The 114,976-nt window shown below is 65.2% G+C and carries 105 protein-coding genes, 1 tRNA gene and 3 pseudogenes (2 of these 109 running past the window's edge); 56 read left to right on the plus strand and 53 right to left on the minus strand.

Going from position 1 to position 114,976, the window contains the following annotated elements:
- From FHR22_RS17105 to FHR22_RS17120, 4 genes are all read left to right on the plus strand, one after another.
- Positions 1-157, plus strand: partial view of a retroviral-like aspartic protease family protein gene (locus tag FHR22_RS17105; protein WP_166944902.1) — the 3' end only. It extends 893 nt beyond the left edge of the window; the window shows 157 of its 1,050 coding nt (coding positions 894-1,050); its start codon lies beyond the left edge, outside the window; the stop codon is at positions 155-157.
- A gap of 76 nt (positions 158-233) precedes the next feature.
- Positions 234-950, plus strand: a complete 717-nt coding sequence (pdeM, locus tag FHR22_RS17110) for a ligase-associated DNA damage response endonuclease PdeM (RefSeq protein ID WP_166944903.1) — start codon at positions 234-236, stop codon at positions 948-950.
- Positions 951-1,121: 171 nt separating this feature from the next.
- Positions 1,122-3,956 carry a TonB-dependent receptor gene (locus tag FHR22_RS17115; protein WP_166944904.1) on the plus strand — a complete coding sequence of 945 codons (2,835 nt, stop codon included), beginning with the start codon at positions 1,122-1,124 and terminating at the stop codon, positions 3,954-3,956.
- A 351-nt stretch (positions 3,957-4,307) separates the two neighbouring features.
- Positions 4,308-6,122 (plus strand): cation:proton antiporter, encoded by a 1,815-nt coding sequence (locus tag FHR22_RS17120; RefSeq protein ID WP_166944905.1) that lies wholly within the window; start codon positions 4,308-4,310, stop codon positions 6,120-6,122.
- Positions 6,123-6,152: 30 nt separating this feature from the next.
- Here FHR22_RS17120 and holA read toward each other — a convergent pair whose 3' ends face one another.
- From holA to FHR22_RS17140, 4 genes are all read right to left on the minus strand, one after another.
- The gene (holA, locus tag FHR22_RS17125) at positions 6,153-7,184 is read right to left on the minus strand and encodes a DNA polymerase III subunit delta (protein WP_166944906.1); all 1,032 of its coding nucleotides are present in this window, start codon (positions 7,182-7,184) and stop codon (positions 6,153-6,155) included.
- Positions 7,185-7,380: 196 nt separating this feature from the next.
- Positions 7,381-7,941, minus strand: a complete 561-nt coding sequence (lptE, locus tag FHR22_RS17130) for an LPS assembly lipoprotein LptE (RefSeq protein WP_166945085.1) — start codon at positions 7,939-7,941, stop codon at positions 7,381-7,383.
- Entirely contained in the window at positions 7,941-10,490 is a 2,550-nt protein-coding gene (leuS, locus tag FHR22_RS17135; protein WP_166944907.1) for a leucine--tRNA ligase, read from the minus strand. Before leuS ends, lptE begins: the two co-directional genes overlap by 1 nt.
- 170 nt (positions 10,491-10,660) lie before the next feature.
- Positions 10,661-11,137 (minus strand): DUF3576 domain-containing protein, encoded by a 477-nt coding sequence (locus FHR22_RS17140; RefSeq protein ID WP_166944908.1) that lies wholly within the window; start codon positions 11,135-11,137, stop codon positions 10,661-10,663.
- Positions 11,138-11,416: 279 nt separating this feature from the next.
- Between FHR22_RS17140 and FHR22_RS17145 the strand changes: the two genes are divergently transcribed.
- Positions 11,417-12,139, plus strand: coding sequence for a hypothetical protein (locus FHR22_RS17145; RefSeq protein ID WP_166944909.1), 723 nt, complete (start codon positions 11,417-11,419; stop codon positions 12,137-12,139).
- A gap of 113 nt (positions 12,140-12,252) precedes the next feature.
- Here FHR22_RS17145 and FHR22_RS17150 read toward each other — a convergent pair whose 3' ends face one another.
- Positions 12,253-12,879 carry a thiamine phosphate synthase gene (locus tag FHR22_RS17150; protein ID WP_166944910.1) on the minus strand — a complete coding sequence of 209 codons (627 nt, stop codon included), beginning with the start codon at positions 12,877-12,879 and terminating at the stop codon, positions 12,253-12,255.
- Between the two features lie 59 nt (positions 12,880-12,938).
- Here FHR22_RS17150 and FHR22_RS17155 point away from each other — a divergent pair, with 59 nt between their 5' ends.
- Positions 12,939-13,619: a YggS family pyridoxal phosphate-dependent enzyme gene (locus tag FHR22_RS17155; protein WP_166944911.1), complete on the plus strand. Its 681-nt coding sequence runs from the start codon at positions 12,939-12,941 to the stop codon at positions 13,617-13,619.
- A 204-nt stretch (positions 13,620-13,823) separates the two neighbouring features.
- Here FHR22_RS17155 and FHR22_RS17160 read toward each other — a convergent pair whose 3' ends face one another.
- Positions 13,824-14,336, minus strand: coding sequence for a DUF4402 domain-containing protein (locus FHR22_RS17160; protein WP_166944912.1), 513 nt, complete (start codon positions 14,334-14,336; stop codon positions 13,824-13,826).
- A gap of 95 nt (positions 14,337-14,431) precedes the next feature.
- Here FHR22_RS17160 and FHR22_RS17165 point away from each other — a divergent pair, with 95 nt between their 5' ends.
- From FHR22_RS17165 to FHR22_RS17185, 5 genes are all read left to right on the plus strand, one after another.
- Positions 14,432-15,505 (plus strand): type III polyketide synthase, encoded by a 1,074-nt coding sequence (locus FHR22_RS17165; RefSeq protein WP_166944913.1) that lies wholly within the window; start codon positions 14,432-14,434, stop codon positions 15,503-15,505.
- A complete protein-coding gene (locus FHR22_RS17170; protein WP_243853797.1) occupies positions 15,502-16,215 on the plus strand; it encodes a methyltransferase domain-containing protein in 714 nt (237 codons plus the stop codon). Before FHR22_RS17165 ends, FHR22_RS17170 begins: the two co-directional genes overlap by 4 nt.
- Entirely contained in the window at positions 16,212-17,309 is a 1,098-nt protein-coding gene (locus FHR22_RS17175; RefSeq protein WP_166944914.1) for an FAD-dependent monooxygenase, read from the plus strand. The genes FHR22_RS17170 and FHR22_RS17175 overlap by 4 nt, the downstream gene beginning before the upstream one ends.
- 263 nt (positions 17,310-17,572) lie before the next feature.
- The gene (gene msrB / locus FHR22_RS17180; protein ID WP_166944915.1) at positions 17,573-17,980 is read left to right on the plus strand and encodes a peptide-methionine (R)-S-oxide reductase MsrB; all 408 of its coding nucleotides are present in this window, start codon (positions 17,573-17,575) and stop codon (positions 17,978-17,980) included.
- Between the two features lie 153 nt (positions 17,981-18,133).
- Positions 18,134-20,272 carry a transglycosylase domain-containing protein gene (locus FHR22_RS17185; protein ID WP_341786704.1) on the plus strand — a complete coding sequence of 713 codons (2,139 nt, stop codon included), beginning with the start codon at positions 18,134-18,136 and terminating at the stop codon, positions 20,270-20,272.
- A 210-nt stretch (positions 20,273-20,482) separates the two neighbouring features.
- Here FHR22_RS17185 and FHR22_RS17190 read toward each other — a convergent pair whose 3' ends face one another.
- The 3 genes from FHR22_RS17190 to FHR22_RS17200 are packed head-to-tail and all read right to left on the minus strand — an operon-like array spanning position 20,483 to position 22,291.
- Positions 20,483-21,214: a M48 family metallopeptidase gene (locus FHR22_RS17190; RefSeq protein WP_243853798.1), complete on the minus strand. Its 732-nt coding sequence runs from the start codon at positions 21,212-21,214 to the stop codon at positions 20,483-20,485.
- A complete protein-coding gene (locus FHR22_RS17195) occupies positions 21,195-21,641 on the minus strand; it encodes a YcgN family cysteine cluster protein (protein WP_166944918.1) in 447 nt (148 codons plus the stop codon). Before FHR22_RS17195 ends, FHR22_RS17190 begins: the two co-directional genes overlap by 20 nt.
- 2 nt (positions 21,642-21,643) lie before the next feature.
- Positions 21,644-22,291 (minus strand): SCO family protein, encoded by a 648-nt coding sequence (locus FHR22_RS17200; protein ID WP_208417773.1) that lies wholly within the window; start codon positions 22,289-22,291, stop codon positions 21,644-21,646.
- 82 nt (positions 22,292-22,373) lie between these two features.
- Between FHR22_RS17200 and FHR22_RS17205 the strand changes: the two genes are divergently transcribed.
- The 4 genes from FHR22_RS17205 to FHR22_RS17220 all read left to right on the plus strand — a co-directional run bounded on the left by FHR22_RS17205 (position 22,374) and on the right by FHR22_RS17220 (position 25,603).
- On the plus strand, positions 22,374-22,994 hold the full coding sequence (locus FHR22_RS17205; protein ID WP_166944919.1) for an ankyrin repeat domain-containing protein: 621 nt from the start codon (positions 22,374-22,376) through the stop codon (positions 22,992-22,994).
- Between the two features lie 278 nt (positions 22,995-23,272).
- Complete coding sequence (gene ribB, locus FHR22_RS17210; RefSeq protein ID WP_166944920.1) at positions 23,273-24,550, plus strand: 3,4-dihydroxy-2-butanone-4-phosphate synthase; 1,278 nt, start codon at positions 23,273-23,275, stop codon at positions 24,548-24,550.
- Entirely contained in the window at positions 24,550-24,975 is a 426-nt protein-coding gene (gene ribH / locus FHR22_RS17215; protein WP_166944921.1) for a 6,7-dimethyl-8-ribityllumazine synthase, read from the plus strand. The genes ribB and ribH overlap by 1 nt, the downstream gene beginning before the upstream one ends.
- Positions 24,968-25,603, plus strand: a complete 636-nt coding sequence (locus FHR22_RS17220; protein WP_166944922.1) for a hypothetical protein — start codon at positions 24,968-24,970, stop codon at positions 25,601-25,603. Before ribH ends, FHR22_RS17220 begins: the two co-directional genes overlap by 8 nt.
- Positions 25,604-25,640: 37 nt before the next feature.
- Here the strand turns inward: FHR22_RS17220 and FHR22_RS17225 are convergent, their stop codons facing one another.
- Positions 25,641-26,726: an alkene reductase gene (locus FHR22_RS17225; RefSeq protein ID WP_166944923.1), complete on the minus strand. Its 1,086-nt coding sequence runs from the start codon at positions 26,724-26,726 to the stop codon at positions 25,641-25,643.
- A gap of 112 nt (positions 26,727-26,838) precedes the next feature.
- On the opposite strand from FHR22_RS17225, the gene FHR22_RS17230 reads away from it, so the two are divergent.
- From FHR22_RS17230 to FHR22_RS17255, 6 genes are read left to right on the plus strand one after another with little or no spacing between them, the layout of a single operon-like run.
- The gene (locus FHR22_RS17230; protein ID WP_166944924.1) at positions 26,839-27,750 is read left to right on the plus strand and encodes a DMT family transporter; all 912 of its coding nucleotides are present in this window, start codon (positions 26,839-26,841) and stop codon (positions 27,748-27,750) included.
- The gene (locus FHR22_RS17235; protein WP_166944925.1) at positions 27,750-28,421 is read left to right on the plus strand and encodes a COQ9 family protein; all 672 of its coding nucleotides are present in this window, start codon (positions 27,750-27,752) and stop codon (positions 28,419-28,421) included. The genes FHR22_RS17230 and FHR22_RS17235 overlap by 1 nt, the downstream gene beginning before the upstream one ends.
- Before the next feature lie 53 nt (positions 28,422-28,474).
- Entirely contained in the window at positions 28,475-28,741 is a 267-nt protein-coding gene (locus tag FHR22_RS17240; protein ID WP_166944926.1) for a FeoA family protein, read from the plus strand.
- Positions 28,738-30,609, plus strand: a complete 1,872-nt coding sequence (feoB, locus tag FHR22_RS17245) for a ferrous iron transporter B (protein ID WP_166944927.1) — start codon at positions 28,738-28,740, stop codon at positions 30,607-30,609. Before FHR22_RS17240 ends, feoB begins: the two co-directional genes overlap by 4 nt.
- Positions 30,610-30,640: 31 nt before the next feature.
- The gene (gene ssb, locus FHR22_RS17250; RefSeq protein WP_166944928.1) at positions 30,641-31,207 is read left to right on the plus strand and encodes a single-stranded DNA-binding protein; all 567 of its coding nucleotides are present in this window, start codon (positions 30,641-30,643) and stop codon (positions 31,205-31,207) included.
- A 14-nt stretch (positions 31,208-31,221) separates the two neighbouring features.
- Entirely contained in the window at positions 31,222-31,689 is a 468-nt protein-coding gene (locus FHR22_RS17255) for an MmcB family DNA repair protein (protein WP_166944929.1), read from the plus strand.
- Between the two features lie 6 nt (positions 31,690-31,695).
- Here FHR22_RS17255 and FHR22_RS17260 read toward each other — a convergent pair whose 3' ends face one another.
- From FHR22_RS17260 to FHR22_RS17285, 6 genes are all read right to left on the minus strand, one after another.
- Positions 31,696-32,055 carry a hypothetical protein gene (locus FHR22_RS17260; protein WP_166944930.1) on the minus strand — a complete coding sequence of 120 codons (360 nt, stop codon included), beginning with the start codon at positions 32,053-32,055 and terminating at the stop codon, positions 31,696-31,698.
- Entirely contained in the window at positions 32,052-32,681 is a 630-nt protein-coding gene (locus FHR22_RS17265) for a riboflavin synthase (RefSeq protein ID WP_166944931.1), read from the minus strand. The genes FHR22_RS17260 and FHR22_RS17265 overlap by 4 nt, the downstream gene beginning before the upstream one ends.
- Positions 32,682-32,689: 8 nt before the next feature.
- Positions 32,690-33,634 (minus strand): bifunctional diaminohydroxyphosphoribosylaminopyrimidine deaminase/5-amino-6-(5-phosphoribosylamino)uracil reductase RibD, encoded by a 945-nt coding sequence (ribD, locus tag FHR22_RS17270; RefSeq protein WP_166945088.1) that lies wholly within the window; start codon positions 33,632-33,634, stop codon positions 32,690-32,692.
- 30 nt (positions 33,635-33,664) lie between these two features.
- Complete coding sequence (locus tag FHR22_RS17275; protein WP_166944932.1) at positions 33,665-34,132, minus strand: hypothetical protein; 468 nt, start codon at positions 34,130-34,132, stop codon at positions 33,665-33,667.
- A 490-nt stretch (positions 34,133-34,622) separates the two neighbouring features.
- Positions 34,623-35,084, minus strand: a complete 462-nt coding sequence (locus FHR22_RS17280) for a YbgC/FadM family acyl-CoA thioesterase (protein WP_166944933.1) — start codon at positions 35,082-35,084, stop codon at positions 34,623-34,625.
- 5 nt (positions 35,085-35,089) lie between these two features.
- Complete coding sequence (locus FHR22_RS17285) at positions 35,090-36,928, minus strand: aminopeptidase P family protein (RefSeq protein ID WP_166944934.1); 1,839 nt, start codon at positions 36,926-36,928, stop codon at positions 35,090-35,092.
- A gap of 170 nt (positions 36,929-37,098) precedes the next feature.
- On the opposite strand from FHR22_RS17285, the gene FHR22_RS17290 reads away from it, so the two are divergent.
- Positions 37,099-39,174: a S9 family peptidase gene (locus tag FHR22_RS17290; protein WP_166944935.1), complete on the plus strand. Its 2,076-nt coding sequence runs from the start codon at positions 37,099-37,101 to the stop codon at positions 39,172-39,174.
- A gap of 137 nt (positions 39,175-39,311) precedes the next feature.
- On the opposite strand, the gene FHR22_RS17295 is transcribed toward FHR22_RS17290, so the two are convergent.
- From FHR22_RS17295 to FHR22_RS17310, 4 genes are all read right to left on the minus strand, one after another.
- Positions 39,312-41,852, minus strand: coding sequence for a TonB-dependent receptor (locus FHR22_RS17295; RefSeq protein WP_166944936.1), 2,541 nt, complete (start codon positions 41,850-41,852; stop codon positions 39,312-39,314).
- 173 nt (positions 41,853-42,025) lie between these two features.
- Positions 42,026-43,321 carry an ATP-binding protein gene (locus tag FHR22_RS17300; protein ID WP_208417774.1) on the minus strand — a complete coding sequence of 432 codons (1,296 nt, stop codon included), beginning with the start codon at positions 43,319-43,321 and terminating at the stop codon, positions 42,026-42,028.
- Between the two features lie 41 nt (positions 43,322-43,362).
- Positions 43,363-44,028 carry a response regulator transcription factor gene (locus FHR22_RS17305; protein ID WP_166944938.1) on the minus strand — a complete coding sequence of 222 codons (666 nt, stop codon included), beginning with the start codon at positions 44,026-44,028 and terminating at the stop codon, positions 43,363-43,365.
- The gene (locus tag FHR22_RS17310; protein ID WP_166944939.1) at positions 44,028-44,336 is read right to left on the minus strand and encodes a PepSY domain-containing protein; all 309 of its coding nucleotides are present in this window, start codon (positions 44,334-44,336) and stop codon (positions 44,028-44,030) included. Before FHR22_RS17310 ends, FHR22_RS17305 begins: the two co-directional genes overlap by 1 nt.
- Before the next feature lie 137 nt (positions 44,337-44,473).
- Here FHR22_RS17310 and FHR22_RS17315 point away from each other — a divergent pair, with 137 nt between their 5' ends.
- Positions 44,474-45,703: a histidine-type phosphatase gene (locus FHR22_RS17315; protein ID WP_166944940.1), complete on the plus strand. Its 1,230-nt coding sequence runs from the start codon at positions 44,474-44,476 to the stop codon at positions 45,701-45,703.
- Positions 45,704-45,951: 248 nt separating this feature from the next.
- Here the strand turns inward: FHR22_RS17315 and FHR22_RS17320 are convergent, their stop codons facing one another.
- From FHR22_RS17320 to FHR22_RS17330, 3 genes are all read right to left on the minus strand, one after another.
- The gene (locus tag FHR22_RS17320; protein WP_166944941.1) at positions 45,952-46,326 is read right to left on the minus strand and encodes a RidA family protein; all 375 of its coding nucleotides are present in this window, start codon (positions 46,324-46,326) and stop codon (positions 45,952-45,954) included.
- Positions 46,323-47,597, minus strand: coding sequence for an FAD-dependent oxidoreductase (locus FHR22_RS17325; protein ID WP_166944942.1), 1,275 nt, complete (start codon positions 47,595-47,597; stop codon positions 46,323-46,325). The genes FHR22_RS17320 and FHR22_RS17325 overlap by 4 nt, the downstream gene beginning before the upstream one ends.
- Before the next feature lie 218 nt (positions 47,598-47,815).
- The gene (locus FHR22_RS17330; RefSeq protein ID WP_166944943.1) at positions 47,816-50,104 is read right to left on the minus strand and encodes a TonB-dependent receptor; all 2,289 of its coding nucleotides are present in this window, start codon (positions 50,102-50,104) and stop codon (positions 47,816-47,818) included.
- Positions 50,105-50,354: 250 nt separating this feature from the next.
- Here FHR22_RS17330 and FHR22_RS17335 point away from each other — a divergent pair, with 250 nt between their 5' ends.
- The 7 genes from FHR22_RS17335 to FHR22_RS17365 all read left to right on the plus strand — a co-directional run bounded on the left by FHR22_RS17335 (position 50,355) and on the right by FHR22_RS17365 (position 59,175).
- Positions 50,355-50,963 carry a TetR/AcrR family transcriptional regulator gene (locus FHR22_RS17335; protein ID WP_166944944.1) on the plus strand — a complete coding sequence of 203 codons (609 nt, stop codon included), beginning with the start codon at positions 50,355-50,357 and terminating at the stop codon, positions 50,961-50,963.
- Positions 50,964-51,446: 483 nt separating this feature from the next.
- A complete protein-coding gene (locus FHR22_RS17340; protein WP_166944945.1) occupies positions 51,447-53,708 on the plus strand; it encodes a DPP IV N-terminal domain-containing protein in 2,262 nt (753 codons plus the stop codon).
- Positions 53,705-55,078: a spinster family MFS transporter gene (locus FHR22_RS17345; protein WP_166944946.1), complete on the plus strand. Its 1,374-nt coding sequence runs from the start codon at positions 53,705-53,707 to the stop codon at positions 55,076-55,078. Before FHR22_RS17340 ends, FHR22_RS17345 begins: the two co-directional genes overlap by 4 nt.
- 13 nt (positions 55,079-55,091) lie before the next feature.
- Entirely contained in the window at positions 55,092-56,672 is a 1,581-nt protein-coding gene (locus FHR22_RS17350; protein WP_166944947.1) for a serine hydrolase domain-containing protein, read from the plus strand.
- Positions 56,673-56,765: 93 nt separating this feature from the next.
- A complete protein-coding gene (locus tag FHR22_RS17355) occupies positions 56,766-57,473 on the plus strand; it encodes an RraA family protein (RefSeq protein WP_166944948.1) in 708 nt (235 codons plus the stop codon).
- A gap of 173 nt (positions 57,474-57,646) precedes the next feature.
- Entirely contained in the window at positions 57,647-58,693 is a 1,047-nt protein-coding gene (locus tag FHR22_RS17360) for a dipeptidase (protein WP_166944949.1), read from the plus strand.
- On the plus strand, positions 58,690-59,175 hold the full coding sequence (locus FHR22_RS17365; protein WP_166944950.1) for a hypothetical protein: 486 nt from the start codon (positions 58,690-58,692) through the stop codon (positions 59,173-59,175). The genes FHR22_RS17360 and FHR22_RS17365 overlap by 4 nt, the downstream gene beginning before the upstream one ends.
- 333 nt (positions 59,176-59,508) lie before the next feature.
- On the opposite strand, the pseudogene FHR22_RS22410 reads toward FHR22_RS17365, so the two are convergent.
- The 6 genes and pseudogenes from FHR22_RS22410 to FHR22_RS17395 form a co-directional block, all read right to left on the minus strand.
- Positions 59,509-59,929: pseudogene (locus tag FHR22_RS22410) on the minus strand (IS110 family RNA-guided transposase); the annotation flags it as partial.
- 461 nt (positions 59,930-60,390) lie between these two features.
- Positions 60,391-60,624: pseudogene (locus tag FHR22_RS22785) on the minus strand (glutathione S-transferase N-terminal domain-containing protein); the annotation flags it as partial.
- Between the two features lie 60 nt (positions 60,625-60,684).
- Positions 60,685-62,748 carry a beta-glucosidase gene (locus tag FHR22_RS17380; RefSeq protein ID WP_243853800.1) on the minus strand — a complete coding sequence of 688 codons (2,064 nt, stop codon included), beginning with the start codon at positions 62,746-62,748 and terminating at the stop codon, positions 60,685-60,687.
- Between the two features lie 188 nt (positions 62,749-62,936).
- Positions 62,937-64,664: an arylsulfatase gene (locus FHR22_RS17385; protein ID WP_166944952.1), complete on the minus strand. Its 1,728-nt coding sequence runs from the start codon at positions 64,662-64,664 to the stop codon at positions 62,937-62,939.
- Between the two features lie 62 nt (positions 64,665-64,726).
- Positions 64,727-67,024 carry a TonB-dependent receptor gene (locus tag FHR22_RS17390; protein WP_166944953.1) on the minus strand — a complete coding sequence of 766 codons (2,298 nt, stop codon included), beginning with the start codon at positions 67,022-67,024 and terminating at the stop codon, positions 64,727-64,729.
- A gap of 151 nt (positions 67,025-67,175) precedes the next feature.
- The gene (locus FHR22_RS17395) at positions 67,176-68,231 is read right to left on the minus strand and encodes a LacI family DNA-binding transcriptional regulator (RefSeq protein WP_166944954.1); all 1,056 of its coding nucleotides are present in this window, start codon (positions 68,229-68,231) and stop codon (positions 67,176-67,178) included.
- Between the two features lie 124 nt (positions 68,232-68,355).
- On the opposite strand from FHR22_RS17395, the gene FHR22_RS17400 reads away from it, so the two are divergent.
- Positions 68,356-69,279, plus strand: a complete 924-nt coding sequence (locus tag FHR22_RS17400) for a formylglycine-generating enzyme family protein (RefSeq protein WP_166945089.1) — start codon at positions 68,356-68,358, stop codon at positions 69,277-69,279.
- Between the two features lie 193 nt (positions 69,280-69,472).
- Here the strand turns inward: FHR22_RS17400 and FHR22_RS17405 are convergent, their stop codons facing one another.
- The 4 genes and pseudogenes from FHR22_RS17405 to FHR22_RS17420 form a co-directional block, all read right to left on the minus strand.
- The gene (locus tag FHR22_RS17405; protein ID WP_166944955.1) at positions 69,473-70,093 is read right to left on the minus strand and encodes a hemerythrin domain-containing protein; all 621 of its coding nucleotides are present in this window, start codon (positions 70,091-70,093) and stop codon (positions 69,473-69,475) included.
- A 12-nt stretch (positions 70,094-70,105) separates the two neighbouring features.
- Positions 70,106-72,253 carry a catalase gene (locus tag FHR22_RS17410; RefSeq protein WP_166944956.1) on the minus strand — a complete coding sequence of 716 codons (2,148 nt, stop codon included), beginning with the start codon at positions 72,251-72,253 and terminating at the stop codon, positions 70,106-70,108.
- 111 nt (positions 72,254-72,364) lie between these two features.
- Complete coding sequence (locus FHR22_RS17415; protein WP_166944957.1) at positions 72,365-72,535, minus strand: GlsB/YeaQ/YmgE family stress response membrane protein; 171 nt, start codon at positions 72,533-72,535, stop codon at positions 72,365-72,367.
- 23 nt (positions 72,536-72,558) lie between these two features.
- Positions 72,559-72,958, minus strand: a pseudogene (locus FHR22_RS17420) (opacity protein); the annotation flags it as partial.
- Between the two features lie 166 nt (positions 72,959-73,124).
- Between FHR22_RS17420 and FHR22_RS17425 the strand changes: the two are divergent.
- On the plus strand, positions 73,125-73,469 hold the full coding sequence (locus tag FHR22_RS17425; RefSeq protein ID WP_166944958.1) for a P-loop NTPase fold protein: 345 nt from the start codon (positions 73,125-73,127) through the stop codon (positions 73,467-73,469).
- 373 nt (positions 73,470-73,842) lie between these two features.
- Here FHR22_RS17425 and FHR22_RS17430 read toward each other — a convergent pair.
- Positions 73,843-73,919: transfer RNA gene (locus FHR22_RS17430), tRNA-Arg, on the minus strand.
- 118 nt (positions 73,920-74,037) lie between these two features.
- Between FHR22_RS17430 and FHR22_RS17435 the strand changes: the two genes are divergently transcribed.
- The gene (locus FHR22_RS17435) at positions 74,038-75,096 is read left to right on the plus strand and encodes a putative sulfate exporter family transporter (protein ID WP_166944959.1); all 1,059 of its coding nucleotides are present in this window, start codon (positions 74,038-74,040) and stop codon (positions 75,094-75,096) included.
- 30 nt (positions 75,097-75,126) lie between these two features.
- Here FHR22_RS17435 and FHR22_RS17440 read toward each other — a convergent pair whose 3' ends face one another.
- The gene (locus tag FHR22_RS17440; protein ID WP_166944960.1) at positions 75,127-75,978 is read right to left on the minus strand and encodes a zinc-ribbon domain-containing protein; all 852 of its coding nucleotides are present in this window, start codon (positions 75,976-75,978) and stop codon (positions 75,127-75,129) included.
- 170 nt (positions 75,979-76,148) lie between these two features.
- On the opposite strand from FHR22_RS17440, the gene ftsE reads away from it, so the two are divergent.
- From ftsE to FHR22_RS17460, 4 genes are read left to right on the plus strand one after another with little or no spacing between them, the layout of a single operon-like run.
- Positions 76,149-76,880, plus strand: coding sequence for a cell division ATP-binding protein FtsE (gene ftsE, locus FHR22_RS17445; protein ID WP_208417777.1), 732 nt, complete (start codon positions 76,149-76,151; stop codon positions 76,878-76,880).
- A 14-nt stretch (positions 76,881-76,894) separates the two neighbouring features.
- Positions 76,895-77,809 carry a cell division protein FtsX gene (locus tag FHR22_RS17450; protein WP_166944961.1) on the plus strand — a complete coding sequence of 305 codons (915 nt, stop codon included), beginning with the start codon at positions 76,895-76,897 and terminating at the stop codon, positions 77,807-77,809.
- Positions 77,806-78,336, plus strand: a complete 531-nt coding sequence (locus tag FHR22_RS17455; RefSeq protein WP_166944962.1) for a YdcF family protein — start codon at positions 77,806-77,808, stop codon at positions 78,334-78,336. Before FHR22_RS17450 ends, FHR22_RS17455 begins: the two co-directional genes overlap by 4 nt.
- Before the next feature lie 10 nt (positions 78,337-78,346).
- Positions 78,347-79,075 (plus strand): lysophospholipid acyltransferase family protein, encoded by a 729-nt coding sequence (locus FHR22_RS17460; RefSeq protein ID WP_166944963.1) that lies wholly within the window; start codon positions 78,347-78,349, stop codon positions 79,073-79,075.
- A gap of 101 nt (positions 79,076-79,176) precedes the next feature.
- Here FHR22_RS17460 and FHR22_RS17465 read toward each other — a convergent pair whose 3' ends face one another.
- Together FHR22_RS17465 and hisC are read right to left on the minus strand one after the other, a co-directional pair.
- On the minus strand, positions 79,177-80,079 hold the full coding sequence (locus FHR22_RS17465) for a prephenate/arogenate dehydrogenase family protein (RefSeq protein WP_208417778.1): 903 nt from the start codon (positions 80,077-80,079) through the stop codon (positions 79,177-79,179).
- The gene (gene hisC, locus FHR22_RS17470; protein WP_166944964.1) at positions 80,079-81,194 is read right to left on the minus strand and encodes a histidinol-phosphate transaminase; all 1,116 of its coding nucleotides are present in this window, start codon (positions 81,192-81,194) and stop codon (positions 80,079-80,081) included. Before hisC ends, FHR22_RS17465 begins: the two co-directional genes overlap by 1 nt.
- A gap of 304 nt (positions 81,195-81,498) precedes the next feature.
- On the opposite strand from hisC, the gene metX reads away from it, so the two are divergent.
- Positions 81,499-82,620: a homoserine O-acetyltransferase MetX gene (metX, locus tag FHR22_RS17475; RefSeq protein ID WP_166944965.1), complete on the plus strand. Its 1,122-nt coding sequence runs from the start codon at positions 81,499-81,501 to the stop codon at positions 82,618-82,620.
- 2 nt (positions 82,621-82,622) lie between these two features.
- Positions 82,623-83,210 (plus strand): methionine biosynthesis protein MetW, encoded by a 588-nt coding sequence (metW, locus tag FHR22_RS17480; RefSeq protein WP_166944966.1) that lies wholly within the window; start codon positions 82,623-82,625, stop codon positions 83,208-83,210.
- Positions 83,211-83,245: 35 nt separating this feature from the next.
- On the opposite strand, the gene FHR22_RS17485 is transcribed toward metW, so the two are convergent.
- The gene (locus FHR22_RS17485; protein WP_166944967.1) at positions 83,246-83,869 is read right to left on the minus strand and encodes a TetR/AcrR family transcriptional regulator; all 624 of its coding nucleotides are present in this window, start codon (positions 83,867-83,869) and stop codon (positions 83,246-83,248) included.
- Positions 83,870-84,086: 217 nt separating this feature from the next.
- Between FHR22_RS17485 and FHR22_RS17490 the strand changes: the two genes are divergently transcribed.
- Together FHR22_RS17490 and FHR22_RS17495 are read left to right on the plus strand one after the other, a co-directional pair.
- Positions 84,087-86,414, plus strand: coding sequence for a TonB-dependent receptor (locus tag FHR22_RS17490; RefSeq protein ID WP_166944968.1), 2,328 nt, complete (start codon positions 84,087-84,089; stop codon positions 86,412-86,414).
- 371 nt (positions 86,415-86,785) lie between these two features.
- Positions 86,786-87,784, plus strand: a complete 999-nt coding sequence (locus FHR22_RS17495; protein WP_166944969.1) for an adenosine kinase — start codon at positions 86,786-86,788, stop codon at positions 87,782-87,784.
- 79 nt (positions 87,785-87,863) lie between these two features.
- On the opposite strand, the gene FHR22_RS17500 is transcribed toward FHR22_RS17495, so the two are convergent.
- The 9 genes from FHR22_RS17500 to FHR22_RS17540 form a co-directional block, all read right to left on the minus strand.
- A complete protein-coding gene (locus tag FHR22_RS17500) occupies positions 87,864-90,644 on the minus strand; it encodes a carboxypeptidase regulatory-like domain-containing protein (RefSeq protein WP_166944970.1) in 2,781 nt (926 codons plus the stop codon).
- Positions 90,645-90,673: 29 nt separating this feature from the next.
- Positions 90,674-91,501, minus strand: coding sequence for a fimbrial biogenesis chaperone (locus tag FHR22_RS17505; RefSeq protein WP_166944971.1), 828 nt, complete (start codon positions 91,499-91,501; stop codon positions 90,674-90,676).
- Positions 91,502-91,700: 199 nt separating this feature from the next.
- Positions 91,701-92,198, minus strand: coding sequence for a DUF4402 domain-containing protein (locus FHR22_RS17510; RefSeq protein WP_166944972.1), 498 nt, complete (start codon positions 92,196-92,198; stop codon positions 91,701-91,703).
- A 504-nt stretch (positions 92,199-92,702) separates the two neighbouring features.
- Positions 92,703-93,662 carry a ParB/RepB/Spo0J family partition protein gene (locus FHR22_RS17515; protein WP_166944973.1) on the minus strand — a complete coding sequence of 320 codons (960 nt, stop codon included), beginning with the start codon at positions 93,660-93,662 and terminating at the stop codon, positions 92,703-92,705.
- Positions 93,663-94,445, minus strand: coding sequence for a ParA family protein (locus FHR22_RS17520; protein WP_166944974.1), 783 nt, complete (start codon positions 94,443-94,445; stop codon positions 93,663-93,665).
- Positions 94,442-95,101: a 16S rRNA (guanine(527)-N(7))-methyltransferase RsmG gene (gene rsmG, locus FHR22_RS17525; protein WP_166944975.1), complete on the minus strand. Its 660-nt coding sequence runs from the start codon at positions 95,099-95,101 to the stop codon at positions 94,442-94,444. Before rsmG ends, FHR22_RS17520 begins: the two co-directional genes overlap by 4 nt.
- Positions 95,102-95,185: 84 nt before the next feature.
- Positions 95,186-97,051, minus strand: coding sequence for a tRNA uridine-5-carboxymethylaminomethyl(34) synthesis enzyme MnmG (gene mnmG, locus FHR22_RS17530; protein WP_166944976.1), 1,866 nt, complete (start codon positions 97,049-97,051; stop codon positions 95,186-95,188).
- Positions 97,052-97,127: 76 nt separating this feature from the next.
- Entirely contained in the window at positions 97,128-98,432 is a 1,305-nt protein-coding gene (gene mnmE, locus FHR22_RS17535; protein ID WP_341786813.1) for a tRNA uridine-5-carboxymethylaminomethyl(34) synthesis GTPase MnmE, read from the minus strand.
- A 23-nt stretch (positions 98,433-98,455) separates the two neighbouring features.
- A complete protein-coding gene (locus FHR22_RS17540) occupies positions 98,456-98,752 on the minus strand; it encodes a DUF6489 family protein (protein ID WP_166944978.1) in 297 nt (98 codons plus the stop codon).
- Positions 98,753-98,859: 107 nt separating this feature from the next.
- On the opposite strand from FHR22_RS17540, the gene FHR22_RS17545 reads away from it, so the two are divergent.
- From FHR22_RS17545 to FHR22_RS17555, 3 genes are read left to right on the plus strand one after another with little or no spacing between them, the layout of a single operon-like run.
- A complete protein-coding gene (locus tag FHR22_RS17545) occupies positions 98,860-99,558 on the plus strand; it encodes a dienelactone hydrolase family protein (RefSeq protein WP_166944979.1) in 699 nt (232 codons plus the stop codon).
- The gene (locus FHR22_RS17550) at positions 99,555-99,953 is read left to right on the plus strand and encodes a nuclear transport factor 2 family protein (protein ID WP_166944980.1); all 399 of its coding nucleotides are present in this window, start codon (positions 99,555-99,557) and stop codon (positions 99,951-99,953) included. The genes FHR22_RS17545 and FHR22_RS17550 overlap by 4 nt, the downstream gene beginning before the upstream one ends.
- Before the next feature lie 10 nt (positions 99,954-99,963).
- Positions 99,964-101,541, plus strand: a complete 1,578-nt coding sequence (locus tag FHR22_RS17555) for an FMN-binding glutamate synthase family protein (protein ID WP_166944981.1) — start codon at positions 99,964-99,966, stop codon at positions 101,539-101,541.
- Here the strand turns inward: FHR22_RS17555 and FHR22_RS17560 are convergent.
- The 6 genes from FHR22_RS17560 to hemE form a co-directional block, all read right to left on the minus strand.
- Complete coding sequence (locus FHR22_RS17560; RefSeq protein ID WP_243853802.1) at positions 101,538-101,924, minus strand: DUF1489 domain-containing protein; 387 nt, start codon at positions 101,922-101,924, stop codon at positions 101,538-101,540. The two genes, FHR22_RS17555 and FHR22_RS17560, sit on opposite strands and share 4 nt — an antisense overlap.
- 92 nt (positions 101,925-102,016) lie before the next feature.
- The gene (locus FHR22_RS17565) at positions 102,017-102,754 is read right to left on the minus strand and encodes a TerC family protein (protein WP_425057463.1); all 738 of its coding nucleotides are present in this window, start codon (positions 102,752-102,754) and stop codon (positions 102,017-102,019) included.
- Entirely contained in the window at positions 102,751-103,044 is a 294-nt protein-coding gene (locus tag FHR22_RS17570; RefSeq protein WP_166944983.1) for an antibiotic biosynthesis monooxygenase family protein, read from the minus strand. Before FHR22_RS17570 ends, FHR22_RS17565 begins: the two co-directional genes overlap by 4 nt.
- A 9-nt stretch (positions 103,045-103,053) precedes the next feature.
- Positions 103,054-104,310 carry a transcription termination factor Rho gene (gene rho, locus FHR22_RS17575; RefSeq protein ID WP_166944984.1) on the minus strand — a complete coding sequence of 419 codons (1,257 nt, stop codon included), beginning with the start codon at positions 104,308-104,310 and terminating at the stop codon, positions 103,054-103,056.
- Positions 104,311-104,826: 516 nt separating this feature from the next.
- Positions 104,827-105,243 carry a CopD family protein gene (locus FHR22_RS17580; protein WP_425057464.1) on the minus strand — a complete coding sequence of 139 codons (417 nt, stop codon included), beginning with the start codon at positions 105,241-105,243 and terminating at the stop codon, positions 104,827-104,829.
- 33 nt (positions 105,244-105,276) lie between these two features.
- Positions 105,277-106,305, minus strand: coding sequence for a uroporphyrinogen decarboxylase (gene hemE / locus FHR22_RS17585; RefSeq protein ID WP_166944986.1), 1,029 nt, complete (start codon positions 106,303-106,305; stop codon positions 105,277-105,279).
- Positions 106,306-106,651: 346 nt separating this feature from the next.
- On the opposite strand from hemE, the gene FHR22_RS17590 reads away from it, so the two are divergent.
- The 12 genes from FHR22_RS17590 to FHR22_RS17645 all read left to right on the plus strand — a co-directional run.
- Positions 106,652-107,464 (plus strand): pyruvate, water dikinase regulatory protein, encoded by an 813-nt coding sequence (locus FHR22_RS17590; protein ID WP_166944987.1) that lies wholly within the window; start codon positions 106,652-106,654, stop codon positions 107,462-107,464.
- A gap of 41 nt (positions 107,465-107,505) precedes the next feature.
- Positions 107,506-108,060 carry a Maf family protein gene (locus FHR22_RS17595; protein WP_243853830.1) on the plus strand — a complete coding sequence of 185 codons (555 nt, stop codon included), beginning with the start codon at positions 107,506-107,508 and terminating at the stop codon, positions 108,058-108,060.
- Positions 108,061-108,071: 11 nt separating this feature from the next.
- The gene (aroE, locus tag FHR22_RS17600) at positions 108,072-108,887 is read left to right on the plus strand and encodes a shikimate dehydrogenase (protein WP_166944989.1); all 816 of its coding nucleotides are present in this window, start codon (positions 108,072-108,074) and stop codon (positions 108,885-108,887) included.
- On the plus strand, positions 108,884-109,507 hold the full coding sequence (gene coaE / locus FHR22_RS17605; RefSeq protein WP_166944990.1) for a dephospho-CoA kinase: 624 nt from the start codon (positions 108,884-108,886) through the stop codon (positions 109,505-109,507). Before aroE ends, coaE begins: the two co-directional genes overlap by 4 nt.
- Before the next feature lie 19 nt (positions 109,508-109,526).
- Positions 109,527-110,228 (plus strand): DNA polymerase III subunit epsilon, encoded by a 702-nt coding sequence (gene dnaQ / locus FHR22_RS17610; RefSeq protein WP_166944991.1) that lies wholly within the window; start codon positions 109,527-109,529, stop codon positions 110,226-110,228.
- Positions 110,229-110,275: 47 nt separating this feature from the next.
- Complete coding sequence (gene hpf, locus FHR22_RS17615) at positions 110,276-110,845, plus strand: ribosome hibernation-promoting factor, HPF/YfiA family (RefSeq protein WP_166944992.1); 570 nt, start codon at positions 110,276-110,278, stop codon at positions 110,843-110,845.
- Between the two features lie 155 nt (positions 110,846-111,000).
- A complete protein-coding gene (locus FHR22_RS17620) occupies positions 111,001-111,465 on the plus strand; it encodes a PTS sugar transporter subunit IIA (RefSeq protein ID WP_166944993.1) in 465 nt (154 codons plus the stop codon).
- Positions 111,466-111,623: 158 nt separating this feature from the next.
- Positions 111,624-111,962 carry a DUF1491 family protein gene (locus FHR22_RS17625; RefSeq protein ID WP_166944994.1) on the plus strand — a complete coding sequence of 113 codons (339 nt, stop codon included), beginning with the start codon at positions 111,624-111,626 and terminating at the stop codon, positions 111,960-111,962.
- 205 nt (positions 111,963-112,167) lie between these two features.
- Entirely contained in the window at positions 112,168-112,860 is a 693-nt protein-coding gene (locus FHR22_RS17630; RefSeq protein ID WP_166944995.1) for a cell wall hydrolase, read from the plus strand.
- 89 nt (positions 112,861-112,949) lie between these two features.
- Positions 112,950-113,582: a DUF4136 domain-containing protein gene (locus FHR22_RS17635; RefSeq protein ID WP_166944996.1), complete on the plus strand. Its 633-nt coding sequence runs from the start codon at positions 112,950-112,952 to the stop codon at positions 113,580-113,582.
- Positions 113,579-114,700, plus strand: a complete 1,122-nt coding sequence (locus FHR22_RS17640; protein WP_166944997.1) for a M14 family metallopeptidase — start codon at positions 113,579-113,581, stop codon at positions 114,698-114,700. The genes FHR22_RS17635 and FHR22_RS17640 overlap by 4 nt, the downstream gene beginning before the upstream one ends.
- Positions 114,697-114,976, plus strand: partial view of a GNAT family N-acetyltransferase gene (locus FHR22_RS17645; RefSeq protein WP_166944998.1) — the 5' portion only. 188 nt of this gene lie beyond the right edge of the window; only the first 280 of its 468 coding nucleotides appear in the window; the start codon lies at positions 114,697-114,699; its stop codon lies beyond the right edge, outside the window. Before FHR22_RS17640 ends, FHR22_RS17645 begins: the two co-directional genes overlap by 4 nt.

Raw genomic sequence — 114,976 nt, forward strand, 5'->3', positions numbered from 1 at the left:
CCCCGCGCTGCTGCTCGGAATGGACAGCCTGGCACTGTTCGACCGCGTCGAGATCGATTTCCCGAACAAGCGCGTCGTTTTCGACCTGCCGAGCCGTGCATCCCGCGAAACGCGGCAGCGCTTCGCGGCGAACACCTGGGCCAGCGCCGGAAGCTGAACGCGGACCGCGCCCTGATTGCGCACCCCTATTTCGCACCCTTGCCGCGCGTGGATGCGCTTGCCATAGCGGCGCCATGCCGCCCGCGCCCATCCTCGATTTTGCCGGCCACCGCTTCGCGGCGCTCGCCGACCGGGCGTTGTTCTGGCCGCACCATGGCGCGCTGATCGTCGCCGACCTGCATCTGGAAAAGGCCAGCTGGTATGCGGCGCGCGGCCAGCCTTTGCCGCCCTATGACAGCCACGATACGCTCGACCGGCTGGCACGGCTGGCGGCCGAAACCGGCGCGCGCGCGATCTGGTGCCTTGGCGACAGCTTTCACGATCAGGGCGCAGCAAGCCGGATCGTCCCGGCGATCGCCGAACGGTTGCGCGGCCAGGCGGCGGCAACGAAGCTTGTCTGGATCGCGGGCAATCACGACGGGCTTTCGGGCGGGGCATGGGGCGGCGAGGTCGCCGACGAGCTGGCGGTCGACGGCATCATCTTTCGCCATCAGTGCGAAGCCGGCGAAACGCGCCCCGAAATCAGCGGCCATTTCCATCCCAAGGTGCGGCTGACGATCCGCGGACGCAGCGTCGCGCGCGCCTGTTTCGCCGGCGACGCGCGGCGGTTGATCCTGCCCGCTTTCGGCAGCCTGACCGGCGGGCTCGATGCCCAACATCCGGCGATTGCCGGAAATTTTTCCGGCGGCTACCGCGCGATGCTCGTCGCGCAGGGCCGCCTCCTCGCCTTTCCCTGCCGCGGCGGAGCGGGCGATGACGCTACGGCACGCCGCGTCGCAATCGGCCGCTGACCCGCCCGCGCGCCGCCGCCCGATCGCGACGCCGGCAGTGTCCCTGTGGCCAAAAAACATCACCGGGCCAAAAATGACGCAAAAGCAGGGGGTCCACGCTGGATCAGCGTCGTTGTTCGGTTAAGATCGCCTCGCAACAAAAATAATGAAATGTTGAGAGGAGTGCCCGTCATGACATCATCTTCCCTTCTTGCTGGCCATTTGCTGCGCACCACCGCGCTTGGACTTTCGATTGCGATCGCTGCAGCCGCGGCCCCGGCCTTTGCCCAGGACAGCGCGCCGCAGGACGCCGCCAGCGACGACAGCGGCGATGCGCCGATCATCGTCACCGCGCAGGGTCGTTCGCAGCTGTTGTCCGACGTTCCCGTCGCGATTTCGGCGGTCAGCGCCGAAACGCTGCAGAACAGCGGCGCGAACGACATCCGCCAATTGAACCAGGTCGCGCCTTCGCTGCTCGTGTCGTCGACCGGTAGCGAAGCCAATGGTTCGGCGCGTATCCGCGGCATCGGCACCGTCGGCGACAATCCGGGCCTCGAAAGCTCGGTCCCCGTCTTCATCGACGGCGTCTATCGTTCGCGTTCGGGCATCGGGCTCAACGAACTCGGCGAAATCGAACGCGTCGAGGTCCAGCGCGGCCCGCAAGGCACGCTCGGCGGCCGCAACTCGTCGGCGGGCCTGATCAGCATCTATTCGAAGAAGCCGTCGTTCGAATTCGGCGCGACGGGCGAAGCGACCTATGGCAACTACGACTATTGGCGCCTCGGCGGCAGCGTCACCGGCCCGATCACCGATACGATCGCCGCGCGCCTCGACGGCGTGTGGGTGAAGCGCGACGGTTTCTACAAGGACACGACGAACGACACCGACGTCAACAACCGCAACCGCTATTTCCTGCGCGGCCAGCTCTTGTTCGAACCGACCGACGCGCTGTCGATCCGGCTGATCGCCGACTATACCTATCGCAACGAGCGCTGCTGCGCGGCGACCTATATCGACAACAGCGTCAATCCGATGATCGGCAACCTCAACAATCCGAGCGCGCCCAACGCGCCGCCGACCGACACGACCAACAATATCATCCGCGTTCTCACCGACCTTGGCCAGCCGCTCGGCGCGTTCAACCAGGGTTATGACCGCAATATCTCGGTCAGTCCCGGCCGCAGCTTTGCCGGCAAGACCAAGGATTACGGCTTTTCGGGCCAGATCGACTGGGATCTGGGCGGCGCGACGCTGACCTCGATCACCGGCTATCGCGAATATCGTTCGGGGCAGGCGGGCGACCTCGATTATGGTGCGGTCGACATCCTCTATCGCGCCGACAGCAAGGACGCCTATCGCCAGTTCCACACCTTCACCCAGGAACTGCGCCTGCAGGGCGAAGCGTTCGACGGCAAGCTCGACTGGCTGGTCGGCGGCTTTTTCGCCAATGAAAAGCTGACCGTGCGCGACAATCTGCGCTTCGGCGAAGATTATGGCCGCTTTGCGGCATGCCGCCTCATCTCGGGCGCCGGTGCGCTTTCGGGGCTTTATTCGCCGAACAGCCCGTCATGCATCTTCCCCGGCGTCGGCCCGGCGACGATCCTCGGCGCGCTCGGCCCGGCCATCGGCGGCGACGTCGTCGCGAGCCTCGCGGCGCTCGACGGCATCAGCGATCGCGGCAGCATCAACGACGTCTATCGCCAGAACGGGCGCAACTGGGCGTTGTTCACCCACAATATCTTCCACATCACCGACAAGCTCGATTTCACCTTCGGCGTTCGCTACACCAACGACCGCAAGAAGTTCAGCGCGAGCTTCACCAACGACAACACGGCGTGCCAGTTCGTCCAGAGCCGGATGACCGACGACCTGACCAACCCCAGCGCGACCGTCCGCGGCGTCGCCGGCGGGCTGATCGGCCTTGCCTGCCAGGGCAATTCGACCGCCGAACTCGACGGCGTGTCGATCCGCGACAAGCGCAGCGAAGACGAATGGACCGGCACCGCGATCCTGTCGTACAAGCCGGTCGACGACCTGATGCTCTACGCCAGCTTCTCGCGCGGCTATAAGGCAGGCGGTTTCAACCTCGACCGTTCGGCACTCAAAAACCCGATCCAGCTCGTGAACGGCGTTCCGACGACGACCTTCGCCGCGGCGGGCGGGGCGCAGGCGCTGGTCGGCAATCTGCAGTTCGACCCCGAACTGGTGAACAATTATGAACTGGGTGCGAAATATTCGACCGGTCCGTTCGGCGTCGGGCTGACCTTCTTCCGGTCGGACTTCAAGAATTTCCAGCTCAATACGTTCAACGGCAGCGTGTTCATCGTCCAGACGGTCAACGGCTGTTCGGCCGACCTGAATGGCGGCGACCGCGACCAGAGCAAATTCCCCGGCGCGCCCAATTTCAATGCCGGCGCGACGGGGAGCGGGGCCTGCAACCCCGACGATGTCAGCTGGGGCGTGCGCACCGAGGGCTTCGAACTCGAAGCCTCGCTGGTCCCCGCACGCAGCTTCCGCATGACCGCCGGCCTTACCTATGCGAATACCAAATATCGCAGCAATCTGGTGGGCAACAAATCGGGCGCGCCGCTCGACCAGGCGCTGCGCCTGCTGCCGGGCAATAATCTGTCGAACGCGCCCGAACTGGTCGCCACCGGCAGCGTGACCTGGACCCCCGAAATCGGGAGCAGCGGGCTGACCGGCCTCGTCTATATCGATGGCCGCATGACCAGCGACTATAACACCGGCTCTGACCTGTTCCCGCAGAAGGCACAGGATGGCTATGCTCTGTTCAACGCCCGCGTCGGCGTCCGCGGCCCCGACGAGAAATGGGGCATCGAGCTTTGGGCGCAGAATATCTTCAACAAAAACTACTCCCAGGTCGCGTTCAACTCGCCGTTCCAGGAAGGCGCCACGTCGACCACCGCTGCGTTCGCCGACCCGCAATATCCGGGCGGTCGCCAGATCTTCTCGCAGTTCCTTGCAGAACCGCGGACCTATGGCGTGACCCTGCGCGGCAAATTCTGATCGCGCAGGAAGCAACGGGAGCCGCCCGCTCACTCCGGTGAGCGGGCGGTTTCCTTTTGGGCGATATCCTTAGTACACCCGCCACGGGGATGGCCGATGACGGCCGGCAGTTACCCTTTGCTTCCTTGTCACCCGGACTTGATCCGGGGTGACGCCTGACGTCGAAAACTGCGGGTGCCTCCAAAAAGCGGGATCCCGGGTCAAGCCCGGGATGACGAAGGGTGGGCTGAACGGCGGATACGGGCATAGCCACCTGTGCATCCCAAATCGGGCATCCTCCACTGTCGTTCGCAATCGACATATGCACCTTCTTTCTGGAACCTTTCCCGCATCATGGCATAGGCTGATCGCATGTTCGCGATCGAATCCCTGCTCGTCAAAATCGCCCTGATCGGGGTGATCGGCATCGGTGCCCAATGGGCCGCTTGGCGGACGGGCAAACCGGCGATCGCGCTGATGCTCGTGGCCGGCATCCTCGCGGGGCCGGTGCTGGGGCTGATCGATCCCGAGCGCGATTTCGGGAACTTGCGCGAGCCGATCATCAAGCTCGCGGTCGCGGTCATCCTGTTTGAAGGCGGGCTCAGCCTGAAGTTTCGCGAATTGCGCCACGCGGGAATCGCGGTGTTCATGCTCGTCTTTATCGGCGTGCCCGTCGGCTGGATACTCGGCACCGCAGCCGCTTATTACGGCGCCGGGCTGCCATTCGAGCTGGCGGCGCTGTTCGGCGGGATCATGGTGGTGACCGGACCGACGGTGATCATCCCGATGCTGCGATCACTCAATATCACGCCGCGCGTCAAGCATATGCTGAAATGGGAAGCGATCGTGAACGACCCGATCGGCGCCCTGCTAGCGGTTGGCATCTTTGCCTATATCACCCATGGCGGGGCGGAGGCGGATAGCATCGGGATTGTGACCGACGTCGTCGCAGCGAGCCTGCTCGCGGTGATCATCGGCAGCGCCGCGGGCTTTGCGCTGACCTTTGCCTTTCCGCGCGGCTGGGTGCCCGAATATCTGAAGGCGCCGGTGCTGCTGACGACGGTGATCGCGGTCTTCGTCCTGTCCGACCTGATCATGCACGAAACCGGACTGATTACCGTCACCGTGATGGGGGTGGTGATGGCGAACCGCGAAACCTATTCGAGCCACACGCTGATGCGCTTCAAGGAGGACCTCACCGTCCTCCTCGTCTCGGGCGTCTTCATCATCCTGTCGGCGACGCTCGACTGGAGCGTGGTGCAGAATTTCCAGTTCCGCTTCCTGCTGTTCCTCATCTTGCTGCTGTTCGTCGTCCGGCCGCTGACGATCATGACCGCGCTGCTGTTCACGCGCATTCCGTTCAAGGAACGGCTGTTCGTCGCCTGGATCGCACCGCGCGGCATCGTCGCCGCGGCGGTCACCGGCCTGTTCGCGCTGCGCCTGTCCGATTATGGCGTGCCGGGCGCCGAGGCGCTGGTGCCCTTGTCCTTCGCCGTCGTCATCGCCACGATCTTCGCGCACGGCTTTACCGCCGCGCCGTTCGCGCGCTGGCTCGGACTCGACCGCGGCAAGGGCGAGGGCGTGTTGCTGGTCGGCGCGAACAGCTGGACGATCGCCTTCGCCGAATTCATCAAGGGGCAGGACCGCAAGATCCTGATCGCCGACCCGAGCCAGCTCGCGCTCCGCCGCGCGCGGCGCGCCGACGTGCCCGTCTATCACGGCGACATATTGGACGAGGTGCGCGAGGATCACCTCGACCTCGGCGAATATCAGCAATTGATCGCGGCGACCGACAACGACGCCTATAATGCGCTGATCTGCAGCGAACTGGCGCCCGAGATCGGCCACGACCGGGTCAGCCGCACGGTCGGCGAATCGCGCGCCGGCCACGTCCGGCGCGGACGCATCTTCACGCTCGCCGGCACCCCGATCGAGGAACAGCTCGACCGGTTGCAGGCGGGATGGACGTTCAGCCGCACCCGGATCACCGAAGTGTTCACCTATGCCGATTACGCGCAGCGGATGAAGGCGTCGGGCGGCGACAGCCTGGCGGTGGTCAAGCCATCGGGCGATCTGTTGATCTTTTCGACCGGGCACCGGCCCGGGGTCGAGGCGGGCGACACGATCTGGACCTTCGTTCCGCCCGATGTGCCGAAGCCGCGCAAGGCGGAGAGCGAAGCGGCCTAGCCCCCTCCCGCTCGCGGGAGGGGAAAGGGGTCAGCGCGCCCGCGCGGCCTGGTGGGCGATGTCGGTCATCAGCTTGCGGAACAGCACCGCGCCCGGGGTGCCCGAGGATTTCAACGCGCGTTCGCAATCGAGCAGGCGGCTCATCAGCCGCGCGACGCGCACCGAATCCCAGATGTGGAGCTGCGCGGTGACGGCATCGCGTTCTTTCCAGAACACGCCGCTGCTCTTCGCGGCGACGACAGTTGCGGGATGCGCCCCGGCGTCGACCTCGGCCCGCAGCCGCGCCAGCTGCATCGCCCGGATCGCGAGCGCGCGGATGATGCGGATTTCGGCCACCCCGACCGCCGCCGCGGTCGCGAGCATCGCGGGCAGATCGCGCACTTTGCCGCCGAGCGCGACGTTGATGCATTCGCTGACGTCCTCCTCGTGCGTCGCGGCGCCGAGCGCGGCGATATCGGCGGCCGCCACCTGTCGCTGCCGGTCGCGCCCGGCGTCGAGGTAGAGCGCCATCTTCTCGATCTCGCGGCGCATCAGCGCCTGGTCGCCCGAGACGAGATCGACGAGCAATTGCGCCTCGGCATTGGCGAGGCGGAGGCCCTGTTCTTCGGCCGCGGCCATCGCGATGCCGACGAGCGCGCGCCGGTCGGGCTGGTAACAGATGGCGGCGGCGGCGTTCGGCGACGCTTCGACCAGCTTGACCAGTTTCGATTTGGCGGTGACCGTCGCGCCGGTCGCGATCACCGGATTGATCACCGTATCGGCGGCAAGCAGAGCCTCGACCGCCGCGAGACTGTCGTCGCCACTGCCCGCGATTTCGAGCCGGATCACGCGCGCGGGCGAAAAGAGCGACATCGATGCCGCCTCGGCCGCGAGCAGCGACGGATCCTGCGCCAGCTGGGTGCCGGTGAGGTCGAGCCGTTCGGCCTCCTTGCCCGCGAGGCCGATCAGGTGGCCGGCGACCGCCGCCATCGTCGCTTCGTCGGGACCGGTCAGCAGCGTGAAGCGGACGGCGGGATCGAGGCGCGACAGGCGTTCGAGCTCGGCGGGTTTGACGGCCTTCATCGCCGGCCGAGACCTGTGGGGATTGAGCTATTATTCGGCACTATCTTGCCCGTACCCCTGCGAAGGCAGGGGTCCATCTCCCCTGCTGTTGTCTTCCCGAACCGTTCGCCGGATTTCGCCACGGCGGGAGATGGGCCCCTGCCTTCGCAGGGGCGCAGAGCCTGCGGGCGAGACGGAAATTGAACCCCCACTGACCTTAATGCGGGGGCGGCGTCGTTGCGGGCGCCCCCGTTGCCGGAGCCGCCGGGGCCGCGCCGCCGCGATTGGCGAAGACCGCGAGGCGCGCGACGATCTGGTCGGCGACGCCCGAGGCGAGTCGTTCGAGCGCCGAGCTTTCGGCGGCGATCGTCGCATATTCGCTGCCGACGACGTCGATCCCGGCGTCGGCGGCGGCGGTCGCATCGACCAGCACCTCGCCGCTCGCCGCGTCGACGAGTTGATAACGCGCGCGCAGGGTGCGACGTTCGCGCGTCACCGCATCGTCGGCGCGGACGCCGAAGCCGGTGATCGAATCCTCGAGCTTGACGTCGAGCCGCAGCCGCTTGCCCGGTCCGCGTCCGCCCTCGGTCGCGACGAAGCGATCGCGAAGCGCGTTGCGGACGAGCCAGCCCGAATGACCCTCGATCGGCGCGACGTCGATATCGGCGAGCACGGTCGCCACCGTCCCCTTGCTGCCATTGGCGTACAAGGGACGCAGGCCGCAGCCGCCGATGGTCAGCGAGGCGGCCACGAGGGCGGAGACAAGGATCGTGCGCATCAAGATACGATATTCACCAAACGGTCGGGGACCACAATCACCTTCTTCGGCGCGCTACCTGCCAGCAGTTCGACGATTCGCGGACGCGCGAGCGCCGCGGCTTCCACCGCATCCTTGTCGAGGCCTTTGGCGAGCGTCATCGTATCGCGCAGCTTACCGGCGATCTGGATGGCGATTGTCACCTCGTCATCGACGAGCAGTGCCGGATCGGCGGCGGGCCACGCGGCATCGGCGATCATCGCGGTGGTGCGCTGGCTGGCCGGCAGCGCCGCCCAGGCCTCTTCGGCGAGATGCGGCATCATCGGCGCGACGAGCAGGATCAAGGTCCGGCATGCCTCGGCGCGCGTCGCCGACGGCGGTGCCTTTTCGATCTCGTTCGCCAGCGCGTGGATTTTCGCGACGGCCTTGTTGAAGCCCAAAGCCTCGACATCGGTCGCGACCCCGGCGATCGCCTGGTGGAGCTTGCGCGCAAGCGGCTTGTCTTCACCGCCGTCGCCGGCGTTTCCGGTGTCGCCGAAAATCCGCCACAGGCGCTGAACGAAGCGCCAGGCGCCTTCGATCCCCGCCTCGCTCCACGGCAGGTCGCGCTCGGGCGGGCTGTCGGAGAGCATGAACCAGCGTGCGGCGTCGGCGCCATATTGGTCGAGGATGGCGTCGGGATCGACGACATTCTTCTTCGACTTCGACATCTTGATCACGCGGCCGACATCGACCGGCGCGCCGTCGGCGCTCAGCGTCGCACCATCGGCGGTGCGCGTCACCTCGTCGGGGGTGAAGAAAAGCGCGGCCTGGCCCTCGCCCTGTTCGCGGCTGTAGGTTTCGTGCGTCACCATCCCTTGTGTGAACAGGCTGGCGAAGGGCTCGGCGATGTCGATCATCCCCATCTTCTGCAGCGCACGCGTCCAGAAGCGCGCGTAGAGCAGATGGAGGATCGCATGCTCGATGCCGCCGATATACTGGTCGACGGGCAGCCAGCGGCGGATCACCTCGGGGTCGAAGGGCTGGTCCGGCGGCGAGCTGGCGAAGCGCAGGAAATACCAGGATGAATCGACGAAAGTGTCGAGCGTGTCGGTTTCGCGCACCGCGTCGCCGCCGCACGACGGGCAAGCGACATGCTTCCACGTCGGATGGCGGTCGAGCGGATTGCCGGGGGTCTTGAAATCGACATCCTCGGGCAGCACGACGGGCAGCTGGTCCTTGGGCACCGGCACCGTGCCGCACGCATCGCAGTGGATGAACGGGATCGGCGTGCCCCAATAGCGCTGGCGCGACACGCCCCAGTCGCGCAGGCGCCATACAGTGGTGCCCTTGCCCCAGCCCTCATGCTCCGACCGCGCGATGACCGCCGCCTTCGCCTCGTCGATCGTCATCCCGTCGAGGAAGTGGCTGTTCACCAGCTTGCCGGGGCCGGTGTAAGCTTCGGTCCCTGCGAAATGCTGCGCGGTTTCGTCGCCGTCGGCGATGACGCGGTGAACCTGCAGCCCATATTTATGCGCGAAGTCGAGGTCGCGCTGGTCGTGCGCCGGGCAGCCGAAGATCGCGCCGGTGCCATAATCCATCAGCACATAATTCACGACCCAGACGGGCAGATGCCAGTTCGGGTCGAGCGGATGCTCGACCGCGATGCCGGTGTCGAAGCCCAGCTTTTCGGCGGTGTCGATCTGCTCGGCGGCGGTGCCCTGACGGCGGCATTCGGCGATGAAGGCCGTCAGTTCGGGCGAATCCTGCGCCAGTTTCTCGGCGAGCGGATGGTCGGGCGAGATCGCCGCGAAGCTGGCGCCGTAGAGCGTGTCGGGGCGCGTCGTGAAGACGTCGAAGCCGGTGCCGCCGCCCGCCAGTTTGAAGCTGAATTCAAGGCCCTGCGACTTGCCGATCCAGTTTTCCTGCATCAGCCGCACCTTGTCGGGCCAGCTGTCGAGGCTGCCCAGCCCGTCGAGCAATTCCTCGGCGAAGTCGGTGATCTTGAGGAACCACTGCGACAATTTCTTCTTTTCGACCAGCGCTCCCGAGCGCCAGCCGCGGCCGTCGATCACCTGTTCGTTGGCGAGCACGGTCATGTCGACCGGATCCCAGTTGACATAGCTGTGCTTGCGCGTGACCAGCCCCGCCGCGAACAGGTCGAGGAACAGCGCCTGTTCCTGGCCGTAATAATCGGGCTCGCACGTCGCGAGCTCGCGGCTCCAGTCGATCGCGAGGCCAAGGCGTTTCAGCTGCGCGCGCATCGACGCGATATTGTCGCGCGTCCAGCCGCCGGGGTGGACGCCCTTTTCCATCGCCGCATTCTCGGCGGGCATGCCAAAGGCGTCCCAGCCCATCGGGTGGAGGACGTCGTGGCCGGTCATCGCCTTGAAGCGCGCGAGCACGTCGCCCATCGCATAGTTGCGGACATGCCCCATATGGATGCGCCCCGACGGATAGGGGAACATCTCGAGGATATAGGCCTTGGGCCTTTCGCCGCTTTCCTTGGTGGCGAAGCTGTTCGCGGCGTCCCATGCGGCCTGCCAGCGAGCATCGGCGGCGAGGGCGCCGAAGCGCGGTTCGCGGGTCATTTATCTGCTACCCCGTTTAGTCTGTCTACATGGTCGCCATCCCCGCCCTTCGACTGCCTTTGCAGGCGCTCAGGATAAACTTCAACCGAAGGTTGAAGGCCGCGATCTCGCCGGTGCATCAGATACCGAGGTCGAGATCCCGGCCTTCGCCGGGATGACGGAATTGAATATCAGCCTTCGATCGCGCCGCGGCGCAGGTCGCGGGCGCGGGTGAGGATGATTTCCTCGAGCTTCTGCACCGTCGCCGCCTGGACCGGCGCATCGACCCAGGCGCCGCCCTGCGACACCTGGCGCGACGCGGCGACACGCAACGCATCGGCGCGCAGGTCGCGGTCGAGGATCGATACCGTCACCTTCAGCCGTTCGCCCGGATTGGCAGGGTTCGCATACCAGTCGGTGATGATGACGCCGCCCGACGAATCGGCCTGGAGCAACGGCATGAACGACAGGGCGTCGAGCGATGCACGCCACAAATAGCTGTTGACACCGATCGTCGTCACCTGGCTCGCGGCCAGATCGGCGCGGGGCCGTTCCTTGCCGCCGCCGCAGGCCGCAAGGCCGAACGCCGCGACGCCGAGCAGCGCGAGCGTGGCCGAACGGCGACCGGGCGTGGCGCCGAACGCGGCAGGGACGGAAAGCTTGGACATGCCGGAATACCTTATCTTGGGCGCCGCCAGCCACACAGAAACCCGGCCGCGCATACGGGAATTTCCAGCGTCTCTATCGCCCTTGCCGCCGTCCGGCAAGCGCGGCAATTGCGCGGCTGCCGCGGTTCATGCCCGGCTCAGACTGGCACGAAACTGTGGTCATCGCGCAACAACACCGGCGAAAAGCTCGGCGAATGCGATTAATCGCGGTGGAATCACTGGCAATATCGCCGAACACGTCCTATCTGCCGAATCAATTGGGGATGGAGTCGCAGAGCAATGGCGCGGAAACCGCGACATTTTTGGAAAACCGGTCTCGTCGCTGCCGCGGCGATTTCGCTTGTGTTGCCGCCGGCACTGGCGGCGATGACGCGCGCCGACCGCATCCGCGACACGACCCTCTCTGAAACCCTGCTCGGCCAGTTCACCCCCGCGTCGGGCGACCCGCGCCTGATCGCGCGCTACGCCAAAATGTCGGAAGAAGCGCGCCGCAGCTTCACCTTCACCCCCGCGCTCTCCGACGAGAATCGCAAGAACCGTGCGATCACCGTCGTGATTCGCTCGCGCGACGACAGTTCGAGCGCGGCGCGCACCGCCGCGCTGGCCAACATCGCCGGCGGCCGCACGACGCCGGTCGCCATCGCGCCCGTCGCCTACAACCTCGGCGCGTCGGTCGGCTTCGAGAAATTCGTCACGCCGCAGCTGCCGCGCGGTACCGACCTGCGCAACCTGCCGGTCGCGAAGGCGCCCGACCAGAGCGAGAAGAAGTCGCGCTTCGCGACCAAGATGCTGACGCGGCCGAGCGATCCCGCCGGCGCGACCGACCGCATCACCGCGCCCGGCACCGACCAGACCGTCGATGTCGTCAGCAGCTATCGTCTGACCAAGAATATCGATGTCACCGCCGGTGTCCGCTATCGCACCGACGACCGGGTCGAACCGCTGACCGATGCGCGGCGCGACAGCCAGGCGGTTTATGTCGGAACTGCCTTCCGCTTCTAGGCTGCGTTGATATTTGGCCCGGGGCGGCCTGCAAATGTCAATTTTTCAAGCTTCCGGTGCTCACGCACATAAGTGCGCTGCGCTCCGGGTCCCGAAAAATCACCATTTTCGACTCACCCCGAACCAAATCTCAACGCAGCCTTTGTTCGGCGCGCTGCGGCTTTTCGATCCCATACATCTATCCCCGCCCAGCCGGGAATCCCGCTCGTCCGCCGCAGCTGGCGCGCGCGCGCGGGCGTCATTCCGCCGAGCGCGACCGGCGGCGCGCCCGACAGGCGCGCGAGGCGCAGCCATGCGGCGCGGCCGAGCGCGGGGGCGCCGGGGTGCGAGCGCGTCGGATGGAGCGGCGAGATGAAGACCGCCTGCGCCCCGGCGCGGCGCGCGCGGCGGGCTTCCCGCGCATCATGCACCGGCATCGTCACCAGCAGGCCGAGCCGGTGCGCCTGCGCCGCGCGGCCCGCGGCGTGCTGGCGGAGATGAACGCCGTCGGCGCCCCAGCGCTTCGCCAGCGCGGGCGTCCCGGCGAGCAGCACGGTCAGGCCGCGCGCCCGCGCGATGCGCATCAGCCGCCGGAACAGCCGCCAGCGCGGCCCCGCGGCGAGGCGGTCGTGGCGCAGCACGACCCCGCTGCCCGGCGGCAGCAGCGCCGCCAGTTCGGCGACGCCCGCCGCCGACCGTTCGTCGCTGAACAGCCAGAGTTTTGACAGCCAGAGCTTTGGCAGGGGGTGGCGCCGGACCATTGCCCTTCCTATAGGCCCGCACAGGCGGCGCGCAACGCGTGCGAAACGGGAAACAGGCGATGAGCGAAGCGGCGGACAGGCTGGCGGCGGTGGAGGCGAATATCGCCGAGGCGGCAAGGCGCGCGCAGCGGCCGGTGAAAGATGTCCGCCTGATCGCGGTGTCGAAGACCCACGATGCCGCGGCGATCCGCCCGCTGATCGCTGCGGGCCAGCGCGATTTCGGCGAAAACCGGGTGCAGGAAGCCGCGGCGAAATGGCCCGGCCTGCGCGCCGAAACGCCGGGCATCGCGCTCCACCTGATCGGCCAGCTCCAGTCGAACAAGGCCGAGGAAGCGGTGGCGCTGTTCGACGCGATCCATTCGGTCGACCGCGCGTCGCTGGTGCACGCGCTCGCGAAGGCTTGCGCGAAGGCGGGGCGGCAGCCGCAGCTGTTCGTCCAGGTCAATATCGGCGATGAGGAGCAAAAGGGCGGCTGCGCCGTCGCCGGCCTCCCCGCGCTGCTCGCCGCGGCGGCCGATGCCGGGCTGACGATCGACGGGCTGATGGCGATCCCGCCGGCCGATGTCGAACCTGCGCCCTATTTCGCGCTGCTCGACGAACTCGCCGAACGCAGCGGCCTGCCGCTGCGTTCGATGGGGATGAGCGGCGATTATGAAACCGCGGTGATGCTGGGCGCGACGCATGTCCGCGTCGGGACCGCGCTGTTCGGGATGCGGGGACAGGCCCAGGCGAAGGGCTGATGCATCAGAAGGGGGATCCCGGGGTAACGAGGGTCTGCAAGCGGCCGGTTGCTGCCATTCCAATCATCGTCACCCCGGATTTGATCCGGGGTCCCGCTTGACGTCGAAGGCTGCGTGTGCCCGCAAAAAAGCGGGATCCCGGGTCAAGCCCGGGATGACGGTTATCGGAACGTCAGCTCCCCACCCCAAAGCACCCGCATCACCTTATTGATATTCCACCGTCACCGGAATCCGCCCGCGATAGTCGCCATCGCCCGCCGCCGCGACCTGGAGCCGGCCGCCGAAGCGGAATTGGAGGCGGCCGTCGGGACCAAGCCGCGGCGCGGCGGAGAGGTCGGTGGCGAGGCCGTCGACGCGCGCGCGGCGCCCGCCCCCGCCTTCGAGTTCGATCGTCGCGGGCAGGATGACACGAACCTCGGCACCCGGCTCGCCGCGCACCGTCACGACGCCGGTGAGCGAAAAACCGCCGAGATCGACGACGTCGCCGCGCAGGCGCCGCGCGCCCGACGCCGGGTCGATTTCGACCTCGCCGCCCATCGCGCCGACCGCGACACGCCCCATATCGAGCTGGGTTTCGACCTCGACATGCAGCGGGGTCGCGGTGCTGCGAGTCGAAACCGCCGCCGACGATCCCTGCTGCGCGCAGAGCAGGCACTGCGCCGCCGCCATCGCCGGGCAGGCGAGCATCGCGATGCTCAGAAAAAGACGCAGTTTCATGGGGTTTGACTAGCATATCCATGGTTAAGCCCCGGTAAAGCCTGCCCGGCGCTAATCCGCTGGCCAGCATCCCGCTTTTCGGTCACACCCGCGCCATGAACAGCCCCCCGCCGTCCGCCTGGCTGAACGCCCTCGCCACCGCGGCACCGGGGCACGACATCCATCAGCCGTTCATCGACTGGGCGACGCCGCGGCTCGCCGATGAGCGGGTACGGGCGATCTTTGCGCGCATGGCGGCGCGATCGGGGATCGAGCATCGCTGGTCGGTGCTCCCCCCGACGTTGGAGGGCGGGTCGCCGGTTGCGCCCGGCGGCTTTTATGACGTCCCCGGGCTGCCGCCGACCTCGGCGCGCATGGCCGCCTATGCGCAGCACGCCCCCGATCTGGCGATGCGGGCGATCGGCGCGCTGGGCGGCGCGTTCGATGCCGGGCGCGTCACGCATATCGTCGTCGCAAGCTGCACCGGCTTCGTCGCGCCGGGGATCGACCAGATCCTGGCACGGCGGCTGCACCTCGCGCCCGGCGTCGAGCGGGTGCTGATCGGCTTCATGGGCTGTTATGCCGGGATCACCGCGCTGCGCACCGCGCGGCATATCGTGCGATCCGAACCGGACGCGGTGGTGCTGGTGGTCAGCGTCGAGCTGTCGACATTGCACCTCAGCCTCGCCGACACGCCCGAGCCGCTGCTCGCGATGCTGCAATTCAGCGACGGCGCCGCAGCCGGGATCGTATCGGCGGACGAGGGCGGGCTTGCGCTCGGCGAAGGCCGCAGCCTTGCGCTCGAAGACAGCGCCGACCTCATCCGCTGGGATATCGGCGACAAGGGGTTCGAGATGATCCTGTCGGGCGAGGTGCCGGGGCGGCTGCGCGAGGCGCTGGCGGCGCCGGAGGTTCAGCGCGACCTGTTCGGCGAGGCCGGCGCGCCGCGCCTGCTTGCCGTCCACGCCGGCGGCCGCTCGGTGCTCGACGCGGTCGAGCATGCGCTGGGCGTTCCGCCGCCCGCGCTGGCAGACAGCCGGTCGGTGCTCGCACGTTTCGGCAATATGTCGTCGGCGACGATATTCTTCGTGCTCGCCGACATGATGGCGCGCGGCGCGCGGGGGCCGGGTATCGCGATCGCCTTCGGCCCCGGGCTGGCGGCCGAAGCGATCCGCTTCACCGCATCATGAACCCCTTCGCCAGCCTTCGCACGCCGATTGAGGCCGAGGAGGAAATGGACGCGGTCGCACTGCCCCCGGCCCGTTACGCCAAGGTCCTCGGCGACCTGTCGCGGATCAACGGGCTGACGCTGGCGCGGCGGCCGACGATGGCTTTCCTCGACCGCGTCCGCGCGCGCGGCGCCGGCGAGCGGCCGTGGCGTATCCTGGACGTCGGTTTCGGCGCGGGCGACATGCTCCTGGCGATCGCGCGCTGGGGCGAACGGCGCGGGGTCGCGCTCGATCTTGCCGGAGTCGATCTCAATCCGAAGAGTGCGCCCGTTGCCGCAGCCCGGTGCGGCGGCTGCGCGCGGCTAATCACCGGCGATTACCGCGATCTGGCGGGGCGGGAGTGGGACATCATCCTGTCCAGCCTCGTCACCCACCATATGACGCCGGGTCAGCGCGGCGAGTTTCTGCGCTTCATGGAGGCCGAGAGCGCGCGCGGCTGGCTGGTCAACGACCTGCATCGCCAGCGCCTTCCCTTCGCGGGTTATCCGCTGCTCGCAGCGCTCGCGCTGGTCGACCCGATCGTCCGGCGCGACGGGCAATTGTCGGTCGGGCGCAGCTTTCGGCGCGCCGAATGGCAGGCGATGCTCGCCGAGGCGCTGCCCGAAAGCGCCGGCGAATGCCGGATTTTCCGCAGCTTTCCCTACCGGCTCTGCGTCGAGCGCATCCGGTGAAAGACCCCGATGCGATCGTCATCGGCGCCGGGCCCGCAGGGGCCGCGGCGGCGATCGGCCTCGCCGGTGCCGGGGCGAAGACACTGCTGCTCGAGCGCGCCCGCGAAACGGGCGACGCGCTGTGCGGCGGTTTTTTGAGCTGGCGGTCGCTCGCGCGGCTGGAAGCGCTCGGGATCGACCGCCCCGCGCTCGGCGGGCAGCCGGTCAGGTGCGTGCGCCTGTTCGCGGGATCGCGGCGCAGCGAAACAGGGCTGCCGCACATGGCGATGGCGGTGTCGCGCCGCCGGCTCGATACCACCTTGCAGGCGGCCGCCGCAACGGCGGGAGCGACGCTTGAGCGCGGCATCCATGCGACCGCGATCGGCGACGGACGCGTGCAGACCCGCGATGGCGCCATGCTTGCCGCGCCGTCGCTGTTCCTCGCGTCGGGCAAGCACGGCTTTCGCGGCTTCCCGCGCGAACCCGCGCCATGGCAGCGGCGCGACCCGGTGATCGGGCTGCGGCTGCGGCTTCCCGCCCACCCCGCGCTCGCCCGGCTGATCGGCGATGCGGTCGAGCTGCACCTGTTCGACCGCGGCTATGCCGGGCTGGTGCGGCAGGAGGACGGCAGCGGCAACCTGTGCCTCGCGGTCCACAAGTCGCGGCTCGACGAAGCCGGGGGCCACCCCGCCGCGCTGCTCGGCGCGCTCGGCGACGCGCTGCCGGCGCTCGGCGAGCGGCTTGCTTATGCCGAGTGGACACAGGGCGTCGATGCGATCGGTCATGTCCCCTATGGCTGGCGCACCGCCGAGACCGCGCCGGGGCTGTTCCGCCTCGGCGACCAGGCGGGGGTGATCCCAAGCCTTGCCGGCGAGGGCATGGGGCTCGCCGTCGCGAGCGCCGAGGCGGCGGTGGCGGCATGGCGGCGCGGCGGCCCTGGTGCAGCACCGGATTTTCAGGAGCGGCTGGCAAGGCGCATGGCGCGGCCTTTTGCGCTCGCGAATCTGGTCTGGCGGCTCGGCGAAAATGCAGGCCTTGCCGGCGGCTTGACGTCGCTTGCCGCCGCCTTGCCTTCGATGGTCCGTTTGGTGTCGCGAGCAACGCGCGTCAATTGAGCTGAGAAAATTTCACGCGAAGACGCGAAGAAGACCTGTTTACCGCGAAGCGGCCTTTATTCCAGCATTGCGTTCGCCGCATCGTCGAAGGGAAAAGCGGGCCTATCGGCCCGCGCCAACGTCTGCGCGTCTTCGCGTGAACCCTATCCCCTTCTCGATTCTCCGCACGAAATCCATGACGCGCAACGGTCCGTCCCAAGGGGCTTGTCGCGACCGGGCCGCGCGCCGATATAAGACCCGACGCGACCTGGAGGAGCCTCCCCATGACCGACCCGAAAACCGCAAAGACCCTCGACCCGATGGCGCATCATGTGCTGCGCGAAGGGGGCACCGAGCGCGCCTTCACCGGCAAATATACCGACCATAAGGGCGACGGCCTGTATCGCTGCGCCGGCTGCGGCGCAGCGCTGTTCGACAGCGGCACCAAATATGACAGCGGTTCGGGCTGGCCGAGCTATACCGCCCCCGCCGAGGGGGCGGCCGTGAAGGAAATCAGCGATACCAGCCACGGCATGGTGCGCACCGAAGTGCGCTGCGCGACATGCGAAGGCCACCTCGGCCATGTCTTCCCCGACGGGCCCGGACCGACCGGGCTGCGCTATTGCATCAACAGCGCGGCGCTTGACTTCGCGGACCGCGGGCAGGATGACGCAACCACCGGCAAGGATTGAACGCCTTCGCCGGGGGGCTGACGATCAAGGGCCGCTGACAGGGCGCGGCGAGGGAAGGAAAACAACGCTTTGCGCCGCGAACGACAGCAGGCATCGTCAGGTAAGTCATCATCGTCCGGCAAAAGCGGCGGGTCGTCACCGAAGGGCGAGCCGGTGCGCTGGCGCGTCTGGCTGCGCCGCTTGTTCCGCTGGGGCCTCGGCCTTGCGGTCGTCGGCGCGGTGGCGGCGGCGGTCGCGGTCGGCATCGCGGTGCAGCGCATTCCGAGCTTCGAGGAATTGAAGAAGTCGCCGGCCGGCCAGACGATCCGCATCCACGCCGCCGACGGCACCGTCTTCCTGTCGCTCGGCCCCAATTACGGCCGCTGGCTGACCCTGCGCGAAACCCCGCAGGTGATGCAGGACGCGATGGTCGCGGTCGAGGACCGGCGTTTCCGCTACCACCCCGGGCTCGACCCTGTCGGCATGACGCGCGCCGCGGCATTTGCGGTCCAGCATTATGGCAGCGGGCGGCGCATGCAGGGCGCGTCGACGATCACCCAGCAGCTGGCGCGCAACATCTTCCTGTCGAACAGCTATACCTGGACGCGCAAGATGCGCGAAATGGTCCTCGCGCTCGCGCTCGAATGGAAATTCTCGAAGGACGAGCTGCTCGAACTCTATCTGAACAAAGTTTATTTCGGCGGCGGCAGCTATGGCATCGACGCCGCGTCGCGGCGCTTTTTCGGGCATAGCGCCACCGAAATGTCGCTGTCCGAGGCGGCGGTCGTCGCCGGGCTGGTCAAGGCGCCGTCGCGCTATTCGCCGACCGCCGACGCACAGGCGGCGCTGGGCCGCGCCGGGGTCGTGCTGGGCGTGATGGTCGACGCGGGCGTGATCACCCAGGCGCAGGCCGACGGCGCCAAGCCCGCCGACGTCCAGATGGCGGCGGAAACCGGGCAGAACAGCGCGCGCTACTTCACCGACTGGGCGCTGCCGCAGCTCGACATGCTGATCGACGAAGGCAGCGAGGCGCTCGACGTCTATACGACGATCGACCTTGGCATGCAGCGCGCGGCGACGGCGTCGATCCAGGCCAATGTGCCCAAGGGCGTGCAGGGTGCGCTGGTCGCGCTCGATCGCGACGGCGCGGTGCGCGCCATGATCGGCGGCACCGACTATGTCACCTCGAACTATAATCGCGCGACGCAGGCGGTACGCCAGCCGGGCTCGGCGTGGAAGCTGTTCGTCTATATGGCCGCGCTCGAAGCCGGCCATAAGGTCGACGACGAAGTGGTCGACGAGCCCGTGACGATCAACGGCTGGAGCCCGCGCAATTCGTCGGGGCGCTTTTCGGGCGCGATCACGGTGCGCACCGCCTTTGCCTATTCGGTCAACACCGTCGCGGCGAAGCTTGGCGACGAGGTCGGCTTTTCGGCGGTCGCCAACATGGCGCGGCGCTTCGGCATCACGACCCCGGTCAACACCCACCCGTCGATGGTGCTCGGCAGCGCCGAGGTGCGCGCGATCGACATGACCGCCGCCTTTGCCGCGGTGGCGCGGGGGGGCGTTTCGGTACAACCCTATGGCATCACCAAGGTGACCACCGCCGACGGACGGCTGCTCTACCAGCGCCCCGCCGAGCGCGGGCAGGTGCTGGTCGATCATTGGGTCGCGGCGGGGATCACCGACCTTCTCCAGACCGCGGTCAACACCGGTACCGGCAAGGCGGCACAGATCGGCCGTCCCGTCGCGGGCAAGACCGGGACGACGTCGAGCAACAAGGACGGCTGGTTTTTGGGCTTTTCGAGCGGGCTCACCACCGGCGTGTGGATGGGCCGCGACGACGCGAAGCCGGTCGGCGGGCTGCAGGGCGGCCGCGCGCCGGCGAAAGCCTTTGCCGATTTCATGCGCGTCGCGGTGGCGCGGCGCCCGGTCGAGGCATTCGACACCGAGGTCAAGCTGCCCGAATGGCAGCTCGAGGAAGAGGATGACGCCTATTTCGGTGCCCCCGACGAAGGCGGCGGCGGCGGGCTGACCGACGAGAATGGCATGCCGATCGAGCTGCCCTATGACAGCCGCCCGCCCGAAGGCGACGCGCCGCAAGTGCCGCCGCCGGCCCAGGCGCAGCCGCAGAGCGACGGCCCGGTGCTCAACCAGCAATGGATCGAGGAACAGACCGGGCGGCGCCCGCCATCCGAAGCGGGTGCGGCACCGAAAGCCGGGCCGCAGGCGAAATCACCCGCCGCGCCCAAGGTCATGCCGCCGGTGGTGAAAGCGCCGCCGCGCGAACCGGCGCGGGCCGACGGCAACTAGGGCGCTGGGAGCTTAGGGAGAGCGGCAGCTTTGGGGTGGGGAGCGGACGTTTGCCCTCCTGGTCTCGTCATCCCGGGCTTGACCCGGGATCCCGCTTTTTTTTGCGCACCGGCAGTTTTCGACATCAAGCGGGAACCCCGGATCAAGTCCGGGGTGACGATGACGGAGAGGGCCTCTACCGCCCAAAACCCGCCACCCCTTACCCAGGCATCAATCCGTAAACCGGTACCGGTGCAGCCCGCGCCCTTCGCGGCGCAGCCAGCCGCGCGCCGCGGCGACGTCGCCGTCGTGCAGCGCGTCGACCAGCGCGTGGAAATCGGGGCCATGGTCCATGTGGCGCAGATGCGCGACCTCATGCGCGACGGTCGCGCGGCGGACGAAAGCGGGCGCCATCACCAGCCGCCAGCTGTAGCGGAGGTCGCCGGTGGCGGTGCAGCTGCCCCAGCGGCTGCGCGGATCGCCGACCCCGACGCGGCCCATGGCCAGCCCCGCCCGCGCCGCGACCTCGCGGCTTTCCTGTTCCATCAGCGTCAGCGCCTCGGCTTTCAGCCAGCGCTCGATACGCCGCCCGACGGTCTCTGCGGGGCCGCCAAGGCTGAGCGCGTCACCCGCGAGCCGCACCGTGCGCGGCGCCGACGGCGACCAGTCGACGCGGCGATCGATACCGAAGACGGGGACCGCAGCCCCGGGCCCGACCAGCACCGGGAGCACCGCCTTGCCGACCTGTTCGGCGAGCCAGGCCTGCTGCTCGCTTGCCCATTTGAGCGCGCGCGAGGCATTGGCGCGGCGCGGCAGGGTGAGGCGCAGTTCGCCGCGCGGCGCGTCGAACACGAGCCGGTAGCGCCGCGACTGGGCATGGTGGACGAGGCGGACCGGCCAGGCCTGATCCCCCACCCAGATATGCGGGCCCTCCGCCCGCAGGTCAGACGACGCGTTCGACAAGATGATTCTCGAGCGGTCCGGCCATATCTTCGCCCACCGTCCAGCCGACGATCGACTGGCCGGCGCGGTGCACCGCATCGCGGTCGCCGCAGACCAGATAATGCCAGCCGGGCAGGGGCTCGCCTTCGGCCCGCAGCCGGTAAGCGCAGGTTTGCGGCAGCCATTCGATATCGGCGACCTTGGCCTTGGTCAGCGTCAGGCAATCGGGAACATGGCGGCGGCGATGCTTGTAATCGCCGCACCGCGCGGTCGACAGGTCGAGCAGGCGGCACGCGACGTTGGTCGGATAGATGCGGCCCGTGTCCTCATCCTCCAGCTTGTGCAGACAGCATTTGCCGCACCCGTCGCAAAGGGCTTCCCATTGGCCGGCGTCGAGGCTGGCAAGCGGCGCTTCCCAGAAGGGGCGCGTCGATGCCGCCCCCGCCATCGCTATTTGATCCATTTCGCCAGCTCGGCGGCGACCTTGCCGGGCGCGCCTTCGTCGGGATCGGTCGATGGATCGTCGAGCGGCAGCAGCGCGATCGGCTTGCCGTCGGGACCCATCAGGAACGCGAGCTGGCTATGCGCCATCAGATAGCGGTCGGGAGCCGACCCCTCGACCTTGTTGTAGGTGACGACATAGGCCTTGGCGACCGCCGCGATCTGGTCCGGCGTGCCGGTGAGCCCGAGCAGGCGCGGGTGATAGCGGCTGACGAACGGCTTCAGCGCCTCGGGCGTATCGCGCGCGGGATCGACGGTGATGAAAAGCGGGACGATTTTCGCGCCGCGCGCGCCATCGGCCTTTTCGAATTGCGCGAGGCCGCGCATCAGCTTTTGCAGGTCGACCGGGCAGATGTCGGGACAGAAGCTGTAGCCGAAATAGACCAGACGGTATTTTCCGGCGAAATCCCCATCGCTGACCGTCCGCCCATTCTGGTCGGTCAGCGTGAACGGACCGCCGATCCGCGCCCCTTCGAGCGGCGGCCTCGCGGGCGCCGGCTGCGAGGCGGGTCCGCCGCATCCGGCAAGCGTTGCAGTAAAGATCAGCAACAGGCTTGAACGGACAAGCTTTCGTCCCATGTTTGCGATATTCATCATGCGGCCAGCCTTGGTCGGCTAGCCGCTGAAAATCAACCTTTGTCGTCGCCTGTGCGACGTGCAGTGCCGGGGGTCGTCCACTATGTTCCGACGCGCGAAATTTCGCTTTGCCGCTCCCTTGCTGATCGCCGCCGCCGCGGCCGGGGCGTTCGCCGCCTCGCCCGCGCACGCGCAGTTCCGCGGCGGCTTTGCCTTTCTGCAGGCGGTCGAAAGCCGCGACGGGACCAAGGCGACCGACGCGCTTCAGGACGATGCGACGCTGATCAACACGCGCCACCCCGAACGCGGCGAGACCGCGCTGGCGATCGTCACCAAGCGGCGCGACATCAGCTGGATGCGCTTCCTGATCAGCAAGGGCGCCGACGCCTCGATCGCCGATCGCCAGGGGACGACGCCGCTGATGCACGCCGCGCTGCTCAATTTCACCGATGGCGCCGAGGAGTTGCTCGACGACAAGGCGCCGGTCGACCAGGCCAATCGCCGCGGCGAGACCGCGCTGATCCTGGCGGTGCAGGCGAAAAACGCCGCGATGGTCCGCCTGCTCGTCAAGCGCGGCGCAAACCCGGACAAAGCCGATCATATCGCGGGCATGTCGGCGCGCGATTATGCCAAGCGCGACGATCGCGGCGGAGCGCTGCTCGCGCTCCTCGATGCCAAGGACGGCCCTATGCGCGATATCGGACCGGTCTTCGGGCCGAAATAGGGCGCTTTCCGCATTCGGGTTCAATGCCGGTTTGGGGTGGATAGCGGGCTTCGCTTTCTACAGCTTCGTCATCCCGGGCTTGACCCGGGATCTCGCTTTTTTTGAGGCACGAGCAGTTTTCGAGGTCAAGCGGGACCCCGGAGCAAGTCCGGGGTGACGAAGAAGGAATGGCAGCTTCCGGCCTAAAGCTGGCCATACCGATCGGGTTATCGCCAACATCATCCCGACAATGTGAAACCCCAATTGACAATCACATTACAGTGTGAGACATCGGCAGCATGTCTACGCAACTCATCGACCGCATCCGCGGCATCGTCGACGACGGGGCCATGTCCCGTTCGGGTCTCGCTCGCGCCGCGGGGCTTCACGCCAACAGCCTGCGCGATCTCGATTCGCCCGGCTGGAACCCCACTGCCGAGACGCTGCGCAAGCTCGAAAACTGGCTGGCGAACGGCAGCGACCTGTCGCCGATGGCGACGCCCGAAGAGATTATCGCCGAGGCGCGCAATGGCCGCATGTTCATCCTCGTCGACGACGAGGATCGCGAGAATGAGGGCGACCTGGTCATCCCGGCGCAAATGGCGACCCCCGACGCGGTCAATTTCATGGCGACCCACGGCCGCGGGCTGATCTGCCTGACCCTGACCAAGGCACGCGTCGACCAGCTCGGCCTCGAACTGATGAGCCGCAACAACGGGACCCGCCACGAAACCGCCTTCACCACCTCGGTCGAGGCGCGCGAAGGCGTCACCACCGGCATTTCGGCCGCCGACCGCGCACGCACCGTGTCGGTCGCGATCGACGCGTCGAAGGGCCGCGACGACATCGTCACCCCCGGCCATGTCTTTCCGCTGATCGCGCGCGATGGCGGCGTGCTCGTCCGCGCCGGCCATACCGAGGCATCGGTCGACATCGCACGGCTCGCCGGGCTCAACCCGTCGGGCGTGATCTGCGAGATCATGAACGACGACGGGTCGATGGCGCGGCTCGACGACCTGGTTCCCTTCGCGCGGCGCCATGGCCTCAAGATCGGAACGATCGCCGACCTGATCGCCTATCGCCACCGCAACGACCGGCTGGTCGAATGCGTGTCCGACGAGCCGTTCGAATCGGATTATGGCGGCGACTGGCGGCTGAAATCCTATCGCAACAAGATCGACGGCAGCATCAATATGGTGCTCCAGAAGGGTGCGGTCGATCCCGAGGGCGTGACGCTGGTGCGCATGCACCCGGTGTCGCTGCTCGACGACCTGATGGGCCGCCCCGGCGCGCGCAAGCGCCGCCTCCAGCGTTCGATGGACGCGATCGGCGAAGCGGGGGCGGGGGTGATCGTGATGCTGATGCGCCCGCTGCCCGGATCGGCCGAGGCCGACGCGACCCCGCCGCCGAGCGGCGGCATGGACCTGCGCACCTATGGCATCGGCGCCCAGATCCTCGCCGACCTTGGCGTCCATGCGATGGAATTGTTGACGCCAACGCACAATAATCTCGTCGGTCTCGAAGGTTATGGCCTGTCGGTCGTCGGCGAACGTTCGATCCCCGGGGAGATCGCATAATGGCGCATGTTCTGATCGTCGAAGCCCGTTTCTATTCGCACCTCAACGACATGCTGGTCGACGGGGTGCGGAGCGCGCTGGAAGCCGAAGGGCATAGCCATGAGACGGTGGCCGTCCCCGGCGCGCTCGAGGTTCCGGCGGCGATTTCTCTCGCCGCCGATAGCGGGCGCTATGATGCCTATGTCGCGCTCGGCGTCGTGATTCGCGGCGAAACCTATCATTTCGAAGTCGTGTCGAACGAAAGCGCGCGCGGCATCATGGCGCTGACGCTCGACGGGCTGGCGATCGGCAACGGCATTTTGACGGTCGAGAATGAAGAACAGGCGCTTGCGCGCGCCGACAAGACGCGCAAGGATAAGGGCGGCGAAGCGGCGAAGGCCGCGCTCGCGATGCTGGCCCTCAAGGAGCAGTTCGGTATTGGTTGATCGTCCGCCTCCCAGCCGCTTGTCCGTCGTCGAACGCGGCGGGCGGCTGGTGGTGATCGACAAGGAAACCGGCCAGACGCCGCTCAGCGCCGCCGAGCGGATGGCCGAGCATGACCGGCGCATGGGGAACGAACCGATGCGTCCGGCACCGCGTCAGGCATCGCCCGAAGCGGCCAAACCGCCGGCGCCGGCCGAACCAGCAAAAGCCCCCGCGCCGCGCCCGCCGGCCCCGCGCGCGAGCGACCAGATGGGCGCCGCGGTCGCCCAGCTCAACGGCAAGCGGCCGTGGAAAGAGGCGAAAGTCCCGGCGGCGCCAGCACAGCCGGCCCGCATCCCGCAGCGCTCGCCGGCGCAGGCCGGCGGCGGCGTTCGCAAGACCGTCGTCACCGCCAAATGGTGGGATGCAAAGGGACCGCGCACAATCGAACTGGGACCCCGCGGCCAGCAGAAATTGAGCGGCGGGTTCCTCACCTTGTTCTTCGTCGCGATGATCGCTGCGATCATCGCGCTGATCGTCCAGCCGGTCGTGCTCTTTATCGGCGCGTTCCTGCTGTTCCGGTTCGGCGGCAAGATCCTGGGCCCGATCGGCGCGGCCATCGCCGACAAGGCGTTGGCCGAGAAAGGCTAGCGCCTGTCCTGCAAAGGCCGGGGCGACGCCTGAGAAACTAAGCCGTCACCAGCGCCGGATAATCGGTATAACCCTCGGCCCCCGGCGAATACCAGGTCTGCGGATTGTCGGCTGCCCATTCGGCACCGCTGCGGATCCGCTCGACCAGATCGGGGTTGCCGATGAAGGGCCGGCCGAACGCGATCGCATCGGCGGCGCCGCTGGCAAGCGCCGCTTCGGCGAGCGGCACCGTATAATCGCTGTTGAGGATCAACGGCCCCTTGAACGCCCGGCGAATAGCGGGCGATTGCCTGGGGACATCGGTCCGGCCAAAGGTGCCGTCGGGTCCGGGCTCGCGCAGTTCGAGGAAGCCGATGCCGAGCGCGTCGAGCGCCGCGGCCGCCACCGGGAACAGCGTTTCGGGGGCGCTGTCGTCGACGCCCTGCGTGGCACCGTTCGGCGACAGACGAACCGACACGCGGCCCTTGCCCCATACGCCGATCAGCGCCTCGGTGACCTCGCGGAGCAGGCGGATGCGGTTCTCGACCGACCCGCCATAATCGTCGTCGCGCAAATTGCTGCCGTCGCGCAAGAACTGGTCGATCAGATAACCGTTGGCGCCGTGGAGTTGCACCCCGTCGAAGCCAGCCTTCTTCGCATTTTCGGCCGCATGCACATAATCGGCGATCACGCGCGGGATTTCGTCGAGGCGGAGCGGCCGCGCTTCCTCAAGATCCATGCGCCCGACCGGCGTGTGCGCACGACCCTCGCCGACGGTCGCCGAAGCCGACACCGGCTGCTTGCCGTCGTTGAACACCGAATGGACGAGGCGGCCCATGTGCCACAGCTGCGCGACGATGCGCCCGCCGGCTTCGTGGACGGCGTCGGTCACCGGCTTCCAGCCTGCGACCTGCGCGTCGGTCCACAAGCCCGGCGCGCTCGGCCAGCCAAGGCCTTCCTGCGAAATGCCCGTCGCTTCCGAAATGATCAGCCCCGACGAGGCGCGCTGGCGATAATAATCGCGCGCGAGATCATTCGGCACGAAGCCGGGCCCGGCGCGGCCGCGCGTCAGCGGCGCCATGATGATGCGGTTCGGCGCGGTGATGGCGCCAAGGTCAATCGGATCGAACAGCGATGCGGTCATATTTCCTCCATCTGTCACTTTCTCCGCGACGGCCCGGCGGGCCGCCGCTATGCGCCCGAAGCTATGGGCGCCCTGGCGTCAAGGCAATGGTCAGTAGCAAAAGAAAATCTAGATGGCAGCGAAGCAGGACGGCATCGACGCGGCACAGGGCGCCGGGACGCGCGGCGGCCGCTGGGCTTTTGCCGCGCTGCTCAGCGGCAATATCGCGCTGTCGCTGGGCGCGATGCTGGTCCGCCTCGCCGACACCGGCCCCGTCGCGTCGGCCTTCTGGCGCATCCTTCTCGCGCTGCCGCTGCTCGCGCTGTTCGCGTGGCGCGAAAGCGGCGGCCGGGCGCCGCCGCGGCGCGCGGTGATCGTGACCGCGGCCGCGGGCATCTTCTTCGCGCTCGATCTCGCCGCCTGGCATCTCGGTATCCTGCAGACCAAGGTCGCGAATGCGACATTGTTCGGCAATTGCGCCAGCCTGCTGCTCGTCATGTGGGGCATTTTCCTGACCCGCACCCTGCCGCGCGGCTGGCAGGCGCTCGCGATCCTGCTCGCCTTCGCCGGCTCGGCGCTGCTGATGGGGCAAAGCTATGAACTGTCGCCCGACTATCTGGTCGGCGACCTGCTCAGCCTGCTCGCCGGGGTGCTCTACACCGTCTACATGATCCTGATGCAGCGCGTGCGCGGCACGCTGGCGCCGTGGACCGCGCTCGGCATCTCCTCCTTCTTCAGCGCGCCCGTCCTCCTTGGCGTCGCGCTGGCGCTGGGCGAAGCGGTGATCCCGCGCGACTGGACCCCGCTCATCCTGCTCGCACTGACCAGCCAGGTTATCGGACAAGGCCTGATCATCTGGTCGCTGCCGCGCTTCTCGCCGCTCGTCATCGGGCTGACCCTGCTCGTCCAGCCCGCGGTCGCCGCATTCTTCGGCTGGTGGGTGTTTGGCGAGACCTTGGGTCCGGTCGATATTTTCGGCGGGATGATGGTCGGCGCCGCCCTCATCCTGATACGGTTGCCGAGTCGCGCCGCCCGGCCTATCTGATGGCCATGGCTTCCATCCTTCCCGCCGATCCGACGCTCGACGAGATTCGCGCCGCGCTGGCGCCGCTGATCGCCGACAGCGCGGCGTTCGACGGATTCGGCGACGCCGCACTGATCGACGCCGCGGCGCGCGCGGGCGTCGACCCCGATGTGGCACGACTCGCTTTCACCGGCGGCGGCCGCGACATGGTCGACGCGTGGTTCGCCGACATCGACGCGCGCATGGCGGCGAAATGGCCCGCCGAAAGGCTCGGGGCGCTGAAGATCCGCGAGCGCATCACGATGCTGGTCGAGACGCGGATCGACCTGATCTCCCCCGCCCGCGAATCGCTGCGCCGCGCGCTTGCGCTGCTGGCGTTGCCAGCCAACGCGCCGCACGCCGCCAAGCTCGGCTGGCGCGCCGCCGACCTGATGTGGCGCCTCGCGGGCGATACCGCGACCGATTATAATCACTATAGCAAGCGCGCGATCCTCGGCGCGGTCTACGGCGCGACGATGGCGGTGTTCCTGAACGACGACAGCGAGAATTTCGCCGACACGCGCGCCTTTCTCGCGCGGCGGATCGACCAGGTCATGCGCTTCGAAGGCTGGAAGCACCGCCGCGCCGCCGGCCGCATCGAACGGCCAAGCCTCGCGCGCTTCGTCGGCCGCCTGCGCTATCCGGGACGCTGATCGGTTTCGATAAAGAACTGGCGCTAAGCCGCTGTTATTGATAATCGCTCGCAATGACTGCTCTACTCGATAAGGCGCCGTTGGGCGTCGCGGTGCGTATCGCGCGCATCGACTGGAATGCGATGACCGACGACGAAGGCCGCCGCCTGCGCGAATTCGGCCTGATGGAAGGCGTCGAAGTAACCCCGCTGCACCGCGGCAGCATCTTTTCGCGCGATCCGCTCGCGCTCGCGGTCGGGCGGATGCGCGTCATCATTCGTGCGCGGCAGGCAGCGATGATCGCGGTCGAAGCGGCCGAGGCCGAAAGGCAGAGCGCATGACCGGCGCCATCCCCACCATCGCCCTCGTCGGCAATCCCAATGCCGGAAAATCGAGCCTGTTCAACGCGCTGACCGGCGCGCGGCAAAAGATCGCCAATTATCCGGGCGTCACCGTCGAACGCAAGGCCGGCCACGCCAGCTTTGCCGACGGGCGCCCGATCTCGCTGATCGACCTGCCCGGCAGCTACAGCCTGACCCCCGCGAGCCCCGACGAGGCGGTGACGCGCGACGTCATCCTGGGCCGCCAGGACGGCGAAAAGCGTCCCGACGCGCTGGTCGTCGTGCTCGACGCCGCGAACCTCGACAATCATCTCTGCTTCGCGCTCGAACTCATCGCGCTCGGCCTGCCAACCGTCGTCGCGCTCAACATGCTCGACCTCGCGACGCGCGACGGATTGACGCTCGATCCCGAACGGCTGTCGAAGGAACTGGGCGTGCCGGTGGTCCCGACGGTTGCGGTACGAAAGCGCGGATTGGCCGAACTGCTCGCCGCGCTCGATGGCGCGATCCGGACGCAACCCGCGCGCACCGAAGCGGGCGCGGCGGGCAAGGCAGCGCCCAGCGACACGTCGTTGCACCAGCGCGCCCGCGCCATCGCGCGCGCGGCGACGCTCGCCGAAACCCCGGTGCGGCGCTGGACCCAGCGCGTTGATGCGGTCGTTCTCCACCCGGTCGCGGGTTTCCTGATCCTGCTCGCGCTGATGTTCGTGATGTTCCAGGCGGTCTATGCCTGGGCCGGGCCGCCCGCCGACCTGCTCGAAGGCGCGGTCGGCGTCATGCAGCAGTGGGTGATCGCCGCGATACCCGAGAATTTCCTGCGCGACCTGGTGGTCGAGGGGCTGCTCGCCGGCGTCGGCGCGGTCGTCGTCTTCCTGCCGCAGATCCTGATCCTCTTCCTCTTCATCCTGCTCCTCGAGGCATCGGGTTATATGACCCGCGCCGCGTTCCTGATGGACGGGCTGATGGCGAAGGTCGGGCTGTCGGGGCGCGGTTTCATTCCGTTGCTTTCCAGCTTCGCCTGCGCGGTGCCGGGAATCATGGCAACGCGCGCGATCCCCGACGCCAAGGACCGGCTGACGACAATCCTGATCGCGCCGCTGATGACCTGTTCGGCACGGTTGCCCGTCTATGCGCTGATCATCGCCGCCTTCATCCCCGACCGCGGCGTCGGCGGAACGAACATCGGGCTGCAGGGGCTGGTATTGTTCGGCCTCTATCTGTCGGGGATCGTCGGCGCATTGCTCGTCGCCTTCGCGCTCCGCCGCACGGTGGCCAAGGGCGATGCTGCGGGCTTCATGATGGAAATGCCGCGTTACCAGATGCCGCAGTGGCGCGACCTGCTGCTCGGCCTGTGGCAGCGCGCGTGGATCTTCCTGCGCCGCGCGGGCACGATCATCGCGATGACGACCGTGATCCTGTGGCTGCTGCTGAGCTTTCCGAAAGCGCCGATCGGCGAAAGCCAGGTCGAATATAGCGTCGCCGGCCGCATCGCGAGCGGGCTGGAGGTCATTGTCAAGCCGATCGGGTTCAACCACGACATTGCACTGGCGCTGATCCCCGCGATGGCAGCGCGCGAGGTCGCGGTTTCGGCGATGGCGACGGCGAATGCGATCGACGCCGACGGCGACGAGGATGCGATGGCGCAGTCGCTGGGCGAGCGGCTGCAGGGCAAATGGAGCATCGCAACCGCGCTCGCCTTCCTCGCCTGGTTCGTCTTCGCACCGCAGTGCATTTCGACGATCGCGATCACGCGCCGCGAGACCAACGGATGGAAATGGCCAATGTTCATGGTTGGCTATTTGTTCCTGCTCGCCTATGCCGCTGCTGGTATCACTTACTGGACGGCCGTCGCCTTCGGACTCGGCTGATCCTTCCAACTTATAGCGGAGCGGAGCGGCGATGGCTGGCAGCGTCAACAAGGTAATTTTGATCGGCAACCTCGGCGCCGATCCCGAAATCAAATCGTTCCAGAACGGCGGCAAGGTCGCGAACCTGCGCATCGCGACCTCCGAACAGTGGAAGGACCGGATGACCGGCGAGCGCAAGGAGCGCACCGAATGGCACCAGGTCGTGATCAACGGCGAAGGGCTGATCGGCGTCGTCGAACGCTATCTGAAAAAGGGTTCGAAGGTCTATATCGAAGGCTCGCTGCGCACCCGTAAGTGGCAGGACCGCGACGGCAACGACCGCTATACGACCGAGATCGTGATCGCCGGCATGGGCGGTTCGCTGACCATGCTCGACGGCGCGCCAGGCGGTGGCGGCGGATCGCGTGGCGGCGACAGCTGGTCGCAGGGCGGCGCAGCGTCGGGTGGCGGATCCGCGGGCGGCGGCTGGGATCAGGGCGGCGGCGGCTCCTCCGGAGGCGGCAGTTCGGGCGGCGGCTGGAACCAGGGCGGCGGCGGCAGCTCGGGCGGCGGACGCCCGCCCTTCGACGATGACCTGGACGACGACGTCCCGTTCTGAGCGCGGTTTGACCAATGACGGACCTGATCACCGCCGCCGACGTCGCGCGCGGGGTATGCCGGCTGTTCGCGCAGCAAGGGCTGGTCGCGATCCCCGAAGTGCCGCTGCCCAACGGACGGCGCACCGACCTCACCGCGATCGACGCCAAGGGCAATATCACGATCGTCGAGATCAAGGTCAGCCGTGCCGACCTGCACGGTGACGGCAAATGGCCCGACTATTGCGACTGGTGCGACCGTTTCTATTGGGCGCTCGCATCGGGGCTCGACCCCGCGATCCTCGAAACCGAGGGCTATCGCCGCGAAACGTCGGGGCTGATCGTTGCCGACCGCTATGGCGCCGCGGTGGTCCGCGAAGCCGCGAGCTGCAACCTTGCTCCCGCCCGGCGCAAGGCCGAATTGCTGCGTATCGGACGATTGGCGATGCGGCGATCGATGCTGGCGGCTGACCCCGAACTCGCGGCGGGGTGGGGCGAGGGCTGAGTCGGTTCAGCGCGGCTCGGTGCGCTCGTAGGCGATGCACCAGAAAAGCGCGGCACTCGACAGGCCGGACCAAAGAATCAGGCCGATCCAGATCCCCGACCCCATCAACAGCGGCATGGCCACCAGCACCAGCCCGACGGCAAACGATGCCAGCGCGACGCGCAGGTAATTTTTGAGCGGGCGCCGGGTCTGTGTTTCGACATGTTCGATTGCGAAGCCGAGGGCGACGACAATCGCGGTGAGCACGATGCTGGAGAGATCGATGCCGTGGCGGACGAAGTTCAGTAAAAAAAGGACAATTGCCGCCAGCCAGACCGCATGGCGCCAACGCATCGGACGCGGGCCGGGCGCACCGCCTGCCATCATCCCCGCACTTGCTGCATCCGCGCCAGATACCGCGCGAGGATGTCGATCTCGAGGTTCACCGGACGATCCGCTGCGGCCTCGTCCAGCGTCGTCATCGCCTGCGTGTGCGGGATGATGTTGAGCGTGAAATGCGCCTCGCCATTCGGCTGGTCGATGACCTCGTTGACCGTCAGCGACACGCCGTCGACGGTAACCGACCCCTTGGACGCGATATGCGCCGCAAGCGATGCCGGTGCCGCGATGGTCACCGTGACGCTGTCGCCGATCGGTTCGACCGACACGATGCGGCCGATATCGTCGACATGGCCGGTGACGATATGCCCGCCAAGCTCGTCGCCGATCTTGAGCGCGCGTTCGAGGTTCAGGCGGCGCCCCGCGTCCCACATCCCCGGCGCGGTGCGCGCGATCGTCTCGGCGCTCGCATCGATCGCGAACCAGCCGGCGGGACCGTTGCTGCCTTCGTCGACGCCCTTCTCGACGACGGTCAGGCAGGCGCCCGAGCAGGCGATCGAGGCGCCGATGTCGATGGTTCCGACGTCATAGGCGGTGTCGATGACGAGTCGCGCGTCGCCGCGATCCTCGCGGCTGCGGATGGTGCCGATGTCGGTGATGATGCCGGTGAACATGGGGTCGCTTATCCTTCTCTGGCCCGCTCGTAGACGTCGAGCCGGTCGCTGCCAAGCAGGCGGCTGTCCTGCAGGCGCCAGCGGCCATGCGCATCGGCGAGATCGGCGAGGCCGATGTCGCCGAGCGCGGGCTTGCCGCCGCCGATCAGGATCGGCGCGCGATAGAGCAGCAGCCGGTCGACGCGGTCGGCAGCAAGGAAGGCCGACGCCGCGCCCGCACCGCCTTCGACGAGGAGCGAATCGACGTCGGCGATCGCTTGCGGCGAGGCAACAGCGGTCCAGCCTTCGGGCGCGGTGCCGCGGGTGAGCAGCAACTTGACCGGGCTGCGATCTGCCAGCCCCGGCAGCCGCACGTCGAGTTTCGGCGCATCGGCCTCCAGCGTGGCGCGCCCAACCAGAATCGCTTGATGCTGCGCGCGTTCGAGGTGGCCATGCGCACGCGCGCGGGCGCCGGTGATCCAGCGGCTCGATCCATCGGCGCGCGCGATACAACCGTCGAGCGAGGTCGCAAGCTTCAGCGTCACAAAGGGCCGGCCGCGTGCCCGCCGCATCCACCAGGGCGCCATCGCGGCGCGCGCCTCGGCGGCCAGCATGTTGAACACGACCTCGATCCCGGCCTCCTGCAACCGCGCGATGCCCTTGCCGTCGGTGCGCGGGTCGGGGTCCTGCGCGGCGATCACGACGCGCGTGATGCCCGCCCCGATCAAGGCGTCGCTACAGGCCGGGCCACGCGGGCTGGCGTGGGCGCAGGGTTCGAGCGTGACATAAGCCGTGGCGCCGCGCGCCGCGCCGCCAGCCGCCATAAGCGCCATCGCCTCGGCATGCGGGCGGCCGCCCGGCCTGGTCCAGCCGCGCGCGGTGACAATGCCGTCCTTGACGATCAGGCAGCCGACATTGGGATTGGGCGTCGACGCCGGTCGCCCGCGCCGCGACAGTGCGATGGCGGCCGCCATCCAGTCGGCGTCGGGAGGCGGGCGCTGCATCTAGTTTTGGGGAACCTGGGCGGGTTGCGACCCGCGGGCGGCGCGTTCGGCAAGCGTCGAGCGTGCCTGTGGCGGCGCGGGTTTCTGCTTCGCCGCCGCCGCGCCCGCTTCGCCCAGCGTTTCGCGGGTCAGCTTGTCGGCCTCGGTCGAATCATATTCGATCCCCAGGCCTTCGGCGAGCCGCTGATATTCGGCGCGCGTCTTGGCGTTCTGGCGCGTCGTTTCCTTCGCACGCGCGATCCAGTCGGCGCGAATCTCGGCCTCGCTGCGCTTCACGGTCCAGTTCTCGAAATAGATGATCTGCCGCTTGGGCTTCTCATAAGGGATCAGATATTCGGAAAAGCCGTAGAAAATGAGCACCGGCAGCGTGATCGCCAGCCCCCATACCGCCCAGCGATGCGGCTTGGGTTCGCGGATGTAAGCCCAGAAATCGGCCATACCGCCGCCGACATCCCAATTGTTCAACATTCCCATGCGCCCAATTTAGGGCATGTCGCGCCGATTTGCGAGAGGGCCCGAAGATTGCACGAAGCGGTTGTTCACCAAGGCAGCGATTGCAAAAAATGCAATTGCAGATGTCCTTTTCGCAGTTGCGAAATTCATTGTGCACTGCAATATCACACTTGCCTTTTAGGCATCCTCTCCCAAAACTTTTACGGGCCGCCCTTGGGCGGCCCTTTTTTTCGACCTTTTTGGTTGAGAGGGTCGATTCGGTTTCTTCGCGGTCCGGCATTCAAGGGACGATCGCCCTGCAGCAGCGGCCGCTTTCGGCCGGGAGTGGACGTTTCCTTTTTCGTCACCCCGGACCCTTCGACAGGCTCAGGGCAGGCTTGATCCGGGTCCCGCTGGACGTCGAAACCTGCGCTACCTTCAAAAAAGCGGGATCCCGGGTCAAGCCCGGGATGACGAAGGTGAGTGGAGCTCATGGCAGTTTCCCAGCCCAAAGCCGGCACTCACCTCAGTCCTGAACCGGCACCCGTTTCTCGAATCGCCGCACTTCGGCGATGAAGCTGCCCGGCAAGGACGTCGCGCCGCCGCTGTCGAGGTCGATATGCGCATAGCTGATCTCGATATCGGTCAGCCGCTCATCGCCGCGGAAGATCCCGCAGTGGACGGTGAAACTCGTCCGCCCGAATCGGCTGACCCGCGCCGCGATGGTGATCTGCTCGTCGAGGCGGGCGGAGGCGTGATAGTCTATTTCGCAATGGACCTCGCGGATGTCCGTACCATATTGGTGAAAATAGGCACCGGGCTGCCCTTCGCCGAGCGCCCGGAAATATTCGGTTACCCCGATATCGGCGTAGACCAGATAATTGCCGTTGAAGACGATATTCTGGCCGTCGATCTCGTTGAAGCGCACGCGCACCGTCTCGTGGACCCGAAAATCGCCGGGCGGCACCTCCCAGTTGCTGCGGTCCACGCGCGTCAGGCCGCGAGCGCGGCGGGGCCGCGATCGATCGGCGCGCACGCCGCGGCGAGCCAGTCGCGATCGGCATCACCGATACCCGCGCCCAGCTTGTCGAACACCGCGGCATGATAGGCGTCGAGCCAGTCGGCCTCGGCGGGCGACAGCAGCGCGGCGTCGACCAGATCGCGCGCGATCGGCGCGAAGGTGATCGTTTCGAACGCCAGCATATCTTCCTCGGCGCCGTCGATGCGCACCGGTACGACGATGACCAGATTCTCGATGCGGATGCCGAAGCTGCCGGCCTTGTAATAGCCGGGCTCGTTCGACAGGATCATGCCGGCGTGCAGCGCCTCCTCGGTTCCCGCCTGCCCGCCCGCGGGTTTGGCGATGCGCTGCGGCCCTTCATGGACCGCCAGATAGGTGCCGACGCCATGGCCGGTGCCATGGGCATAATCGACCCCGTCGGCCCACAGATACTGGCGCGCCAATATGTCGAGCTGGCTGCCGCGCGTGCCGGTGGGGAAGCGCGCGGTCGCCAGCGCGATATGCCCTTTCAGCACCTGGGTGAAGCGCCGGCGCATCTCGGCGGTCGGCGTTCCGATCGCGATCGTGCGCGTGATGTCGGTCGTGCCGTCGGCATATTGCCCGCCCGAATCGACCAGATAGAGCGTCCCCGTCTCGACCGCGCGGTTCGTCGTTTCGTCGACTTTATAGTGCGGCAGCGCCCCGTTCGGGCCGGCGGCGGAAATGGTGTCGAACGACAGATCCTTGAGCGCGCCGCTCTCGTCACGAAAAGCCCGCAGCTTTGCCGCCGCGCCAAGTTCGTCGAGCCCGCCGCGCGGCGCGACCTCTTCCATCCATTTGAGGAAGCGCGACACCGCGACACCATCGCGGACATGCGCGGCGCGCGTGCCGCCGAGTTCGACCGCATTCTTGATCGCCTTGGGCAGCACCGCGGGGTCGCGGTGACGCTCGATCCGCGCGCCCGCGGCTTCGAGTGCGGTGAAGATCGCGGCGACCGCGCGGTCGGGATCGACCGCGACCTTTTTCCCCGCCAGTCCGGCAAGCGCGTCCTCGAACGCGTCGCGATCATGGATCCGCACGCTGTTGCCAAGGTGCGCACGCACCGCGTCGGTGATTTTCTCGGGCGCGATGAACAGGTCGGCGGTCGCATCGGCGTGGAGCAGCGCGAAGGCGAGTCCGACCGGCGTGTGGCTGACGTCCTCGCCCCGGATGTTGAAGGTCCAGGCGACCGAATCGAGCGCGGTCATGACCGTCGTGTCGAGCCCCTTCACCTTCAGCCAGTCGGCGATGATCGCGCGCTTGTCGGTGGCGGCTTGCCCCGCGAGGCTGGTGTCATGGACCGTCACCGGCGCGGCACTCGGCGCCGGCTGATCGTCCCACGCCGCATCGAGCGGATTGGCATCGACCGCGACAAGCCTCGCGCCCTTCGCCGCGAGCGCCTTTTCGAGCGCGCGCGCCCAGTCGATGCCGTGGAGCCAGGGGTCGTAGCCGATCTTCTGCCCCGCGCTGACATGGCTGCCCAACCATTCGGCGACGCTCGACTGCGGCACGCCGACATAGTCGAACAGCGATCCGTCGACCTGGTCCTGCACCTGCACCGTATAGCGCCCGTCGACGAACACCGCGGCCTTGGCGGGCAGCACCGCGGCGGTCCCGGCCGAACCGCCGAAGCCGGTCAGCCACGCCATGCGCTGCGCATAGGCGCCGACATATTCGCTCATATGCTCGTCGCTGATCGGCACGACGAAACCGTCGAGGCCGCGGGCGGCGAGTTCGGCGCGGACGCGGGCGAGACGTTCGGCATGCGGCGATCCGGGGACGGGGCTGGACATGATGCGTTCCTTATAACTACATCGCCCCGGCACCGCCCATCGGGAGGGGCACCGCGGGGGATTTTGTGATGCGCGCTATTTGGATGTTTCTGGCGGCAATTGCCACCCCGCTTGTCGCATCGTCGCCCCTGACTGCCCTTCCCCTGTCCGCCCAAGAGAAAGACGCCGCATTGACCCAAAGCCCCCCTGCCCTGCCCGCCGCCCCGGTCGCCGAACGGCGCCCGCACGAAATGACGCTGCACGGCAAGACGCTGTCCGATCCCTATCACTGGCTGAAGGACGAAAGTTATCCGGTGGTCGATGACCCGGATGTGCTGGACTATGTGAAGGCCGAAAACGCCTGGTACGACACCGCGATGAAGCCGCATGAAGCCTTGGTCGAAACCTTGTTCCAGGAGATGAAGGGCCGGATCAAGGAAGCCGATTCCTCGGTGCCGCAGAAGGATGGCGACTGGATTTACTGGGTCGAATATGAAGAGGGCGCCGAATATAAGAAATGGTACCGGCGGCCGGTCGCGGGCGGCGAGCCGGTCCTGATCCTCGACGAGGTCGCGATGGCCGAGGGCAAGGAATATTTCCGCCTGTCCGAAGTGTCGATCAGCCCCGACGGCCGGCTGATGGCCTATTCGTTCGACGATAATGGCTCCGAACGCTTCGAGGTTCGCTTCAAGAATCTGATGACGTGGGAGGATCTGCCCGACGTCATCCCCGGCACGCTGTCATCGCTGGTCTGGACGTCGGGCAATGACGCGATCCTCTATGGCCTCGCGAACGAGAATTGGCGCACCGACAATGTCCGGCTGCACAAGCTCGGTACCCCGGTCACGCAAGACAAATTGCTCTACAAGGAGCCCGACATCGGTTTCGGGGTCGGGATCGGCAAGACCGCCGCCGACAATTATATCATCATCGCGACGGGCGATAATGAAACGAGCGAGGTCTATCTGCTCCCCGCCGGCAACCCCGAAGCGAAGATGCAGCTGGTGTCGGCGCGCGAGAAGGGCCGCGAATATAGCGTCGATGAACGCGACGGAACGCTTTATGTCTACACCAACGACGAGCATCCGAACTTCCGCGTCGCGACCGCGAGCGTGAAGACCCCGGGCGAATGGAAACCCCTGATCCCCGGATCGGACAGCAATTACCTGACCGGCCTGTCGATCTTTCGCGACTATTTCGTCCTCGAATCGCGCGAGAAGGGCGTCGACCAGGTCGATGTCCGCCACTATGACGCACCGCTGACCGCAGGCCGGATCCGGTTTCCGGAAGCCACCTATGTGGCAGGGCTCGGCGACAATCCCGAATATCATCAGGACAAGCTGCGGCTCGATTATGAATCGATGGTCACCCCCGACACGGTGTTCGATTATGATCTGGCAAGCGGCAAGCTCGAGAGGCTGAAGGTCCAGGAGATTCCTTCTGGTTATAATCATGACGACTATCTAACCGAATTGGTGAACATGCCGTCGCGCGACGGCACCCCGGTCCCGGTGTCGCTCGTCTACAAGAAGGGCACGCCGCGCGACGGCAGCGCGCCGATGCACCTCTATGTCTATGGCTCGTACGGCTATCGCGTCCCGCCGGGTTTCTCGACGACGCGTTTGAGCCTTGTCGATCGCGGCATGATTTACGCCATCGCGCATGTCCGCGGCGGCGACGACCTCGGCCGTGCCTGGTATCTCGCGGGCAAGACCGATCATCGCAAAAACACGTTCAACGACTTTATCGACGTCGCCAAGGGGCTGATCGCAGCCAAATATACCAGCGCGGGCAAGATTTCGATCGAAGGCCGCTCGGCCGGCGGGCAGGTGATGGGCGCGGTGTATAACGAGGCGCCCGAATTATGGGGCGCGGTGCTCGCGGGGGTGCCCTTCGTCGATGTCATCAATACGATGGTCGACGAAACGCTGCCGCTGACCCCCGGCGAATGGCCCGAATGGGGCAATCCGATCACCGACAAGGCGGCATTCGACTATATGCTGAGCTACAGCCCCTACGACAATGTCACCGCGAAGGCCTATCCGCCGATGCTCGTGTCGGCGGGACTCAACGACCCGCGCGTGACCTATTGGGAGCCCGCCAAATGGGTCGCCAAGCTCCGCGCGACGCGGACCAACGACGCGACCTTGCTGCTGCGCACCAACATGGGCGCGGGCCATGCCGGCAAATCGGGCCGCTGGGGCGCGCTACGCGAGGACGCCGAGGAGTTCGCCTTCGTGCTGACTGAACTGGGGGTGGAGAAATAGTCACCTCGCCGGCGTTGCCGCTTTCACGGCCATGACATGGGTCAGGAACCGCGGCCGACCGCCCTCTCACCGGCCGCGCCACACACAGAAGGGGCCGGGTTTCCCCGGCCCCGGTTTCCAGTGCTCCCTGCTGAGGGTCAGAATTTGAACTGCACCCCCGTCTTCACCGAATAGCCGTAGCGCTCCACCTCGTCGGTGCGCGACGGGATGCCCTGGAAGATGCGATAGGGCTCGTCGTTGAGGTTCGATCCTTCGAGGAAGATCGTCACATTCCTGACGACATCATAGCCGATGCGCGCATCCCATTGGTTGAAGGCACCGACATAGCTGTCGGTATCGGTGTCCTCGCCGGGCTCGAGCAGATAGGCCGAACGATAGGTATAGGCGATGCGCGCCGACAGGCCGCCCTTTTCATAAGCGAGGAAGGCCGACGCCACCCGGTTCGACTGGCTGGCGAGCGGCAACCGCTCGTCGCCGCGCCCCGGAATGCCCTTGGCGCGCGATTTCACGAAAGTGATGCTGCCCCCGACGCTGAAGCCGTTGAGCGGCGACGGCAGGAAGCTGAGTTCGGTCTGGGCGTTGATTTCGATGCCCTTGACGAAGGCGCTGTCGGCGTTGACCGGCATCGTCACCTGCGCATCGACCAGCGCCTGCCCGGCGAAGGTGCCGTCCTGCTCGGTCGTCGCCGAATAGATCGGGTTGGCGATCGTCTTGTAGAAGCCGGCGATGCTGATGATGCCCTTGCGCCCGATATAATATTCGGCCGCGAGATCATAGTTGGTCGAAGTGAGCGGCTTCAGGTTCGGGTTGCCCTGCTGGACTTCGTTGTCGCCGGTATTGACGATCGTCGTCGGTGCCAGCTGCTCATAGTTCGGCCGCCCGATCGCCCGCGTCACCGCGCCGCGCAGGACCAGCGACGGCGTCGCATCCCAGCGCAGGTTCAGCCCCGGGAAAAAGTCGGTGTAGCTTTGCGAACCGAAGCTGTCGTAATCCTTGTCGAGGTCGTCGATGGTCGATGAATCGAGCACCGCCTTCGCGGCGTAATTGCTCTTGGTATTTTCCATGCGGACGCCGGGAATGGCGGTGAATTGGCCTATTTTCAACGTCGCCATGGCATAGGCGGCAAGGATTTTTTCGCGGATCAGGAAGTCGCCGGCCAGGCTGTCGCCCACCGTGCCTTCTTCGTCGAGTTCGAAACCGGCCAGATTGGACTGGAAGAATTTGTCGGCACTCGGGCGGCTGATCGTCGCGCCGAACGGATAACGGCCCTTGAAGATGCTGCCGATCGGCGCGCCCTCGACCTGGTCGAGCGTGAAGTCGTCGTCGTAGCCGTCGTAGATCACCGATTCGACGTCGTTCGTCTTGCGCCGGTTGGTATATTTGACGCCGACCTTGATCGAACTGTCGTCACCGATCGCGACCGGGGTGCGGAAATCGGCGCGCAACTGATACAGCGTCTCGCGCGCCCGGCGATGCTCGTAGCTCGTCTCGTCGAACTCGTAATTGGCCGGGTCGAAGGCGCTCTCGTCGGGCCGGAATATCGGGATATTGCCCGACAGGTCGTACGAGCCGGTGACCCCCTCGCCCTTGAACGAGATTTCGTCGCGGTGCGGATCGCGCTTGTCGGCCCGGGTATAGCCGCCCTCGATACGCAGCCAGCTTGAGCCGAGTTCGAATTCGCCGCCCAAGGTGGTGGTGATGGTCGTCGATGATTCGGCACGCGACCGCAGCGCGCGTTCGGTTTCGGCCTCGGCGAAATCGCCGCTGGTCGCGGTCTGGTTGGTGATCTCGTCTTCGTCGAGTTCGATGGTGAAGCCCGGGCGCGATTCGGTATCCCTATATTTCGAATAGAGGAAGCGCGCATAGGTCTTCACGCTGTCGGTCGGGCGCCAGTCGAAGTTCGCCACCGCGCCATAGCGCTGGCGATGCGTATGATAGTCGCGCAGCGTCTGTTCGAGCGGCACGAACTGGCCATTGACCTCTTCCCAGCTGCCCCCCGACTGGATGTTCTGCGCCTCGAACTCGCGGTTCGAATAGTTGAGCGCCAGCACGACGCCGAACTGCTGGTCGGGGCCGAAGCGCGAACCGAACGACGCATCGAGTTCATAGGGATGCTTGCCGTTGAGATCGAATTTGCCATAGGCGCCGCGCAGACTGCCGAAGGTGCCCGACCGGTCGAAGGCCGACACCGTCTCGATATTGGCGGCCCCGGCGATCGCATTGGCATCCATATCGGGGGTCAGCGTCTTCGACACCGTGACCGCGCCGATCAGCGCCGACGGAATGTCGTCGAGCTTTACCTGACGCGAATCGGGTTCGGGCGCCGCCGCGGTCTGGCCGTTGAGCGTGACGTTGAGCAGGTCGGGCGAAACGCCGCGAACGGTCAGATAGCGCCCTTCGCCCTGGTCGTTGGCGACGCTGAGCCCCGGCAGGCGACGAAGCGTTTCGGCGACATTCTGATCGGGCAGGCGGCCTACGTCATCGGCGCGCACCTGATCGACCTGGGTGTCGGTGTTGCGTTTCGATTCGAGCGCGGCGCGGTCGGCGGCGCGGCGGCCGCTGACGACGATCGTGTCGTCCTGCCCCGTTGCATCGGACGAATCCTGCGCCCAGGCGCCCGTTACCGGAACCGCCAGACATGTCGTAAGCAAAAGCGCCCGTGCGAACCGCCGTGTCATTGTATCGCCTCTCCTCCCCGGCACGACTCTCTCGTCGCGCTCGTTCCGGGGAAGATAATGACACAATTATTCTATATTGCAAACAAAATAGAATATATCTTGCACAACGACCGCCAAAGGCACGCGTCCGCGGGGCGTGGAGCACCCTGGCTGACGTGGCGCTGACAGCTATTTCAACCGGATAGCGGCCAGCGCACCCGGACCTCGAGCCCGCCGAGCGGCGACCGCAGAAGGGTCAGCTTGCCGCGCGTCGCTTCGGCGAGTTCGCGTGCGATGGCAAGGCCAAGCCCATGACCTTCGTCCGCCGAGTCGAGCCGCGCACCGCGCAGGATCGCCTCGTCGCGCTGCGCGGTGTCGAGCCCGGATCCGTCGTCACCGACGATCAGCAACCGCTGTTCCCCGATCGTATCGACCGCGACATGGACGAGCCGCCGGGCATGGCGCGCGGCATTTTCGAGGAGCGGCCCGAGCAGTTCGGCCGCATCGTCGCCGGCGAGCGGCAGGGTGGCGTCGTTGGCACACGCGAGGGAAAAGGCGACGCGCTCGCCGGCTTCGGTCTGTTCGATCACCGTGATCAGCCGTTCGATCAGCGGCAGCGCCGCGGTGCTGCGGCCTTCGGGGACAAGGCTGATGCGCGTCCGCGCCAGTTCGCCGTCGATCGCCGCCCGCACCGCTGCGATCGAGGAATCGAGGCCGTCCGCGATCAGCACTTCGCCGCTCTCGCGCGCCCGCGCACTCTGGACCGCGAGCGCGGCAAGCGGCGTCTTGAGCCCGTGCGCGAGGTCGGCCGCGCGCCGCCGCGCCCGGACCAGATCGGCCTCGCGCGCGTCGGCCAGTGCGTCGATCGATTCGGTCAGCGGCGCCAGCTCGCGGGGATAGCCGCCGCCGCCGAGGCGCGCCGAAGCGTCGCGGCGCAGCCGCTCCACCTCGTGCCCAACGCGCCGGAGCGGGCGCAGCCCCAGCCCCACCTGCGCCCATGCCGCGAGCGCCAGCACCGTCCACAGGAGTGCCAGGAAGAGCGCCATCTCGCGGCCGAACTCGCGCTGCGCCGGCGCCAGCTTGGCGAGGTCATAGCCGAGCTGGACGATCACCGCCGGTTCGTGCGGCTGAAGACGGATGGCACGTTCCATCAGCAACAGGCGCTGGCCGAAGGGGCCGTCGGCACGGCGGACGCGCCAAGTGCCGGCGGGCGCTGCAACGGGGTGCGGCAGGCGGCTGTCCCAGAGCGACACCGAACGGATCGCGCCCTTCGCGGTCGATACCTGCCAGTAAAGCCCGCCCGCGGGAACCGCGAACCGCGGATCGGCGGGTTCGGAGCCGGCAACGGGAACGCCGCGCGCCAATTGCAGGTCGGCGAGGAGGGGGCGCACCTGGACCAGCAGTTCGTCCTCGACGCGCCGCTCGACATGCCCGTTGAACAGCCAACCCATCGCAAACCAGGCGACCACCAGCGCCAGTGCGATCGCCACCCCCGCGCCCGCTATCAGCCGAAGCCGGAGCGAACCGCGGGTCACGCGGCTGTCGCCGGCAGCAAATAACCGAAACCGCGCCGGGTCTGGATGGTATCGGCGCCCAGCTTGCGCCGCAGCCGCGCGATCAGCGCCTCGATCGCATTGGCATTTTCGGTGTCGGCATCGCCATAGAGATGGTCGGAAAGCTCGGTAGCGGGAACCGCGCGGCCGGCCTGATGCGCGAGATAGCCGAGCAGCCGATATTCGAGCGGCGACAGCCTGACCGGCACCCCGTCGAGCATCGCGGTCATGCGATGGGTATCGATCCGGAGCGGCCCCAGCTGCAACGTCGGGGTCGCGTGCCCCGCCGTGCGCCGGATCAGCCCGCGCACGCGCGCGACCAGTTCCTCCATCGCCCATGGCTTTGCCATATAGTCGTCGGCGCCGGCCTCGATTCCGGCGACCTTGTCGGTCCAGTCGCCGCGCGCCGACAGGATGAGCACGGGAAAGCGCCGCCCGGCTTCGCGCCAGCGCCGGACGACCGACAGCCCGTCGAGCCGCGGCAGGCCAAGGTCGACGATCGCGATATCATATTCCTCGACATCGCCATTGAACCACGCCTGCTGGCCGTTGACCGCAAGGTCGACGACGAACCCCGCCGCGGTCATGCCGCGAACAAGCTCCGACGCGACGACCGGATCGTCTTCGACCACCAATGCGCGCATCAATCATCCTCGATCTTGAGTATCCGGCCGGTCCGCGCGTCGACCTCCACCTCGCGGACCCGGCCGCCGCCGGTCAGGATCTTGACCTCATATTTGAATCCGAAGGTCTCTCGCTCCAGCTTGACCTTCAGCACATCGCCCGGAACGCGTTCGGTCGCGATCGTCAGGACGCGCGCGATCGGCAGGATTTCACCCCGCGCCAGCGCGGCGCTGGCGGCGCGTTGATCCGCTTTGTCGTCCTTTGCATCAGAAGGCACGGCAATGGCGAGAGCGGTCGCGGCAGCGGCCAGAAGCAGGAGGTGTTTCATGCGCCCTTCCTGCCATGGAGCGGCTGACATCAAGCTGACATCGCGTATCGGGCATATTTCTTCCACATCGGGCATTGATGAAATATATTTTCTGAATTATGCAATGTCGATAAATTTATTCTGCCCGGGAGAGCCATATGAAGCGAATGCTCCTTCTATCGACCGCGCTGCTGGCGGCCTGTGCCGCCCCGGCGCCCGGTACCGACGTCGCGGCGCCCGCGCCCGGACCGCTGAAGCTCGAAAAGGTCGTGATGCTGATGCGGCATGGCATCCGCCCGCCGACGAAGGCGGCGGTGGTCCCGCCCGGCTATTCGTCGGAGACATGGCCTGCCTGGCCGGTCGATTTCGGCCTGCTGACCCCGCGCGGCGCGGCGGGCGCCAAGCTCCTCGGGGAAAGCGACCGCGCCTATTTCGGCGACCGCGGCCTGTTTTCCGGCGGCTGTCCCGTGCCCGGGACGATCGTGCTCAAGGCGAGCTACAAGGAACGCACGATCAACACGGCGCAAAGCTGGGCCGCCGGCTTCATGCCCGGCTGCGCCGCCGATGTCGCGCATCCGGCGGGCGCCGACGATGATGCGATCTTTCACGGCCTCGACGGCGGCCCCGCCTCGTTCGACGGCAAGCGCGCCTATGACGCGGCACTGGCGGAGGCGCCCGAGGGCGGGCTGGCCGCGGAAACCGAACGGCATCGCGGCGAATTGACGCTGCTGGCAAAGGTGCTGAACTGCGCCGTCCCCGCCTGCCCGCTCGTCGCCGAGCCGAGCCGGCTGGTGGCCCAGCCGCACGACCGTCCCGATCTCGAAGGCCCGCTCGACGTCGGGTCGACGGCCAGCCAGACCCTCCTGCTCGAATATCTTGAGGGCAAGCCGATGAAGGAGGTCGGCTGGGGCCGTGTCAGCCGTCCGGAAATCGAACAGTTGCTGCGCTTCCACCCGCTCAAATTCCGATATTCGAACCGCCCCGGCTACATCGCCGCCGCCGCCGCCGCGCCGATCGTCGGCGAAATCGTCGATGCGCTCGGCGACCGCAGCCCGGCGCGGCTGACCTTGCTCGCCGGTCATGACACGAATGTCGCCGACCTCGGCGGTTTCTTCGACTTCCACTGGCAGGTGCCGAGCTACCCCGCCGACGAAGTGCCGCCCGGCAGCGCGCTGGGTTTCGAACTGGTCAGCAACGCCCGGGGCGACCGCTATGTCCGCGCCTTCTACCGCGCACAGACGATGGACCAGCTGAGGAACCTCGAACCGCTGGACGGAGCAAACACGCTGTTCCGCCACTACCTCCCCATTCCGGGCTGCGGCAACTCGGCCGAAGCGACCGCGTGCCGCTGGGACGCGTTCACCCGCTTGGCGGCGCCGCGAGGGTAAACGGACGCCATTCAAACGGCGAAGCAATAGCGAAGAGGAATAGGAGCCGGCAGGCGCGTCCGCTATGGCGCCGCCGAAATCACCGCTTCAGCCTCACGGCGCAAGTCGTGAATCACCCGTTCGCCGATCTTGTAATTCAGCGCCTGCGCGGCATGCCGATATAGCGATCGACCTCGGACACACGGGTGCCGCGCGACAGGAAGCTGTTCCGGACAAGATAGTCGATCGCCTGCTCGCGGCTCCTCCCGTCAAGCCTGACCGATCCAGCAGGTCACTTCGATCTCCACATCGACATCGTTCGACAGGCGAGCCTCGACCGTGCTCCGAACGGGCAAGGCGTCACCGAAATACTCTTCATATACGCTGTTGAATTCCTTCATCAGCCCGATGTCGGACAGCCAGCAGGTGCATCGCACTACCGTTGCGAGGCCGACGCCGAATTCGGAAAGGCTGGCTCGGATGGCCTCGATCACATTACGCGTCTGCTCTTGGATGCTTCCCCGTAATGGCGTCAGATCCGCATTCTTCGGCGTCTGACCGGACAGGAACAGGAATCCGCCGACGACGACCGCTTTCGAAAGCGGAGCGCTAAGGGGGGATCGGAAACGCTGGATGTCGGTCATATTATGTCCTTGGGTTGTCGGCCTCGAGAGAAACGATCAAGGTCGAATGGGGCAGGATCGATGCCAGGCCGGCGATTGAGCATGAGCTCGGCGAGAAGCTTCGCTGAACTGGCCGCAAGCGTCAGTCCGACGTGCTGATGGCCGAACGAATAAAACAGACCTGCCTTGCCGCTGACCTCTCCGATCGCTGGAAGTGCGTCCGGAAAGGACGGCCTGACCCCCATCCAGCGGGTTGCTCCCTCGCGGCTTAATCCCGGCAGATATCTTCGAGCGAGATCGAACAGATTGTCGGCCCGCTTCGGGTTCATCGGCGCATTCGCATGTGCGAACTCGACCGTGCCGGCGAGCCGCAGACCGTCGATCATCGGCGTCGCGGCGAAAAATGGCTCCGCCATCACACAGGGGCGCGAAAGCTCGACACCCGCCTCGGGAAGCATCAGATGATATCCCCGCTCCGACGCCAGCGGGATCGTTACGTCAAAGGGGGCGAGAAGCTCATCGGACCATCGCCCGGCGGCGACCACGACCTGGGGCGCTTCGAAGTTTCCGCCCGATGTCTGGACCAGCCATGAGCCCTTGTATGAGCTGACGCTGTTTGCCTTGGCGATGACCATTCGGCCGCCATTGGCTTCGAGATAGGCCGCGAAGCGACGACCGAGCGCGCCCGGGCTGATGCAGCGACCATTGTCGGGAAGGTAGATGGCACCGGCGATGTCATCGCTCAACGCGGGTTCGAGCTCGCGTGCCTTCGCTCGATCGATACGGAAGGCCGCAATCCCGTTCTCGCGCCACCCGGGGATCAGCCGCGTCTTCTGGTCGAGCGTGACGGACGTCCTGCAAACGATCAGGCTTCCGCGAACATCGACCAGTTCCTCGGCTGCCGCGGCGGACAGAAGGGGCGCGTAACTGGAAATGGCGTCGCGGCTCAAGCTGGCCAATGCCGCGATAATCTGTTCCAGTCGTTTCGGGCGTGTCGCCGCGATCAGCCGCATACCCCATGGCACGAGGTCGGGCAAATAGGCGGGACGGATGGTAAGCGGACTCGCCGGGTCGAGGAGATATTTGGGGAGCCGCCACAAGTCGCTTCGCGACACGGGAGGAAATATGCTTCCCCGGCTGAGAAACCCCGCATTTCCGTAAGACGCCCCGCTTGCCGGCCCGACCGCGTCGATCAGGCAGACGGTCTTGCCCTCGAGATGCAGGCGTACGGCCAGCGTCAGGCCGACAATTCCTGCGCCGATAATGACAACGTCGCTTGCCTGATTTTTCACGGAAAGGGGTTTCATTGCAGAGACAATATGCCGTCAATTCGCATGATGGCGATCATATGCGAGGTGGCTAGCCTGACGATGAGGGCAGAACCGGATCGTTCGAACTGGCCAGCGCACAAAGACGGGACCGGTATCGCCATGCAGGCAGGCGCCGCGCCGATGACTCCGCCGGCAAGCGCCGGATCGGAATGAACGCGATCCACCTGCCCGCCTTGGGATCAAAAATCCGCGCTCGCCGCGAGTACAAAGGTGCGCGGCCTGATGATGGTCGCATTCGACGGCAAGGCCGCACCGGTCGTCAGCGCATTGATCACGCCATTGCGATCGAAGATGTTCTCGGCGCGAAGCTGCAGATGATAGTTGCCGCGCCGGAGTCCGGCCCTGAGATCAACCGTCGTGATCGACGGCAGGCGCACATTGACGTCCGGACTGGACCCCGGATAGGCGGTGAACTTTTTCGCTTCGTACCGAAGCGTGCCACCGAATTCGGCTTCCAGATCCGCCGACAGCGGGACACGCTGATCTGCAACGAACGAGGCGGTCCACTTCGGATTGAGAGGCAGCGGGTCGCCCGCCCTCGCGCCGACCGAAGCGGTTGCCTGCGGGCTGATCCGCGTGATCCGTGCATCGGCGAAGCCGACGCTACCGCCCAGGGTCAGGTTTTTGGTCGGCGACAACGACACGCTGGCCTCGGCGCCGTCGACTTCGGCTTTGCCCGCGTTGGCGCCCAGGACCAGCGCGTTGTACACACCGGTGAGTTGCACATCCTTCCAGTCGATATGGAAGACCGACGCATCAAAAGTCAGTTTGCCACCGAGTGCGCTGCCCTTGAGGCCGGCTTCGTAGTTCCATACCGTGTCGGGGCGGATGCTCGTCTGCGCCCCGGGCGGCGGATTGGGATTGTTCTGGGCGATACCGGGACGAAAACCGCTGGCTGCACGAATGAATGCGCTGATCGTGCTGGTCGGTCGCCACCGCAGCGTCGCGAGATAGGTCACGACATTGTCGGTATGGTCGGTCACCTTCGGCGGAAGCGAAGGCGCGCCATAGAGCAACCCGCCGGATATCGACGCATTGTAGCTTTCGATGTGCGAATAGCGCAGGCCGCCTGTCACATCCAGGTCATCGGTGAAATAGAAGGTGGCATTGCCGAAAGCCGCGACTTCGTCGTACTTGCCGACCACGTCCGATCGCAGCAACAGGAAAGCGTCACCGGCCACTGGCGTCATGGTCGCGGCGTCGTAGGCATTGACGCGGACGGTACCGTCCTTCCTTTCGCGCGTTGCGAACGCCCCGGCCAGAAATTCGATCCGGCCGAGGCGGTCGGAAACGAAGCGCACCTCACCGGTCGTTTTTCCGATATCGATGTGGGTTGGAAGTGCCAATCCGGTCCCGGGGGCGTAGTCGAACAAGGGCAACAGGCTTGCAAATGGCCCGGTTGTGTCGCGATCGAAGTAACTCAGGCTTTTGTTGTAGCTACCGGTCGCGGTCAGCGTTCCGATCCCTACGTCATAGTCTATGGTCACCGCGACCGTCTTGTATTTCACCTCGGATCCGGCATCGAAGAACATATCATATTGCCGGGGGCCATAGATCGGATCGATCGTGCCGTGGGCGTTCGCCTGATAAGCATATCCGTCAGCGCTGATCCTCTGGATCTGCCCGGTTACATCGACCGAAAGATCGTCGGTAGGCGTCCAGCGCAGCGCGATGCGGGCGCCCACGCTTTCCCCGTCATTGACGTTCTTTTTGTTTGTGCCGACATTGTCGGTGAAGCCGGGAGCCTTGCGGTAGAAACCGGACACACGCGCCGCGAGTCGATCGACAACGATGGGAATGTTGAGTGTGGCCCGCGCCATGTAGCCACTGCCGCCGCCATCCACCGTTACTCCCTCGGCGCGGGCATTGCCGGCGAACCGCGACGCGTCCGCCTTCTTCGAGATGATCCGCACGACGCCGCCCAGGTTGGACGCCCCGTACAGCGTACCCTGCGGACCCTTCAATACTTCGATACTTTCGATGTCGGCCAGTTCCGGCTGCGGGGCGACATAGGAATTATTCCCGAACGGGATTTCGTCGAAATAGACCACCGATGTGGCAGATTGCGACCCCGCCCCCGTCGATAGGCCCCGTATGATCACCGTGCCGATGCCCGGATTGCCCTGGTCGCGAACGAGCAAGCCCGGTGTCAGCGTCGCGTAATCGCGGATCGTGTTCGCGCCTTGCTGCTCCAGGAAGTCGCTGCTCAGCACCGTAATCGCGGACGGTACGTCACGCAGCTTCTGCGAGCGCTTGCTCGCCGTCACGACAATGTCGCTATTCCCGCTGTCGGTCGCGGGAGATTGTGGACCATCTCCGTTCGTCTGGCGCATCCCGCCTTCCTGGACGGCCGTGCTCTGCGCATCGCCGGCTTCAGGCTTGGCCTGGTCGGCTCCGAGGTGCGCGTCGAGGGCGGTTTCGGACGCCCTGCCGGCGTCTCTGGCCTGCGCGGCGGTGGCGAATGCCATGAGGCACGCTCCGCAAGCCATGGTGGTGGTGAGCGTCCTTTTGGTCATTTTCAACCCCCTTGCGTCGAGATTTAGAACCCGATGATCCAGCTTGTCCTCAAATTTTCACAAAACGTATGTTCGTTTTTTATTCTTGGCAAGCAAATTATACACAGGTCTGTATTTTTGTATCTGGCGCGGCATTTTTGTATCGACCGCGGCGCCTAACTCGTTGCATAAGCCCCTTTTGCAAGTGTTCAGGGAGCAAGAGATGCCGAAGCGCGATGCCGCTTATATGGCCGGTCAGCGAGACCTGATCGCGCACGCGGCGTTCGAATGCCTGATCGACAAAGGCGTGGCCGATACGTCGATTCGCGACATTTGCGCCAAGGCCGGGATAAGCATCGGCGCCTTCTATACCCATTTCCCGGACAGGCAGCAGGCCATTTTCGCCGCTTGCGAAGACGATCTCGGATCGATTGTGGGTTGGGAGCCTTCGTCGAGCTGGCACGAATACAGCAATGCATTCGTCAGGGCATGGAACGACCTCGCCGCGCCGGGTTCGCGCGCCAGGAAGCGCCTGCGCCTGAATTTCCAGTTCGTGGGAGAACTCGCTCTATATGAGGGTGAATTTCCGGACTTGGCGGAAGTGAATGCCAAGTATTTTGCGGGAATGCGCGAAAGCCTCGAACGGATTCGCGCAAGAGGCGAGATCGATCTGCCTCTCGGATTGGAGCGTACGGTCCAGCTTCACGCCCGGCTTTATCATGGGTCCGCGCATGTCCTGATGCTTCGTGCCGAGCGCGATACGAGCGCTCTTTTGGACGATTTGCTCGCAGGCATTGCCGCCGTCGCCGGATATAAGGCGTCAGCCCCATAGCGCGACCGGCGAGCGGTCCGAGCGGGAGGCCCGGGCGTCGTCACGTGCTTTGCCGGCCCCCAATCATCCCTGTTGTACTGGGTCCGCGACTGTGAAAACCTGCCCCGGGCAGGTTTTGCCGAATTAGGCGCCGGTCGCCGCCACCTCCGAAGCGGGGCAAGAGCGGCGACCCGTTCGCAGCGCTGCCGCCCTGGCGGGCAGCCTTCGCAGCTTTTATGTCGGACACATCGCGCCAGAGATGACCGATGACAGGGCTGCCATCTGAAACTTTGGGATGACGGTCGGCGCGTCGCCGCGCGGGCCGCCACCCTTAAAACACAGACCTGTTTGGAATTCCCTTGCCAAGGATAAAAAGCGAACCTACGTTCTCTTTATCTGAACTGACATGGAGTCTAACGGGCGTGTTCAATCAGCCAGGCGAAGCATTGCGGCCCGCAGTCGCACGAGAATCGCGATCGCGCCGCTGCGAGCGGAGGTGCTGCGGTGCACTCTGAAGACGAATTTGCGTCCTTTGAGCAGGTTCTCGGCTGGTCGCACGCGATCCAGAGCAGGCGTGTCGCCGCGAACTGGATGCGAGATGGGCGATTCTGGTTTTCGGAAGGGGCGGGCCCTGATGCCGTTCTCAAGATATGCGATCCCAAGGATGGCAGTGTCGTCGACCTGATCGACATCGAGCGCGCGCGCATTTCGCTGCAGCGCCTGACCGGTCACGCACCGTCAGGTCATGGTTTGCCGTTCGAGGCGATGTCGCTTTCCGGGGATTGCGGCGTGCGCTTCACTTACGGCGGCCAAAACTACGAACTCGATCTTGAGACCTATTGCATTGCGCCGATGCAATCGCTCAACCGGACCGACGCCTGGTTGGCGGCCCTGTCGCAATCACCGACCGCTCCGGGAACCTTCACCCGGCCCAACTGCTTCGGCAATCGCTGGAGCGCGCCGGAAGCCGCGTCACCCGACGGCCGCTGGTTCCTTTCCCTGCGCGATCATAACCTTTGCTTGCGGGGCGCGGACGACGGGCAGATCGAATTTCTCACGAGCGATGGCGAAGAGTTCCATGAGTGGGATGTCGAAACGCCAAGCTCGCTGCTCGGCGGCGTGGTGCGCGACACGGTCTCCTCCTGGTCCCCCGATAGCCTGCGATTCTTTGCGACGAAATTCGACGCGCGGGCCACCGCGCCCATCAGCCGCACGCACATGCTCGGGTATCGCGATTCGGTCGAATGGCTCAGAATGGCTCGCGCGGGTGACGCCCTGCCGACGTATGAGCCGTTTGTCGTCGATGTACTGAGCCGCCGGCCGGTACGGATCAATGTCGAAATCGCGGATCGGTTCATCCTCTTCATCGGTTGGCACGAATCCGGTCGGGAAGTTTATTTTGCTCAATTCTCGCGGGATTTCCGGACCGGAACCCTGTTTGGCGCCGATCCGGCGACGGGCGCCGTCCGGGCGATATTTTCCGAAACGGCCGAAACCTTCGTGCGCATCCAGCACGACGTCATATGCGGTCGCAGCGGTTGCACGATCCTGCCGAATGACCTGGGCTTCCTCTGGGAGTCCGAGCGCGACGGATGGAAGCACCTGTATCACTACGCTCTCGATGGCACGTTGCGGAATCAGGTCACCTGCGGTGACTGGCCGGTATGCGAGGTTCAGGGAGTCGATGCCGAAGCCGGCCTGGTCTATTTTACGGCGCACCATGATCAGGCACGGCCTTACGATACCCATTTGTGTCGCGCGCCGCTTGCCGGAGGCCGAGCCGAACGCCTGACGGAAGGTGAAGGCGTTCACGAGATCCAGCTGTCCCCGGATTCCGGTTGTTTCGTAACGACCGTTTCGCGGCCGGACAGCGGACCGCAAAGTTCCGTATGCAACAATGACGGCCGCGTTCTGCATCGCTTTCCCGGTACCGACCTCACCAAGCTGAGGGCGGCCGGGTGGACGGCGCCCGAGCAATTCTGCGTCAAGGCCGCCGATGGCGAGACCGATCTCTGGGGCCTTTTGTTCAAGCCGCGCGATTTCGATCCCGCCAAGCGTTATCCGGTGGTCGAATATATCTACGGCGGGCCGCAGATGGCCTGTGTTCCGCATTATTTCGAAACCGAAAACCGCAGTATGCTGACGCTCAAACATGCGCTTCCGCAACTCGGCTATGTTGTGGTGACGCTCGACGCCCGGGGCACACCGGAACGTTCGAAGGCGTTCCACGATGCGGTTTACCAGGACTGGCGGCGCCACGTTACGGCCGACCACGCCGCGGCACTGCGCAACCTGGCAAAGGATCGTCCGTGGATGGACATGGATCGTGTCGGGATCTGGGGACATTCCTGGGGTGGTTACTACACAATCGCCAATCTTCTCGACGCGCCGGATCTTTACAAGGCGGGAGTGGCATCGGCGCCCGGGCTCGACTGCTACAGCGTTTTCCTGAGCGAGCCTTATCTGGGCGGGGTTCCCGGCGAGCAGACCAAGTCAGCCTATGACGACGCGGACGTCATTACCGAGGCGTCTCGTCTGAAGGGAGAACTGATGCTGGCTGCCGGCACCAACGATGTCGCCATGTGGCACGATGCGGTCAAGATGAGCGATGCGCTCATAAAATCCGGCAAACAGCACGAATTCGTTATTTTACCCGAGCAATATCATGCATATGGAAAGATCAGTAAACAATATCTAACAGAAAAAATCGTCCGCTTTTTTGCGGCGAACTTACAAGCTGCTACATCAGCGGCGCCGTCTTCATGACAGGCGGCAATTATAAATTCTATATGCTCGGGGTCCTTGTGGTCATCCAGGCATTCACGACGATCGACAACGTCGTGATCGGCTTCGTGCTCCAGTCGATCAAGCTCGACCTGAATCTGAGCGATACCGAACTCGGATTCCTGTCGGGGATGGCATTCGCGCTGTTCTATTCGATCATGGGGTTGCCCATCGCCCGCTGGGCGGACCGCGGCAATCGCGTCATCATCATAACAGCCGCCATGTCGATCTGGAGCGTCATGGTCTCGTTGTGCGGGCTGGCATCGAATTTCGTGCAACTTCTACTCTGTCGTGTTGGCCTGGCGGTGGGCGAGGCGGGATGTTCGCCGACCGCCAATTCGTTGATCGCAGATTATTTCGGTCGCGCCGAGCGCCCTCGTGCCGCCAGTATTTTCATGCTGGGTTCGAGCATCGGCATGTTCTTCGGCTATCTGGCTGCGGGTTGGATTACCGAAGCCTATGGCTGGCGCGTCACCTTCATCGCGATGGGACTTCCCGGTCTGGTGCCCGCCGTTCTGGCCGCATTGATGTTGCGCGAGCCCCGTCGACAAACCAAAATATCGGCGGCACCTGTCGAGCAACCGTCGTTGCGTGACGTATTCAGCACGTTGTGGCGCAGCCATAGCTTTCGCAACTTGTTCTTTTGCTGGTCTGTCGCGTCCTTCTTCGGCACGGGCCTGGGGCAATGGGCGCCGACCTTCTTCATCCGGAGCTTTGGCCTGAACACCGGCGAATTGGGCGCCTGGTTTGCCGCGATTTACGGTGTCGGAGGTGCGCTAGGCGTCTATTCGGGCGGATATCTGGCAACGCGCTTCGCGGCGCAGAACGAGCGTCTTCAGCTGACGGGGATGGCGCTCGTCTACGGTTTCTGCGGGGTCACCGCCGCACTCAGCTATCTGTCCTACAATGTCTATCTGACATTCGCCCTCCTGGCTGTCGGACACCTTGCTGGTTACACGATCGCCGGCCCCCTGTACGCGACGGTCCAATCACTGGTGCACCCGCGGATGCGCGCGGCCGCCTTTGCAATCCTGCTGCTCTTTTCGAACCTGATCGGCCTCGGGCTGGGTCCGCTGGCTGCGGGCGCCCTCAGCGATGTGCTGAATCCGTGGCTGGGGCAAGAATCCCTGCGTTACGCGCTGCTCATGCTCACCCCGGGCTATCTCTGGTGCGGCTGGCATGTGTGGCTCGCCAGGAAAACCGTCGCGGAAGACGTCACGACGATCGAAGCCGCCCAGCTGGGGCAAGCGGAGTCCGGCGCTGGCGCGATGACCGCCGAAGCCGGTCTGTCCACAAAGCCCCTCGACCCCCTGGCAGCCAGCTTGGCTGCGAATGCCCCGAAATCCCAGTAACAGGAGGTCGCTTATGGGCGATGACAAGTTCAGGATCGAATTCGACGAAAAGGCGATCGATGCGATCTTTGCGAATGTGGACCAAGGCCATGGGGCCGGTTGCGCGGCAGGGATCGCGATCGGCGGAACACCGGTTTACCGCAAGGGGTTCGGTCTGGCGAACATGGAGCTGCCGATCGTCCTTTCTCCGGCGACGCGGATGTCGATCGGTTCCATCACCAAGCATTTCACCTGTCTGGCTTTCATGCTCCTGGTCGAGGAAGGCCGGGCCAGCCTCGACGATATGGCGGGAAAACATCTGCCCGACCTGCACCCGCTAACCCATCGCGTCACCATGCTTCAGTTGATGGGGCATCTGGGGGGGCTGCGAGATGCCTACGACATCATCTCGCTGTTCAGTGGCGTCGGCAATCAAGTCACAGCCGCCGAAACCCTGTCGATCTATCGCGACATCGATGACGTGAACGCCGACCCCGGGACGAGCTTCAGCTATAACAACGGCGCCTATGTCATCCTGGCCGCGATCATCGAAAAGGTCAGCGGGCAAGACTTTCGCGACGTGCTGCGACAGCGTATTTTCGAACCCGTCGGCCTTCACGATACGCTCTTGCGGTCGTTCGAACTTGAATTCCTCGTCGGTGCAGCGACGCTCCATGCAATGGGGCCCAATGGCGTGTTCCAGAAGGGCCATCGTTTTCTGGAAGGCGGCGGGCAAGGCGGCATATACTCCACCGTCGACGACATGCTGCGTTGGCTCCGGCACATGGATGCGCCGACCGTCGGCAGCCCGGAAACATGGCGGCTCATGACCACGCCGATGACGCTATCGAACGGAACCTCGACCGGCTATGGCATGGGTCTCATCGCCTCCGATTATCGCGGGGTTGGCACCATTCATCACAGCGGCGGCGTCGTCGGCGGTAACGCCCAGATGACGAAGGTTCCCGGCGCCGGTCTCGACATCGTGGTCATGGTCAACCGGGACGACGTCATTGCTCCCCGGCTGGTGCACCAGATCATGGATGCCTGCTTGCCCGGACTCGATGCGCGGCGCGCGGTGGCGTCCGGCGCAATTCGGCAGGGCGTGTTCCGTTCGAACCGGTCGGGCCGCGTCGCCGAGCTGTTCGAACGCGGCGGCGAGCAGATCGTGGCGGTGGACGGCATCGACATGATATATGCCGCTGCCGACGAGACGCATCTCTACCCTGCAGCCGTGGGCGTTCCCGATCGCCAGTCGATCGTCTTGATCGGTGATGGCAAGACCCCCTCTGCGCTGAAGCTGAACGAATTCGGTCGATCCGACCTGCTCGAGAAGGTGCAACCCGCGACCGCGAGCGATCCGCAGGAAATCGCTGGCCGATATCGCTGCGAGAAGACAGGGGCCGATGTCTTCCTATCCAGTAATGCCGAAATGTGGTCGGAAGGTCGTTTCGGCACGGCGCACTACAAGCTGGCACCCATCGCGGAGAATATCTGGCGAGGGCGGCTGGAGGGGACGACGCCGGTGGACGCGATCCTGGCATTCGCCGATGGCTCGAAGACGCTCGAATTTTCGGGCGGGGGCATGCGCCCGATGACGTTTCAGCGTGTGTGACCGGGCCGGGACACGCCGGCCGATGCATCCCGCCCTGCGCCCCGACGCGCGCCCCGAAACACATGTCGTCAATCGAACGAGGGTAACCACAGCATGAATGATGCGCAGATATCATGGCCGCCGGGATATGAGATTCTCCCCCGTCGATCGTCCTTGCCGCCGGATGTGATCGAAGCATTCCGCAATGTCCCCACCGCGCATGCATCGGATTGCATGGGCCGGTGCGTCGGCGCGATCGGCCTGTCTGCGCTTCACGGGCATTCGCCGATGTGCGGCATCGCCGTGACGGTGCGAACGCGGCCAGGCGATAACCTGATGATCCATAAAGCGCTGGAAATCGCTGAAGCGGGAGACGTCCTCGTCATCGATGGCGGCGGCGCCCTGAATCAGGCCGTGTTCGGCGGGCAGATGCGCGCCACCGCAATGTCGAAAGGGCTCGCCGGGGTCGTCGTCGATGGCGCAGTTCGCGATTTGGTCGAGCTGGCCGCGGGCGGTTTGGCGTGCTTCGCCAAGGGCGTGAACCATCGCGGGCCCAGCAAGGATGGACCAGGCGAAATCAACGTGCCGGTTTCGTGCGCAGCTATGGTCGTCAATCCCGGCGATCTGATCCTGGGCGATCCCGACGGCGTGATCTGTATCCCGGCGGCCGATGCCGCGGCTCTGCTGCCGCTCGTCCGCGAACATGCGTTGAAAGAAGAAAGAATGATGAAGGCGATTGCCGAAGGAAAGACCGACCCCGATCAATTCAACGCAATCCTGCGTCGAAAAGGCATTCCGGAGTCCGCGCTGCACACGCGCTGAACCGCGACCGGCTTTCGTCCGTACAGGCAAATGAGCCCGCAGATAGCGGCATTTTAGGACTGGCGGCAAAACGAGGTTTGAAGGGTGCCGCCTCTTTCAGGCGGCGGTGCTCGGCGGGGCACAGATATTTTCTGTAGTTTTGGCAATGGCAGTATTTTCGGGAAAATGACGTGATGGAACCTGGAATTGACATCGATCCGGCGTCAGCGGACCTCATCGCTTCAGCCGCGGTCTGGGACATGACCGTGCCGTGGTCGCCGGAGGACCGGAACTGGGACCTGGATATTCTCCGCCGCTTCCACCGCGAAGGATTTACGTTCCTATCCCTGACCCTGACGGACTGGCCCGCGACATACGAAGGAACGATCGGCACGATCCACCGGTTCAAGGAACTGGTTGCCGCCGAAGCGTCCGATTGGCTGTGTTTCGCATCCTCGGTATCCGAAATCGACCGCGCTCGACAAAAAGGACGGCTCGCGCTCGGGATCCATATCCAGGAAACGCTGCCGGTCGCCATGGACCTCTCGCGGCTCGCAACGCTCCATGCGCTGGGCGTTCGCCACATGCTCCTGGCCTACAATATCCGCAATTTCGTCGCCGACGGATGCGCTGAAGTGGCCAATGCCGGGCTGAGCAATTTCGGCCGCAAGCTGGTGCAGGAGATGAACCGTATCGGGATGGTCGTCGACTGTTCCCATTCCGGACGCCGCTCCACTCTGGAAGCGATGGAGATCAGCGAGCGGCCACCGATCTTTTCGCACTCGGGGGTTTACAAGCTGGTTCCCCACATCCGGAACATCCACGACGATCAGATCCGGGCGTGCGCTGCGAAGCGCGGCGTGATCGGCGTTGTCGGCGTCGGATCGTTTCTGGGCGATATGGAGGCGCGAACGGAAAGCTGGTTCCGCCATATCGATTACCTCGTGTCGATGGTCGGGCCCGACCATGTCGGTCTTGCCACCGACAATGTCGCTTCGCGCGAATTGCGCGATGCGATCGCCAAGGACGCGTATCAAAAATATGGCATAACGCCGTGGCCCGAACCCGGAATCGGTTGGCCGAACCCGACCGGAACGCAGCTTCCCAGCGGAAGCGCCGGCATTCAGCCGGAACAATTGTCGGAACTCGTGGAAACGATGCTCGGCCACGGTTACCCTGCGTCTGCGGTTGTTGGCATTCTCGGTGCCAATTTTCGCCGCGTCTATGCTGCGGCAGAATGACCGCGGCGCCCGATCATCAAGCGGCGAAGGCTCGATTGACTGACGTCATGGATGTTCAGGCAGAGCTTGGCGTCGAGATGAATGCGCCCCGCTCCATCGTCTGGGAAAGGGTCATCAGTCTTTCCGACCGACCGACCCTGAAGTCCTGGTCGCCATTGACCGGGAACTGGCCGTCCGAAACGGCGTCCGCCCGAGTGGTGATGGACAAGGGCACAGACATGATCCGTACCGAAACGATCGTGAAGATGGTTCCCAACGAGCGCTTCCTGCTCAAGGTCGAAGCGCCCGATTCGGGAATTCTGGCGTGGTTGGACCATATGCTCTGCAATTCCGCTCAAGGGTGTAAACTGACCATGAGCGTCATCGTCTCGGTCAAGGCACCAGACGCGAGCATGGATCGCAATGCCTATATTGCGGCAACCATCGATGCACTGGAGCAAACCCTCATGGCCTATCGCGCGCAGGTCGCCGAGCAGCTCTGATCGACTTCACGATAGCGCTTCCGCCGGCAATGCATGGGTGTTGAACGGCGGCGCAACGCCGATGCTATAAATTCTCGGAAAGTCGGGGCGGGCAAGCGCGCACCAGTTCGCATGGACAAGGGGTACCCGGGATGGTCGACAACCGCAGCGCGACCTCGTCGCTACGCTGGAGTGCTGCCAGCCGAAGTTCGATCGCGTGAAGTCGCGCATGGATGTCGAGCGCTTGCTGCGAGAGCATCCCTACGATCATTGCTGCGTCGTCAGGCACCTCCGGGGTGCGCTCGCTGTCGACGATCTGCCGTGCCATGATCAGCGCGCGATCCCGCCCTTCCGGGATGACGATCCCAAAATCGGCGAGCAGACTTCGGATCATGTTTATCAGCTGCGTTCGCTGCCCGACGAGCAGGCTGCGACTACGATACAGCGTCAGCGCTGCCTGCTGCTCGCGCGACTTAACCGCGACATAGCGCATCGTCGGCCGCGTGATCGCTTCACAGATCGCTTCCGCATCGACAGCATCGTTCTTCCCACGCTTCACATAGGGCTGGCATCAGCCGCACCTCGTGCCCGAGTGCGGTCAGTTCGCGCGCCCAATGGTGCAACGTGCCGCAGGCCTCGATGCCAACAAGACACGGCCCCGCCTTCGTGAAGAAGGGCAGAAGCTGAGCACGGCGAAGCGTCTTTCGCACAACGACATCGCCCGCTGCATCAACTGCGTGAACCTAAAAACATTCTGGGCCAGGTCGAGGCCGATCCTAGATGCCGTAAGCGGGAGCCATCCACCTCATCCGCTTTGGATTTGCATGCAACCATAAGCGGCCGTTCGCCGCTCGCCCGATCAGTCGGTTCCTCGGCCCATGGTTCGATCCTGACCATAGCTCGCTCGTACAAGTCCGACGCCGTCAGAATGGCCAGCCATTCGCACACGCGCTGCTGCGCACAGGCCGCGAACCAAGCCGCATCGACCCCGGCGAACTGCCGCACAAAGGGAAAGAGCGCGATATCGTTAAACCCCGGCTTCACACCGCCGAGATAATCCCCGTCCGCGAGGCGCGTGTCGAGTTCCACCAGAATCGCCAACCCTGCCGCGCGGTGCGCCAGCGGATCGGCATCGTATCGCCCGGCATATTTGTAGCGGTCGAGATGATGCTTGAACGCGCCGTCGAACAGGGCGACCAGTTCTGCGTCGGCGCGCCCGCGCCAGTTCTCGGGGTCGTTCTGCGCCAAGGCCCAGCGCATGATATCGATGCTCTCGTCGATCACCGTCCCGTCCGCCAGCACGAGCACTGGCACGGTCCCCTTGGGCGACGCGGCCAGCATGGCGGCGGGTTTTTTGCGCAGCAGCACCTCGCGATGCGCATAGGCGGTGCCACTCACGAGCAACGCCATCCGCGCGCGCATCGCATAGGGACAGCGACGAAAGCTGTAGAGGATCGGGCCATCGGGCATAGCGGCACCATAGGACGGCGAGCCGCATCATGCCAGTTGGCAGCCCGAAACGGGGGCAGCCTAATCCTGCCAGACGCGTTCTTTCAGGGAAACGGTGACCGGGGTGGAAAGCGCCTCTGCACTCTCCCCTAAGGCAAAGCGATAATCGCCTTTTGCGATCGTCCAGCCGGCACCGTTCCAGTCGGCAAGCAAACGCGGCTCGATCGTCATTTCGATCACCTTTTCGGTTCCCGGTGCCAGCTCGACGCGCTGGAAACCGACCAGTCGCCGCATCGCCTGGCCATTGCGTGAAACCAGATAAAGCTGGGCAACCGTCGCTCCCGCGCGGTCGCCGGTATTGCGCACCGTCAGGCTTGCCTCGGTGCCGTCCGTCTTGAGCTTCTGCGCAGTGAAGCTCGTATAGGAAAGGCCGTGACCGAAGGAAAAGAGCGGCTTGATCCCCTGCCGCGCGTTCCAGCGATAGCCGACATCCGAACCTTCGTTCATTCGCACCGTCACATGCGTGTGCTCTGGCGTGCCATAGCTTGGGATCGTTGGACGCGGCAGCGTTTCCGTCGTGGCCGGAAAGCTGACGGGCAGCCGGCCCGACGGATTGACCTTGCCGGTCAGCACATCGGCGATGGCCGCGGCGCCCTCCTGCCCCGGATACCAGGCCGCAACGACCGCCTTCACCTTGGCGAGCCAGGGCATGGCGACGGGATTGCCGGTCTCGAGGACCACGATGGTATTGGGGTTGGCTGCCACCGTCGCTTCGATGATCGCATCCTGACCGCCGGGAAGCGAAAGATCCGGGGAATCGAAGCCTTCGGCCTCATATTTGCTGACGAAGACGATGACGACGTCGGAGCGTGCGGCCAGTGCCGCGGCGTCCTGCGGATAGAGTCCGGGATCGAAGCCGACATGTGCCTTGGGCAGTGCCTCCTTCAACGCCGCCAGCGGCGCGCCCGCGAACCAGCGCTCGATCCGCCACGCCCCGATTGATCCTTCGCCGCCGCCCACGGGCACCGATGCCGCCCAGCCGCGGGGCGGCAAGCCCTGCGACGATCCGCCACCCGAAAGAACGCCGACATGGGCATTGCGGCCGATCACCGCGACCGACGCAACATTGGCGGCGAGCGGCAGGGCATTGCCGTCATTCTTGAGCAGCACGATGCCTTGCTGCGCGACCTGTCGCGCGATTTGCGCGTGCGCGTCCATGTCGACCGCGGGCGCCGGTGCCGCATCGACAAGGCCGCTTGCCTTCATCGAGCGGAGGATGCGCCGGACCATGTCGGACAGGCGTTCGCGGGACAGGCTGCCGTCGGCAAGCTTTGCCTTCAGCGGCGCGTCGAACCATATCTGCTTGTCGAGCTGCTCGCCCGCCTGTTGGTCGAGGCCCTTGATTGCAAAATCGGCCCCCGATACCGCGCCCCAGTCGGACATTACCCAGCCCTTGTAGCGCCAGTCGCGCTTCAGCACCGTGTTGATCAGATGATCGTTCCCGCACGCCTTTTCACCGTTGACGATATTATAGGCGCACATGACCGATCCCGGCCGACCGCGTTCGATGGCGATCTGGAAGGCAAGCAGGTCGCTTTCGCGATGCGCTTCGTCGTCGATCTCGGCATTCCAGGTGTGGCGGTTGGTTTCGTTCGAGTTAAGCGAGAAATGCTTTACCGTCGACACGACACCCGCCGATTGCGCGCCCCGGACCGCCGCGGCGCCCATGACGCCCGACAACAGCGGGTCTTCCGAAATATATTCGAAGTTACGCCCATTGCGCGGATCGCGGACAAGGTTGATGCCGCCGCCGAGCAGGACATTGAAGCCCTTGGCGCGCGCTTCGCTCGCAACCAGCTTCGCACCCGCAAACGCCAGGTCGGGATTGAAGGTCGCGCCGATCGCAAGGCCGGCGGGCAAGGCCGTCGCCGTATCGCCCTTGCGAATGCCAAAAGGATTGGTGACGCCAAGGCTGGCATCGGTCGCGCGCTGCGACGGGATGCCGAGGCGTGGTACCCCCGCGACATAGCCGGCCCCGAAAATCACATCCTTGGGCCATTTCGCCTGCAGTTCGGGATTGGCGTAGGGGCCGATCGGAATCGGCATGAAGCCGTGGAGCATCGAGAAACGCTCGTCATCGGTCATCTGTGCTTCGATTTTTGCCGCCCATTCGTCGGCGGCCGCCTCTACGCGCGTGTCCGCCGCTTTATCCTGAGCTGAAGCCGTCGTCGTTATAGCCCCCAAAAACATCGCCAGCGCTGTCGTCGCATATAGGCCTCGCATCATCTCGCTCCCCCGTTATTTTTGATTTGTTTCTGCCTGTCGGCGGCTGGCTAATCCACCGGACGGCGGTCGAACATGTCCGAATAGCGGCACGTCAACGCCGTCGGCTGTGCCAGTTCCCCGGTGCCATATCGGGCCCACTGATCGTCCCACAGCGCCTTCAATTCATTGACCTTCGCCGGATATCGAGCCGCGAGATCGGTGCTTTCGGCAAAGTCGGTTTCGAGGTCGAACAGCTCCCAGCGATCATTGGCATAGGGATGACCGCAATCGTGCATCGCGACCGCCCGCCAGCGGCCGCTGGTGATCGCCCGGTTGCCGCGCAGCTCGAAATACTGGACCTGCCGGCCCGGCGCCTTCCTGCTCTGCACCGACGAAAGGAAAGAGCGCCCCGCGACCGGAATTTGCGTCACCCCATCGACGACGGCATCGAACCACGTATCGGCGGCCTCGAGCAGGGTCGGCGCAATATCGACGACATCGACGAATTGGCGCCGGATGGCCCCCGGGTCGATTACATGGCGCGGCCAGTGAAATATCATCGGCGTGCGGGTGCCGCCCGAATAGGGCCAGAGCTTGTATCGGCGTAGCGGTGTATCGCCGACCATCGCCCACGGCCGCGGATATTCCGCTTGGGTCTTGGCCGTCCCCAGTTCATCGATCCGCGCGCGCTGTTCGGCGGTCGGAATCGTGTTGGCGCGATAAAGGCCGTCGAAAAAGCCGGCCTGCCCCGCCTCGGACGCAGCGCCATTGTCGGAGATCAGGACGATGATGGTGTTGTCGAACAGCGCCTTTTCCCGCAGCGCGTCGAGCAATCGGCCGATCTGTTCGTCGCAATGTTCGATGAAACCCGCGTATACCGCCATATAGCGGGCGAAGACGGCCTTCTCATCGTCGGACAGATCATCCCATGCCCGGTCGCGCGTCTCGCGCGGCGGCATCCGGGTGTTCGCGGGGATCAGGCCCATCCGCTTCATGCGGGTAAAGCGTTCCTCACGGATCGCATCCCAGCCCTTTTCATAAATGGCGTCGTAAGGCGCCGAATATTTGCGCGCGACCTGGATCGGCGAATGTGCCGTGCCAAAGCCAAGGTTCATAAAGAACGGTTTGTCGGCCTTCGCCGCTGCATGATCTTCGATCAGGCGGATCGCCTTGTCGGCCAAGTCCGCCGAGAGATGATAGTCGGCGGGAAAATCGCGCTCGAGATAGAGATCATTCTCGACCAGTTCGGGGCGATATTGGTCGGTCCAGCCCCGCGGGAAACCGTAAAAATAATCGAAGCCGCGTTGCAGCGGCCAGTGTTCCCGGCTGGTGTTCGGCCCCAGTTCGTCCATCGGGATCAAATGCCATTTGCCGACCGCCCAGGTGGCATATCCCTGTTTCTGCAGAACCTGCGCCATATTTTGCGCATTGCCCGGCACGCGGAACAGGCGCGCCATATTGGGGTCTTTTCCCAGCACCGCGGCAACGTCGGGCACGTCTGGCATATTGATCGTGTGGCTGTTGCGCCCCGTCAGCATCGACGCGCGGGTCGAAGCGCACACCGACTTGGTATCGAAATGCACATAACGCAGCCCCGCTGTCGCCAGACTGTCCATTGCCGGGGTGCGGATTTCGGCGCCGAAGCAACCAAGATCGGAATAGCCGACGTCGTCGAGGACGATGGTGATGATATTGGGCCGCGGTCCGCCGCGGCCTGCCGATCGGGCCGCGGCGACGCTGTATAGCGTCGTTGTTGCCAGGAGCGTGGCAACGAAGCCGCGACGGGAAATGTGCATGATCAGGCTCCATTTCGCAGCGGGGATGGCCAGGCCGCCGGCGCCCCCGCTGCCACGATAACTCAGAAGCGGACCGCGCCTTCGACACCGAATGTGCGGAAGGCATCGGGCGTCAGAAGCTGGGTATAGCCCGCTCCCGTCGCCGACGTATCGAGCAAGCCGGTGCCGATGAAGCTGGCGAAATGTTTGTTCGTCAGATTCTTGCCGAATACCGATACGCGATAACGGCCATCCTGCGTTTCGAGTGAAACGCGTCCGTTGAGCAGGCCATAGCCCGGCTGAGCGGTGTTCGGATCGCGATAGCTGAACAGCACCTGCGAACGGTACGTGAACGCCAGATTGGCGCTGCCACGCAGATGATTGCCGATGTCGGCGCCATAATTGGCGTTGATCGAATAAGCCCATTTCGGCGCATTGGTCAGCGCTTCGCCGGTCACATCCTGCCGGTTTCCGGTCAAGCAGCCTTGCGCCGCTGTCTGCCCTGCATAACAGCTGAGGACCAGTCCGCGCACTTCGGTATCGGTATAGGCCAGATTGCCTGTCAGCGTCAGGCCATCGACCGGCCGCAGGATCGCTTCGACTTCGGCGCCTTGCGTGATCAGCTTGCCCGCGTTGGTCAGCTGGAACGACGTCAATACCGCGCTGTAGGTTTGCGCCTGAAAATCGGTGAAGGTTTCATAGAAGCCGGTGACGTTCAGCGTCAGCATCCGGTCGAAGAGGGTCGTGCGTACGCCGCCTTCCCAGTTTTGCGCGATTTCGGGTTTCAGCACCGCGAGACCGGAAGTGACCGTCGGCGCGGTCAGATTGTTCAGCAGGTTGAGCGCCGGCCCCTTATAGCCGCGGGTATAAGTGAAATAAGCCATGACGTCGGGCGAGAATTGATATTGCGCGCCCAGCTTGTAGCTGAAATCGGTGTCCGTGGCCTTCAGCGTCGGCGAGATATAGGCCGGCCCGCCAAGGCTCGGCATCGCCGCGACGGCGCCGGGCAGGATCGTGCGATTGAAATGCGCCACCGACTGGTCCGACGTCAGACGGAAACCGCCGATCAGCGACAATTGTTCGGTGGGATGCGCGGTCAACTGGCCGAACGCGGCGACATTCTTGGTCGTGATGTCGCGGTCGACCTGATTGCCCAGATATTGCCCGGCGGGCAGGTTGACGACCAGATTGCCCTTGACCTGCGTCTGGCTGACCACGTCCTGCCAGAAATAGAACAGGCCAACGACATATTCGATCGGCTCGCCCGCTGGCGACGTCAGACGCAATTCCTGCGTAAACTGCCGCTGTTTCTGGCGGGCATTGTTGACGCTGACGACCGGCAACGACACGCCGTCGGCATCATTATTGTCGAAAACCCGGAATTCGCGGTAGGCCGAAATCGACGTGATCGTCTGCCCACCGAGTTCGGTGTTGATCTCGACCGACGCGCCACCGGTTTTCTGCCGGTTGAAAGACTCACCGTCGATCGTCACTTCGCGGTTCAGCGGCCCGAGCCGCTGGGCCGACAGCAGCGCCGCGCGCGTCTGTCCGTTATAATAGATGGTCGTCGGCAGCACCGAACGCACCGTCGACACGCAGCAGTTGCGGTTGCTCTCACCATAGTCGCCAATGACATAGATCGAGGTCGCATCGCTCGGTTCAAAGAGGAACTTGCCGCGCACGCCCCAACTGTCGGTGTTGTTCAGCTTCTTGGCGTTCAAGGTGTTGGTGATGATGCCGTCCGCCGTCGAACGGAACCCCGACAGGCGAAGCGCCGCGCGCCCCTCGTCGAGCACAAGAGAGCCCGTGCCTTTCAGCCGGACATCGTTGAAGGTGCCATAGCTCGCCGAAGCTTCGAGGCTCGAGTCATAAAGGCTGGGCTTTTCGGTGACGACGTTCAGCGCGCCTGCCGACGAGTTCTTGCCGAACAGCGTTCCCTGCGGTCCGCGAAGCACTTCGATGCGCTGGATATCGTTGAAATCGAAAAAGGACGCCGCCGAACGGCCGATGACAACCCCGTCGATCACGGTCGATACCGAGGGCTCGACGCCGTCTGAGAAATTGAGCGTGCCGATGCCGCGGATCGAAAGCCCCTGCCCGCGCGTGTTGGCGCTGTTGGTGAAGCCGATCGAGGGCGATACTTGCGCCAGTTGCTCGAGGCCGTTGACCCGATTGTCCGACAGCGCGGACGCCGAAAGCACCGAGATCGAGACCGGCACCTTCTGCAAATTCTGTTCGCGCTTTTGCGCCGTCACGATGATTTCGTCGCCCCCGGCGACGTCGGCCGCAACAGCCTCCTCATCCTGTGCCTGAACGATGGCGGGCAACGACATCGCGATTGCGGCGGTACACAGCCAAAGCGCTTTGCGACGATAATTCATTCTGATCCTCCCCCAGATATTTCGACGGTCGTCTCGCGCATCGGCACTGGAGTTCGAACCCTGGTTGCGATTTGGGACAACGTTGTCCTGACCCTCTAACGGCGTGTGAGGCTGGCGTCAACATTGGGCATAAGAGTCGGGGGTAGTTCGCTTAAGGGCAGGGCACCGAAGCGAGCGACTGGCGCATCGTAAGTTCATACGGAACGGTGATCAGCTGAGGCCAGTCGTCCCCAGCCTGTCCACCTTGCGCGATAAGCTTTTGGCCGGCGATTCGGGCAATATCGATCGTCGGCTGGCTGACGGTGGTGATCCGCGGCCAGGTATGTTCGGCGATCGCGAGGCCGCCGAAACCCACCACTGACAGCTGGCCGGGCACATCGATGCCGGCGTCGATCGCCGCGGCGAGAACGCCGGCCGCCATTTCGTCATTCGCCGCGAAAATGGCGGTGGGACGATCGTCCAGCTCCAGCAGTTCCCGCCCCTTTTCCAGTCCCGACGTGAACAGGAAATTGCCCTGACGCACGTCTACATGCACACCGGGCACCTTTGACACAGCGTCGAGCAGGCCGGTCTTGCGGTCGCGCTGTGCGGCATGTTCGGAGGGACCGTCGATAAACCCGATCCTGCGGTGACCATGGGCCAGAATCGCTTCGCCCACCTCGCGCGCGGCGCTTCGGTTATCGATGACCAGACAGAGCGCGCGATCGAGGTCCAGACCCGGGTTGATCCGGGCGAAGGGCATGCCCCGGCTTTCGAGCAGATCGAGAACCCACCGGGTATCGCACAAGGACGGAACAAGGATGACCCCGTCGAGCCGGACAAGGTCGAGGAACCGCTCCAGCGCGGCCGGCCCATCCACATCGTCCGGCACGACACTTTCGATCACCAGATGATATTCGGCCGGGTGACACGCCTGCAACAGCCCGAGTATCACGTCCGCAGCATAGCTTGGCAGACGCCGGTCGGGTTCCGGCGAGCTGACGAACCGGGCGCGCGATCCAATGATCAGACCCAGCGAATGCGCCTTCCCTCCGCGCAGCAGGCGCGCCGCGCGGTTGGGCTTATAGTCGAGCTCGCGCATCGCATCTTCGACCTTGTGCCGAAGCGCCTCCGCCACCGTTGGCGCTCCATTCAGCACCCGGGAAACGGTCTTGAACGATACGCCCGCGCGCTTGGCGATGTCGATGATCGTAACAGACCGCTTCAAAAATCCTCCCGTTGTCGTGTCAGATAAGCTACCGGCACCACGATAGACGGCAGCGGATGCAAATCAAATGGAAGAGATAAGGCAGGTGGCCGAAGCGATCGGTTCCGCCGACTCACCTCGCGACATGCGCTTCGTTCCGGGTGGTGCGTTCACCATGGGATCGAAGCACTTCTACCCCGAGGAAGCACCGCTCCGCGAAGTGCGAGTCGATCCCTTCTGGATCGACTCCACCCCCGTCACCAACGCCGCCTTCGCGCATTTCGTCGACGCGACCGGCTATGTCACCGTCGCGGAAATTCCTCCCGACCCGAAGCATTATCCCGGATTGCTGCCCGGCATGGATCGCCCCGGCTCGCTCGTTTTTCACAAAGCCGATCGCCCCGTCGATCTTGGCAATCCCGGCAATTGGTGGCGCTTCGAATTCGGCGCCGACTGGCGCCACCCCGCCGGCCCCCACAGCGCGATAGAGGGGCGGGAAGATCATCCCGTCGTCCACATCGCCTATGCCGATGCCGCAGCTTATGCCGATTGGGCCGGCAAGGCGCTCCCTACCGAGGCGGAATGGGAATATGCCGCGCGCGGCGGCCTCGACGGTGCCGACTATGCGTGGGGCGACGAACTCGCGCCGGGCGGAGCGATGCTCGCAAACTATTGGCAAGGCCTGTTCCCTTTCGCCAATCAGTGCCTCGACGGCTGGGAAGGAACCTCGCCGGTCGGCAGTTTTCCTGCCAACGGTTTCGGCCTGTACGACATGATCGGGAACGTCTGGGAATGGACGCAGGACTGGTGGTCAGAACGTGCCGCCACGGAGGCAAAAGGCAAAAAACCCTGCTGCACGATAGACAATCCGCGTGGCGTGCATCTGCGGCATAGCTATGATCCGGATCAGCCCGACATTCGTATCGGCCGCAAGGTTTTGAAGGGTGGATCATATTTGTGCGCAGCTAATTATTGCCAGCGCTACCGCCCCGCCGCCCGACATCCGGAGGCGGTGGACAGTTCAACTGGTCATATCGGATTCAGATGCGTCAAGCGTGCCCGCGAGTGAGCGAACCCGAAATCGGATATTCGATCGGCAGCGCGTTAGTTGACAGATCTGGCCGATTGAGAATGACCGCTCCCGGGAACCGCTATGAGGAAAGCTGCCGCTCGCGAGAGATGCACCGCGTCATCGGGGTCACGTCCTGAAAATAGCGCCCGTTCCATGAAATGCCCGGCAGATGATGTCGTTCGGCGCGAGCCTAGTCTTTCAGCTTGATCTTCTTTTCGATCTTCGCGGCCGACTTCTCCGCCTTCTTGCGCCGATTGAATATTTTTCGCATGTAGCGCACGTCGCCCGCGCCGAGATTTTTCTCCGCGGCGACAAACTGTTCCTGTTCTTCCTCGCGGATGTGGTGGAGATATTCCTCCTTCGCCGAGGCGAACCGCTTGAGCCAGCCCGACGATCCCATGTCGCGCGCGGCAAGATCGGCAAACAGCTCGTCGATCTCCTTATGCTCGGCGATGGCGTGGCGAGCGAAGTCCGTCGTCGCGGGGTTGCGCAGCACCGTCGACCACAGCGCCTGTTCCTCAGCCGCGGCATGCGCCTGCACGTCGAGCGCCAGCTCGCGAAACAGCTTTTGCCGTTCGGGCGACTTGCCCTGGGTTTCCTCGATCATCGCGAACAGCGCGCGGTGCCGGTCGTGATCCTCGACCAGCCGGCCGAAGATGTCGGGATCGCCGCGGAACGTCGTCGCCGGCGTACCGCCGATGCGGGCCGCGATATCGGGTGCCAGCGCCTTCGCCTCCGCCACGGCGTCCCGTTTCGCCTTTTTTGCGGATTTCGCCGTCGCGGCGGGCTTGCTTTTCGTCCGGGTTGCCATTGGCCTTCTCCCTTACGCCAGATCGCGGACTTTGGGCTCGCGCGCCCAATGGCGTCGCGTACCGGTCCCGGTGAACTGGTCGAGCGGCACCACACCATCGTCGGGTTCGATATTCGCCTTGCCCAGAAGCAGCTTGGTGGCCTCGTCGTGCGCGATGGTCTTGCAATGACCGAAGGCATCCATGAACCACTGCACCGCGGCGCCGTCGCTCGCGAGTTTGGCGGCCTGTTCGTCCGTCAGTACCGAAGCGACCGCATCGAACAGCACCGAGGGCGAGCCCGCGAGCTGGCCATCGGCCTTGAGTGTGCCACCCTTGACCTTGATACCGCCAACCTTTGGCGCCACGAGGAAGGCGGTGCCGCCGGCGCCTTCGATGTCGCCTTTCAGCTTGTCGATCGCCGCCTTGTCCGACCCCTCGGCAAAGAGGATCGCCACCTTGCGGCCCTCCATCATGTCGTCGGCGTTCTTCTGGATCGACAGCGCGTCGGAGGGGCTGAGATCGACCGGCGCGCGCGCGGCCTTTTCCTTGGCGGGCAGCTCGATCGCGAGACCTTCGGCGACGCGCTTCGCGAGGTCTTCGTCGATATTACGCAACTGTCCGACAACGCGGGCGCGGACATGGTCAAGCCCCACCTTCGACAGCTCGAACACCAGCGCCGAGGCGATATGCGCCTGCTCATTCTCGGTCTGCGACCGATAGAACATTCGCGCCTGACTGAAATGATCGGCGAACAGCTCGGCGCGGATGCGCAGCTTCTGGCCGGGGTCGTTGCGCTCGTCGTTGGCGGTGAAGGTCGCGAATCCCGTCGCGACGCTCGCGCGCGGACCGCCATTCTCGCCCGCCTCGGCAAGGCTGTTGGGCTCATAGTTCGCGCGTCCTGTCGGAACCAGCGTCTGCATCATCCCGTCGCGCTGGAAATTATGGAACGGGCATTTCGGCGCGTTGATCGGAATCTGGTGGAAGTTGGTCGTCCCCAGCCGCGACTTCTGCGTGTCGAGATAGGAAAAGAGCCGACCCTGCAGCAGCGGATCGTTGGTGAAATCGATACCGGGGATGATGTTGGTCGGCAGGAAAGCGGCTTGCTCGGTCTCGGCAAAGAAATTGTCGACGTTGCGGTTGAGCGTCATGCGCCCGATGATCTCGACCGGAATATCCTCCTCGGGGATCAGCTTGGTCGCATCGAGCACGTCATAGGGCTGCTCCGCCGCGAATGCTTCGTCGAACAGCTGCACGCCGAGGTCCCACGCCGGGAAATCGCCCGCGTCGATCGCCTCGAACAGGTCACGGCGGAGGAAGTCGGGGTCCGCGCCGGCGATCTTGACCGCCTCGTCCCATGTCGTCGACTGGATGCCCAATACCGGCTTCCAGTGGAATTTGACGAATTTGCCGTCGCCCTTTTCGTTGACGAAGCGGAAGGTGTGGACGCCAAAGCCCTCGATCATCCGGAAGCTGCGCGGGATCGCGCGGTCGGACATCGCCCACATGATCATGTGCATGGACTCGGGCATCAGGCCGATGAAGTCCCAGAAGGTGTCGTGCGCGCTCGCCGCCTGTGGATAGCCCCGATCGGCCTCCATCTTGACGCTGTGGACGAGGTCAGGGAATTTCATCCCGTCCTGGATGAAAAAGACCGGGATATTGTTGCCGACGAGGTCCCAGTTGCCGCTGTCGGTATATAGCTTGACCGCAAAACCGCGCACATCGCGCGGGGTGTCGACCGACCCCGCGCCACCGGCGACGGTCGAAAAGCGAACGAACACAGGGCAGCTCGCGCCTTCCTTCTGGAAGATCGACGCCTTGGTAAGGCCGGGGATCGCCTTGGTACATTCGAACACGCCATGTGCGCCCGATCCGCGCGCGTGGACGATGCGCTCGGGAATACGCTCATGGTCGAAATGGAAGATTTTCTCGCGAAGGACGAAGTCCTCGATCAAGGTCGGACCACGATGGCCAGCGCGGAGCGAATTCTGATTATCCGAGATGCGATGGCCGAAATTGTCGGTCAAATGGGCACCGTCGCCGGCCGCACCCTTCGCGACATTCTGATGAAGCTCACCACCGTTACCACTTGAGTTCTCGATGTCGGGCGCACCGATACCTGGCGGATGATCCTGAAGGGAATTTTCGGCAGCGGGGGACGATGTTGACACTTTGGTCATGAGCCTCTCCTTTCGCGAAACGCGACAATTCTACAATCCCTAGCTCGACATACGGTTGCCTCGGGCAGCGGCGGTCGGCACGGTCTTGGCCTGCCTGCACCGCCGCCATCATCAACGAACCGAGTTTCTCCGGACCAGGTTGACGATCGCCAGCAGGATCAGCGCGCCGACGATGCCGACGATGATGTTCAGGACGATGCCCTGTTGCCCGTCGGTCCGCATGACGATGCTGGCAAGCCAGCCGATGATGCCACCGACGACGAGAAGAATGACGATGCCCATGATATTATCCTTTGCTGACAGGATCAGAAGTGGACGATGACGCCGGCCATCGGACGGAGGCTGTCGAAGTCATAGGTGTTCATCTGGAGCCGGAGACGGACGCCGCTGTTGCTGGTGACACCGCCAAGGCCGATATCCTTGGGACCGACCTCGACGCCCAGCCCGTAGATCCAGTCCTTCTGGTCGCCGAACCCGCGTTTGCCGTTGACCCATTGATAGCCCGCCGAGGCGGCCCTTGACGCCATATTCCCAGTCGATGTCGCCGAACCCCTTGGTGGCATTACCCTCGCCCCCCACGAAGGCGGCCCCGAGCGGGATGTTGATCCCGGCAACGCCGCTGATCAGCGCGCCGTTCATCTTGCCGTGTATCGGCGACGCTCCAAATTCGCTGTCGCGATCGAACGAATGATGGCCGCCAGTGAGCTTATCGCAATCCAGTGGGGCGAGCGCTCCTTTTATATTAACACCGACTTACGGCGAGCACTGAACCGCGCCATCGGCCGAGCACATACAGAAGGAGCTGATAGCCCGCCGCTCGTCACGGCAGTCGACCTTCTTGCAGCCTTGTTTCTCGACCCAAGTCGCAAGGATGGGCCGGGGGTCGGGCAAATCGACGCTGCTCGCCGCCCTTCGCCGAGAAATCACAGAGCAGACGCGCGAAGAGCAGGATCTTATCCGGGCGGGCCGAAATGACGACGATCCTGAAACGCGCCGCGTCGCCGGCGTGCTCCAGGTCGAGCTCAATGCTTGGAGTTTTGCCGATAGCGAAAATCTCTGGGCGTCGCTGACCTCAGACATCTTCGAGCAGATCGCTGCGGGCGGGTGTCAGCGCAGGCACGAACCGCCTTCCGTTCTTCAGCCTTGTGATCTTCCGGCAGGCCGCCAACGAACTGAAGGCGCTTGGTTACAAGTGCGCATTCGCATGGATCGCTAAGCCAGCATCGGCAACAACCAAAGCTAAGCGGAAACCCAAAGCTCAACCCGCGACGGCTGCGGCCGCTTAACCGACCGACATCGGGCGCAAAGCTGCCATTTCCGAGCATGCGCAGCTCAAGCAATCGGCGAGCATGCTTGGCAACAGTCGGTGTGTTTGGGAGCATTTTCGAAGAAGGCAGGAGCCGATCCCGAAAGCCTTCAGAAAACTGCTAAGGCATTGAAATTATAGACCAGCGCTTCGATTCGATCAGCAAAGGGACGAATTCAGCGCTTAGCGGGCTTGCACAACGAACAAGATGCTTACTTGGCAAAATCCGAGCGTTAGCACCCCTATCCGGAGACCTATCAAATATTTGAAATATAACGAAAAATGGCGCACCCGAAGGGATTCGAACCCCTGGCCTCTGCCTTCGGAGGGCAGCGCTCTATCCAGCTGAGCTACGGGTGCCGGTAGAGCGCGGCCTCTAGCAAGCCAATGGCGCGCCAGCAATGGTCTATCGACCATGGGCCGACGATGTGCGAAGCCGCGCATCGGGATGAGGTCGAGAGGCAGACCGGGAGCGCGCGTGAAGATATCCGACCAAAGCTGGCCGATGGCGGCCGATCTCTATGGCGAGATGCAACTCGAGGCGCATCCGCCGGCACGCCACCGGTGGCGCGACTATCTGCCCGGCGTGCTCGCCACTGCGATCGCGGCGCTCGCTGCAGCGTGGCTCGCCGACCATTATGCCGCGCCGATCGTGCTGATGGGACTGCTCATCGGGCTGGCCCTCAGCTTTTTGTCGCAGGATACGCGCACCCACGCCGGGCTCGACCTGATGTCGCAGACCGCGCTGCGCGTCGGCATCGTCCTCGTCGGCGCGCGGATCACCGCGCAGCAGCTCGCCGAGCTGGGGCCGCTGCCTTTCGTGCTGCTGGTCGGCATCATGCTCGCGGTGATTATCGTCACCGTCACGAGTGCGCGGCTGTTTGCGCAGGATCGCCACGCAGCGCTGCTCGCGGGCGGCGCGACCGCGATCTGCGGTGCGTCGGCGGCGCTCGCGCTTTATTCGCTGATCGGCGACAAGCGCGTCGACCAGGCACGCTTCACGCTGACCCTGGTCGGCATTACGGTGGCGAGCGCGCTGGCGATGACGCTCTATCCGGTGCTCGCGGCGCAGTTGGGGCTGACCGATGCGCAGGCGGGTTTCCTGATCGGCGCGTCGATTCATGACGTCGCGCAGGCGATCGGCGGCGGCTTTTCTTTTTCGGCGCCAGCGGGCGAGGTCGCGACGATCGTCAAGCTGACGCGGGTCGCGCTGCTCGCCCCGATGCTGATGCTGGTCGCGCTGTGGCTCAGCCGCGGCGGCGAAGCCGGCGCGATGCGCATCCCGCTGCGCCTGCCCTGGTTCATTGTCGGCTTCCTGGCCATCGCGGCGGTCAACTCGCTGGTCGCGATTCCCAAGCCGGTGCAGGGCGCGGCAGCGACCGGGGCGCAGGCGCTGTTGCTGCTGGCGATCGTCGCGACCGCGATGAAAGCGCGGCTCCACCTGCTGCTCGATCAGGGATGGCGCAGCTTCGCACCGATCATCGTCGCGACGCTGACCAGCTTCCTGCTATCGCTTGCCGCCGCGCTCAGCCTGTGACACCGTGACGTCAGGCTAACCCCTTGGTTTTCAGCCTTTCGGCAGCGCCCAGCTGACCGTCAGCTGCGTCGCACGGCGCGGGATGTCGAGCTTTGCCTCGCTGAAATTGACCTTTTCATTGGGCGGCAGCATCCGCACGGGCGGCTTGATCGTCCAGCTGTAGACGATCGTTCCCTGCGCATCACGCAGCTCGGCGAGGATCGGCGGGACACGCTGTTCGCGGTCGGTCGGGTTGATGATCACCCCGGACGCGGCGAAATAGATGGTGCCGTCGGCCAGCTCGCGATGATCCTGGTTCGGCGGCAGTTCGATGACGAGATCGGGTTCGTCCGCCATACCCGCGATGCCCAGTCCCTGCGCCCAGCTCGGCAATCCGAACCAGTAGAGCGCACCGGTCGCGGCGACCATCAGCACTGCGGCGCAAGCGGCGATGAGCGTCCAGCGCTTCGCCGGATTGCGACGCGGACGGCGGAAGGGAAGCGGCGCATCGCTTGCGGCCGCCACCGGGGCCGGCCGCGGCGCGGGTTCGCGCGCCGCAGCGGCAAAAGCCTCGGGCGGGGGCGAGGGTGACGGCGGCGGTTCGGCGGGGGATGCCGGCGCAACAGGCGAAGGCGCAGCAGGCGGTACCGCGGCGGCCGGCACGACAGGCGCAGGCACCGCAGGGGCCGGCACAGCAGGGGCAGGTACGCGCGCGGCCTCCGCCACCGGCACGCCGGACGGCGGCGGGGCGTTCGAAACCGGCGGCGCCACCGTCGCGGCGGCGGCAGGCTCCTGAAACCAGCTGTGACGGCAATTGGCGCAGCGCACGGTGCGGCCATTGGGTCCGATCGCCGTATCGGGAACGACGTAACGCGTATGGCAGGACGGACAGGCGAGGATCATGGGGTTCCTCTAAACACGCTGATTCGCGGCGTTGCAAGCGCCGCGTCGCGACATCGGCCTCACTCGCCGCTTTACGTCGCCCGGCTGCCGTGTAACAGGCAGCGCATGAGCGCCGCCGCGCCCCCGTCCCGGAACCCGATGAGCGCGCGACCGCGCGCATGCGTGACGCCATGACGGATGCGCTGAGCCCACGCCCCGGCGGCGCGATGGTCGAATTCAACGGCGTCGGGCTGCGCTATGGCCCCGATGCCGAAGTCCTCGCCGACATCAGCTTCAACCTGCAGCCGGGCAGCTTTTATTTCCTGACCGGTCCATCGGGGGCGGGCAAGACGTCGCTGCTCAAGATGCTCTATCTCGCGCAGCGGCCGAGCCGCGGCATCGTGCGGCTGTTCGGCGAGGATCTGGTGGCGATGCCGCGTCACCGCCTGCCCGGCTTTCGCCGCCGCATCGGCGTCGTCTTCCAGGATTTCCGCCTGATCTCGCATTTGTCGGCGCGCGACAATATCGCGCTGCCGCTGCGCATCGCGGGGGTGAGCGAAGAGGATCTGTCGGGACCGGTCGGCGAGATGCTGAGCTGGATCGGGCTTGACGAGCGTGCCGAGGCGCGCCCGGCGACGCTGTCGGGCGGCGAGCAGCAACGCGTCGCGATCGCGCGCGCGGTGATCGCGCGCCCGCAATTGCTCATCGCCGACGAACCGACGGGTAACGTCGATCCCGAAATGGCGATGCGGCTGCTGGGGTTGTTCGAGGCGCTGAACCGGCTCGGCACCACGGTCGTCGTCGCGACCCACGACGTCCACCTGATCAGCCGGATCGACAATGCGCAGATGATGCGGCTCGAAAAGGGGCGGCTCGCCGACCCGACCGGGGCGCTGCGCTATCCCCCGGCGAACCGGATATAGAGCGTGATGAGCCGATGATCATTCCGCGCGTCCCCGTCCAGCATCGCCGCCTGCTTCCCGACCATCGATTGTCGGGGCCAACCCCGTGGGTCATCGCGATCTTGATGATGCTGACCTTGCTCGCCGCAGCGGCCGGCGTGGGGCTCGCGCGGTCGGCGAACGCCATCGGCGCCGCGATCGCCGGGCGGGTGACGGTGCAGATCGTCACCGCCAACCCGGTCGTCCGCGCCGAGCAGGCCGCGGCACTGCGCCGCCGCGCCGCCGCCCAGTCGTTCGTCCGCTCGGCGCGCAGCGTCGATCAGCAGGAATTGCGGGCGACGCTCGGCCAATGGTTCGGCAGCGAAGAGGGCGGCGGGGGCGACGACCCGGTACTCAAATCGCTTCCCCTGCCCGCGCTCGTCGATATCGATTTCGTCGGCGAGGACCGCGCCGGGCACATGCAGGCGCTGCGGACGCTGGTCGCCGAAGAAGCGCCCGGTGCGCGCATCATTCCGCACGCCGAATGGCTGGGGCCCGTTGCGCAGCTCATCCGCTCGCTCGCGTGGGTCGCGGGCGCGCTGGTGGTGCTGATGACGCTGGCAAGCGCCGCTGTGGTGATCATGACCGCACGCGCCGCGCTCGGCACCCATTATGCGACGATCGAGATGCTGCACCTGATCGGCGCCACCGACCGCCAGATCACCCGGCTGTTCCAGCGCCGCATCGCGATCGACACCGCTTACGGCATCGCGCTCGGCAGCGTTGTCGCGGCGGCGATCCTGCTGCTGATCGGCTGGCAATGGTCGGGTGTGACATCGGGGCTCGCCGCGACCGCTTCGCTCGGCCCGACAGGCTGGGCGCTCTTGCTGGCCCTGCCGCTATTGGCTATCGCGCTTGCAGCCCTGACGGCGCGCCAGACGCTGCTCGCCGCGCTCAAGAAGATTTTATGATCAAGCGCCTGATTTCCGTTATTTTCCTTGTCTGGGTGCTCGGCTTTGCATGGTTTGCGCTGCTGCTGCCGCTGCCCGCGGGATCGCAAAAGACCGACGCGATCGTCGTGCTGACCGGCGGCCCCGGGCGCATCGACCGCGCGCTTGAGCGGCTCGAGGCGGGCGATGCCAAGCGCTTGCTGATCAGCGGCGTCGCGCGCGAGGTGAAACCGAAGGAACTCGCCGCCGAATATAAACGGCCACAGACGCTGTTCGACTGTTGCATCGCGCTGGGGTTCGAGGCGGAGGATACGCGGTCGAACGCGACCGAGGTGGCGACCTGGGCCCAACGCCGCAAATATAAGAGCATCCGGCTGATCACCACCGACTGGCACATGCGCCGCGCCGAATATGAAATCGGCCGCGCGGTCGGCGACAAGGTCGCGATCCTGCCCGACGCGGTGCGCAGCCAGCCCAATTTCGCCACCCTGTTTCGCGAATATCATAAATATCTCGCGGGACTGGCGGGCGGGCTTCTGGGACTGTAAACGCGCGCCGATGCGTTACACCATCGCCCTTTTCCGCTCGATCCTGTTCTGGCTGCTGTTCGTGCTGATAAGCAGCTTCAGTTCCATCGGCGCGGTGATATCGCTGCCGGTCTCGCACAAGGCGACGATCTGGTTCGTGCGTATCTGGGCGCAGTTCCACCGGCTGATCTGCCGCTTCGTGCTCGGCCACAAGATCGTCGTCGAGGGCGAGATGCCCGACATTCCCGTCCTCTATGTCTTCAAGCATGAAGGCGCGTTCGAGACGATCGAACAGCCGGGGCTGTTCAGGCATCCTGCGGTGTTCGCGAAAGAACAGCTGTTCAACATCCCCGTCTGGGGCCAGGCCGCGCGCTTCTATGGCCTGATCCCCGTCGACCGCGACGGCGGCGGCAAGGCGATGCGCGCGATGCTCGGCGCCGCCAAGGCCGCGCTTGCAAAAGACCGGCCGCTGGTGCTGTTCGCCGAAGGCACGCGCATTCCGCACGGGATGGCACCGCCGCTGCGTTCGGGCTTTGCCGGCATCTACCGCCTGCTCGGCGTGCCGGTGATCCCGGTCGCGGTGAACAGCGGCATCGCCTATCCGCCGCGGCGCTGGGTCAAATGGTCAGGTACGATCACCTACAAGGTTGGCGAAACGATCCCCGCCGGACTGCCGCGCGAGGAAGCCGAAGAGCGCGTCTGGCGCGCGATCAATGCACTGAACCCGCCCGAAGCGCTGCTGAGAGATCACGTGGAATAAAAGCCGTCGCCCCCGCGCAGGCGGGGGCCGTTATCGGTTTACGCGGCATCGCTGAGCAAGTCTGCCAGCGGCTCCCGCCTGCGCGGGGGCGACGGTCGTTTTTAATGTTTCCGCCCGAAGTCAGGGGCAGCATCATCCTGCCCCTGCTCGATGATCGAACGGCGGATCGCGCGCGTCCGCGTGAACCAGTCCTCGAGCTTGTCGGCGTCGCCGCGGCGGATCGCCTGCTGGAGGACGGTCAGATCCTCGTTGAAACGCTGCAATGTCGCGAGCACCGCATCCTTGTTGGCCAGGAAGACATCGCGCCACATCACCGGATCGCTCGCCGCGATGCGCGTGAAGTCGCGGAAACCGCCCGCCGAATATTTGATCACCTCGCTCTCGGTGACCTCTTCGAGTTCGCTTGCGGTGCCGACGATCGTATAGGCGATGAGGTGCGGCAAATGGCTGGTCACCGCGAGCACCATGTCGTGGTGCGCGGCGTCCATCGTCTCGACCTTTGCGCCGAGCGCCTGCCAGAAGGCGATGAGCGCCGCGACGGCATCCCCGGGCGCGTCGGCGCCGGGGGTCACGATACACCAGCGCCCGTCGAACAGACTCGCGAAACCCGCTGCCGGGCCGCTGTTCTCGGTCCCCGCCACCGGATGCGCTGGGATGACGAGATGCCCGGGCAGCGCGGCGCGCAGCGCGGCGCCGACTCCGGCCTTCGACGAGCCGACGTCGGAAACGATCACCCCCGCCTTCAGCCCCGGCGCGGCGGCGCGCGCGGCGTCGGCCATGCCGCCGACGGGCACCGCGAAAATCACCAGGTCGGCATCGGCGACCGCCGCGGCGGCATCGCCGGCGATCGTGTCGCAAAGGCCAAGTTCGCGCGCGGTGTCGCGGACCGCCTCGCTGGCGTCGTAACCCACCGCCGTCACCCCGGGCAGCCGCGCCTTGACCGCGCGTGCGATCGACGAGCCGATCAGCCCCAGTCCGACGATCGTGACGCGTTCGATCCCCATCAGCCGGCCAGCGCCGCGCGGACCGCGGCGGCGAGCCCGCGCGTTTCTTCCTCGGTCCCGATCGTCATGCGCAGCGCCTGCGGAATCCCCTGCCCGGGCAGCCAGCGAACGATATAGCCCGCCTCCATCACCCGCTCATACACCGTCTCGGCGCTGACATCGCCTTCGAACAGCACGAGCAGGAAATTGCACGCCGACGGCACGACGCGGACGCCATGGTTGCCAAGCCCCTCGAGCTCCTGCGCCAGCCACGCACGCCACTTCGCATTATGGTCGCGGCTGTGGTTCACGAACGCATCGTCGCCGAGCGCGGCAACCGCCGCCGCCTGCCCCGCGCGCGTGACGTTGAACGGCAGGCGAATGCGGTGCAGCGCCGAAATCACCTCGGCCGCGGCGTATCCCCAGCCGATCCGCTCGGCCGCCAGGCCGTGGATCTTCGAAAAGGTACGCGTGACGAAGACGTTCGGCTCGCTCTTCGCCAGCTCCAGCCCGCCGTCATCCTCACCGTCCGACAGATATTCGCTATAGGCCTGATCGATCACGAACAGCACATCCTTGGGCAGCCCGGCATAGAGCCGGGCGACCTCGTCGCGGGTCGCGAGGGTGCCCGTCGGATTGTTCGGATTGGCGAGATAGACGACGCGCGTCTTGTCGGTCACCGCCGCGAGCAGCGCATCGACGTCGGTCGCGAAATCGCGATCGTCGGCCTCGACCGGCACCGCGCCGACGCGGCGCGCGGCGATTTCATAGACCGAAAAGCCGTAGCGCACATACAATATCTCGTCGCCCGGCCCCGCATAGGTGCCCGCGGCGAGGTGGAGCAGTTCGTCCGAGCCGTTGCCGCAGATGATCCGCGCCGATTCGAGACCGAATTTCGCCGCGATCGCCTCACGCAGCCCCGTCGCCCCCGGATCGGGATAACGCGACAGCGCATCGGCGCCCGCCTGCGACGCGCGAAAGGCTTCGCGCGCCTTTTCGCCCGTGCCGAGCGGGTTTTCATTCGCGCTGAGCTTGATTAGCGGCCGACCGTCGGCGCCCGCCGACTTGCCGGGAACATAGGGGGCGATGCCGCTGATCCACGGCTTGGGCTGCAATGTGCGGGTCGTGTCGGTCATGCCGGGGCGTTTAGCGTGCGTGTCGCCTGAGTCCAGTTTGTTGAAGCAAATTTGCACGAAAAGATCGAAGGAAAAATGGTTCACGCGAAGACGCGAAGACGCGAAGAATATTGGGCCGAAGGCCCCGATCCTTATCCACGATGCGACCACTGCAATCATGCAGAAAAAGGCCGCTTCGCGGCACACACGCCCTCTTCGCGCCTTCGCGCCTTCGCGTGAAACAAATCTATACGCAACCTCGCCAACCAACGCACCGCCGTCCATCGTTGACAGCCCCCCTCCACCCGCTTAGCCCCGCCGCACGATGGCGAGCATGCTCCACCAGATCCGGCATCAGAGCGTGACGATCCCCGCGCCGCTGCCGCTCGACAGCGGGCAACGGCTGCCTGCGGTGACGATCGCCTATGAAAGCTATGGCACGCTTGCGGCCGACCGGTCGAACGCGGTGCTGATCTGCCACGCGCTGACCGGCGACCAATATGTCGCGAGCGACCATCCCGCAACGGGCAAGCCCGGATGGTGGGCGCGGATGGTCGGGCCAGGCAAACCGATCGACACCGACCGCTATTTCATCCTCTGCGCCAATGTGCTCGGCAGTTGCATGGGGTCGAGCGGCCCCGCCTCGCCCGATGCGGCGAGCGGCGCGCCGCTCGGCATGCATTTCCCGGTGATCACGATCGGCGACATGGTGCGCGCGCAGGCGATGCTGCTCGATCACCTTGGCATCGACCGTCTCCACGCGGTGGTCGGCGGGTCGATGGGCGGGATGCAGGCGCTCGCCTGGACGGCGCATTATCCCGAGCGGCTCGGTTCGGCGATCGTGATCGCCAGCGCGGCGCGGCATTCGGCGCAGAACATCGCGTTCCACGAGGTCGGCCGCCAGGCGATCATGGCCGACCCCGACTGGCAGGACGGCCAATATTATGGCAGCACTCGCGCGCCGGCCAAGGGGCTAGCGGTCGCGCGCATGGCGGCGCACATCACCTATTTGTCCGAAGCGGGGCTGACCGAGAAATTCGGCCGCCGGCTGCAGGCGCGCGACATCAAGAGCTTCGGTTTCGACGCCGATTTCCAGATCGAATCCTATTTGCGGCACCAGGGGCTCGCCTTCACCGACCGCTTCGACGCCAACGCCTATCTCTACATTACGCGCGCGATGGATTATTTCGACCTCGCCGACGCGCACGACGGACGGCTCGCGGGGGCGTTCGTGGGGGCGAAGGACGTGCGCTTCACGCTCGTCAGTTTCGACACCGACTGGCTCTATCCGACCGCCGAGTCGCGCCGCATCGTGCAGGCGCTGCAAAGCGTCGGCGCCGCGGCGAGCTTTGTCGAGCTGTCGGCGCCGTTCGGCCACGACAGCTTCCTTCTCGACGTTCCCGCGCTCGACCGGCTCGTCGCCGGCGCGCTGTCGGCGGGGCGCTGACGATGGCGCTGCGCCCCGACCTCGCGATCATCGCCGGCGCGGTGCCGGCGGGGTCGCGCGCGCTCGACGTCGGTTGCGGCGACGGCGAGCTGATGGCGGCGCTGAAGGGCAAGGGCGTCGATGCGCGCGGGCTGGAAATCGATCCCGCGAACGTCACCGCGGCGATCGCGCGCGGCCAGTCGGTGGTCCAGGGCGACTGCAACCGCGACCTCGCCGACTATCCCGACGACGCCTTCGACTATGCGATCCTCTCGCAGACGCTGCAGACGACCGAGCGCCCCGACCGCGTCGTCGACGAGTTGCTGCGCATCGCGCCGCGCGCCTTCGTCAGCTTCCCCAATTTCGCGCATTGGCGCATCCGGCTCGCGCTCTTGTGGGGCGGGCGCATGCCGGTGACGCGGCTGATTCCGGTGGCCTGGTACGCGACCCCGAATATCCACCATGTGACGGTCAGCGACTTTCGCGACCTGCTCCGCGAAAAGGGGATCGCGGTCGAAAGTGCCTGGTATCTGTCGGGCGACAAGCCGACGAGCGACGCCGCTGCAAGCTGGCGCGCCGAACATGCGATCTTCCTGATTTCGCGCCGGTAACTTATCCGTCGCCCCTGCCTGCGCGGGGCGACGGACTAATCCTTCTTCGCCAGCCCGTTCGCCAGCAGATCGTTCGCGACGCGCGCAACTTCGTCGATGTCGGCCTTTTCGTCCCACAGCCCGTAACGCATGCCGAGAAACACGTTCATTCCCGCGATCGCCCAGGCATGGACCTCGCTCGCGTCCGCGCGGATCTCGCCCCGCGCCGCGCCCGCCTCGAGCCGCTGGCGCATCCGCTCGACCGTCGTTTCATAATGGCGGCGATAGCTGGCGTAATCGACGAATTCGGCCTCGTCGATGATCCGGTAGATTTCCTTATGCTCGCGCACGAAGCCCAGAAAGGATAGCAGCCCGACGCGCTCGGCGCTGATTTCGTCGGGTGCCGCCTGCACCGCCGGGGTGACATGATCGCGCAATTGCTCGCTCATATAGCGGACGAGCGCCTGGAAGATTTCATCCTTCGAATCGAAATAGGTATAGAAGCTGCCGAGCGCGGTGCCGGCGCGGCGCGTGATCGCGCTGATCGACGCTTCGTGAAAGCCGCGCTCGCCAAATTCGATCGCCGCCGCGTCGAGCAGCTTGCGGAGCGTCCGGCGCCCACGCTCGGTGCGCGGGGTCTTGTCCGGATTTCCCGCCTCGCCGGCGGCCTCATCTGTCATCCCTTGCGGCCGATCCATGCTGCCCCGGTCCTTCCCCGTCCGTTCGCCCACACCGCCATCGTGGCTTTTCCGCACCACTGGCAAGCAAAAAACGCCTATTGCGCATTCCAAGTTGAAACTTGGTTCATGTTTCATTATTGGCTGGGACGCAGCTTGGCAAGTCCGGGCTCGATAAAAGAAGGGGTGGCAGGGGTCACCCGCACATGGGAGAGTTTTCATGCGTCCTTTCGCCCGCGGCCTGCGCCGCGCCGTCCTCGCCACGAGCGCGATCCCGATGCTCGCTTTCGCCCCCGCCGCCTTCGCCCAGGATGACGGCGCGAGCGCCGAGGGCGGCGACGAGATCATCGTCACCGCGCGCCGCCGCGACGAACGGCTGATCGACGTGCCGATCGCGGTCACCGCCATTTCGGGCGACGCGCTGTCCAAGGCCGGTGCGATCGACATCACCGACATCGCCAATATGGCGCCGAACACGACGCTCGAAAATTCGCGCGGTACCAATTCGACGCTGACCGCCTTCATCCGCGGCGTCGGCCAGCAGGATCCGGTCCCAGGTTTCGAAGCAGGGGTCGGCCTCTATCTCGACGACGTCTATCTGAACCGGCCGCAGGGCGCCGTCCTCGACATCTACGACGTCGAACGGATCGAGGTGCTGCGCGGCCCGCAGGGTACGCTCTATGGCCGCAACACGATCGGCGGCGCAGTCAAATATGTGACCCGCGCGCTCAACCCCGATTCGCCCGAGCTGCGCGTCCGCGGCACCTATGGCACCTATAATCAGGCCGACCTGGTCGTCACCGCGAGCGCACCGATCAGCGATACCTTCCGCGTCGGCGGCTCGGTTGCGCGGCTGTCGCGCGGCGGCTTCGGCGACAATCTGACCATCCCGGGGCTCGAAAACTACAACAAGGACGTGTGGGCCGGCCGCGGCACCATCGAGCTCGGCGGCAATGGCGCACCGGTGCTGATCCGCATCTCGGGCGACTATACGCGTGACAAGTCGGATCCGCGCAATGGCCACCGCCTGATCCCGGGGCTGGTGTCGGGCGCGCCCGTCCTCGACGATGTCTACGACACCCGCGCCGGGCTCAACGACCCGAAGCAGGATGTGAAGGCCTATGGCCTCGCGATGAACGTGTCGGCCGAACTCAGCGACAATCTGACGCTGCGGTCGATCAGCGCGTGGCGCAAGGACACCAGCTATACGCCGATCGATTTCGATGTGCTCCCCGCGGTCGATGTCGACGTGCCCGCGGTCTATCGCAACGAACAGCTCAGCCAGGAATTCCAGCTGCTCTATGAAAGCGACCGGCTGCACGGGCTGGTCGGCTTCTATTATCTCGACGCCAAGGCCGCGACCTCGTTCGACGTGCTGCTCGGGCTGACGGGGACCGCGATCGGTTTCCCCGGCCTCAACGGCTATACCGCCGGCGATGTGCGGACCAACACCTGGTCGGTGTTCGGCGACTTCACCTTCGACTTCACCGACCAGCTCAGCCTGTCGGTCGGTGGCCGCTACACGAACGACAAGCGCAAGGCCTTTGTTTACAAGGCAACGCGGATATCCGGCCTGTCGCCCGAATTCGGCGGTACGGTGCCGCCGATCACGACGGCAGTGGCCACCGACTTCCATGGCGACCGCACCTTCAAGGAATTCACCCCCCGCGCTTCGCTAAGCTTCAAGCCCAACGCCGACAATATGATCTACGCCTCCTATTCGAAGGGCTTCAAGGGCGGCGGCTTCGATCCGCGCGGATCGGGCGCATCGGCGCCGATCAGTGATCCGTTGGCCGGCCGCACCTATCAGGATATTTACGACTATCTTTCATTCGAGCCCGAAAAGGTCGACAGCTATGAAATCGGCTACAAAGGGTCGCTGCTCGATCGCCGCCTGACGCTGAGCCTCGCCGGCTTCTACATGGACTATAAGAATGTCCAGATTCCGGGGTCTTCGGCCTGCGTCGATGCTCTTGGTCTTCCGACCTTCTGCGGGATAACGACCAACGCGGGCAAGGCGCGGCTGCAAGGAATCGAGGCCGAGGTCAATGCGATCCTCGCACGTGACTTCGCCGGTGCAGGCTCAACCATCCGCTTCAATGGCGCTCTCGGCTACATCGATGCCAAATATAAGAGCTTCATCGCCGGCAATCCGCCGGCCGACGTCGCCGATCAACGGACCTTCCAGAACACGCCCAAATGGACGGTCATGGGCTCGATCGCCGCGGGCGTTCCGGCGATGGGCGGCAATATCGACGTGTCGACCGGCCTCACCTATCGCAGCCTGACGCACCAGTTCGAGGTGCCGATCCCGGCGCTCGACCAGCCCGGTTATGTGCTGTGGGACGCCAGCATCGTCTGGACCGCCGACAGCGGCGATTATTCGATCGGCGTCCACGGCAAGAATCTGACCGACAAGCAATATATCACGTCGGGCTATAATTATCAGAACGCCGCCGGCGGCTCGACCCTCGGGCTCGAGGGCGTGCAGACCGCCTTCTATGGCAATCCGCGCCAGGTCTTCGTCACCGGCACGGTCAAATTCTGACCGTCACACCGGAAAAAAGGGGGAAGGGGTGCCGGCAGCGGCGCCCCTTTTTCCATGGCGGCTTTCGGCCGGAAGTTGCCGTTCCCCTCATCGTCACCCCGGACTTGACCCGGGGTCCCGCTTGACCTCGAAAACAGCAGATGACTTCAAAAAAGCGGGATCCCGGGTCAAGCCCGGGATGACGAGGGAGAGGACGGGAAACGGCCGGAAGTGGACGTTCCCGTCGTGTACCCCGGTAGGCAGGCCGAACGACTGCTCCCCGCCCCAAGGCCACACTCCCCACCGAAGAACAACCCGGGCCCGCGCTTGCCTTTGCCTGCCTTGCCGCTTAAAGCGCGCGGCAATCTTCCCCTTACATCATTGGAAATCTCATGGCCTCCACCGCCCGTTTCGATGTCATCGCCATCGGCAATGCGATCGTCGATGTTATCGCTCGCGCCGACGATAGCCTGATCGAGGCCGAGGGGCTGAGCAAAGGCTCGATGCGCCTGATCGACGCCGCAGAGGCCGAGCGCCTCTATGCCGCAATGGGCCCCGCGGTCGAAATGTCGGGCGGTTCGGCGGCGAATACCCTCGCGGGGATGGCCGTGCTCGGCCAGCGTTGCAGCTTTATCGGCCAGGTCGCCGACGATCAGCTTGGCCATGTCTTCACGCACGACCTGCGCGCGCTCGGCGTCGCCTATGAAACCCCGGCGCTGAAGGAAGGCGCGCCGACGGCGCGCTGCCTGATCCTCGTCACCCCCGACGGGCAGCGGACGATGAACACCTTCCTCGGCGCGAGCCATCTGCTCGAACAGTCGATGATCGACGAGGAATGGATCGCGGCATCGGACATCCTCTATCTCGAAGGCTATTTGTGGGATCCGCCGCTATCGCGTGCAGCGATGCGCCGGGCGATCGACGTATCGCGCGCGGCCGGACGCAAGGTCGCCTTCACCCTGTCCGACGCCTTCATCATCGACCGCCACGGCGACGATTTCCGCCAGCTGATCGCCGAAGGCCTGTTCGACATCCTGTTCGCAAACGAGGTCGAGATTCAGGCGCTCGCCGAAACCGGTGATTTCGAGGCGGCGGTCGCGAGCGTCGCGGCGCAGGTGCCGTTGCTCGTCGTCACGCGCGGCGCGCACGGGGCATTGGCGATCGAAGGCGGCGTACGCACCGAAGTTGCCGCCGAGCCGGTCGACACCGTCGTCGATACCACCGGCGCCGGCGACCTTTTCGCCGCCGGCTTTCTTTCGGGACAGGCGCAGGGCCTGCCGATCGCCGACTGCCTGACGATGGGCGCGGTATGTGCGTGCGAGATCATCGCGCAGGTCGGTCCGCGCGCGCAGACCGACCTGAAGGCAAAGGTCGCGGCGCGGCTGGGATAGGCGAACCGCGACATCGCCTCCCTGGGTTGGCGTGGGAATGCGGATGTCGGCTAACGGCTGACGTCAGACCTACCCGCCCTTACTCCCCTTCATCCCCCGGCGGCCCGCGCGCACTGTTGCCACCTTCGGCGTCATCCTCCTGCGCGGCGGCAGCGCGGCGCAAAGGCTTCAGCGCCAGCGTCCCGAGCCGCACGCGCGGGCTGGCCTTGCCCGGCACCGCGGTCAGCGTAAAGGTGGGGTCGAGCCGCAGTACCGCGGCCGACGCCTTGGCGAACCGCACCGTGTAGCGCCCGTAAGCCACACTTTCGAAAAGGAAATATCCGTCGAATTCGGTCAGGGTCGTCGCGCGCACCCGGCCTTCCGCGTCGACGAGTTCGAGCCCGAGCCCTTCGATCGCGGTGCCGCCGTCGCGCATCATCACGCCTTCGATCTCGCCCGCGGCGGTCATCGGCAACTGGACGCGTGTCGCTACACCGGGGCGCGGGGTTACGACGACGCCGGGGAGCGCGGGCTGGACATAAGGGTCGGGCAGGCTGCCGGCATCGATGCCGATCATCACCGGACGGAAGGGTTCGAGCCCGTCGATCGCCGCGCTCCCATCCTGGCCCGTCGCCGCGTCGACGAAAGCGGTGCCCGCGGTCAACTGGACGCCCGGCATCGCCGCCTCGCCGGGCTGGCGGATGCCGTCGCCATTATCATCCATCCACACGTCGGCGACGACCTGACCGCGGCCGCCGAGCTTCTCACTCGACAGGCGCCAGCCGCCGCCCGCCGCACGCGGTCCGAAACTGAAGGCGAGCGACAGCGACGCCGCAACCGATCCGTCGCTCGCCACTTCGCCGAAGCCGGTCAACTGCAGCCTGTCGAATCGCCGCGTATAACCGATGCCGCCGCGCGCCCGGCCGAGCCCGCGGTCGTAGCCGAGTTCGGCGCGCCACTCGCCATCGCCCTTCCCGGCCCATTCGGCGATCATCGCCATCCGCGAATCGGCGTTATCGCCCGACAGGGCGAAGCGCGCCTCGCCCCTGAGCCGCACGCGCCCGATGCGGGCATTGGCCAGCAGGCTGGCGGTCAGATTGTCGGGCGGATCGGGACCGATGGGCACTTTGGTGCGCGTCCAGTCGAGCTGACCGGTAAAGGTCAGCGCGCGAAAGCTCGCCGACGCGCGCGCCGAAGCTTCGAGCGTGGAGATCCCCGAGATGCGATCGGTCTTCGCGAGATCGAGGTGGAGCGGCAGTACCGTCCGCCCGAGCTTGACCGACTGGTCGACCGATATCTGGTACAGGCCATTGATATTATTTATGAAACGGTCAGAAACAAAACCGCCCCAGCCGCGCATCGCGTCGGCGCGGAGATAGGTCTCGCCGAACGCCGCGAGCCAGCTCGCACGGACCGCCGCGGCACCGCCTCTTCCCCCGGAAGCTTCGGCATAACTGCCCGCGACTTCGAGCAGGGTCGGCCCGATCGAACGGCGCAGCGCGACTTCGCCATAGTTGCGCCGGACATTCTCGATCATCAGGCTGTGAAAATAGGCGGCGGCGGAGGTGCGTGTATCGAGCCCGCGTTCGATCCCCAACGTCCCGCGCCAGCCGCGCTGCCAGGTCTGCCGCCGGTTCCCGAACTCGATCAGGTCGGCATTTTCCTGCGCGACGCCGGCCCAATACCAGGTCTCGCGCGGCGGGATCGAATCCATGCCGACCTGCACCTGCCGGATTTCGCGCCGTATCTGTCCCTGCGGCCCGTACATCACGATCTCGAACCGGTTCGCGCCATATTGCAGCGGCACGTCGAGAAATTCGTAGCGGCCGTCGCCGTTCGGGTTCGTAAAGGCCAGCAATTGCCCGTTGCGATAGAGTTCGGCGTCCCAGCCGGCAGGCAGGTCGCCGCGAAAGCTGGTCTTGTCGAAGGCATCGGGACGCTCGACCGGGCGATTGGTCAGCACCGCGCCGCGCCCCGGCGCCGACTGCGCGACCAGCCCCGTCGACAGCAGGCTGACGTCGCCCACCGCATAAAGCGTCGCCTTCAGCGGCCCGAGCAATTGCCCGGTCGGGTCGGTGCGATACAGCCGCATCCGCAAACTGTCGGGCTCCCCCGCATTGTCCGACGACAGCCGCGCGTCGAAACTCTGCCCGAGCAATTCGCCCGCCGCGAAAACCTCATAGCGCGCCTGGACATAATTACCGCCGCGCTTGTCGGCAACGAACCCCGCCGAAGCAACGACATCGACCGACGGGGTCGCCCACATCTGATAAGGCCGCGTCGCCTGCGGCAGGCTCGCGAGGTCGAACGATGCCTGCGGACGGATCCCCGCTGCCCGCGCGCGCCGTTCGGCGGCGAGCTGGAACGGCAGTTTTTCCTTCGCATCGATGCGCAGCACCGCGTTCGAAAGATCCGCCGCAATCGGCACGCCGAGCCATTGATTCAGGCTGTCCAGATCGATGCACCAGCCCGCGGGCGTATCGCGGATCGTCGTCGCGGCGAGTTTCGTGCTGACGCTGCCGACGCGCACTTCGCCCGCCTCGCGGTCGATGGTCAGGCTGCGCCGCTCGTCGAACACCCAGCCCGTTGCGCGGCGCAACTTCTTGTCGACGCGCACCGCGAGGTCGAGCGCCAGCACCATGTCGCCCAGATCGATACACACCCCCTGCGGGGTTTGATAGCCGCGCACGCCGTCGCCAAGTCGGTACTGACCCGACCGGAGATCGAACAGCCAGCTGTCGTCCTCGTTCGGCGTCCAGCCATCGGCCGCCAGCGATACCGGCTTGCTATCAAGCGCATGGGCGCCGGAAGGGCATAGTCCCGCCAGCGCCAGCACGGCCGCAACCCCCGCCTTCGATCGAAGAAGAAGCCCGCGAAGCACGCTCGCGCCCGCGCCGCGTTGTGCCTGCCCTATTTCACCACCCGGTCGGCCGCGTCGATCGTCCCGCCGCCGATTTCGCGGTCCTCGCTGTAACGGATATGCACCGGCCCCTTGAGCTTCGCCGCAAGTTCGGGCGGAACGCGCAGCGATACCCTGCGCGCGCCGACCTCGGGATAGACCGCGATACCGCGCGCGAGCAGCAACGGCTCGGCAACCCCGGGCCGCGTCACTTCGATATCGCCATAGACCGATCGGTTGCCACTGCGCGTCAGGTCGAATTCGAAAGCCGGGCCGTCGCGCGTTTCGCTGACCCACGCGTCGCCAATCACCGCCTCGGCGCCCAGGTCGCCGACGCGCACGATGACGGGAATGGTGATGCCATAGATCGGCGTCAGCGCGATCGACACGCCTTCGGCGGCCGGTTTCGCCGCATCGGCAACCGCGGGCGCCGCATCGGGCACCGCGCGGAACAGCATATGCGCGCGATATTCGCCCGCCGGCGTGCCTTCGGGAACGCGCACCCCGACGCGAATCACCTGCGGCTGGTTCGGCGGCAAGGTGACGCGGCGCGGGCTGAAGGCGATCATCGCCAGCGCCGCCTTTTCGGCGTCGGTCGCATCGGCTTCGGCAATTTCGTCGAGCCCGCCCGCAGCGGTCATCCGCTTGATCTCGAGGCTGATGCGATAGGTCGCAGGCTCGGCGCCGATATTGTTGAGCACCACCTCGGTCCCGCGCGACCCGTCGAGGACGAGCCGCGTCGGCGCGACGAGCAAATCGCCCGCAGCGATGGCAGGAGTGAAAGCCGCGGCGCTGCACGCAGCCGCAAGAAACAGGCCGAAGCCCTTCAGAAAGCGCATCGTCACGATCCCCACAATCGTTATCCGGCGCAGTCCCACCGCACCGTTGGTCCGCTTCCTCCCTGCATCAACATGGTTGATATTTTGCTAACTATGCCTGCCGCACGCACATGAAAAAGGGCCACCGAACCTGCGTCCGGCGACCCTTTTTCCATACGGCAAAGCCTCTTGGACTTCGCCGCCCCCCAATCCGATGGAATTACTGGTAGTTGGCGGTCACGTTGAACGTGCCCGAATAATCGCCCGACGCCTGGTTGGCGCCGACGCTGAGCGTTCCGCCGACCTTGAAACTGCCGCCAGTCGCCGACAGCGTGACGTTGGTCGCCGAATAGCTCAGTGCCGCGGTCATGTTGCCGCCGAGTGAGCCGTTGAGCGTGACACTCGAATCGCCGCCGACGAGGACCACGGCACCGCTGGTACCCTGAATGTCGAAATTGGCGGCGGTCGTCGTGCCGGTGCAGGTCAGCCCCGAACCGCAGGTCGCGGCACCGGCGGTCGACACCGCGACGGTCGAGGCAGTTGCACCGCTGATGATCGTCGCGAACTGCAGGTCGCTGGTGTTGGTGAGCGTGATCTGGCGCAGGATCCTGGCCTTTGCCGTACCCGTGGCCGTCGCCGCCTGCGCCGCCGAGGCGTTCATGGCGAGAACAGCGATCGCGGCACCCAGAAGGGCGCGCTTCATTCCAAAGTTGCGCATATGATTTGGTCCCTTGAATTCGAACTGACGTCGAAAGTCGAATGGAAATCCCACCCCATTCACGGCCCCTTTTGCCGAGGACCTGTTCAGCCTTTGCCAGCAAGCATGGTTAACGGCAGGTTAGTGGTCGACCTGAAAATCCATAACTTCACAATAAAATCAATATTTTGATTGATTTTCTAGCGAACAGCATACTTGGGCTTCCCAGCTTAACGGCCCAAGCTGGCACAAATTGAAGCCGCTGTTTTACTCAGCAACAATCGAGCGATTCGCAATAGCGCGTTGCTCGTCGGCCATCTTTTCGGCGGGGTCGGCCGAAAGTTGCCCTCTCTACCATCGTCATCCCGGACTTGATCCGGGATCTAGGCAACATCTGTAATCATGGATCCCGGATCAAGTCCGGGATGACGAAAATGGGGTGAAGCAACCTCCGCTTCCTACCCCAATGCCCGCACGCTGGCAGTTTAACGTTTATGCAATCGCGAGATTCAAGCGACCACGACCCTAGATCGATTCGCCGCTGAGCCGCTGGCAGATCATGTCGAGCTGGTCGAGCGAGGCGAATTTCAGCGTCAGCGCGCCCTTGCCGTCGCCGGCATATTGGATCGCGGCGCCGATGCCGAGCAGCTCGGACAAATGGCGCTCGACCGCGACGATATCGGGGTCGCGGCCGCCTAAGCCGTCGATGCTCTTATACTCGAGCGGCGCCTTGCGCCCGCCGCCCTTTTCGGCACGCACCAACGCTTCGACCGTGCGCACCGACAGGCCGTCCTTGACGATCTTGCGCGCAATATCCTCCGCCCCCGCCGCACCGATCAGCGCGCGCGCATGCCCCATCGCCAGCGAGCCGTCGCCGACCAGATCCTGCACGCCGGCCGGCAGGTCGAGAAGTCGCATCAGATTGGCAACATGGCTGCGCGATTTGCCGACCAGTTTTGCCAGCTCTTCCTGGCTATGGCCGAAATCCTCGATCAGGCGGCGATAGGCGGCCGCCTCTTCGATCGCGTTGAGGTCCTGCCGCTGGATATTCTCGACCAGCGCGATCTCGTAAGTCGCGGCATCGTCGAGTTCGCGTACCAGCGCCGGAATCTGGTGCAGCCCCGCGCGCTGCGCGGCGCGCCAGCGCCGCTCGCCCGCGACGAGCTGATACCCCTGCCCGTCGGGCGCGGCACGGACGATGATCGGTTGCAGCAGCCCGCGGGCGGCGATCGAATCGGCGAGTTCGGCGATCGCCGCCTCGTCGAAATGGCGCCGCGGCTGGCCGGGCAGCGGGCGAATCGAACCCACCCCGACATGCTGGACCGCCTCGCCCGAAGCGGGCGCGGGCTTGGCGGCGCCCGGGGTCGCCAGCACCGGCGCCTCGACCGCGACATCGCCGAACAGGGCGTTGAGGCCGCGTCCCAAGCCCGACGGCCGCTTGCGCGGCGCTGCTGAACTGCCAGTTTCGTCCTTATTATCAGTCATTTATGCCGCCTTGCGGATGTTGGGCAAGCGGTCGATCAATTCGCGCGCCAGCGCAATATAGGCGGCCGATCCGGTGCAACGATGATCGTAGATCAGCGCCGGCAGGCCGTGGCTCGGGGCCTCGGACAGGCGGACGTTGCGCGGAATCACCGTTTCGAACACCACCGGGCCCAATACCTCGCGAACATCGTCGGATACCTGATCGGTCAACCGGTTGCGCCGGTCGAACATGGTGAGCGCGACACCCAGGATCGACAGTTTCTGGTTGAAGCGGACGTGGACACGCTCGACCGTCGTCAGCAACTGGCTCAATCCCTCGAGCGCAAAAAATTCGCACTGCAACGGCACGATCAGCGATTCGGCGGCGATCAGCGCGTTGAGCGTCAGCATGCCGAGCGACGGCGGGCAGTCGATCAGGCAGATATCCCACTGCCCCGCCTCGGCGCTCGACAAGGCTTGCTGCAGCCGATGCAGCCGGTCGCCATATTCGATCAATTCGATCTCGGCGCCCGACAGGTCGACCGTTGCGGGAACGATGAACAATTGGGGCACCGCAGTGGGAATCGCGCATTCGGCGAGCGTCGCGTCGCCGCGGAGCAATTCATAGCTCGAACAGTCGCGCTGCGACTGCTTGATCCCGAGCCCGGTCGACGCATTACCCTGCGGGTCGAGATCGATGATCAGCGTCCGCCAGCCGGTCGCGGCGAGCGCGGTGGCGAGATTGATTGCGGTGGTCGTCTTGCCGACCCCGCCCTTCTGGTTCGCCACGGCAATGCGGATCATCGCTTTCCTCGCTGTTTTGCGCCGATCTTGCCCACGCCGACCAAAATCCGGCTTTCAGGGTCGGTGCGGCTCTGTTCCACGTGAAACAAACTCTGCCATGCCTGCGGCAACAACGCCAGTTCCTTAACCGCGTTTCGCCCTTTTGGCAGCAGCCAGCGCGTCGATTCGGTGGAAAAACGCGCGGATAAGTCGATCAGCTTGTCGAGCGGGGCAAAGGCGCGCGCGCTAATCGTCGCCGCGGCCCGCGTTTCGATCCGTTCAAGCGGCGCTTCGATTACCTCAACATGGGCTAGCCCGAGGTCGACAGTGGCGGCGCGCAGGAAATCGCAGCGCCGCTTGCGCGATTCGACGAGCAACATCGGCCGCTCGCTCAGGATCGCCACGACCAGTCCGGGCAGTCCCGGACCGCTTCCAAGATCGATCCAGAGCCCATCGCCGTCGCGCGTATCGAGCGCGAGCAACTGGGCGCTGTCGGCGATGTGCCGCACCCAAAGCACCGGTATCGTCGATGCCGCGATGAGATTCTGCTGTCCATTCTCGGCAATGAGCATCGCAGCGAAATGGTCGAGCCGAGCCCATTGGTCCCCGGTCGGCGCGAAACGCGCAGCGAGCCACGCGCGCGCGGCGTCCTCATTGTCCAGAATTTCCGCGGTCAAACCGAATCGCCTTTCTGTCCGCTTGTGCTGAGATCGTCGTAGCCACTGCCCTTCGCTCCCATCCCATTAAAGGAAGGATCCGGCCTAAGCCGCCACCCGCCGACGGCTATGCACCATGATCGCGGTCAGCGCCGCGGGCGTCACGCCATCGATCCGCGCCGCCTGCCCCAGTGTCTCGGGGCGTGCCCTTGTCAGCCGCTCGACCATCTCGCGCGACAGCCCGCCGATCGCACCATAATCGAGCGCCGCATCGAGCAGGATGGCCTCGTTCGCCGCCAGCGCGCGCAGTTCGGCATCCTGCCGCGCGATATAGGGCGCATAATGCCCATCCTCGGCAATCTCCGAGAGGATCGTGCCGTCGATTGATCCGAGTTCGGGCGCGAGCTGCGCGAGCATCGCCATAGTCACATCGGGATAGCGCAGCAGGTCGATCCGCTTGCGTGTGATTCCGTCACCCGGCAACGCCAGCCCGATCGCCGCATAATCGGCGGTCGCCACCAAGGCATCGAGTAACGCCTCCGCCCGCGTCCGTTCGGCGCGGCGCGCATCAAACAGTGCCGCCGTCGCCGGACGCACCAACCCCAGTTCAATACCCTTCGGCGTCAACCGGGTCGCGGCATTATCGGCGCGCAGCCGCAATCGATATTCGGCGCGCGCGGTGAGCATGCGATAGGGTTCGATCACCCCCTGCAACACCAGGTCGTCGATCATCACCCCGATGTATGATTCGGAGCGATCGAGGATCAACGGTTCGCGGTCCTGCACCGCGAGCGCGGCATTAGCACCGGCAACGAGCCCCTGCGCTGCCGCCTCTTCATAACCCGTCGTCCCGTTGATCTGGCCGGCGCAATAGAGTCCGCGCAGCGCGCGAACCTGCAACGTCCGGTCGAGTGCACGCGGATCGATATGATCATATTCGACCGCATAGCCGGGAACGATCATCTCGACGGTTTCGAGTCCTTCCATCGTCCGCAGCATCGCCAGTTGGACGTCGGCGGGAAGCGAGGTCGAGATGCCGTTCGGATAGACCGATATGCTATCGAGCCCTTCGGGCTCCAAAAAGACCTGATGTCCGTCCCGGTCGGCAAAGCGATGAATCTTGTCTTCGATCGACGGGCAATAGCGCGGACCCGCGGCGCCGATCGCGCCGGTAAACAGCGGCGAGCGATCGAGATTGCCGGCGATGATCCGATGAGAGTCGGCATTGGTCCGCGTGATCGCACAGAATATCTGCGGCACGCTCCGCTCGCTGTTCCACGTGGAACAGGTCCACGTCGCACCATCTGATGGCTGTTCCTCGAGCCGCGACCAATCGATCGTCCGCCCGTCGAGGCGCGGCGGCGTCCCCGTCTTGAGCCGTGCCATCGGCAAATTTGCGCTGCGCAATTGTTCGGCGAGCTTGTGCGCGCCGGCTTCGCCGATGCGTCCGCCTTCCATCCGCTCCTCGCCGCGGAACAGCTTGCCGCCCAGAAACGTCCCCGTCGCGAGCACGACCGCCGATGACGGCAGCGCGGCGCCATTGCCCAGATCGAGGCCTTCGACGCGCGATCCATCGGGCGACAGGCGAAGCGCCGCCGCCTCCCCCGCAACGACAGTAATGCCCTGCTGTGCCGCGAGCAGCGTCTGGATCGCGTCGCGATAAAGTTTGCGGTCGGCCTGGATACGCGGCCCCTGCACGGCGGCACCCTTCGACGCGTTGAGCATGCGATAGTGAATCGCCGCCCGATCGGCGGCGCGCGCCATCCAGCCATCGAGCGCGTCGACCTCGCGCATCAGATGCCCCTTGCCAAGCCCACCGATCGCCGGGTTGCACGACATCGTCCCGATCAGCGCGGGATCGAAGCTCACGAGCGCGACGCGCGCGCCAAGCCGCGCGGCGGCTGCGGCGGCTTCGGTTCCGGCATGGCCACCGCCGACGACGATGACATCAAAAGTTGCGCTGCTGTGCATGATTGCGGCCGCGCTTAGCCGAAATTCAGCGGCAAATCCACCATGCTGCGATCGATGCGGTGTTTCACGTGGAACATCATTTCCCGATACAGAAACGTCCGAACAGCGTGTCGAGCATATCCTCGACACCGGCGCGCCCGGTGATCCGGTCGAGCGCCGCGCCCGCGAGGCGCAACCGCTCGGCGAGCAGGATCAGGTCGCCTGCCTCGCGCGTGCGGGCCTCGATCGTCAACCAGCCCTGCGCTTCGGCAAGTGCCGCACGCTGGCGCTGGCGCAGCGCTGCCTCGCCTTCGCGCGGCAGCAACGTGCGCGCGGCCTCTACGATCCGCGCGTGCAACGCCTCCATCCCCTCACCCGTCGCTGCCGACAGGATCATGTCGCTGTGCGCGGCCGCCGCTTCGGCCGCCGCGTCACCATGCCAGCGATCGGCCTGCGCCGCGATCGTCACACAGCGCGGGTGCGAAGGTGCCGCATCGGCCGGGCCCAGCCACAGCAGGATATCCGCCGCTTCGACCGCGGCGCGCGCGCGACCGATCCCGATCGCCTCGATCGCATCGGCACCTTCGGTGCGCAGTCCGGCCGTATCCGAAAAGCGCATCGCAATCCCGTCCAGCGCCAGCGCTGTTTCGATCACATCGCGCGTCGTTCCCGCGACCGGCGACACGATTGCCAGCTCGCGTTGCACCAAAGCATTGATCAAGGTGGATTTTCCGGCATTGGGCGGCCCCGCGATCACCACCGAAAGCCCCTCGGCGATCACCTCCGCCGCCGGCCGCGCCAACCACTCGTCCAACTCCGCGGCCAGCTCTCCCATTCCCCCGATCAAACGCTGCGTGACACTTTCGCCAACTTCGACGTCATCCTCGTCGGCGAAATTCAGCTCGGCCTCCGCCCCCGCCATCAGTGCCAGCAACTGCCCTTGCCAAGCCTCGACCGCGCGCGACACATGCCCGCTCGCCATACCGAGCGCCTGCACCCGCTGGCTCTCGGTCTCTGCCGCCAACAGATCGGCAAGCCCTTCGGCCTCGGCCAGATCGATCCGCCCGTTGAGAAATGCCCGCCGTGTGAATTCTCCCGCCTCGGCTCGCCGCAGCCCCGCTATCTCCGCCAGCCTGTTTTCGACCGCTGTGACCACGGCGCGGCCGCCGTGCAGATGCAGCTCGGCAAGATCCTCGCCAGTCGCGGTCGCGGGTCCAGGAAGCCACAGGACCAGCGCGCGATCGAGCGACGCTCCAGCGCTATCCTTCAATTCGGCGAGCGACGCATGACGCGGTGCGGGCAGCCGACCGGCAAGCATTTCCAGCGCGATACCCGCCCCCGGTCCGCTCACGCGCACGACGGCAATCGCCGCCGGCGGCATCCCGCTCGACAGCGCAAAAATCGTATCGCTTGCAGCGGCTTGGCTCAGCTCTTGCGTCCTCGCGCCGGCTTGTCGGGGCTGTCGGTATCGGCCGTTTTCGACGCACCGCCCATCAGCCCGCCGCCAAATTGGCCGAGCAGCGACTGAACCAGCCCCAGCCCGCTCTCACCCATCGGCACCCAGCTCTTGACCATCGTCTGGACGAGGTCGGGCGTGATGCCTTTCGCCATCAGTTCCTTGACCCGGTCGAGATAAATGTCGTGCAGCGGTTCAAGGTCGGGAAGCCCGACCAGCCGGCGCGCCTCTTCGGGGGTGCAATCGATCTCGATATTGAACTTCATCGCCTGTCTCCGCCCCGAAATGCCGGTTAGCCGCTTGAGCCCTGCCCGCAGCCCCGCTAGCTTCGCGCTTTCACAGCAAAGAAGCAAGAGACAGGAGAGCTCCCCCCATGGCCGCAACGAACATCGAAATCCCGGCGCTGGACGGCGCAAGCATGATTCCCGCCTATGTTGCGCGGCCCGACGCCGATTCGTCGCGGGCAATCATCGTCATCCCGGAAATTTTCGGCGTGAACGCCGGAATTCGCAAGAAATGCGACGACTGGGCGGCCGAAGGCTATCTGGCGATCGCACCCGACATCTTCTGGCGCTTCGCCCCCGGGGTCGAGCTCAATCCCGACGTCGAAGCCGAACTGCAGGAAGCTTTCGGCTATTTCGGCCAATATGACGCCGACGATGGCGTGAAGGACATCGAAGCAGCGATCCGCTGGCTTCATGCCCAGGGTGCGGCCAAGGTCGGTTGCGTCGGTTTCTGCCTTGGCGGGCGTCTCGCCTATATGGCGGCCGCGCGCACCGATGTTCACGCGTCGGTGGGCTATTATGGCGTCATGATCGACCAGATGCTGAACGAAAGCCACGCAATCGCGCATCCGCTGATGCTCCATATTCCGACCGAAGATCATCTGGTCGATCATGAGACGCAGAAGAAGATTCACGAAGGCCTCGATCCGCATCCGAAGGTGACGATCCACGATTATCAGGGCCTTGATCACGGCTTTGCCGCAACGATGGGCAATCGCCGCAACGACGAAGGCGCTGAGCTCGCCGACGGGCGGACCCGCGCCTTTTTCGCCGAGCATCTCGCATGAGCGCGCAAGCGGGTCTCGCCGCCTGGCACGCCTATATGACGGGCGGCGGCGACCCGCAGGCGCTGAAAGAGCTGCTGGCCGCAGACGCGGTCTTTCATTCGCCGGTGGTCCACACCCCGCAGGAGGGGCGCGACAAGGTTTTCGCCTATCTGCACGCGGCAAGCCATGTGCTGGGCGGCCAGAGTTTCCGCTATCTTCGCGAAATCGCCGACGGCGATCAGGCGATGCTGGAATTCGCCAGCGAACTCGACGGGATCCAGATCAACGGCGTTGACATCATTCGCTGGGATGACGAAGGAAAGATAAAGGATTTCAAGGTGATGGTCCGCCCGCTCAAGGCGATCAACAAGGTGTGGGAAAAGATGGCAGCGATGCTCGCGGCGCAGGCGGGCTAGCCCGGATCCGATGCTCCGCTGGGCGGCCTTCCCTATTCTTCTCGTCGCGGCGGCGCTCGCCGCCTGGTGGCCACCGGCGCGCTGGACCTTGTTGCTGTGGGTCCCGCTCCTCCTTCTCGCCGTCTATGATGCCGTCCAGCGCCATCACTCGCTGCGCCGTAATTTTCCGCTGATCGCGCGCGTCCGCTGGCTGTTCGAGGCGCTGCGGCCCTTCCTCTACGCCTATATCGTCGAAAGCCCGCTCGAGGGACGCCCGTTCGCGCGCACCGAACGCGACCTCATCTATGCACGCGCCAAGGGCGATCTCGACGCACATCCGTTCGGCACCGAGCTCGACGTCTATTCGGACGAATATGAATGGATGAGCCACAGCATCGCGCCGGCGGTCGCGGCCGACCGGACGCAGCGCGTCAAGGTCGGCGGATCGCAATGCACCCAGCCCTATTCGGCGGCGCTGCTCAATATTTCGGCGATGAGTTTCGGTTCGCTGGGCGCAAAAGCGATCGAGGCGCTCAATCTCGGCGCCAAGCTCGGCGGCTTTTATCACGACACCGGCGAAGGCGGACTCAGCCCCTATCATCGCATGCATGGCGGTGACATCGTCTGGGAATTGGGCAGCGGCTATTTCGGCTGCCGCGACGGGGATGGCCGTTTCGACCCTGCCCGCTTTCGCGACGCCGCCCAAAGCGACCAGGTCAGGATGATCGAGATCAAGCTGAGCCAGGGCGCGAAACCCGGCCATGGCGGGGTGCTGCCGGGGCCGAAGGTCAGCGCCGAAATCGCCGCGACGCGCGGGGTGCTCGAAGGCCATGACTGTATCTCGCCCGCCGCACATTCGGCCTTTGCGACGCCGATCGAGCTGGTCGAGTGGGCCGCACGGCTGCGGGACCTGTCGGGCGGAAAGCCCGTCGGAATCAAGCTTTGCGTCGGCCAGCCGCACGAGATTTATGCCGTCATGAAGGCGATGATCGAGACGGGAATCCGGCTCGATTATATCGTCATCGACGGTGCCGAGGGCGGCACCGGCGCGGCGCCGGTCGAATTTTCGAACAGCCTTGGCATGCCGCTGCGCGAGGGGCTGATTTTCGTCCGCAACGCGCTGGTCGGTTGCGGGCTCAAGGAAGAAATACGCCTGGCGGCGTCGGGCAAGGTGCATTCGGGCGCGGGGCTGGCGGTCAATTGCGCGCTCGGCGCCGACTGGTCGAACGCGGCGCGCGCCTTCATGTTCTCATTGGGCTGCGTCCAGTCCCTGAAATGCCACACCGATGAATGCCCGACCGGGGTCGCGACGCAGGATCCCGGCCGCCAGCGCGGGCTGGTCGTCCCCGACAAGGCCGATCGCGTGCGCCGGTTCCAGGCGGCGACGGTTTCGGCGCTGTGGGATATCACCGCGGCGATGGGACTCGAAACGCCATGGCAGATCCAGCCGCACCATCTGCACGAGCGGCTCAATTCGGCGCGTTCGGATTCGATCGACCGCATCTACAGCTTCTTTCCGCGCGGCATCCTGCTCGACGATCCCGATTCGGTGCGCAGCGCCCGTTATTGGGCGATGGCGCGCGCCGACAGCTTTCGGGCCGTGTTTTAGATCAGCATCAGTTCGGCCAGCTCGCGATAAAGCTCGGGCGGCAGGTCGCCGATACCGCTCGCATCGTCGACGCCCTTTGGCGCATCGTCGTCGGTGAGATAACGCCAGCCCTGATGCGCCCGCTTGGGCTGCGGATGGATCCGTTCCAGCTCGGCGACACAGACGATATCGATCCGTCCGTCGCTGCGGTCTTCAAAGCGCAGGATTTCGACCCGCGCGACGAGGGTGTGCTTGACGATGAAATGCAGCTTGCCACCGACCAGTTCATCGGCGCGCTTGGGCTTGAACCGCGTCGTGAAACGGACCTCGCCGCCTTGGGCGTAATTGACGATCCGAGCCTGCAACGCCGGATAGTCAGAACAGCCGACGGCCACGCGGGTCATATGAAGCTGGGGCATGATGTCGAGATGGGGAGCCGATATGAAAAAGCCAGCCCCTTCCGGAGCTGGCCCTTTCATTTCATGCTGAGGATCGATCAGCCGAACAATGTTCCCATGCCGACCGCCGGGTCGATCCAGCCTTCGTAGATCATCTTGACCGCGACGTAGAGGATCACGGCAAGCCCGATGTAGGCGATCCAGCGATAGCGTTCGATATATTTGGCGATGATGTTCGCCGCGACGCCCATCAGCGCGACAGCAAAGATCAGCCCGACGATCAATATGCCCGGATGCTCGCGCGCTGCGCCGGCGACCGCGAGAACATTGTCGAGGCTCATGCTGACGTCGGCGATCGCAACCGCCCAGGCTGCGGCGGCGAAGCTCTTGGCAGGCTTGAGGCCTGAATGTTCATCGCCCTCAACTTCGGGTGAGCCCGAAGAATGCGCGCCTTCGCGCAGCTCGCGCCACATTTTCCACGCGACCCAGATCAGGAGCAGGCCGCCGACGAAGATCAGGCCGACGATCTGCATCAACTGCGTCACGACGAGCGCGAACGCGATACGCAGAACCAGCGCGGCCAGCACGCCGATCAGAATGACCTTTTTGCGCTGTTCCGCGGGAAGCCCCGCTGCGAGCGCACCGACGACGATGGCATTGTCGCCGGCAAGCACCAGGTCGATCAGCAGCACCTGGATGAAGGTGGCAAAGGCCGCGGGTTCGGTGATGTTCGAAAAATCATTGACGATATGGCCCCAGATTTCAGCAGGACCGCCGAAACCGTCGGCCGCCGCACCAGCGGCCACACCAGCCTGCGTCAAAAACTCCAGAATCACACCATGTCTCCGAAATAGCTGACCACAGGCATAGGGTCATAAAAGCGATGCAGCAAATTGCGCCACTGTTGATAGCGATCCGATTGCCGAAAGCCATCCCGATGATCTTCGATTGACCGCCAGCCGGCCAACAGCAGATAAGGCTGTCCGCTTCCCGTCGGGCGGCGAATTTCCAGTGAGATGAAGCCTGGTGAGGCTTCGATCAGCGGCCGTGCCTTTGCAACGGCCGTCTCGAACGCCGCTTCGCTTCCCGCACGGACGGGAAGCAGCGCATGTTCGAGGACGGCCATGGCGCCGGCTTACTGGTTCATGCTGTCGAAGAAATCCTCGTTGGTCTTCGAATCCTTGATCTTGTCGAGCAGGAATTCCATCGCGTCGATCGTGCCCATCTGCATGAGGATGCGGCGCAGCACCCACATTTTGCTGAGCTTGTCCTTCTCGACCAGCAATTCTTCCTTGCGGGTGCCCGACTTGCCGACGTCGAGCGACGGGAAGATGCGCTTGTCGGCAACCTTGCGGTCGAGCACGATTTCCGAGTTACCCGTGCCCTTGAATTCTTCGAAGATCACCTCGTCCATGCGGCTGCCGGTATCGATCAGCGCGGTGGCGATGATCGACAGCGAACCGCCTTCCTCGATGTTGCGCGCGGCGCCGAAGAAGCGTTTGGGACGCTGCAGCGCATTGGCGTCGACACCGCCGGTCAGCACCTTGCCCGACGAAGGGACGACGGTGTTGTAGGCGCGGCCAAGGCGGGTGATCGAGTCGAGCAGGATGACGACATCCTTCTTGTGCTCGACGAGGCGCTTGGCCTTTTCGATCACCATTTCGGCGACCTGGACATGGCGCGTCGCGGGTTCGTCGAAGGTCGAGGAGACGACCTCGCCGTTCACGCTCCGCTGCATGTCGGTGACTTCCTCGGGACGCTCGTCGACGAGGAGGACGATCAGATAGACCTCGGGGTGGTTGTCGGTGATCGCCTTGGCGATATTCTGCAACAACACCGTCTTACCCGTACGCGGCGGCGCGACGATCAGCGCGCGCTGGCCCTTGCCCTGCGGGCTGACGAGGTCGATCACGCGTGCCGACTTGTCCTTGACGGTCGGGTCCACGGTATCGAGCGACAGCTTCTGGTTCGGATAAAGCGGTGTGAGATTGTCGAAATTGACGCGGTGGCGGACAACATCGGGGTCGTCGAAATTGACACTGATCAGCTTGGTCAGCGCAAAATAACGCTCCCCGTCGCGCGGGGCGCGGATTTCGCCTTCGACGGTATCACCGGTGCGCAGGCCATATTTGCGGACCTGGTTCGGCGAGACATAGATGTCGTCGGGACCAGCGAGATAATTGGCTTCGGACGAACGCAGGAAACCGAACGAGTCCGGGAGAACCTCGATCGTTCCCGACCCGATGATTTCCTCGCCCTCTTCGGCAAGTTCTTTCAGGATCGAGAACATCAGGTCCTGCTTGCGCAGCGTCGAGGCGCCTTCGACGCCCAGTTCTTCCGCCATTTCGACGAGTTGGGCGGGGGCTTTGGTTTTGAGTTCTTTAAGATGCATGGATGGATTCCAGGTAGATTTTGGGAGAAAAATACAATCGATTTCGATGCACCACTGGGGTGCCTATCCGGCCGTGGGACGACCGTTAAAGATAGCTTCGGCACAAGGAAGCGCCGCCCGCGCGGGGCGGGGTTGATCGGCCCCTATAACCCACGCGAAGCCAAGTCAATCGCGGCTGCGACAAGCGGGCCGGCCCGAAGATGGATGCTAAAGCCACAAAAGCCCCGCAGGCGCACACCCTATCTGTGTCCTTTGTGGCTTTTAGCATCATCAGTGCGGCTGCGGAGCAGCTTAAAGCGACAAAAGATGCGCATGCACAGGCCGAAACTGTCTCCCTTGTCGCTTTAGGGCCAAGCCGGTCGTGCGGGGGAAGCGACGAAATTCCCGGTTGAAAAGAGCCGATATGCAGGCTGGCACGGCGCGATAATGTAGGAAAGCGTTCTTTGGATGACGATGAGAGGAACGGCGGCTCCCAGCCGGAAGCGGTCATCCACGACAGGCAACCCCTCCAGCCGATCAGGGCCGCACGACCACGAGGATTACGATGATCGCCGCGGCAACGCCGGGCACTTCGTTGAGCAGGCGGAGCGCCTTTTCGGGCAGCGGACGCTCGCCCCGTGCCAGCTTCTTCGCATAGCCGATCATCCAGCCATGATAGCCCGACAGCGCGATCACCAGCAGGAATTTGGCGATGAACCAGCCTTCGTGCCAAACATTGCCATTGAACGCGAGCATCAGGCCAAAGATCCAGACGATGATCAGCGCCGGATTCAGGATAATCCGCCGCAGCCGGTCTTCGCGCTCGATCCATTTTTTATCTTCGTCGGATCCGACGGGGCATTGGTGATGATAAACGAAGAAGCGCGGCATCATGAACAGGCCGGCCATCAGGAAAATCACAAAGATGATATGCGCGGCTTTGATCCAAAGCATCGTCGCCCCCAAGAATCCCGCCAGTTCCATATATTATCCGCCGCGCACGCGTCTGATCAGATGTTCGACATGGGCAATCGGCGTGTCGGGCACGATTCCATGGCCGAGATTGAAGATATGGGGACGCGACGGGAAAGCTGCAAGGATGCGATCGATCGCATCGTCGAGCATTGTCCCGCCCGCGACGAGTGCGAGCGGGTCGAGATTGCCCTGCACGGGCAGATGCGGCGGCAGGATATTGTCCGCCCACACCGGATCGACGGTCTCATCGAGCCCGATCGCGTCGACGCCGGTCTCATCGGCATAGGCGCGAAGCTTGCCGCCGGCGCCCTTCGGAAAGCCGATGACGGGCGTGTCCGGGTGCAAGGCCTTCAGGCGGCGAACGATTTCGGCGTTGGGTGCAATAACCCATTGTTCGAACTGGGCCGGGGACAAACTGCCGGCCCAGCTGTCGAAGAGCTGCACCGTCTCGACGCCATGTTCGATCTGCCCCGCGAGATAGGGGACCGTCAGGTCGACGATCGCATCGATGATGGCTTGGAAAGCTACGGGATCGCCGAACGCCAGCCGCCGCGCCGCAGCCTGGTCCTTCGACCCCTGCCCGGCGACCATATAAGTGGCGACGGTCCACGGACTTCCCGCAAACCCGAGGAAGGTCGTTTCAGATGGCAATGCCGCTGCAACGCGGGCGACGGTGGCATAGACCGGTTCGAGCCGCTGCGGAGCCGCTTCAAGCGACGCCAGGGCGCTGTCGACCAAGGGCGGGGCGAGCCGCGGTCCCTCGCCTGCCTCGAACCACAGATGCTGGCCTAGCGCGTGCGGGATGACGAGAATGTCGGAGAAGAGGATCGACCCGTCGAAACCAAAACGGCGGATCGGCTGCAAGGTCACTTCGGCCGCGGCTTCGGGATCATAGCATAGCTCGAGAAAACCGCCCTTGGTTTCGCGAAGCGCGCGATATTCAGGGAGATAACGACCAGCCTGACGCATGAGCCAGAGTGCGGGGCGATCCTGCCGCGCCCCGTGCAGTGTAGCGAGCAAGCTCTTCGGTGAGGCCTTCACGCGATCCCTCTTTCTCTAATCAATATATATTAAAAATGATTGTGGTGGTTTGTTGGCGGGCGAACAGCGGGGCTTTAGGCCGGGACGCCGTTTTTGCCAACAGCTTGACTCTCGATGCGCCGCTCTGGCGCACAGAGTCGCAAAGCTTTTCTTTGCTATTCACAGCCTGTGGATAAGATTCGTCGCTTGTGGACAAAAGGTGTAGCGGAATCGGCAGCGCCGGGGATGAATCTGTCGTCCCCATTTCCTCCCCGCGCTTTTCCAAAACTTGTCCACAGGGCCTTTTCGTCGTCCCGGACTTGATCCGGGATTGCCTTTTTCGACCGCTTCCCGCCATGGTGCCGCCATGGGCCGGCTCCACCTACATCTCATATCCGACTCCACGGGCGAGACACTCGAAAATATCGCCAAGGCGGCGATCGCGCAGTTCGACGACGTCGAGGTGGTGCGCCATTTCTGGCCGATGGTGCGATCGGAATCGCATCTCGACCGGATCATGGCCGAGGTGCAGGCGAGTCCCGGAATGATCCTCTTCACCCTCGTTAACGGCGAGCTGCGGGTGAGCCTGGAACGGCGCGCGCAGGCGCTGAATTTGCCCACAGTTGCGGCACTTGACGCGGTGTCCGATGCGCTGTCGCGCGTGCTGGGGCAGGAAGCGAAGGCGCGGCCGGGACGCCAGCATGCCCTCGATGCCGCCTATTTTGCTCGCGTTGAAGCGATCCAGTTTACCGTCGCGCACGACGACGGGATCGGCTGGGAGAATTGGGAGCAGGCCGATATATTGCTGGCAGGCGTGTCGCGGACGTCGAAGACACCGACGAGCATCTACCTTGCCAACCGCGGCTTCAAGACGGCCAACATCCCGATCGTCCCCGAATCGCCGCCGCCCGAAGCGCTGTTCAGCCTGAAGCGGCCGATGGTGGTCGGACTGACGACCGGGCTCGACCGGCTGGTGCAGGTGCGCCGCAATCGCCTGCTCTCGCTCAACCAGGCGCCCGAGACCGCTTATGTCGACGACGAGCGGGTGAAGGCCGAACTTGCCTATGCGCGGCGCATGTTCGCCGACAATGGCTGGCCGGTGATCGACGTGACGCGCCGATCGATCGAGGAAACCGCCGCGGCGGTGATCAAGCTGGTCGAAGATCGCGGGGCCGCGTGACGCAGCTCCTGCTGGCCTCGCAAAGCAGCGGCCGCGCCGCGATGCTCCGTGCCGCGGGGCTCGATTTCGAGACGAGCGCGGCGCATGTCGATGAAGAGGCGCTGACCGCGTCGCTGCTCGCAGCCGGGCAGACCCCGCGCAACATTGCCGACGCGCTGGCCGAGGCGAAAGCGGTCAAAATCTCGTCGCGGCTTCCCGGCGTCACCGTGATCGGTGCCGATTCGACCCTCGCGCTCGACGACGGCACGATGTTGTCGAAACCCGAAAGCCCGGAAGAAGCGGCCGATCACCTGCGCCGCTTGGCGGGAATGTGTCACCGGCTATTTAGCGCCGCGGTCGCCACGCGTGACGGGGCGCCGGTGTGGCGCGCGATCGGCGAGGCGAAGCTGTGGATGCGCCCCTTGTCGGACGGCTTCATCGCCGACTATGTCGCGCGCGAATGGGACAGCATCCGCTGGACCGTCGGCTGTTACGAAATCGAGGGAGCGGGCGTGCAATTGTTCGAAAAGGTCGAGGGTGACCCCTGGACGATCATCGGCATGCCGATGCTGCCCCTGCTGGCATGGCTGCGCGCGACCGGACTGGCCCCAAAATGACCGAAAACGTCATGAGCAAGTCCCCTTATGCCGAAGTCATCGGCGACCCGATCGCCCAGTCGAAATCGCCGCTGATCCATGGCTTCTGGCTGAAAGCGCTGGGGATCAAGGGCGACTATGCCCGCGAACATGTGACGCCCGACGCGCTCGCCGCCTATATCGGCAAGCGCCGCACCGATCCCGACTGGCGCGGCTGTAACGTCACCATGCCGCACAAGGGGGCGGTGATGGATCTCGTCGATGATCCGGGTGACATCCGCGCCACGATCGGTGCGATGAACACCGTCGTCCGGCAAAAGGACGGGTCGCTGATTGGCACCAACACCGACGCGGCGGGATTTTATTCGCCGCTCGCCGAACTCGACCTCGAAGGCGCGCCGGTCGCGGTCGTCGGTGCCGGCGGCGCGGCGCGTGCGGTGCTGTTCGCGCTCGCCCGCGCCAATGTCGGTCCGGTGACGATCCTCAATCGCAGCCCGCTGAAAGCGATGGGCCTGCTTGCGACCTTCGGGCTCAAGGGTGATGTCGCGGCGCCCACCGCCGCGCTGCCACCGGTGTCGCTGCTCGTCAATGCGAGCAGCCTCGGGATGAAGGGGCAGCCGCCGCTCGACCTCGACCTGTCGCCGCTGCCCGACGATGCGATCGTCTACGACCTCGTCTATTCGCCGCTCCAGACCGGGCTTCTGAAAGCCGCCGAAGCGCGCGGGCTCGACACCGTCGACGGACTCGACATGCTGATCGGCCAGGCCGCACTGGCGTTCGAGCTGTTTTTCGGCGCCGCGCCGCCCGAGGGCCGCGATGACGAACTGCGCGCGCTGCTGATGGCATGACGCATCGCCCGCGCCCCGGCTCGCGGCTCCGCCGTCCGTTCATCGTCGGGCTCACCGGATCGATCGGCATGGGCAAATCGACCGCGGCGGCGATGTTCGAACGCGAAGGCGTGCCGGTGTTCGACGCCGATGCCGAGGTGCACCGGCTGCAAGGGCCCGGCGGCGCGCTGGTCGCGGCGATCGAGGCGCGCTTTCCCGGCACGACCGGCCCGGGGGGCGTCGACCGGCAGAAGCTGGGGAGCCGCGTGCTCGGCAACACCCATGAACTGGCCGCGCTGGAAGCGATCGTCCACCCGGCGGTCGGCAAGGCGCAACGCCGCTTCCTGATGCGCAACCGCGCGCGCGATGTCGTCGTGCTCGATATCCCGCTGCTGTTCGAAAAGGGCGGCTGGCGCAAGGTCGGGGCGATCGCCGTCGTGTCGGCCCCCGCGTGGATGCAGCGCAAGCGCGTCATGCGCCGCCCCGGCATGACCGCGGCGAAGCTCAAGGCGATTCGCCGCTTGCAGGTGCCCGACCGGGTCAAGCGCGCACGCGCCGATTTCATCATCGAAACGGGCCGTCCCAAAAGCGAGACACACCGGCAGATAAGCTTCATCGCCTCTTGTTTCCGCGCCCGATAGGGTCCAGATTGAAGCTTCGATGCGCGAGATTATCTTTGATACCGAAACGACGGGGTTCGATCCCAAGACCGGGGACAGGCTGGTCGAAATCGGGTGCATCGAACTGGTCGACCGCCGCGAGACGGGCCAGAGCTTTCACGCCTATTTCAATCCCGAACGCGACATGCCCGCCGCCGCCGAAGCGGTACATGGCCTGTCGATCCAGTTTCTTTCCGACAAGCCGTTGTTTGCGACTCGCGTCGACGAGCTGATGGAATTCCTTGGCGATGCGCCGTTGATCGCGCACAACGCCGCCTTCGATTTCGGTTTCGTCAACGCCGAACTGGCGCGCGCCGGGCGGCCCGGACTCGACATGGCGCGCATGTGCTGCACCGTGCAGATGGCGCGCAAGCTGCACCCCGGCGCGAAGCACAGCCTCGACGCGCTGTGCACGCGCTATGGCATCGATCGCAGCCACCGCGTCAAGCATGGCGCGCTGCTCGACGCCGAATTGCTCGCGCATCTCTATATCGAAATGACCGGTGGACGGCAGATCGGGCTCGGGCTCGCGGCCTCCCCCGCCGCCGAGGCGGTGCTGTCGCCGGTTGCCGCCGCGGCGCCGCGTGCCGACGCCCGGCCGTACCGCGAACCGCGTCCACACGCCGCATCGGCCGCGGAACTCGCACGCCATGCCGAATTTGTCGCAGGGCTGAACCAGCCACTGTGGCTCGATACGGTGTGATGACCTCTCCCTGATGTCATCGCGCCGGCCATAGAAGGAGAAGAAAAATGGAAATCCGCGTCTCTGGCCATCAGATCGAAACCGGCGAAGCGCTTCAGGCGCATGTGTCGGACCGGATGAACGCGATTGCCGACAAATATTTCTCCCGCGCGATCGGCGCGCACGCGACGTTCGGCAAAGGGCCGCACGACAGTTTCCAGTGCGACATCGTCGCGCATGTCATGCAGGGGCTGGTGCTGAAAGGCCATGGCCAGGCGCAGGACGCGCATGTCGCCTTCGAGGGTGCGGCGGAACGCATCGAAAAACAGCTCCGACGCTATATGCGACGACTGAAAGATCACAACGGCGCGGGCCATCCTTCGCCGACGATTGAAGAGATTGACGACAATGCGAGCTATATCGTCTTCGATGGCGGCGGCGAGGAGGATGCGGGCGATGCGCCCGCGATCATCGCCGAAACGCGCGTCGATATTCCGACGAGCAGCGTGTCCGACGCGGTGATGATGCTTGACCTGCGCGATACCGCCGCCTTGCTGTTCGTGAACAGCAAGACGGGGTCGCATAATATGGTCTATCGCCGCCGCGACGGGACGATCGGATGGGTCGAACCGCAATAGGGACTGGATTTTCTCCGCCAACCGGCATAAGGGCCGCGCCCAACACTGCCCGGTGCCGGTAAGGCGGGGTTCCGGCACGACCGATCCGCGATCGATTGCCGTAAGGACCGAGTCGGGCGGTAAGGCCCGGCGGCGATACAGATTTGACCAGAGCAATGAACCTATCTTCCCTTCTTTATCCCGCGACCGTGCGGGCGCATGTCCAGATCGATTCGAAAAAGGCGCTTTTCCCCTTTCTCGGCGATCTTGCGAGCCGTTCGCTCGGCCTCGGCGCCGGCGAAGTCAGCGAAGCATTGCTCGAGCGTGAGCGGCTGGGTTCGACCGGCTTCGGCCGCGGCATCGCGCTGCCGCACGCCAAGATGGCCGACCTTTCGGGGGTGCGGGGGCTGTTCCTGCAACTGGCCCGGCCGATCGATTTCCAGGCGGTCGACGGTTTGCCGGTCGACCTGCTGTTCGTGCTGCTGTCGCCGCTCGATGCCGGTGCCGACCATCTGAAGGCGCTCGCCGGCGTGTCGCGGATGCTGCGCAATGACAGCATCGCCGAACGGCTGCGCGGCGCGAAGAATGATGAAGCGCTTTATGCGCTGCTCGCCGACACCGAAACGCGTGACGCGGCGTAAGCCGGATTGACGAAATATCGATCCTCCCCGTCGCGTAGCGATGGGGAACGGGACCATCCGAAGGATGGTGGAGGGGCGGCAACCTCGCGCTATTTGCCCCTCCGTCAGCGGCGATGCCGCTGCCACCTCCCCATCGCTGCGCGACAGGGAGGATATTCATGACCCGCCTCACCAGCCGCTTCCTTGTCGACCTGTTGCTTCGCCGCACCGAAGCGGCCGGCGGCTTTGCGGCCGTGCTCGCCAAGGGCGACGAGATGTCGGGCGTCATTCTGGTCCAATGCAGCGATCGCGGCGAGCCCGGGCCGCTGCTCGAACGCCGCTTTTCGGCGAATGGTGACTATATCTGGGAGGCGGTTGGTCCCGGCGACCCCAACGATAGTGAATCGCGCGCAAATTATCAGGACCGGCGGCGCAAGGCTGATCCCGACCTGTGGATCGTCGAACTGGATATCGCGGATGCGCCACAACTCGTCGCGGAGTGGGCCGCGTTAACTTGACTCTGTTGCGCCGCACAATAAGTGGCGCGCATTCGATAACGCGTAGGTCGTTCCGCGGGTTGCAGCAGCTTTGCAACGCACCCGGCAAAACGGTTTGGACACGCAGTCGGACGATGACCGCAGGCGATATCGGGCGATAGCCCCCTCACCTGTCTGGGCCTGTTTCAAAAGGTCCGGTTCATCGGCCGCACTTTTGACGGACAATATGAGTCGCATCCTGAATGCTGCCAGCGTGGCCGCCGTCGGCATGACTGCCGCAACCATGCTGCTGCTTGCGGAACCCGGTTTCGCCAGCGACCTGGCCGCCGAGGCCAATCTTCCCGCCATCAGCCTGCCGAGCATCGAAGCACCGGCGACGCTCGAAAAGGCGGATCTGTCGACGACGGGCGAAGCGCCCACCGGTCAGGACGTCGACCAGGACAGCGACCATGAAGACGACCAGATCGTTGCCCAGATCGATGCTATGCCGAAACCGGCGCCGGTGACCGCCGAGTCACTTGCCGCGCTGGTCGACGCGACGCCGCGCCCCGCCGACATCGATGCCGAGCTGCGCTGCCTTGCCGGCGCGGTCTATTTCGAATCGCGCGGCGAATCGCTCGTCGGGCAGCTTGCGGTCGCGCATGTCGTGATCAATCGCGCCAAATCGGGCCGCTTCCCGGCCAGCCTGTGCGGCGTCGTCCATCAAAAGAGCCAGTTCAGCTTCGTGCGCGGCGGCCGGATGCCCGCCGTCCGCAACGCCGCCCAGTGGACCAACGCGGTCGCGATCGCGCAGATCGCGCGCGACGGCAGCTGGAAGAACAACGCGCCGGGCGCGCTGTTCTTTCACGCCCGCCATGTCTCGCCGGGCTGGCGCAAGACGCGCATCGCGCAGATCGACAATCACATCTTCTATCGCTGAGGACTTTATCCTCCCCACGGCGCCGCCCCAGGGAGGATGTGCGCATCCCGTTCATTGCCAGGCCATTTTTTGTGGCGCATGATGCCGGGATGAAGCTTCATCTCTCTGCCGCCATGCTTTCGGGCCTGGCGCTTACGCTTGGCGGCTGCGCGACAGCGGTGCCGCCGGTCGAAGTCACGCGATTCCATACCGCTGCGCCTTCGGGCTGGGCTGCCGGGACGCGTTATGTCGTCGATGCCGCGGCGCTGGGCGATGCGTCGGCGATGGTCGGCGCGACCGCGCCGTCGCTCGAATGGAACAGCTATCGCACCGCGGTCGAGCGCCAGTTGCAGTTGCAGGGTTTCGTCGCCGCCGAAAATGGCGCGCGCGCGCCGCTCAAGGTCCGCATCGGTTTCGACCGCGCCGATCGCCAGGAAGGCGTCGGCCGGCGCTCGCCGGTGTCGGTCGGGGTCGGCGGATCGACGGGAGGCTATGGCTCGGGCGTCGGGCTGGGCATCGGGATCAACCTGGGCGGCGGCGGGTCGCGATGGCTGGAAGACCTGCAGCTCGCGGTGCGCATCGACGACGCTGCGACAGGGCAGGCCTTGTGGGAAGGCCGCGCGATCACCGCGGTGCGATCGAAGGCGCCGGCGGCGCAGCCGTCGCTCGCGGCGGCGAAATTGGCCGACGCGCTATTCAAAGGCTTCCCCGGCGAATCGGGACGCACTATCACGGTCAAATGACCATCACCATCAACGCCGCTTTCGACAGCGGTAACATCGTCGTCGATCAGATCGACGGAGCGTCGGCCAGGCTTTCGATTCGCAAGGACCGCGAATCAGAGTTTTTCCAGTGGTTTCACTTCCGCGTGAGTTGCGCGGTCGGCGATGCGCTCGAGCTCGCGATCGCGGGGCTGGGCGGATCGGCCTATCCCGACGGCTGGCCGGGCTATGCCGCTTGCGCGAGCTATGATCGCGAAAACTGGTTCCGTCTCGATACAGGCTATGATGCCAAAGCGGACAGCGGCACGCTGACGATCCGCCATACCGCCGAAAGCCAGATTCTCTGGATCGCCTATTTCGCGCCCTATTCGATGGAGCGGCATCATGATCTGGTTGCGGGCGTCGCCGAATGCGAGGGCGTGACCTATCGCTGCCTCGGCACCAGCCTGGAAGGCCAGCCGATCGATTGCCTCGAAATGGGCACCGGCGCGACCGAAGTCTGGCTCTATGCGCGCCAGCATCCGGGCGAGAGCATGGCCGAATGGTGGATGGAAGGCGCGCTTGAAAAGCTGACCGATCCCGCCGATCCGTACGCGCGGTCGCTGCGGCAGAAATGCCGCTTCCACATCGTCCCGAACATGAATCCCGACGGGTCGCGCCGCGGGCATTTGCGGACCAATTTCGCGGGGGTGAACCTCAATCGCGAATGGCATGAGCCGACCGCCGAGCGGAGCCCCGAAGTGCTGGCCGTCCGCAATGCGATGGATGCGACCGGCGTCGACTGGGCGATCGACGTCCATGGCGACGAGGCGATCCCGGCGGTCTTCCTCGCGGGGTTCGAGGGTATCCCGTCGCTCAAGGCCGAGCAGGCCGCGAACTATAAGGCCTTCGAAACCGCGCTCGCGGCGAACACCCCCGATTTCCAGCTCGACCTTGGCTACGCCGAATCGGCGCCGGGACAGGCGAACCTGACGATGTCGACGACGCAGCTCGCCGAACGCTTCGGCGCGGTGTCGATGACGCTCGAAATGCCGTTCAAGGACAATCGCGACCTGCCCGACCCGGTCGCTGGCTGGTCGCCCGAACGGTCGAAGCTGCTGGCGCACGCCTGCCTCCGGACGCTGGACCAGATGCTGTGAGAGAAGCCTGGCGGATCGTCGTCGACGATCTGTCGGGCGCCCCGATCCGCGCTCTGCTCGAACGGCATTTCGCGGGCATGCTCGCGAACTCGCCGGCCGGCAGCTGTCATTTCCTCGATTTCGAGGGACTGAACGCACCCGATGTGACCTTCTGGTCGATTCACAAGGCGGGCGAGTTAGCGGGGTGCGGGGCGCTCAAGATTCTGGGCGATGCGCATGGCGAGATCAAGTCGATGCGCACCGCCGATGCCTTTCTGCGGCAGGGCGTCGCGGCGC

This window comes from Sphingopyxis panaciterrae (assembly GCF_011762125.1).
Lineage (GTDB): Bacteria > Pseudomonadota > Alphaproteobacteria > Sphingomonadales > Sphingomonadaceae > Sphingopyxis > Sphingopyxis panaciterrae.

Coding starts and splice junctions, on each gene's coding strand:
- FHR22_RS17515 (WP_166944973.1), bottom strand. CDS start 93,662: ATGACTGATAATAAGGACGAAACTGGCAGTTCAGCAGCGCCGCGCAAG.
- aroE (WP_166944989.1), top strand. CDS start 108,072: ATGAGCAAGTCCCCTTATGCCGAAGTCATCGGCGACCCGATCGCCCAG.
- FHR22_RS17635 (WP_166944996.1), top strand. CDS start 112,950: ATGAAGCTTCATCTCTCTGCCGCCATGCTTTCGGGCCTGGCGCTTACG.
- FHR22_RS17240 (WP_166944926.1), top strand. CDS start 28,475: ATGACTGCTCTACTCGATAAGGCGCCGTTGGGCGTCGCGGTGCGTATC.
- ribB (WP_166944920.1), top strand. CDS start 23,273: ATGTCTACGCAACTCATCGACCGCATCCGCGGCATCGTCGACGACGGG.
- mnmG (WP_166944976.1), bottom strand. CDS start 97,051: ATGCACAGCAGCGCAACTTTTGATGTCATCGTCGTCGGCGGTGGCCAT.
- FHR22_RS17205 (WP_166944919.1), top strand. CDS start 22,374: ATGTTCCGACGCGCGAAATTTCGCTTTGCCGCTCCCTTGCTGATCGCC.
- FHR22_RS17235 (WP_166944925.1), top strand. CDS start 27,750: ATGGCCATGGCTTCCATCCTTCCCGCCGATCCGACGCTCGACGAGATT.
- ribH (WP_166944921.1), top strand. CDS start 24,550: ATGGCGCATGTTCTGATCGTCGAAGCCCGTTTCTATTCGCACCTCAAC.
- FHR22_RS17590 (WP_166944987.1), top strand. CDS start 106,652: ATGGGCCGGCTCCACCTACATCTCATATCCGACTCCACGGGCGAGACA.
- FHR22_RS17425 (WP_166944958.1), top strand. CDS start 73,125: ATGGGCCGGGGGTCGGGCAAATCGACGCTGCTCGCCGCCCTTCGCCGA.
- metX (WP_166944965.1), top strand. CDS start 81,499: ATGGCGAGCATGCTCCACCAGATCCGGCATCAGAGCGTGACGATCCCC.
- coaE (WP_166944990.1), top strand. CDS start 108,884: ATGACGCATCGCCCGCGCCCCGGCTCGCGGCTCCGCCGTCCGTTCATC.
- lptE (WP_166945085.1), bottom strand. CDS start 7,941: ATGCGCACGATCCTTGTCTCCGCCCTCGTGGCCGCCTCGCTGACCATC.
- FHR22_RS17165 (WP_166944913.1), top strand. CDS start 14,432: ATGAACAGCCCCCCGCCGTCCGCCTGGCTGAACGCCCTCGCCACCGCG.
- FHR22_RS17555 (WP_166944981.1), top strand. CDS start 99,964: ATGCTCCGCTGGGCGGCCTTCCCTATTCTTCTCGTCGCGGCGGCGCTC.
- FHR22_RS17495 (WP_166944969.1), top strand. CDS start 86,786: ATGGCCTCCACCGCCCGTTTCGATGTCATCGCCATCGGCAATGCGATC.
- FHR22_RS17295 (WP_166944936.1), bottom strand. CDS start 41,852: ATGACACGGCGGTTCGCACGGGCGCTTTTGCTTACGACATGTCTGGCG.
- FHR22_RS17160 (WP_166944912.1), bottom strand. CDS start 14,336: ATGAAACTGCGTCTTTTTCTGAGCATCGCGATGCTCGCCTGCCCGGCG.
- FHR22_RS17540 (WP_166944978.1), bottom strand. CDS start 98,752: ATGAAGTTCAATATCGAGATCGATTGCACCCCCGAAGAGGCGCGCCGG.
- FHR22_RS17145 (WP_166944909.1), top strand. CDS start 11,417: ATGGCGCGGAAACCGCGACATTTTTGGAAAACCGGTCTCGTCGCTGCC.
- FHR22_RS17315 (WP_166944940.1), top strand. CDS start 44,474: ATGAAGCGAATGCTCCTTCTATCGACCGCGCTGCTGGCGGCCTGTGCC.
- FHR22_RS17455 (WP_166944962.1), top strand. CDS start 77,806: ATGATCAAGCGCCTGATTTCCGTTATTTTCCTTGTCTGGGTGCTCGGC.
- FHR22_RS17140 (WP_166944908.1), bottom strand. CDS start 11,137: ATGTCCAAGCTTTCCGTCCCTGCCGCGTTCGGCGCCACGCCCGGTCGC.
- FHR22_RS17640 (WP_166944997.1), top strand. CDS start 113,579: ATGACCATCACCATCAACGCCGCTTTCGACAGCGGTAACATCGTCGTC.
- rho (WP_166944984.1), bottom strand. CDS start 104,310: ATGCATCTTAAAGAACTCAAAACCAAAGCCCCCGCCCAACTCGTCGAA.
- holA (WP_166944906.1), bottom strand. CDS start 7,184: ATGAAGGCCGTCAAACCCGCCGAGCTCGAACGCCTGTCGCGCCTCGAT.
- FHR22_RS17460 (WP_166944963.1), top strand. CDS start 78,347: ATGCGTTACACCATCGCCCTTTTCCGCTCGATCCTGTTCTGGCTGCTG.
- dnaQ (WP_166944991.1), top strand. CDS start 109,527: ATGCGCGAGATTATCTTTGATACCGAAACGACGGGGTTCGATCCCAAG.
- FHR22_RS17150 (WP_166944910.1), bottom strand. CDS start 12,879: ATGGTCCGGCGCCACCCCCTGCCAAAGCTCTGGCTGTCAAAACTCTGG.
- feoB (WP_166944927.1), top strand. CDS start 28,738: ATGACCGGCGCCATCCCCACCATCGCCCTCGTCGGCAATCCCAATGCC.
- FHR22_RS17465 (WP_208417778.1), bottom strand. CDS start 80,079: ATGGGGATCGAACGCGTCACGATCGTCGGACTGGGGCTGATCGGCTCG.
- FHR22_RS17260 (WP_166944930.1), bottom strand. CDS start 32,055: ATGATGGCAGGCGGTGCGCCCGGCCCGCGTCCGATGCGTTGGCGCCAT.
- FHR22_RS17310 (WP_166944939.1), bottom strand. CDS start 44,336: ATGAAACACCTCCTGCTTCTGGCCGCTGCCGCGACCGCTCTCGCCATT.
- FHR22_RS17120 (WP_166944905.1), top strand. CDS start 4,308: ATGTTCGCGATCGAATCCCTGCTCGTCAAAATCGCCCTGATCGGGGTG.
- FHR22_RS17570 (WP_166944983.1), bottom strand. CDS start 103,044: ATGGCCGTCCTCGAACATGCGCTGCTTCCCGTCCGTGCGGGAAGCGAA.
- FHR22_RS17365 (WP_166944950.1), top strand. CDS start 58,690: ATGACCGCGGCGCCCGATCATCAAGCGGCGAAGGCTCGATTGACTGAC.
- FHR22_RS17630 (WP_166944995.1), top strand. CDS start 112,168: ATGAGTCGCATCCTGAATGCTGCCAGCGTGGCCGCCGTCGGCATGACT.
- FHR22_RS17380 (WP_243853800.1), bottom strand. CDS start 62,748: ATGACCGATGACGAGCGTTTCTCGATGCTCCACGGCTTCATGCCGATT.
- FHR22_RS17200 (WP_208417773.1), bottom strand. CDS start 22,291: ATGATGAATATCGCAAACATGGGACGAAAGCTTGTCCGTTCAAGCCTG.
- leuS (WP_166944907.1), bottom strand. CDS start 10,490: ATGACCCGCGAACCGCGCTTCGGCGCCCTCGCCGCCGATGCTCGCTGG.
- FHR22_RS17115 (WP_166944904.1), top strand. CDS start 1,122: ATGACATCATCTTCCCTTCTTGCTGGCCATTTGCTGCGCACCACCGCG.
- ssb (WP_166944928.1), top strand. CDS start 30,641: ATGGCTGGCAGCGTCAACAAGGTAATTTTGATCGGCAACCTCGGCGCC.
- msrB (WP_166944915.1), top strand. CDS start 17,573: ATGACCGACCCGAAAACCGCAAAGACCCTCGACCCGATGGCGCATCAT.
- FHR22_RS17320 (WP_166944941.1), bottom strand. CDS start 46,326: ATGACCGACATCCAGCGTTTCCGATCCCCCCTTAGCGCTCCGCTTTCG.
- FHR22_RS17155 (WP_166944911.1), top strand. CDS start 12,939: ATGAGCGAAGCGGCGGACAGGCTGGCGGCGGTGGAGGCGAATATCGCC.
- FHR22_RS17355 (WP_166944948.1), top strand. CDS start 56,766: ATGAATGATGCGCAGATATCATGGCCGCCGGGATATGAGATTCTCCCC.
- ribD (WP_166945088.1), bottom strand. CDS start 33,634: ATGGCGGCCGCCATCGCACTGTCGCGGCGCGGGCGACCGGCGTCGACG.
- FHR22_RS17255 (WP_166944929.1), top strand. CDS start 31,222: ATGACGGACCTGATCACCGCCGCCGACGTCGCGCGCGGGGTATGCCGG.
- FHR22_RS17510 (WP_166944972.1), bottom strand. CDS start 92,198: ATGCGCAACTTTGGAATGAAGCGCGCCCTTCTGGGTGCCGCGATCGCT.
- FHR22_RS17385 (WP_166944952.1), bottom strand. CDS start 64,664: ATGCACATTTCCCGTCGCGGCTTCGTTGCCACGCTCCTGGCAACAACG.
- FHR22_RS17265 (WP_166944931.1), bottom strand. CDS start 32,681: ATGTTCACCGGCATCATCACCGACATCGGCACCATCCGCAGCCGCGAG.
- FHR22_RS17505 (WP_166944971.1), bottom strand. CDS start 91,501: ATGCGCTTTCTGAAGGGCTTCGGCCTGTTTCTTGCGGCTGCGTGCAGC.
- FHR22_RS17400 (WP_166945089.1), top strand. CDS start 68,356: ATGCGCTTCGTTCCGGGTGGTGCGTTCACCATGGGATCGAAGCACTTC.
- FHR22_RS17550 (WP_166944980.1), top strand. CDS start 99,555: ATGAGCGCGCAAGCGGGTCTCGCCGCCTGGCACGCCTATATGACGGGC.
- FHR22_RS17335 (WP_166944944.1), top strand. CDS start 50,355: ATGCCGAAGCGCGATGCCGCTTATATGGCCGGTCAGCGAGACCTGATC.
- FHR22_RS17275 (WP_166944932.1), bottom strand. CDS start 34,132: ATGTTGAACAATTGGGATGTCGGCGGCGGTATGGCCGATTTCTGGGCT.
- FHR22_RS17330 (WP_166944943.1), bottom strand. CDS start 50,104: ATGGCATTCGCCACCGCCGCGCAGGCCAGAGACGCCGGCAGGGCGTCC.
- FHR22_RS17305 (WP_166944938.1), bottom strand. CDS start 44,028: ATGCGCGCATTGGTGGTCGAAGACGATCCGGTCGTCGCGTCGGAGCTT.
- FHR22_RS17350 (WP_166944947.1), top strand. CDS start 55,092: ATGGGCGATGACAAGTTCAGGATCGAATTCGACGAAAAGGCGATCGAT.
- hisC (WP_166944964.1), bottom strand. CDS start 81,194: ATGACCGACACGACCCGCACATTGCAGCCCAAGCCGTGGATCAGCGGC.
- FHR22_RS17485 (WP_166944967.1), bottom strand. CDS start 83,869: ATGACAGATGAGGCCGCCGGCGAGGCGGGAAATCCGGACAAGACCCCG.
- FHR22_RS17195 (WP_166944918.1), bottom strand. CDS start 21,641: ATGGCGGGGGCGGCATCGACGCGCCCCTTCTGGGAAGCGCCGCTTGCC.
- FHR22_RS17285 (WP_166944934.1), bottom strand. CDS start 36,928: ATGTCCAGCCCCGTCCCCGGATCGCCGCATGCCGAACGTCTCGCCCGC.
- FHR22_RS17345 (WP_166944946.1), top strand. CDS start 53,705: ATGACAGGCGGCAATTATAAATTCTATATGCTCGGGGTCCTTGTGGTC.
- FHR22_RS17595 (WP_243853830.1), top strand. CDS start 107,506: ATGCTCCGTGCCGCGGGGCTCGATTTCGAGACGAGCGCGGCGCATGTC.
- FHR22_RS17360 (WP_166944949.1), top strand. CDS start 57,647: ATGGAACCTGGAATTGACATCGATCCGGCGTCAGCGGACCTCATCGCT.
- FHR22_RS17440 (WP_166944960.1), bottom strand. CDS start 75,978: ATGATCCTCGCCTGTCCGTCCTGCCATACGCGTTACGTCGTTCCCGAT.
- pdeM (WP_166944903.1), top strand. CDS start 234: ATGCCGCCCGCGCCCATCCTCGATTTTGCCGGCCACCGCTTCGCGGCG.
- metW (WP_166944966.1), top strand. CDS start 82,623: ATGGCGCTGCGCCCCGACCTCGCGATCATCGCCGGCGCGGTGCCGGCG.
- FHR22_RS17620 (WP_166944993.1), top strand. CDS start 111,001: ATGAACCTATCTTCCCTTCTTTATCCCGCGACCGTGCGGGCGCATGTC.
- hpf (WP_166944992.1), top strand. CDS start 110,276: ATGGAAATCCGCGTCTCTGGCCATCAGATCGAAACCGGCGAAGCGCTT.
- FHR22_RS17625 (WP_166944994.1), top strand. CDS start 111,624: ATGACCCGCCTCACCAGCCGCTTCCTTGTCGACCTGTTGCTTCGCCGC.
- FHR22_RS17545 (WP_166944979.1), top strand. CDS start 98,860: ATGGCCGCAACGAACATCGAAATCCCGGCGCTGGACGGCGCAAGCATG.
- FHR22_RS17520 (WP_166944974.1), bottom strand. CDS start 94,445: ATGATCCGCATTGCCGTGGCGAACCAGAAGGGCGGGGTCGGCAAGACG.
- ftsE (WP_208417777.1), top strand. CDS start 76,149: ATGACGGATGCGCTGAGCCCACGCCCCGGCGGCGCGATGGTCGAATTC.
- FHR22_RS17415 (WP_166944957.1), bottom strand. CDS start 72,535: ATGGGCATCGTCATTCTTCTCGTCGTCGGTGGCATCATCGGCTGGCTT.
- FHR22_RS17410 (WP_166944956.1), bottom strand. CDS start 72,253: ATGACCAAAGTGTCAACATCGTCCCCCGCTGCCGAAAATTCCCTTCAG.
- FHR22_RS17230 (WP_166944924.1), top strand. CDS start 26,839: ATGGCAGCGAAGCAGGACGGCATCGACGCGGCACAGGGCGCCGGGACG.
- FHR22_RS17580 (WP_425057464.1), bottom strand. CDS start 105,243: ATGCTTTGGATCAAAGCCGCGCATATCATCTTTGTGATTTTCCTGATG.
- FHR22_RS17450 (WP_166944961.1), top strand. CDS start 76,895: ATGATCATTCCGCGCGTCCCCGTCCAGCATCGCCGCCTGCTTCCCGAC.
- FHR22_RS17405 (WP_166944955.1), bottom strand. CDS start 70,093: ATGGCAACCCGGACGAAAAGCAAGCCCGCCGCGACGGCGAAATCCGCA.
- FHR22_RS17170 (WP_243853797.1), top strand. CDS start 15,502: ATGAACCCCTTCGCCAGCCTTCGCACGCCGATTGAGGCCGAGGAGGAA.
- FHR22_RS17390 (WP_166944953.1), bottom strand. CDS start 67,024: ATGAATTATCGTCGCAAAGCGCTTTGGCTGTGTACCGCCGCAATCGCG.
- FHR22_RS17225 (WP_166944923.1), bottom strand. CDS start 26,726: ATGACCGCATCGCTGTTCGATCCGATTGACCTTGGCGCCATCACCGCG.
- FHR22_RS17560 (WP_243853802.1), bottom strand. CDS start 101,924: ATGACCCGCGTGGCCGTCGGCTGTTCTGACTATCCGGCGTTGCAGGCT.
- FHR22_RS17490 (WP_166944968.1), top strand. CDS start 84,087: ATGCGTCCTTTCGCCCGCGGCCTGCGCCGCGCCGTCCTCGCCACGAGC.